This window comes from Paracoccus albus (assembly GCF_027913035.1).
Lineage (GTDB): Bacteria > Pseudomonadota > Alphaproteobacteria > Rhodobacterales > Rhodobacteraceae > Paracoccus > Paracoccus albus.
On sequence record NZ_CP115775.1, the window covers coordinates 168,464 to 278,942 of the forward strand.

At 59.2% G+C, this 110,479-nt stretch carries 114 protein-coding genes, 1 tRNA gene and 2 pseudogenes (2 of these 117 cut by a window edge); 74 read left to right on the forward strand and 43 right to left on the reverse strand.

Features of this window, described 5'->3' with window-relative positions; all coding sequences use genetic code 11:
• The 6 genes in view from pgsA to PAF20_RS00860 are tightly spaced (at most 52 nt apart) and all read left to right on the forward strand, a layout consistent with a single transcriptional unit that may run on beyond the window.
• Positions 1-44 carry the end of a CDP-diacylglycerol--glycerol-3-phosphate 3-phosphatidyltransferase gene (gene pgsA, locus PAF20_RS00835; RefSeq protein ID WP_271071872.1) on the forward strand. The gene continues 580 nt to the left of window position 1, outside the view, so the window shows 44 of its 624 coding nt (coding positions 581-624); its start codon lies beyond the left edge, outside the window; it ends in the stop codon at positions 42-44.
• Positions 41-292 (forward strand): molybdopterin converting factor subunit 1, encoded by a 252-nt coding sequence (moaD, locus tag PAF20_RS00840; protein ID WP_271071873.1) that lies wholly within the window; start codon positions 41-43, stop codon positions 290-292. The genes pgsA and moaD overlap by 4 nt, the downstream gene beginning before the upstream one ends.
• Entirely contained in the window at positions 292-729 is a 438-nt protein-coding gene (locus PAF20_RS00845) for a molybdenum cofactor biosynthesis protein MoaE (RefSeq protein WP_271071874.1), read from the forward strand. Before moaD ends, PAF20_RS00845 begins: the two co-directional genes overlap by 1 nt.
• Complete coding sequence (locus PAF20_RS00850) at positions 720-1,232, forward strand: hypothetical protein (protein ID WP_271071875.1); 513 nt, start codon at positions 720-722, stop codon at positions 1,230-1,232. Before PAF20_RS00845 ends, PAF20_RS00850 begins: the two co-directional genes overlap by 10 nt.
• A gap of 52 nt (positions 1,233-1,284) precedes the next feature.
• Positions 1,285-2,655: a glutamate--cysteine ligase gene (locus tag PAF20_RS00855; RefSeq protein ID WP_271071876.1), complete on the forward strand. Its 1,371-nt coding sequence runs from the start codon at positions 1,285-1,287 to the stop codon at positions 2,653-2,655.
• Positions 2,656-2,662: 7 nt separating this feature from the next.
• Positions 2,663-3,175: a hypothetical protein gene (locus PAF20_RS00860; RefSeq protein ID WP_271071877.1), complete on the forward strand. Its 513-nt coding sequence runs from the start codon at positions 2,663-2,665 to the stop codon at positions 3,173-3,175.
• On the opposite strand, the gene PAF20_RS00865 is transcribed toward PAF20_RS00860, so the two are convergent.
• On the reverse strand, positions 3,172-3,993 hold the full coding sequence (locus tag PAF20_RS00865; RefSeq protein ID WP_271071878.1) for a uracil-DNA glycosylase: 822 nt from the start codon (positions 3,991-3,993) through the stop codon (positions 3,172-3,174). The two genes, PAF20_RS00860 and PAF20_RS00865, sit on opposite strands and share 4 nt — an antisense overlap.
• Before the next feature lie 102 nt (positions 3,994-4,095).
• Between PAF20_RS00865 and PAF20_RS00870 the strand changes: the two genes are divergently transcribed.
• The 8 genes from PAF20_RS00870 (at position 4,096) to PAF20_RS00905 (ending at position 10,021) form a co-directional block, all read left to right on the forward strand.
• Positions 4,096-5,061 carry an aspartate carbamoyltransferase catalytic subunit gene (locus tag PAF20_RS00870; RefSeq protein ID WP_271071879.1) on the forward strand — a complete coding sequence of 322 codons (966 nt, stop codon included), beginning with the start codon at positions 4,096-4,098 and terminating at the stop codon, positions 5,059-5,061.
• On the forward strand, positions 5,054-5,617 hold the full coding sequence (locus PAF20_RS00875; protein ID WP_271071880.1) for an aspartate carbamoyltransferase catalytic subunit: 564 nt from the start codon (positions 5,054-5,056) through the stop codon (positions 5,615-5,617). The genes PAF20_RS00870 and PAF20_RS00875 overlap by 8 nt, the downstream gene beginning before the upstream one ends.
• A complete protein-coding gene (locus PAF20_RS00880) occupies positions 5,614-5,835 on the forward strand; it encodes a hypothetical protein (RefSeq protein ID WP_271071881.1) in 222 nt (73 codons plus the stop codon). The genes PAF20_RS00875 and PAF20_RS00880 overlap by 4 nt, the downstream gene beginning before the upstream one ends.
• Positions 5,832-7,094, forward strand: coding sequence for a dihydroorotase (gene pyrC / locus PAF20_RS00885; RefSeq protein WP_271071882.1), 1,263 nt, complete (start codon positions 5,832-5,834; stop codon positions 7,092-7,094). The genes PAF20_RS00880 and pyrC overlap by 4 nt, the downstream gene beginning before the upstream one ends.
• Complete coding sequence (plsY, locus tag PAF20_RS00890) at positions 7,091-7,675, forward strand: glycerol-3-phosphate 1-O-acyltransferase PlsY (RefSeq protein ID WP_271071883.1); 585 nt, start codon at positions 7,091-7,093, stop codon at positions 7,673-7,675. Before pyrC ends, plsY begins: the two co-directional genes overlap by 4 nt.
• Positions 7,676-7,737: 62 nt before the next feature.
• Positions 7,738-8,472 carry a dienelactone hydrolase family protein gene (locus PAF20_RS00895; RefSeq protein WP_271071884.1) on the forward strand — a complete coding sequence of 245 codons (735 nt, stop codon included), beginning with the start codon at positions 7,738-7,740 and terminating at the stop codon, positions 8,470-8,472.
• Positions 8,473-8,724: 252 nt separating this feature from the next.
• Positions 8,725-9,435, forward strand: coding sequence for an MlaA family lipoprotein (locus PAF20_RS00900; RefSeq protein ID WP_271071885.1), 711 nt, complete (start codon positions 8,725-8,727; stop codon positions 9,433-9,435).
• Positions 9,428-10,021: an MlaC/ttg2D family ABC transporter substrate-binding protein gene (locus PAF20_RS00905; protein ID WP_271071886.1), complete on the forward strand. Its 594-nt coding sequence runs from the start codon at positions 9,428-9,430 to the stop codon at positions 10,019-10,021. Before PAF20_RS00900 ends, PAF20_RS00905 begins: the two co-directional genes overlap by 8 nt.
• A 70-nt stretch (positions 10,022-10,091) precedes the next feature.
• On the opposite strand, the gene PAF20_RS00910 is transcribed toward PAF20_RS00905, so the two are convergent.
• Entirely contained in the window at positions 10,092-12,458 is a 2,367-nt protein-coding gene (locus PAF20_RS00910) for a transglycosylase domain-containing protein (RefSeq protein WP_271071887.1), read from the reverse strand.
• A gap of 269 nt (positions 12,459-12,727) precedes the next feature.
• Here PAF20_RS00910 and amt point away from each other — a divergent pair, with 269 nt between their 5' ends.
• On the forward strand, positions 12,728-14,056 hold the full coding sequence (gene amt / locus PAF20_RS00915) for an ammonium transporter (protein ID WP_271071888.1): 1,329 nt from the start codon (positions 12,728-12,730) through the stop codon (positions 14,054-14,056).
• Positions 14,057-14,139: 83 nt separating this feature from the next.
• Here the strand turns inward: amt and PAF20_RS00920 are convergent, their stop codons facing one another.
• Positions 14,140-15,138, reverse strand: a complete 999-nt coding sequence (locus tag PAF20_RS00920; RefSeq protein WP_271071889.1) for a polyprenyl synthetase family protein — start codon at positions 15,136-15,138, stop codon at positions 14,140-14,142.
• 70 nt (positions 15,139-15,208) lie between these two features.
• On the opposite strand from PAF20_RS00920, the gene PAF20_RS00925 reads away from it, so the two are divergent.
• The 3 genes from PAF20_RS00925 (at position 15,209) to PAF20_RS00935 (ending at position 16,392) form a co-directional block, all read left to right on the forward strand.
• On the forward strand, positions 15,209-15,418 hold the full coding sequence (locus PAF20_RS00925; RefSeq protein ID WP_271071890.1) for a putative signal transducing protein: 210 nt from the start codon (positions 15,209-15,211) through the stop codon (positions 15,416-15,418).
• Positions 15,411-16,163 (forward strand): tRNA1(Val) (adenine(37)-N6)-methyltransferase, encoded by a 753-nt coding sequence (locus PAF20_RS00930; RefSeq protein WP_271071891.1) that lies wholly within the window; start codon positions 15,411-15,413, stop codon positions 16,161-16,163. Before PAF20_RS00925 ends, PAF20_RS00930 begins: the two co-directional genes overlap by 8 nt.
• A gap of 64 nt (positions 16,164-16,227) precedes the next feature.
• Positions 16,228-16,392: a YdcH family protein gene (locus PAF20_RS00935; protein WP_271071892.1), complete on the forward strand. Its 165-nt coding sequence runs from the start codon at positions 16,228-16,230 to the stop codon at positions 16,390-16,392.
• Between the two features lie 216 nt (positions 16,393-16,608).
• Here the strand turns inward: PAF20_RS00935 and phbB are convergent, their stop codons facing one another.
• The 3 genes from phbB to PAF20_RS00950 all read right to left on the reverse strand — a co-directional run bounded on the left by phbB (position 16,609) and on the right by PAF20_RS00950 (position 19,692).
• Positions 16,609-17,334 carry an acetoacetyl-CoA reductase gene (gene phbB, locus PAF20_RS00940; protein ID WP_271071893.1) on the reverse strand — a complete coding sequence of 242 codons (726 nt, stop codon included), beginning with the start codon at positions 17,332-17,334 and terminating at the stop codon, positions 16,609-16,611.
• 88 nt (positions 17,335-17,422) lie between these two features.
• Positions 17,423-18,595, reverse strand: a complete 1,173-nt coding sequence (locus PAF20_RS00945; RefSeq protein ID WP_271071894.1) for an acetyl-CoA C-acetyltransferase — start codon at positions 18,593-18,595, stop codon at positions 17,423-17,425.
• 272 nt (positions 18,596-18,867) lie between these two features.
• The gene (locus PAF20_RS00950; protein ID WP_271071895.1) at positions 18,868-19,692 is read right to left on the reverse strand and encodes an EAL domain-containing protein; all 825 of its coding nucleotides are present in this window, start codon (positions 19,690-19,692) and stop codon (positions 18,868-18,870) included.
• 90 nt (positions 19,693-19,782) lie between these two features.
• On the opposite strand from PAF20_RS00950, the gene PAF20_RS00955 reads away from it, so the two are divergent.
• Positions 19,783-20,358, forward strand: a complete 576-nt coding sequence (locus tag PAF20_RS00955; protein WP_271071896.1) for a DNA-3-methyladenine glycosylase I — start codon at positions 19,783-19,785, stop codon at positions 20,356-20,358.
• Here the strand turns inward: PAF20_RS00955 and PAF20_RS00960 are convergent.
• The gene (locus tag PAF20_RS00960) at positions 20,336-20,878 is read right to left on the reverse strand and encodes a TlpA disulfide reductase family protein (RefSeq protein ID WP_271071897.1); all 543 of its coding nucleotides are present in this window, start codon (positions 20,876-20,878) and stop codon (positions 20,336-20,338) included. The two genes, PAF20_RS00955 and PAF20_RS00960, sit on opposite strands and share 23 nt — an antisense overlap.
• 24 nt (positions 20,879-20,902) lie before the next feature.
• On the opposite strand from PAF20_RS00960, the gene argH reads away from it, so the two are divergent.
• The 6 genes from argH to mscL all read left to right on the forward strand — a co-directional run bounded on the left by argH (position 20,903) and on the right by mscL (position 27,234).
• The gene (argH, locus tag PAF20_RS00965; protein WP_271071898.1) at positions 20,903-22,306 is read left to right on the forward strand and encodes an argininosuccinate lyase; all 1,404 of its coding nucleotides are present in this window, start codon (positions 20,903-20,905) and stop codon (positions 22,304-22,306) included.
• Positions 22,303-22,440: a hypothetical protein gene (locus PAF20_RS00970; protein WP_271071899.1), complete on the forward strand. Its 138-nt coding sequence runs from the start codon at positions 22,303-22,305 to the stop codon at positions 22,438-22,440. Before argH ends, PAF20_RS00970 begins: the two co-directional genes overlap by 4 nt.
• Positions 22,430-22,681 (forward strand): DUF2834 domain-containing protein, encoded by a 252-nt coding sequence (locus PAF20_RS00975; protein WP_271071900.1) that lies wholly within the window; start codon positions 22,430-22,432, stop codon positions 22,679-22,681. Before PAF20_RS00970 ends, PAF20_RS00975 begins: the two co-directional genes overlap by 11 nt.
• Complete coding sequence (gene lysA, locus PAF20_RS00980) at positions 22,681-23,949, forward strand: diaminopimelate decarboxylase (RefSeq protein ID WP_271071901.1); 1,269 nt, start codon at positions 22,681-22,683, stop codon at positions 23,947-23,949. Before PAF20_RS00975 ends, lysA begins: the two co-directional genes overlap by 1 nt.
• A gap of 66 nt (positions 23,950-24,015) precedes the next feature.
• Positions 24,016-26,556: a DUF4175 domain-containing protein gene (locus PAF20_RS00985; RefSeq protein ID WP_271071902.1), complete on the forward strand. Its 2,541-nt coding sequence runs from the start codon at positions 24,016-24,018 to the stop codon at positions 26,554-26,556.
• Between the two features lie 237 nt (positions 26,557-26,793).
• Positions 26,794-27,234 (forward strand): large conductance mechanosensitive channel protein MscL, encoded by a 441-nt coding sequence (gene mscL / locus PAF20_RS00990; protein ID WP_271071903.1) that lies wholly within the window; start codon positions 26,794-26,796, stop codon positions 27,232-27,234.
• 68 nt (positions 27,235-27,302) lie between these two features.
• On the opposite strand, the gene ald is transcribed toward mscL, so the two are convergent.
• Positions 27,303-28,415 carry an alanine dehydrogenase gene (ald, locus tag PAF20_RS00995; protein ID WP_271071904.1) on the reverse strand — a complete coding sequence of 371 codons (1,113 nt, stop codon included), beginning with the start codon at positions 28,413-28,415 and terminating at the stop codon, positions 27,303-27,305.
• Between the two features lie 153 nt (positions 28,416-28,568).
• Here ald and PAF20_RS01000 point away from each other — a divergent pair, with 153 nt between their 5' ends.
• On the forward strand, positions 28,569-29,027 hold the full coding sequence (locus PAF20_RS01000; protein WP_271073223.1) for an Lrp/AsnC family transcriptional regulator: 459 nt from the start codon (positions 28,569-28,571) through the stop codon (positions 29,025-29,027).
• 1 nt (position 29,028) lies between these two features.
• On the opposite strand, the gene PAF20_RS01005 is transcribed toward PAF20_RS01000, so the two are convergent.
• Positions 29,029-29,532 carry an META domain-containing protein gene (locus PAF20_RS01005; protein WP_271071905.1) on the reverse strand — a complete coding sequence of 168 codons (504 nt, stop codon included), beginning with the start codon at positions 29,530-29,532 and terminating at the stop codon, positions 29,029-29,031.
• A 329-nt stretch (positions 29,533-29,861) separates the two neighbouring features.
• On the opposite strand from PAF20_RS01005, the gene PAF20_RS01010 reads away from it, so the two are divergent.
• The 4 genes from PAF20_RS01010 to rnr are packed head-to-tail and all read left to right on the forward strand — an operon-like array spanning position 29,862 to position 34,501.
• Positions 29,862-30,608 (forward strand): sulfite exporter TauE/SafE family protein, encoded by a 747-nt coding sequence (locus PAF20_RS01010; RefSeq protein ID WP_271071906.1) that lies wholly within the window; start codon positions 29,862-29,864, stop codon positions 30,606-30,608.
• Between the two features lie 25 nt (positions 30,609-30,633).
• Positions 30,634-31,776, forward strand: a complete 1,143-nt coding sequence (gene dapE / locus PAF20_RS01015) for a succinyl-diaminopimelate desuccinylase (RefSeq protein ID WP_271071907.1) — start codon at positions 30,634-30,636, stop codon at positions 31,774-31,776.
• A complete protein-coding gene (locus tag PAF20_RS01020) occupies positions 31,773-32,186 on the forward strand; it encodes a GNAT family N-acetyltransferase (RefSeq protein ID WP_271071908.1) in 414 nt (137 codons plus the stop codon). The genes dapE and PAF20_RS01020 overlap by 4 nt, the downstream gene beginning before the upstream one ends.
• A gap of 59 nt (positions 32,187-32,245) precedes the next feature.
• Entirely contained in the window at positions 32,246-34,501 is a 2,256-nt protein-coding gene (gene rnr, locus PAF20_RS01025; RefSeq protein WP_271071909.1) for a ribonuclease R, read from the forward strand.
• Here rnr and PAF20_RS01030 read toward each other — a convergent pair.
• From PAF20_RS01030 to PAF20_RS01040, 3 genes are read right to left on the reverse strand one after another with little or no spacing between them, the layout of a single operon-like run.
• On the reverse strand, positions 34,498-34,821 hold the full coding sequence (locus PAF20_RS01030) for a VOC family protein (protein ID WP_271071910.1): 324 nt from the start codon (positions 34,819-34,821) through the stop codon (positions 34,498-34,500). The genes rnr and PAF20_RS01030 overlap by 4 nt on opposite strands.
• Before the next feature lie 47 nt (positions 34,822-34,868).
• On the reverse strand, positions 34,869-35,273 hold the full coding sequence (locus PAF20_RS01035) for a group III truncated hemoglobin (RefSeq protein ID WP_271071911.1): 405 nt from the start codon (positions 35,271-35,273) through the stop codon (positions 34,869-34,871).
• Between the two features lie 53 nt (positions 35,274-35,326).
• Positions 35,327-36,229 (reverse strand): DMT family transporter, encoded by a 903-nt coding sequence (locus PAF20_RS01040; protein ID WP_271071912.1) that lies wholly within the window; start codon positions 36,227-36,229, stop codon positions 35,327-35,329.
• A 143-nt stretch (positions 36,230-36,372) separates the two neighbouring features.
• On the opposite strand from PAF20_RS01040, the gene queF reads away from it, so the two are divergent.
• On the forward strand, positions 36,373-36,834 hold the full coding sequence (gene queF / locus PAF20_RS01045) for a preQ(1) synthase (RefSeq protein ID WP_271071913.1): 462 nt from the start codon (positions 36,373-36,375) through the stop codon (positions 36,832-36,834).
• Between the two features lie 24 nt (positions 36,835-36,858).
• On the opposite strand, the gene PAF20_RS01050 is transcribed toward queF, so the two are convergent.
• Positions 36,859-37,689: a DUF6635 family protein gene (locus tag PAF20_RS01050; RefSeq protein WP_271071914.1), complete on the reverse strand. Its 831-nt coding sequence runs from the start codon at positions 37,687-37,689 to the stop codon at positions 36,859-36,861.
• 204 nt (positions 37,690-37,893) lie between these two features.
• On the opposite strand from PAF20_RS01050, the gene ileS reads away from it, so the two are divergent.
• A complete protein-coding gene (gene ileS / locus PAF20_RS01055; RefSeq protein ID WP_271071915.1) occupies positions 37,894-40,803 on the forward strand; it encodes an isoleucine--tRNA ligase in 2,910 nt (969 codons plus the stop codon).
• A 34-nt stretch (positions 40,804-40,837) separates the two neighbouring features.
• Here the strand turns inward: ileS and PAF20_RS01060 are convergent, their stop codons facing one another.
• The 3 genes from PAF20_RS01060 to PAF20_RS01070 all read right to left on the reverse strand — a co-directional run bounded on the left by PAF20_RS01060 (position 40,838) and on the right by PAF20_RS01070 (position 42,855).
• Complete coding sequence (locus PAF20_RS01060; protein ID WP_271071916.1) at positions 40,838-41,092, reverse strand: hypothetical protein; 255 nt, start codon at positions 41,090-41,092, stop codon at positions 40,838-40,840.
• 295 nt (positions 41,093-41,387) lie between these two features.
• On the reverse strand, positions 41,388-42,437 hold the full coding sequence (locus tag PAF20_RS01065; protein WP_491899795.1) for a GT-B fold glycosyltransferase domain-containing protein: 1,050 nt from the start codon (positions 42,435-42,437) through the stop codon (positions 41,388-41,390).
• A 334-nt stretch (positions 42,438-42,771) separates the two neighbouring features.
• Positions 42,772-42,855, reverse strand: a tRNA-Tyr gene (locus tag PAF20_RS01070).
• Between the two features lie 132 nt (positions 42,856-42,987).
• Here PAF20_RS01070 and rlmB point away from each other — a divergent pair.
• The 3 genes from rlmB (at position 42,988) to PAF20_RS01085 (ending at position 44,891) form a co-directional block, all read left to right on the forward strand.
• Entirely contained in the window at positions 42,988-43,788 is an 801-nt protein-coding gene (rlmB, locus tag PAF20_RS01075) for a 23S rRNA (guanosine(2251)-2'-O)-methyltransferase RlmB (RefSeq protein WP_271071917.1), read from the forward strand.
• A gap of 112 nt (positions 43,789-43,900) precedes the next feature.
• Positions 43,901-44,287 carry a YHS domain-containing (seleno)protein gene (locus tag PAF20_RS01080; RefSeq protein ID WP_271071918.1) on the forward strand — a complete coding sequence of 129 codons (387 nt, stop codon included), beginning with the start codon at positions 43,901-43,903 and terminating at the stop codon, positions 44,285-44,287.
• A 184-nt stretch (positions 44,288-44,471) separates the two neighbouring features.
• Positions 44,472-44,891 carry a CoA-binding protein gene (locus tag PAF20_RS01085; RefSeq protein WP_271071919.1) on the forward strand — a complete coding sequence of 140 codons (420 nt, stop codon included), beginning with the start codon at positions 44,472-44,474 and terminating at the stop codon, positions 44,889-44,891.
• A 22-nt stretch (positions 44,892-44,913) separates the two neighbouring features.
• Here PAF20_RS01085 and PAF20_RS01090 read toward each other — a convergent pair whose 3' ends face one another.
• The 4 genes from PAF20_RS01090 to PAF20_RS01105 are packed head-to-tail and all read right to left on the reverse strand — an operon-like array spanning position 44,914 to position 48,904.
• A complete protein-coding gene (locus PAF20_RS01090) occupies positions 44,914-46,224 on the reverse strand; it encodes an NAD(P)/FAD-dependent oxidoreductase (RefSeq protein ID WP_271071920.1) in 1,311 nt (436 codons plus the stop codon).
• A gap of 18 nt (positions 46,225-46,242) precedes the next feature.
• Positions 46,243-47,601: a glutamine synthetase family protein gene (locus PAF20_RS01095; protein ID WP_271071921.1), complete on the reverse strand. Its 1,359-nt coding sequence runs from the start codon at positions 47,599-47,601 to the stop codon at positions 46,243-46,245.
• On the reverse strand, positions 47,598-48,206 hold the full coding sequence (locus PAF20_RS01100) for an FMN-binding negative transcriptional regulator (RefSeq protein WP_271071922.1): 609 nt from the start codon (positions 48,204-48,206) through the stop codon (positions 47,598-47,600). Before PAF20_RS01100 ends, PAF20_RS01095 begins: the two co-directional genes overlap by 4 nt.
• Complete coding sequence (locus PAF20_RS01105; RefSeq protein ID WP_271071923.1) at positions 48,206-48,904, reverse strand: type 1 glutamine amidotransferase; 699 nt, start codon at positions 48,902-48,904, stop codon at positions 48,206-48,208. The genes PAF20_RS01100 and PAF20_RS01105 overlap by 1 nt, the downstream gene beginning before the upstream one ends.
• Positions 48,905-48,993: 89 nt before the next feature.
• Here PAF20_RS01105 and PAF20_RS01110 point away from each other — a divergent pair, with 89 nt between their 5' ends.
• The 8 genes from PAF20_RS01110 (at position 48,994) to PAF20_RS01145 (ending at position 56,124) form a co-directional block, all read left to right on the forward strand.
• Entirely contained in the window at positions 48,994-49,779 is a 786-nt protein-coding gene (locus tag PAF20_RS01110) for an ABC transporter ATP-binding protein (protein WP_271071924.1), read from the forward strand.
• Positions 49,780-49,799: 20 nt separating this feature from the next.
• Positions 49,800-50,582, forward strand: coding sequence for a transporter substrate-binding domain-containing protein (locus PAF20_RS01115; protein ID WP_271071925.1), 783 nt, complete (start codon positions 49,800-49,802; stop codon positions 50,580-50,582).
• A 42-nt stretch (positions 50,583-50,624) separates the two neighbouring features.
• Positions 50,625-51,503, forward strand: a complete 879-nt coding sequence (locus tag PAF20_RS01120) for an ABC transporter permease (protein ID WP_271073225.1) — start codon at positions 50,625-50,627, stop codon at positions 51,501-51,503.
• Positions 51,500-52,333, forward strand: a complete 834-nt coding sequence (locus PAF20_RS01125; protein WP_271071926.1) for an ABC transporter permease — start codon at positions 51,500-51,502, stop codon at positions 52,331-52,333. Before PAF20_RS01120 ends, PAF20_RS01125 begins: the two co-directional genes overlap by 4 nt.
• A 3-nt stretch (positions 52,334-52,336) precedes the next feature.
• Complete coding sequence (locus PAF20_RS01130) at positions 52,337-53,668, forward strand: glutamine synthetase family protein (RefSeq protein ID WP_271071927.1); 1,332 nt, start codon at positions 52,337-52,339, stop codon at positions 53,666-53,668.
• Between the two features lie 301 nt (positions 53,669-53,969).
• Complete coding sequence (locus PAF20_RS01135) at positions 53,970-55,076, forward strand: AAA family ATPase (RefSeq protein WP_271071928.1); 1,107 nt, start codon at positions 53,970-53,972, stop codon at positions 55,074-55,076.
• Positions 55,077-55,117: 41 nt separating this feature from the next.
• Positions 55,118-55,669, forward strand: a complete 552-nt coding sequence (locus PAF20_RS01140; RefSeq protein ID WP_271071929.1) for a hypothetical protein — start codon at positions 55,118-55,120, stop codon at positions 55,667-55,669.
• 26 nt (positions 55,670-55,695) lie between these two features.
• Entirely contained in the window at positions 55,696-56,124 is a 429-nt protein-coding gene (locus PAF20_RS01145) for an MFS transporter (RefSeq protein WP_271073226.1), read from the forward strand.
• Here the strand turns inward: PAF20_RS01145 and PAF20_RS01150 are convergent.
• The 3 genes from PAF20_RS01150 to PAF20_RS01160 are packed head-to-tail and all read right to left on the reverse strand — an operon-like array spanning position 56,093 to position 59,413.
• Positions 56,093-57,487 carry an FAD-binding oxidoreductase gene (locus tag PAF20_RS01150; protein ID WP_271071930.1) on the reverse strand — a complete coding sequence of 465 codons (1,395 nt, stop codon included), beginning with the start codon at positions 57,485-57,487 and terminating at the stop codon, positions 56,093-56,095. The genes PAF20_RS01145 and PAF20_RS01150 overlap by 32 nt on opposite strands.
• Positions 57,488-57,490: 3 nt before the next feature.
• Positions 57,491-58,921 (reverse strand): sulfatase family protein, encoded by a 1,431-nt coding sequence (locus PAF20_RS01155; RefSeq protein WP_271071931.1) that lies wholly within the window; start codon positions 58,919-58,921, stop codon positions 57,491-57,493.
• 3 nt (positions 58,922-58,924) lie between these two features.
• The gene (locus PAF20_RS01160) at positions 58,925-59,413 is read right to left on the reverse strand and encodes a MarR family winged helix-turn-helix transcriptional regulator (RefSeq protein ID WP_271071932.1); all 489 of its coding nucleotides are present in this window, start codon (positions 59,411-59,413) and stop codon (positions 58,925-58,927) included.
• A 117-nt stretch (positions 59,414-59,530) separates the two neighbouring features.
• Between PAF20_RS01160 and PAF20_RS01165 the strand changes: the two genes are divergently transcribed.
• Genes PAF20_RS01165 through PAF20_RS01175 form a run of 3 tightly spaced genes read left to right on the forward strand, consistent with a single transcriptional unit; the run spans position 59,531 to position 62,668 of the window.
• Positions 59,531-60,487 (forward strand): tripartite tricarboxylate transporter substrate-binding protein, encoded by a 957-nt coding sequence (locus PAF20_RS01165; protein WP_271071933.1) that lies wholly within the window; start codon positions 59,531-59,533, stop codon positions 60,485-60,487.
• 31 nt (positions 60,488-60,518) lie between these two features.
• Positions 60,519-61,082 (forward strand): hypothetical protein, encoded by a 564-nt coding sequence (locus tag PAF20_RS01170; RefSeq protein ID WP_271071934.1) that lies wholly within the window; start codon positions 60,519-60,521, stop codon positions 61,080-61,082.
• Positions 61,079-62,668: a tripartite tricarboxylate transporter permease gene (locus PAF20_RS01175; RefSeq protein ID WP_271071935.1), complete on the forward strand. Its 1,590-nt coding sequence runs from the start codon at positions 61,079-61,081 to the stop codon at positions 62,666-62,668. The genes PAF20_RS01170 and PAF20_RS01175 overlap by 4 nt, the downstream gene beginning before the upstream one ends.
• Positions 62,669-62,742: 74 nt before the next feature.
• Here PAF20_RS01175 and PAF20_RS01180 read toward each other — a convergent pair.
• Both PAF20_RS01180 and PAF20_RS01185 read right to left on the reverse strand, forming a co-directional pair.
• Positions 62,743-62,835, reverse strand: a pseudogene (locus PAF20_RS01180) (IS5/IS1182 family transposase); the annotation flags it as partial.
• A 9-nt stretch (positions 62,836-62,844) separates the two neighbouring features.
• Positions 62,845-63,576: a dihydrofolate reductase family protein gene (locus PAF20_RS01185; RefSeq protein ID WP_271071936.1), complete on the reverse strand. Its 732-nt coding sequence runs from the start codon at positions 63,574-63,576 to the stop codon at positions 62,845-62,847.
• Positions 63,577-63,716: 140 nt separating this feature from the next.
• Here PAF20_RS01185 and PAF20_RS01190 point away from each other — a divergent pair, with 140 nt between their 5' ends.
• The 9 genes from PAF20_RS01190 to PAF20_RS01230 all read left to right on the forward strand — a co-directional run bounded on the left by PAF20_RS01190 (position 63,717) and on the right by PAF20_RS01230 (position 70,356).
• Positions 63,717-64,610 (forward strand): LysR family transcriptional regulator, encoded by an 894-nt coding sequence (locus PAF20_RS01190; RefSeq protein WP_271071937.1) that lies wholly within the window; start codon positions 63,717-63,719, stop codon positions 64,608-64,610.
• Between the two features lie 101 nt (positions 64,611-64,711).
• Entirely contained in the window at positions 64,712-65,149 is a 438-nt protein-coding gene (locus PAF20_RS01195) for a cytochrome P460 family protein (RefSeq protein WP_271071938.1), read from the forward strand.
• A gap of 45 nt (positions 65,150-65,194) precedes the next feature.
• A complete protein-coding gene (locus PAF20_RS01200) occupies positions 65,195-66,277 on the forward strand; it encodes an alpha/beta hydrolase (RefSeq protein WP_271071939.1) in 1,083 nt (360 codons plus the stop codon).
• Positions 66,278-66,357: 80 nt separating this feature from the next.
• Positions 66,358-67,110 (forward strand): carboxymuconolactone decarboxylase family protein, encoded by a 753-nt coding sequence (locus PAF20_RS01205; protein WP_271071940.1) that lies wholly within the window; start codon positions 66,358-66,360, stop codon positions 67,108-67,110.
• Between the two features lie 37 nt (positions 67,111-67,147).
• Positions 67,148-67,663, forward strand: a complete 516-nt coding sequence (locus PAF20_RS01210; protein WP_271071941.1) for a DUF6152 family protein — start codon at positions 67,148-67,150, stop codon at positions 67,661-67,663.
• Between the two features lie 10 nt (positions 67,664-67,673).
• The gene (locus PAF20_RS01215; protein ID WP_271071942.1) at positions 67,674-68,180 is read left to right on the forward strand and encodes a DUF6644 family protein; all 507 of its coding nucleotides are present in this window, start codon (positions 67,674-67,676) and stop codon (positions 68,178-68,180) included.
• A 23-nt stretch (positions 68,181-68,203) separates the two neighbouring features.
• Positions 68,204-68,671 (forward strand): (R)-mandelonitrile lyase, encoded by a 468-nt coding sequence (locus tag PAF20_RS01220; RefSeq protein WP_271071943.1) that lies wholly within the window; start codon positions 68,204-68,206, stop codon positions 68,669-68,671.
• Positions 68,672-68,737: 66 nt separating this feature from the next.
• Positions 68,738-70,117 (forward strand): MFS transporter, encoded by a 1,380-nt coding sequence (locus tag PAF20_RS01225; RefSeq protein ID WP_271071944.1) that lies wholly within the window; start codon positions 68,738-68,740, stop codon positions 70,115-70,117.
• 20 nt (positions 70,118-70,137) lie between these two features.
• Entirely contained in the window at positions 70,138-70,356 is a 219-nt protein-coding gene (locus PAF20_RS01230; RefSeq protein ID WP_271071945.1) for a tautomerase family protein, read from the forward strand.
• Between the two features lie 251 nt (positions 70,357-70,607).
• Here the strand turns inward: PAF20_RS01230 and PAF20_RS01235 are convergent, their stop codons facing one another.
• Positions 70,608-71,189 carry a Fic/DOC family protein gene (locus tag PAF20_RS01235; protein WP_271071946.1) on the reverse strand — a complete coding sequence of 194 codons (582 nt, stop codon included), beginning with the start codon at positions 71,187-71,189 and terminating at the stop codon, positions 70,608-70,610.
• Positions 71,186-71,404, reverse strand: coding sequence for a hypothetical protein (locus PAF20_RS01240; RefSeq protein ID WP_271071947.1), 219 nt, complete (start codon positions 71,402-71,404; stop codon positions 71,186-71,188). The genes PAF20_RS01235 and PAF20_RS01240 overlap by 4 nt, the downstream gene beginning before the upstream one ends.
• Positions 71,405-72,597: 1,193 nt before the next feature.
• Between PAF20_RS01240 and PAF20_RS01245 the strand changes: the two genes are divergently transcribed.
• From PAF20_RS01245 to PAF20_RS01265, 5 genes are all read left to right on the forward strand, one after another.
• Positions 72,598-73,287, forward strand: a complete 690-nt coding sequence (locus tag PAF20_RS01245; protein WP_271071948.1) for a PDDEXK family nuclease — start codon at positions 72,598-72,600, stop codon at positions 73,285-73,287.
• On the forward strand, positions 73,284-75,431 hold the full coding sequence (locus tag PAF20_RS01250; protein WP_271071949.1) for a TnsB C-terminal domain-containing protein: 2,148 nt from the start codon (positions 73,284-73,286) through the stop codon (positions 75,429-75,431). Before PAF20_RS01245 ends, PAF20_RS01250 begins: the two co-directional genes overlap by 4 nt.
• Positions 75,428-76,387, forward strand: a complete 960-nt coding sequence (locus PAF20_RS01255; RefSeq protein ID WP_271071950.1) for a TniB family NTP-binding protein — start codon at positions 75,428-75,430, stop codon at positions 76,385-76,387. The genes PAF20_RS01250 and PAF20_RS01255 overlap by 4 nt, the downstream gene beginning before the upstream one ends.
• Positions 76,384-77,901 carry a TniQ family protein gene (locus PAF20_RS01260; RefSeq protein WP_271071951.1) on the forward strand — a complete coding sequence of 506 codons (1,518 nt, stop codon included), beginning with the start codon at positions 76,384-76,386 and terminating at the stop codon, positions 77,899-77,901. Before PAF20_RS01255 ends, PAF20_RS01260 begins: the two co-directional genes overlap by 4 nt.
• 471 nt (positions 77,902-78,372) lie before the next feature.
• Positions 78,373-78,924, forward strand: coding sequence for a hypothetical protein (locus PAF20_RS01265; RefSeq protein ID WP_271071952.1), 552 nt, complete (start codon positions 78,373-78,375; stop codon positions 78,922-78,924).
• A gap of 139 nt (positions 78,925-79,063) precedes the next feature.
• On the opposite strand, the gene PAF20_RS01270 is transcribed toward PAF20_RS01265, so the two are convergent.
• Genes PAF20_RS01270 through PAF20_RS01290 form a run of 5 tightly spaced genes read right to left on the reverse strand, consistent with a single transcriptional unit; the run spans position 79,064 to position 85,693 of the window.
• Entirely contained in the window at positions 79,064-80,743 is a 1,680-nt protein-coding gene (locus PAF20_RS01270; RefSeq protein WP_271071953.1) for a CocE/NonD family hydrolase, read from the reverse strand.
• A 12-nt stretch (positions 80,744-80,755) separates the two neighbouring features.
• Positions 80,756-81,733, reverse strand: a complete 978-nt coding sequence (locus PAF20_RS01275) for an ABC transporter permease (protein WP_271071954.1) — start codon at positions 81,731-81,733, stop codon at positions 80,756-80,758.
• A complete protein-coding gene (locus PAF20_RS01280; RefSeq protein ID WP_271071955.1) occupies positions 81,726-83,231 on the reverse strand; it encodes a sugar ABC transporter ATP-binding protein in 1,506 nt (501 codons plus the stop codon). The genes PAF20_RS01275 and PAF20_RS01280 overlap by 8 nt, the downstream gene beginning before the upstream one ends.
• Complete coding sequence (locus PAF20_RS01285) at positions 83,222-84,247, reverse strand: sugar ABC transporter substrate-binding protein (protein WP_271071956.1); 1,026 nt, start codon at positions 84,245-84,247, stop codon at positions 83,222-83,224. Before PAF20_RS01285 ends, PAF20_RS01280 begins: the two co-directional genes overlap by 10 nt.
• Positions 84,248-84,280: 33 nt before the next feature.
• Positions 84,281-85,693, reverse strand: coding sequence for an arabinose isomerase (locus PAF20_RS01290; protein ID WP_271071957.1), 1,413 nt, complete (start codon positions 85,691-85,693; stop codon positions 84,281-84,283).
• A gap of 185 nt (positions 85,694-85,878) precedes the next feature.
• Here PAF20_RS01290 and PAF20_RS01295 point away from each other — a divergent pair, with 185 nt between their 5' ends.
• A complete protein-coding gene (locus PAF20_RS01295; protein WP_271071958.1) occupies positions 85,879-86,784 on the forward strand; it encodes a helix-turn-helix transcriptional regulator in 906 nt (301 codons plus the stop codon).
• Between the two features lie 47 nt (positions 86,785-86,831).
• On the opposite strand, the gene rhaI is transcribed toward PAF20_RS01295, so the two are convergent.
• Both rhaI and PAF20_RS01305 read right to left on the reverse strand, forming a co-directional pair.
• Positions 86,832-88,106 carry an L-rhamnose catabolism isomerase gene (rhaI, locus tag PAF20_RS01300; protein WP_271071959.1) on the reverse strand — a complete coding sequence of 425 codons (1,275 nt, stop codon included), beginning with the start codon at positions 88,104-88,106 and terminating at the stop codon, positions 86,832-86,834.
• Positions 88,107-88,111: 5 nt separating this feature from the next.
• The gene (locus PAF20_RS01305; RefSeq protein ID WP_271071960.1) at positions 88,112-90,214 is read right to left on the reverse strand and encodes a bifunctional rhamnulose-1-phosphate aldolase/short-chain dehydrogenase; all 2,103 of its coding nucleotides are present in this window, start codon (positions 90,212-90,214) and stop codon (positions 88,112-88,114) included.
• Between the two features lie 182 nt (positions 90,215-90,396).
• Here PAF20_RS01305 and PAF20_RS01310 point away from each other — a divergent pair, with 182 nt between their 5' ends.
• Genes PAF20_RS01310 through PAF20_RS01340 form a run of 7 tightly spaced genes read left to right on the forward strand, consistent with a single transcriptional unit; the run spans position 90,397 to position 97,433 of the window.
• Complete coding sequence (locus PAF20_RS01310; RefSeq protein ID WP_271071961.1) at positions 90,397-91,203, forward strand: DeoR/GlpR family DNA-binding transcription regulator; 807 nt, start codon at positions 90,397-90,399, stop codon at positions 91,201-91,203.
• A 30-nt stretch (positions 91,204-91,233) separates the two neighbouring features.
• Positions 91,234-92,235 carry a rhamnose ABC transporter substrate-binding protein gene (gene rhaS / locus PAF20_RS01315; RefSeq protein ID WP_271071962.1) on the forward strand — a complete coding sequence of 334 codons (1,002 nt, stop codon included), beginning with the start codon at positions 91,234-91,236 and terminating at the stop codon, positions 92,233-92,235.
• Positions 92,236-92,286: 51 nt separating this feature from the next.
• Complete coding sequence (locus tag PAF20_RS01320) at positions 92,287-93,801, forward strand: sugar ABC transporter ATP-binding protein (protein ID WP_271071963.1); 1,515 nt, start codon at positions 92,287-92,289, stop codon at positions 93,799-93,801.
• The gene (locus PAF20_RS01325; RefSeq protein WP_271071964.1) at positions 93,798-94,769 is read left to right on the forward strand and encodes an ABC transporter permease; all 972 of its coding nucleotides are present in this window, start codon (positions 93,798-93,800) and stop codon (positions 94,767-94,769) included. The genes PAF20_RS01320 and PAF20_RS01325 overlap by 4 nt, the downstream gene beginning before the upstream one ends.
• Positions 94,766-95,767 (forward strand): ABC transporter permease, encoded by a 1,002-nt coding sequence (locus PAF20_RS01330; RefSeq protein WP_271071965.1) that lies wholly within the window; start codon positions 94,766-94,768, stop codon positions 95,765-95,767. Before PAF20_RS01325 ends, PAF20_RS01330 begins: the two co-directional genes overlap by 4 nt.
• The gene (locus tag PAF20_RS01335) at positions 95,767-96,081 is read left to right on the forward strand and encodes an L-rhamnose mutarotase (RefSeq protein ID WP_271071966.1); all 315 of its coding nucleotides are present in this window, start codon (positions 95,767-95,769) and stop codon (positions 96,079-96,081) included. The genes PAF20_RS01330 and PAF20_RS01335 overlap by 1 nt, the downstream gene beginning before the upstream one ends.
• A complete protein-coding gene (locus PAF20_RS01340; protein ID WP_271071967.1) occupies positions 96,078-97,433 on the forward strand; it encodes an FGGY-family carbohydrate kinase in 1,356 nt (451 codons plus the stop codon). Before PAF20_RS01335 ends, PAF20_RS01340 begins: the two co-directional genes overlap by 4 nt.
• Positions 97,434-97,677: 244 nt before the next feature.
• Here PAF20_RS01340 and PAF20_RS01345 read toward each other — a convergent pair whose 3' ends face one another.
• Positions 97,678-97,869: a hypothetical protein gene (locus PAF20_RS01345; protein ID WP_271071968.1), complete on the reverse strand. Its 192-nt coding sequence runs from the start codon at positions 97,867-97,869 to the stop codon at positions 97,678-97,680.
• Positions 97,870-98,220: 351 nt separating this feature from the next.
• On the opposite strand from PAF20_RS01345, the gene PAF20_RS01350 reads away from it, so the two are divergent.
• Both PAF20_RS01350 and PAF20_RS01355 read left to right on the forward strand, forming a co-directional pair.
• A complete protein-coding gene (locus PAF20_RS01350) occupies positions 98,221-98,370 on the forward strand; it encodes a hypothetical protein (protein ID WP_271071969.1) in 150 nt (49 codons plus the stop codon).
• 8 nt (positions 98,371-98,378) lie between these two features.
• Positions 98,379-98,804, forward strand: a complete 426-nt coding sequence (locus PAF20_RS01355; protein WP_271071970.1) for a hypothetical protein — start codon at positions 98,379-98,381, stop codon at positions 98,802-98,804.
• Positions 98,805-99,262: 458 nt separating this feature from the next.
• On the opposite strand, the pseudogene PAF20_RS01360 reads toward PAF20_RS01355, so the two are convergent.
• Together PAF20_RS01360 and PAF20_RS01365 are read right to left on the reverse strand one after the other, a co-directional pair.
• Positions 99,263-100,020 (reverse strand): annotated as a pseudogene (locus PAF20_RS01360) (IS5 family transposase).
• Positions 100,021-100,054: 34 nt separating this feature from the next.
• A complete protein-coding gene (locus PAF20_RS01365; RefSeq protein WP_271071971.1) occupies positions 100,055-100,297 on the reverse strand; it encodes a hypothetical protein in 243 nt (80 codons plus the stop codon).
• On the opposite strand from PAF20_RS01365, the gene PAF20_RS01370 reads away from it, so the two are divergent.
• The gene (locus PAF20_RS01370) at positions 100,296-101,549 is read left to right on the forward strand and encodes an MFS transporter (protein WP_434802931.1); all 1,254 of its coding nucleotides are present in this window, start codon (positions 100,296-100,298) and stop codon (positions 101,547-101,549) included. The two genes, PAF20_RS01365 and PAF20_RS01370, sit on opposite strands and share 2 nt — an antisense overlap.
• Positions 101,550-101,624: 75 nt before the next feature.
• Here PAF20_RS01370 and PAF20_RS01375 read toward each other — a convergent pair whose 3' ends face one another.
• Complete coding sequence (locus PAF20_RS01375; RefSeq protein WP_271071972.1) at positions 101,625-102,596, reverse strand: TRAP transporter substrate-binding protein; 972 nt, start codon at positions 102,594-102,596, stop codon at positions 101,625-101,627.
• 62 nt (positions 102,597-102,658) lie between these two features.
• Complete coding sequence (locus PAF20_RS01380) at positions 102,659-103,312, reverse strand: DsbA family protein (protein ID WP_271071973.1); 654 nt, start codon at positions 103,310-103,312, stop codon at positions 102,659-102,661.
• A 141-nt stretch (positions 103,313-103,453) separates the two neighbouring features.
• Between PAF20_RS01380 and PAF20_RS01385 the strand changes: the two genes are divergently transcribed.
• From PAF20_RS01385 to PAF20_RS01395, 3 genes are all read left to right on the forward strand, one after another.
• Complete coding sequence (locus PAF20_RS01385) at positions 103,454-104,920, forward strand: inorganic phosphate transporter (protein ID WP_271071974.1); 1,467 nt, start codon at positions 103,454-103,456, stop codon at positions 104,918-104,920.
• A gap of 3 nt (positions 104,921-104,923) precedes the next feature.
• Complete coding sequence (locus PAF20_RS01390; RefSeq protein ID WP_271071975.1) at positions 104,924-105,499, forward strand: histidine phosphatase family protein; 576 nt, start codon at positions 104,924-104,926, stop codon at positions 105,497-105,499.
• A gap of 166 nt (positions 105,500-105,665) precedes the next feature.
• Positions 105,666-106,661 (forward strand): Hint domain-containing protein, encoded by a 996-nt coding sequence (locus tag PAF20_RS01395; protein ID WP_271071976.1) that lies wholly within the window; start codon positions 105,666-105,668, stop codon positions 106,659-106,661.
• 137 nt (positions 106,662-106,798) lie between these two features.
• On the opposite strand, the gene glnA is transcribed toward PAF20_RS01395, so the two are convergent.
• The 4 genes from glnA to tig form a co-directional block, all read right to left on the reverse strand.
• Positions 106,799-108,205, reverse strand: a complete 1,407-nt coding sequence (gene glnA, locus PAF20_RS01400; protein WP_271071977.1) for a type I glutamate--ammonia ligase — start codon at positions 108,203-108,205, stop codon at positions 106,799-106,801.
• Between the two features lie 88 nt (positions 108,206-108,293).
• The gene (locus PAF20_RS01405) at positions 108,294-108,632 is read right to left on the reverse strand and encodes a P-II family nitrogen regulator (RefSeq protein WP_271071978.1); all 339 of its coding nucleotides are present in this window, start codon (positions 108,630-108,632) and stop codon (positions 108,294-108,296) included.
• 149 nt (positions 108,633-108,781) lie between these two features.
• Complete coding sequence (locus PAF20_RS01410) at positions 108,782-109,183, reverse strand: nuclear transport factor 2 family protein (protein WP_271071979.1); 402 nt, start codon at positions 109,181-109,183, stop codon at positions 108,782-108,784.
• Between the two features lie 72 nt (positions 109,184-109,255).
• Positions 109,256-110,479: the 3' portion of a trigger factor gene (gene tig / locus PAF20_RS01415; RefSeq protein ID WP_271071980.1), read on the reverse strand. It continues 111 nt past the right edge of the window; 1,224 of the gene's 1,335 nt are visible here — the last part of the coding sequence; the start codon falls outside the window, past its right edge — the gene reads right to left on this strand; the stop codon is at positions 109,256-109,258.

Below are 110,479 nucleotides of genomic sequence, written 5' to 3' on the forward strand. Positions count from 1 at the left end.
ATTATTTCCGCAAGGCCATGCCTTTTCTGAAGGGTCCGAAATGAAGATAGACGTCCTTTATTTCGCATGGATTCGAGAGCGTATTGGCGAACCCAGGGAAAGCATTGATACGGGTGCCACAACGATCCGCGGCCTTGTGGAGCAGTTGATTAACAGCGACGAAAGATATGCGGCTGCGCTTTCCGATCTGAATTCCTATCGCGTGGCGGCCGATCAGGAACTGGTGAATTTCGACCACAAGCTGGAAAATGTGCGTGAACTGGCCTTTTTCCCGCCAATGACCGGCGGCTGATGCTGATCCGGATTCAGCAAGACCCCTTTGCACTGGCAGATCTGCTGGATGGTTTTGGTGACGGCGCAGGCGCTGTCGTGACATTTTCCGGCCTTGTGCGGGATGATACGGGCGAAATGACCGCTTTAGAGCTGGAGCACTATCCCGGCATGACGGAAAAGGCGGTATCGCGCATTGCGATGCAGGCGCAAGCTCGCTGGAATTTGGTCGATCTGGCAATTGTTCATCGCTTCGGCCGCTTGAATGTCGGCGAACAGATCATGGCTGTGGCAACCGCGGCGCGGCACCGGGCAGAGGCTTTCGAGGCGGCAGAATATCTGATGGACTACCTGAAATCGCGTGCGCCTTTCTGGAAGCGAGAGATCGGCGCTGACGGTCCCGGCGCATGGGTCGAAGCAAAGACGTCGGATGAGGACGCGCTGTCACGATGGGACTGATACGGCCAGAATTGCAGGCCTGGCTTGGCCCGAGAAAGGAGTTTCTCGCCGCGATTGTCTGCATGGCGGTCGCAGGATGGATCGCGACTTGGGGCGGCTGGTTCTATGCAGCGCTCGGCTTTGCAGGCTTCGCGATCTGTGCTGCATGGATGCTGGGCAGTTGGCGCAGACTGGCGTTTCACCGGGACATCGCGGCGCCCGGTCTGGTCGAGGTGGTTGAAGGCGAAATCCGCTATTATGGCGCTCGGGCAATTGGCGGCACGTTGTCGCTTCGTGATCTGAAAGAGATCCGCTTGATCCGTCTAAACGGCCACGATCACTGGCGACTGAAAACACGAGGTGGCGAGGCGTTGCTGATCCCTGTCGAGGCCAGCGGTGCCGAACATCTGGCGGATGCCTTTGCGGCGTTGCCGGGGCTGGACATGGGGCGGGTATCGGCCGCATTGTCGCAGAGCGGCGGCCCCTCCTTGCGGATCGTCTGGACGGCGCCCAACTCGGGTTGACTTGCGCCTTCGACCGCGCCACCTGTCACATAAGAACGAAAGAGGGCCAGACATGTCCATACCCCAGCAGGGCGGCGGCCCGATCGAGCGGCGCGAACAGCTTGCCGAATATATCGCTTGGGGCGAAAAGCCCCGAGAGGACTGGCGGATCGGGACAGAGCACGAGAAGTTCGGCTATTGTAAAGACAGCCTGCTACCGCTGCCCTATGACGGTGAGCGTTCCATCAAAGCCATGCTGGAGGGGTTGCAGCAACGTTTCGGGTGGTCGCCTGTGTTTGAGCAGGACAAGATCGTCGGGCTGGAGCGCAACGGCGCGAATGTCAGTCTGGAGCCGGGCGGGCAGCTTGAACTGTCAGGCGCCCCGCTGGAGTCGATCCACCAGACCTGCGACGAGGTGAACCAGCATCTGGCCGAGGTGCGAGAGGTTGCCGAGAAGATCGGGGCCGGTTTCATTGGACTTGGTGCCGCGCCGATCTGGTCGGAAGAGCAGATGCCAATGATGCCGAAGGGCCGTTATGCGCTGATGACGCCTTACATGCGCACGGTTGGTACGCTGGGCACGCAGATGATGTATCGTACCTGCACCGTGCAGGTGAACCTCGACTTCGGGTCAGAGGCAGATATGGTCCAGAAGCTGCGCGTTTCGCTGGCATTGCAGCCGGTTGCGACGGCACTGTTTGCGAACTCTCCGTTTCTGGATGGCAAGCCGAATGGTATGAAGTCGTGGCGTGCCCATATCTGGCAGAACCTTGATCCGGCGCGGACCGGGATGCTGCCCTTCGTCTTTGAAGAAGGCTTCGGTTACGATCAATGGGTGGACTATGTCCTCGATGTGCCGATGTATTTCGTCTATCGCGATGGAAAATATATCAATGCATTGGGGCAAAGCTTCCGCGACTTCATGCAGGGAAAGCTGCCCGCATTGCCGGGAGAGGTGCCGACGCTTTCGGACTGGGCTGACCACCTGACGACGGTTTTCCCGGAATCAAGGGTCAAGAAGTTCATCGAAATGCGCGGTGCCGATGGCGGGCCGTGGCGCAGGCTGTGTGCGCTTCCTGCGCTGTGGGTCGGTCTGCTTTACGATCAGTCATCGCTGGATGCCGCTTGGGATCTGGTGAAGGGCCTCGATGCGGAAACGCGCGAGGGGTTGCGCCGCGCTGCCGCCAAAGACGGGCTTAACGGCGGAGCAGGCGGTGTGAAGCTTCATGATCTGGCACGCGAAGCGGTGGGTATTGCCGAAGCCGGACTGAAGGCGCGGGCAAAGCGCGGAGCAGGCGGGTTGGTGCCTGATGAGACGCATTTTCTGAACGCATTGAAAGAAAGCGTGGAGACCGGGCAGGCCCCTGCGGATGAACTGCTTGCGAAATATCACGGCGAATGGCACGGAGATTTGACTCGCATCTATGGCGAGTATTCGTACTGATCACAGCATGACCGTGAATATTCGATACCGACTGATTCAGATCGTTGAGGTCCTGCTGTGGCTGGGTGCCATTATCGGGACCGTGCAATTTGCCTTGCGTGCCTGGGCAGTTCGAGAGCAGGGCTGGCGTACCATGCTGGACATTGCCGCACCCGGTTTGCTTGCCATCGGCGCTGCCATGGCGGGGCTGCTGGTCCTTATCGGCATTTACCACAATACCCGCCGTCACGGCGAAGCATTGGAGCGTTTGGCAAAACAGGGCGCGGGCGGCATCCGCCGTTTGCCGGGTGTCGGTCGCACCGATACCGCTGCTGCCGCGCCCATAAGCAACCGCCGCATCGCTAGTGCCACGCCCGTCAAAGAGCGGATCGCGCCTGTTGTACCGCACACTGAGACGACAGAGGCTCACGACACCGTAGTCACAAATCAGCTTCCAAAGTCAGAGAATGAGCGCGGGACGAATGACGCGGCAGAGGCCGTGCGCCGGGGCAACACCAGACGGCTTGGCCCCGCGTCTTAAAGGTCCAGTTTAGCTGCCAGTGAAAGCAGATCCGCCCAGGCGTCTTTCTTGGCGATCGGATTGCGCAGCAGATAGGCTGGGTGCGTCATTGGAAGCGCAGGTCTGCCAAAAGCCTCTGTCCAGTTGCCACGCAATCGCAGAATGCCCTCGCGGTTAAGCGCAGCGGCGCAGGGCGTGTTGCCCATCAGCAGGATGACCTCTGGCCCGGCAAGCTCAACCTGTTTGCGTAGAAATGGCAGCGATAGCGCGACTTCATTGGGCTGAGGACGCCGGTTGCCCGGCGGACGCCATTTCAGGACATTGGCGATGTAGACCGACCGCGCGGCGTCGGGGACATCCCGGCCCAACCCGATGGCTGCAAGCATTCTGTCCAGCAATTGCCCCGCACGACCGACGAAGGGCAGGCCACGGGCATCCTCTTCCTCGCCGGGGGCTTCCCCGATGATCATGACACGGGCAGCAGGATTGCCGTCGGAGAAAACGAAATTCCTTGCTCCTCGCTTCAGCGCCAGCCCGTCAAAGCCCGATTGCAGTTCGGCCAGCATATCAAGCGATGTTGCCTTCGCAGCCTGTGCTTCGGCTTCGGCCACAAAGGCGGCATGATCAGGCTCTGCCTGTTTCGGCGCAGGAACCGCAGCATGGCTCTGCGGTGCGATGGCCGACGGCGCGACAGGCTTTGGCGGAGGCGGCAGGTCCATCCGGTCAAGCGGCTCGTCCAAAATCGGCTCATCAACGCCCAGCTCTCGCTGCCATTCCAGCAATGCCAGGGCCGTCCAGCCGTCAACTTCGGCACCGCGCCATGTCAGACCTGATTCCATGCGCATGAAACTACGGCCAGCAACACCTTCGGGCAAGCCCGGCCCTTGCCGCATCGGTTCCGGTTTGCGATAGAGAAGCGCAAGTCCGCAAGAGGGGTACAGATGACGTTCCGCGCACGCCACCTGCTGGGTATCGAGCCCCTGTCACCACCGGAAATCACCTCTGTTCTCGACCTTGCCGAAAGCTATGTCGATCTGAACCGGCGCACGATCAAGCATTCGGATGCGCTTGAGGGTATGACACAGATTAACATGTTCTTCGAAAACTCGACCCGCACCCAGTCAAGCTTTGAACTGGCAGGCAAAAGGCTTGGTGCGGATGTGATGAATATGTCGGTCGCGCACTCGTCGGTGAAGAAGGGTGAGACGCTGATTGATACCGCGCTAACCCTGAACGCAATGCATCCCGATCTGCTGGTCGTGCGGCATCCTCAGTCAGGGGCGGTCAATCTGCTGGCGGAAAAGGTGAATTGCGCGGTCCTTAACGCGGGCGACGGACGGCATGAGCATCCGACGCAAGCCTTGCTGGACGCTTTGACGATAAGGCGTGCCAAGGGCCGCTTGCACCGTCTGACCGTGGCGATCTGCGGCGACATTGCGCACAGCAGGGTTGCGCGGTCGAATCTGATTTTGCTCGGCAAAATGGAGAGCAGAATTCGCCTTGTCGGGCCATCAACTCTGATGCCCTCGGGCGTGGGCGAGTTCGGCTGCGAGGTCTACGAGGATATGCGTGAGGGGCTTCAGGACGCAGACGTCGTCATGATGCTGCGCCTTCAGAGAGAACGGATGGATGGCGGTTTCATCCCGTCCGAGCGCGAATACTATCACCGCTGGGGGCTTGATGCCGACAAGCTGTCACATGCCAAGCCCGACGCAATTGTCATGCATCCAGGCCCGATGAACCGTGGCGTCGAAATCGACGGCACAATCGCCGATGACATCAACCGAAGCGTTATTCAGGATCAGGTCGAAATGGGCGTCGCCGTTCGCATGGCCGCGATGGACCTGCTGGCGCGAAACCTGCGGGCAGAGCGGGGGGCCAAAGCCTCTGGTGGCGATCATGTCTGAACCGGATCTTGTCAGCGCGTCAGAGGGCGCATCGTACCACCCCGGCTGGCAGGGCATTCTGGAGCCGGGCGAGCGTATTCTGTGGCAGGGGGAACCCGACAGCCGTTTCCGGCTTGAATTTAAAAGCCTTGGCGGCACGTTTCCGGCGCTCTTCTTCGTCTGTTTTTCGCTGTTCTGGATGTATCAGGCCGCGCAAGGCAGCATTTTCTTTGCAATGTTCGGCCTGTTCTTTCTTGTGATCGGTCTGCGTGATCTGCTGACCCCGATCTTTGGGCCTTCCTTCCTGCGCTCGCGGACATGGTATACGCTGACTGATCGCCGGGCGATTGTCGCGACGGATGTGCCGATGCGTGGTCGTAAGTTGAGCAGCTTTCCCATCGACCGCGATACGCCCGTTGAATATGTCGACGGCAATCCGCCCTCGATCTATTTCGGCCATTCAGCGGTAGATCGCAGCCAACGCGGCGGGTTTCAGTACATTGCTGATGCCGACAAGGTGATGGCAATGATCCGCGATATTCAGCGCACACCCACTGTAGATAGGGCCGACCCATGAGACAGACCAGCTTATGGGGCAAGCGGCGGTTGGCCTCATCGCCGATCACGAGCGAAGCAAGTTTTCGCATGTTCAAGGCCCACCGGTCATCACTCCGTTTTAACGAAAGGCCGCAAAAAGCTGCCTTCGTCCAAACTATCACGAACTGTTGCGAGGCAATCACCGACGCCCCGGAAGTTTTTGAGCTGCTGAAGCGCATCCAGAAGGACGCCGTATGATTCTGCATTTTACAAACGCCCGACTGATAGATCCGGCTTCTGATGACGTCGCAGAGGGCTCTCTGACCGTCGAAGATGGCTGCATCACGGCGCGAAATGAAGATGCGCCCGAGGGTGCCGAACTGGTCGATTGTGGGGGTCGTTGTCTGGCGCCCGGTATTGTGGACTGGGGCGTCAAGATCGGCGAGCCGGGCGAACGTCACAAGGAATCTTATGCCACCGCGGGTCGCGCCGCAGCGGCCGGTGGAGTGACGACAATGATCGTGCGTCCTGATACGCTGCCACCCGTCGACAGCCCGGAAAGCCTTGATTTTGTGATCAAACGCGCAAGCGATTCCGTCGTTCGGGTCAGGCATATGTCTGCGCTGACCAAGGCGCGCGACGGGCGCGAGATGGTGGAGATGGCGTTTCTGCGCGATGCGGGTGCCTTAGCTTTCACCGATGGCGTGCGGGTGGTGTCCGACAACAAGCTGCTGGGCCGCTGCATGACCTATGCAAAAGGGCTTGATGCTCTGATCGTCGGGCATCCGCAGGATCCGGGCCTTTCGAAAGGGGCAGCGGCCACAAAGGGGAAATTCGCCTCGCTCTACGGAATTCCCGATGTGTCGCATCTTGCGGAACGGATGGGGCTGGATCGGGACCTCAGTCTCGTTGCCATGACAGGCGGGCGCTACCACGCCGATCAGATCACGACAGCGGACGCGCTTCCTTCGCTGCGACGCGCGAAGGCTTCGGGGCTGGACGTGACCGCCGGCATCTCGATCCATCATCTGACACTGAACGAATTCGACGTCGGCGATTACCGAACCTTCTTCCGCTTCACACCGCCGCTGAGGTCAGAGGATGACCGGCTGGCGATGGTGCAAGCCGTGGCCGATGGCGATATAGACGTGATCGCATCCTTCCACACACCTCAGGACGAAGAATCAAAGCGGCTGCCCTTTGCCGAGGCTGCACCCGGCGCGGTCGGTTTGCAGACCTTGCTGCCTGCCGCGCTGCGGTTGTTCCATCAGGGCGGCCTCAGCCTGCCGCAGCTGTTCAGGGCACTGTCACGCAATCCTGCGCGTCGTCTCGGCCTGGACGGCGGGCGTCTGGATAGGGGCGCGCCCGCCGACCTTGTGCTGTTCGATCCGGATGCGCCGTTTATTCTTGACCGCTTTGCCTTGCTGTCGAAATCGAAAAACACGCCTTTCGACGGCGCAAGGATGCAGGGACGTGTTATTGGCACGTGGATTGGCGGCGAAAGGGTCTTCGGATGAGCGCAGTTATTTGGATCGTCCTCGGCTATCTCATCGGATCGATCCCGTTTGGCATCCTGATCACTCGGGCTCTTGGTCTTGGCGACTTACGGGCAATCGGCTCTGGAAATATCGGCGCGACGAATGTGCTGCGTACAGGAAACAAGCCAGCTGCGCTTGCGACTTTGCTGCTGGATAGCGGCAAGGGAGCGATTGCAGTGCTTCTTGGTCGTTATTTTGGCGGGGAAGCCGCCGGTATTCTGGCGGGTGCCGCTGCTTTTCTGGGGCACTGCTTTCCTGTCTGGCTGGGTTTTCGCGGCGGCAAGGGCGTTGCAACCTTTCTGGGAACGCTGATCGCAATGTCATGGCCTGTGGGGCTGATCGCCTGCGCGACATGGCTGGCGGTTGCGGTGATCAGCCGGATCAGTTCGCTTTCAGCTTTGGTCGCTGCGGCGTCTGCGCCATTGGTCGCGCTGATCGCGGGCCAAGGTGCCGTTGCCGGGGCTGCACTGTTCATGACCGCGCTGATTTTCCTGCGCCATCGCCAGAACATCGAGCGTATCCTTGGCGGAACAGAGCCGCGGATCGGCCGCAGGGACTGAGTGTTCGGAACCCCGCAGCCTGTTTTTCCGTTGGCCTTTGTGGAGACAATGGGAGAAGCGGGATGAAACATGCTTTGACGGCAATTGTCGTTCTGGCCTCAACGCCTGCATTCGCAGGCGAGGTCGTCGAATACACTTCGGATGATCGCGAGTTCGAAGGCTACGTTGCCAAGGCGGATAGCCCAAGGGGATCGGTCGTCATCATACACGACTGGGACGGGCTGACGGATTATGAAAAGCAGCGCGCCGATATGCTGGCCGAACAGGGCTATAACGCCTTTGCGATTGATCTTTACGGCAAGGGCGTCAGGCCCGATTCGCCCGAGGCGAACCGTGCCGAGACCGAGAAGCTGTATTCCGACAGGGAGATGATGCGGACATTAATGACTGCGGGTCTGGAAGCTGCCGCCAGCAACGATGTCGCAACGCCGGTCGTGGCGGGTTATTGCTTTGGCGGTGCTGCTGCATTGGAATTGGCGCGGATGCAGCCAGATGGCGTGTCAGGATATGCGACTTTCCACGGCGGTCTGGAAACACCGGAAGGACAGGATTACAGCGCGGCTAAGGCGCCGATCCGGGTCTATCATGGCGGCGCGGATGAGAACCCCGACATGGCGACTTTCGCGAACTTCCTGACCGAACTCGAGGAAGCCGGGACGCCCTATGAAGCCGAGGTTTACGCGGGTGCGCCACATGCCTTCACGGTCTTCGGCTCTGATCGGTATCGCGAAGAGGCTGATCAGAAAAGCTGGGCGGACTTTCTGACGTTTCTGGGTGAGGTCAATCCGGGTCCGTAGCGTATGACCCAGGCCGGGAATAAAGGTGCGGCCCTGGGGTTGCGGGCAATCGTGCGCTATCCGAAGATCCGTTGATCCCTTTACCATGGCAGTCATTTGATCTTTGCACACAGAAACGTTTAACCATCCGGCTTGTTTGAGCACGCCGCAAGCTCTATTGCGCGTCCAACAAGTGTCGACAACTGGAACCGACACATCGCCAACTCTGAGGTTCGCAAAGAAATGCTTGCAAGATCGTTATCGCCAGCATGTATGTTGGTTGCCCTGACGCTGGCTGCGTGTTCAACTGCGACTGACGGAGAGGTTAACGATCCGTATGAGGGCGCGAACCGCCGTGTCCATGCATTTAACAAGGGGCTGGACAACAATGTTGTGAAGCCGCTGACATCACCTCTGCGCGGCGGTGAAAACGACACGTCCGAGGGGCCGATGACGGTCGTGTCCAATGTCGGCAGCAACCTTTCACTGCCCGGGAAGGTGGTAAATGGCTTGCTGCAGGGCCGGCCCCAGCGGGCGGCGCAGAATGCCGGTCGGTTTATCGTCAACACGACACTGGGCATGGGCGGTATCCATGATCCGGCCGGGAATGAGTTCGGCCTGACAGAGGTTGATACCGACTTCGGTGAAACGCTGCATGTCTGGGGTGTTCCGGAAGGCGCCTATCTGGAGCTTCCCCTGATCGGCCCGTCGACTGAACGCGATGCCGCGGGCAGGGTTGTGGATTTTGTCATCGATCCGCTCGATCACATGATCGGAGAGCGTGAGGCAAAGGTCGCGACGGTCGTGCGACTGGGTTCAAAAGCAGGTGACCGCGCACGATTTGGGGATACTATCGACTCGATTTTGCATGAGAGTGCGGACAGCTATGCTCAAACGCGATTGCTGTATCTTCAGCACCGCAGATACGAACTCGGGATGGAAGGCGAGGCCTATGACCCCTATGAAGACCCTTACGATGAATAGCAGCCGTCGCGGCTTCCTTGGCCTGCTGGGCGCAGGCGCGGCATTCGTGGCGATGCCTGCCTGGGCGCTGACCACCGATCAGGCGAGCGCGCTTGTCCGGAAATCGCTGAACGAAGTCTACGCCGTGATCAACTCCGGCAAGCAGCCCGCGCAGATGTACAAGGACTTCGAGGCCATCTTTGCCCGCTACGCCGATGTGGATGTCATCGCCCGCTCTGCGCTTGGCCCGACCGCGCGCCAGTTGAGCGCGCAGCAATTCGCGGCCTACAAGCAAGCGTTTCAAGGCTATATCGGTCGCAAATATGGTGCCCGTTTCCGTGAGTTCATAGGCTCTCAGATCGAGGTGACCGGCGCTCGGCAGGTCAAATCATTCTATGCCGTCACTTCTGTCGCCAGGCTCAATGGCCGCGCGCCGATGACGGTGGAGTGGCATGTGTCCGACAAATCGGGGCAGAGCAAGTATTTCAACATCATCATTGAAGGCGTGAACATGCTGGCGTCTGAGCGTGCCGAGATTGCGGCGCTGCTTTCCGCCAATGGTGGCGATGTCGCGGCGCTGACGGCGGCACTTCAACAGGCTGGCTGAGCGTTAGTCATCCGCAAGAAAAAAGAAAAGGGCGCGTCCCAACGGCGCGCCCTTTTGGTTTTCAGTGAGTTCAGTTGAGGCCCTCGATCCCTCGCAACGCATCGCTCAAAGGATCGCTGTCGGGGTTCTCCGGCGCGTTGGTGACGCCCCTGGATGGGTTGGGGGAACTGACATTGATCTGTTGCTCCGGTGCAGCGTTGCCCGGCTGGCTGGTCGTTTGCTGCGCTGCCGTGCTGGCCTGACCAAGTGCTGCGCTCAGCGCGTCGGCAAGCGGTTCGCCCGAACCTTGCACGATCGGCTGACCGGCTGGCGCGCCGGGGCTGTCACCAGCCATATTGCTCAGCGCCGCGCTGAGGGCATCGGCAAGCGCATCGTCACCGCGAACGGACGGCGCAACGCCATCGCCGATACGAGAGCCCTCGTCGCCCACGAAGCGACCCAGCGGTTCGTTCGGCAGACCTTCATGGATGTCGTTCATGACCGCCTGCCAGATTTCGGCAGGCAACCCGCCGCCTGTCACACCCGTCAACGGTGTGTTGTCGTCGTAACCCATCCAGACGCCGGTGACATACTGGTCGGTAAAGCCGATGAACCAAGCGTCACGATAAGAAGAGGTCGTCCCGGTCTTGCCGGCGGCATCACGCTCACCGAGTTTCGCGCGGCCACCGGTGCCGTTCTGTATCACCTGCCGCATCATCGCGATCAGATTGCCGGCAGATTGCTGAGAAACCACCCGCTGACCCATGCCGCCGGTTTGGGCGATCATCGGGCTGTCTTCGCCACGGATACGCAGTTCAACCACGCCGTAAGGCCGGACGGCACGCCCGCCGTTGCGAATACCGGCATAGGCGCCGGTCATTTCCAGCAGGGTCGAGTCAAAGACGCCAAGGCCAAGAGAAGGCACATTGGGCAGATCGGTGCCGACGCCGAATTCCTCGGCGATGCGCAGCACGGAATCGCGTCCGGCCTTTTCCTGCAAGCGGATGGTTGCGGTGTTCAGCGACTGCGACAGCGCGCGGGTCAGCGTCACATCGCCATAATAGCGGCGGGTGTAGTTCTGCGGCGACCAGTTACGGATCGTCAGCGGCCCGTCGTGCACGAGGCTATCGGGCGTCATCCCTTGATCCAGAGCGGCTGCGTAAACGAACGGCTTGAACGAAGAGCCTGTCTGCCTTTTGGCCTGTGTGGCGCGGTTGAAAACGCCCTGAACAATCGTATCGCGGCCGCCGATCATGGCCCGCACAGCGCCATCAGCAGACAGCACGACGACAGCAGCCTCTGCCTTGGAGCCTTCCTTGACCTTCTCATCGAAGATGCGCTTCAGCGCCCGTTCCGCTGCCTGCTGCACCTTCTGATCGAACGTCGTCAGGATGGTCACATCTTCGGTGGTTTCGGTGGTCAGGAAACCCGGCCCCGATTCCATCAGCCAGTCGGCAAAATAACCGCCTGCCCGCGCCTGTGCCGCCTGGGAAAGCACAGCCGGATTGGCTTTTGCCTGCTCGAATTCGGCATCCGAAATGCGGCTTTGTTCATGCATCAGGGTCAGCACCACATTGGCGCGATCCTGCGCACGCTGGATGTCAGAGGTCGGTGCGAAATAGCTGGGTGCTTTCAGCAAGCCGGCAAGCATCGCCGATTCGGCGACCGTCACCTCATTCGCGTGTTTGCCGAAATAGCGCTCTGACGCGGCCTCGAAACCGCGCGCCCCGCCGCCGAGATAGGAACGGTTCATATAGATGTTCAGAATCTCGTCCTTGGAGTACTTAAGCTCCATGGCGAAGGAATATGGCACCTCTTTGATCTTCCGCCAAAGGCTGGAAGTTCGGCATTCGGCTTCATACTCCGCTTCATCCTTCCAGCGGGTGGGATCGAAGGATTCGCCGAGGCACAGCAGCTTCGATACCTGCTGTGTGATGGTAGAGCCCCCATTGCCTTCAAGTGGGCCACGCCCTGCGGCCATGTTGATCTTGATGGCACTGGCGATACCGCGCGGGTCAATGCCCAGATGGCTGTAGAAACGCTTGTCCTCCGTCGCGACAACGGCGTCGCGCAGCGATGGCGCGATCTGATCGGGTGTGACGGTGCCGAATGTTTCGCCGCGCCATGCAAAGACTTTGCCTTCGCGGTCCAGCATGGTCACGCCGCCACGGGCACGACCGTCGAACAGGGCAGACGCTTCGGGAAGCTGGGAATAATAGAAGAAGGTCGCCAGACCGATGATCAGGAAGACGGCAAGAACCGAAAACCAGACGGTTCTGAAAATCGTCTTCCAGATCAGCGAGAAGAAACCCGTCACGCCGCGTGTAATTGCATTGCCCCTACGTACCGGTGCGCGACGACCGCGTTTGCCCTTTGGCGATTTGCCAGAGGGTTTTGTCGGGTTTGAATAACGCCGTTCCGCCACCACTGGGCGGCGCTTCCGGGGTGTTTCTGCCATATGCCTGTGTTCCTGCGCGACCGGTTCTGCCAGCCTGATTGACGACAGCATACACGACGAGATCGGTGTTGCGAAGTCAAATGACCTGTATGTGACCTGCACGCAGAATGGGCAATCGCGCGAATTCATGCCTGTAATCCGGGCGCTTCAGGATTTCGAGGCTGAATTTCACGCCGTTTGCTTGAGGATCGGGCAGTTCAGTCGCCTCGTGGGCGGGATGCCGCCGGTGCTTTGTTGCGGGCGGAACTGGCCCGAACAGAGGTAAACGCATGCTCAAAAAGATCCCCTCGACTGCGATGGTGGCTGTGCTTTTCGCACTTCCAGCCGCTGCCCAAGAGGCATCCGCCGAGGCGGCACCTGCGGTAAACGCGGACGTCGCCTTCATTTTCAACACGCTGCTGTTTCTGATCGGTGGCTTCCTTGTCATGTGGATGGCAGCGGGCTTTGCCATGCTGGAGGCGGGCCTGGTGCGGTCCAAGAATGTGACCACGCAGCTTTTCAAGAACATCTCTCTGTTTGCGATTGCGGGGATCATGTTCTGGCTGATTGGCTATAACTTGATGTATCCCAGCGATGGATGGACCATTCCGAATGTCATCGGCCAGATATTCTCGCCCAAATCGATTGATCCGGTTGGTGCGGGCGATGCCGCCGCAGGCTACTCGGCCGGTTCGGACTTTTTCTTCCAATTGATGTTCTGTGCGACGACCGCATCAATCGTTTCTGGCACGCTGGCCGAGCGCATCAAGCTTTGGCCCTTCATGATCTTCACCGTGATTCTGACTGGCCTGATCTATCCCATCGAGGCATCATGGGAATGGGGCGAAGGCTGGCTGGATCAGCGAGGCTTCTCGGACTTCGCAGGCTCAACCCTTGTTCATGCCGCTGGCGGCTTCGCTGCACTGGCCGGGGCTGTGGTGCTTGGTCCGCGCCTTGGGAAATATCGCGCGGATGGCCGGATGCAGCCGATGCCGGGTTCTAATCTGGCGCTCGCCACGCTGGGTACGTTCATCCTGTGGCTTGGCTGGTTTGGTTTCAACGGCGGTTCGCAGCTTGCGCTTGGCAGTGTGAATGATGCCGCCGATGTCAGCCGTATCTTCGTGAACACAAATGCAGCGGCATCCGCAGGTGTCGTCGCCGCGATTGTCACGACCCAACTGATGTTCGGCAAGATCGACCTGACGATGGTGCTCAATGGGGCGCTTGCCGGTCTGGTGGCCATCACGGCAGAGCCGCTGGCGCCTTCGATCTTTGGATCGCTATTGATCGGTGCGGTCGGTGGTGTCATCGCCGTGGTCGTCGTGCCCTTGCTTGACAAGCTCAAGATTGACGATGTCGTCGGCGCCATCCCGGTTCACCTCTGTGCGGGTATCTGGGGAACGCTGATCGTTCCGGCCTCTAACGGCGATGCAAGCTATAGTGTTCAGGCGCTTGGCGTCATCGCCATCGGTGCATTCGTCTTCGTCCTCAGCTATGCTATTTGGATGATCCTGAATGCAACGATGGGTATCCGCGTCAGCGAAGAGGCAGAAATCACCGGCCTGGATGTCAGCGAAATGGGTATGGAAGCCTATCCTGACTTCGTTCAGGCGAAGTAACGCAGATCAGGCCCTGATACATTAAATCAATGGCGTCGCAGTGATATGCGGCGCCATTTCTGTTCGTTTGGCGACCAAGGGTGTCAGGTAATTCGGGCGACGACGAAATCGGCAAGATCGCTGAGGATCGGCCTCAACTCATGATCCGGCAATGAGGGCAGGGCATTGCGCGCACGGGCCGCCCATGCAAACGCATCCTCTCTCGCAGCATCAAGCGCGCCGCGTTTCAACAGGATCTCTATCGCCTGCTCGAGGTCGCCATCGGCCTGATTGCCCTGTTCAATCGTGCGGCGCCAGAACTCACGCTCTTGGCTGTCCGCCTGTGCAACCGCCTTAATGACAGGCAGGGTCAGCTTGCGTTCCCGGAAATCGTCACCCGTGTTCTTTCCGATTGATGCCGAGGTGCCGCCGTAATCCAGCAGGTCATCGGCAATCTGGAAAGCGATACCAAGCGCATCGCCATAGTCGAACAATGCGCGGACCTGGCTTTCCTGTGCCGAGGCGATCACGCCACCGACTTCTGTCGCGGCAGAAAAAAGCGCCGCTGTTTTGCCGCGAACAACCTGAAGATAGATCGCTTCATCCGTCGCCAGATCCTGTGCTGCGGTGAGTTGTAACACCTCGCCTTCGGATATGGTCGCAGACGCATTAGACAGGATTTCCAATACCCGCATGACGCCCGTTTCAGTCATCAACTGAAAGGCGCGGGCCAGCAGGTAGTCGCCAACCAGAACGCTGGATTTGTTGTCCCATAACAGGTTGGCTGTCGGTCTTCCCCTTCGCTGCTCGCTTTCGTCGACCACGTCATCATGCAAAAGCGTGGCGGTATGAATAAACTCTACCGTCGCAGCCAAGTGTACGTGATAGGGACCCTGATAGCCGCAAAGTTTGGCGGCCGCCAAGGTCAGCATCGGGCGAAGTCGCTTGCCGCCCGCCTCAACCAGATGGGCTGTGACCTCGGGTATGCGTGGCGCGTGGCGCGATGCCATGCGTTCGCGGATCAGGTCATTGACCGCCGCCATCTCGGATTCGAGTTCGCGAGACAGGCGATCCATTGGGCTATCGGCGACGGCTGCATCCATGGTTAATCCTTTCGTAACTGCAATTGCCACGCGATGGACAGCCGCGCAACCGCCCGCTAGCGTTACGGGCATGAAAGAAGTGCTGAAAACCACAGATCCGGTGCGGTTAATGCGCGCACAGGACGTTTTGCGCGCCGATGGCATTGAAACCTATGCGCTCGATCAGCACATGAGCGTGCTGGAGGGTTCCATAGGCATCCTGCCAAGACGGCTGATGGTGGCTGATCGGGATTTATTCATCGCCACGTCGATTCTGCGAGAGCATGGGTTGAATGACTGAAACTCGTGTGGATGCGTTTCTGGGTGGGCGATTGCAGATTGAGCAGCCCGTTGCCGGGTATCGGGCCGGCGCCGACGCAGTGATGCTGGGGGCGGCATGTCCGGCGAGCACCGGCGATAAGGTCCTTGAACTGGGCTGTGGGGCAGGGGTGGCGTCGCTTTGCGTTGCTGCGCGTGTTCCTGACGTCGAACTCGTCGGGATCGAACGTGACCCGGATTATGCTATGCTCGCTGCGGCCAATGCCAGGCGAAACGAGATTGAGATGCGGGTGATCAATGCGGATTTGGTCGATTTGCCACAGGACCTGCGCGAAACATCGTTTGATCAGGTAATCATGAATCCGCCCTTTTTCGCCTCTGGCACCAGATCGAAAGATGACAGCCGTTCCGGTCCTCGGCACGAACAAACCCCATTGCACGAATGGATTGACGCGGGACTTCGGCGTTTGCGCGTCGGCGGAAAGATCACCATCATTCATCTGACGGAGAGATTGGGTGGTATACTTGCCACTCTGACAGCGCGCGCGGGGGATATCACAATCCTGCCGATTGCTGCGCGCCACGGTCGTGAGGCAGGGCGCCTGATTGTTCAGGCGCGCAAAGGCTCTAAGGGAAAGCTGCGCTTGTTGGCGCCCTTCATCATGCATGGAAATGCTACGCATGAAGCAGATGGTGAAGATCTCAGCACCACCGCGCAGCAGGTTTTGCGGCATAGTGCCGCCCTTATCCTGCCGCACCCCGATTAATCGTGACAGAATCAAACTTCTGTGCTGCAATCAAGGTGTTCGATAAGCGTACAGGAGGATGAAGATGACGGTCGATGCTCACATCGAGAAGCTCCGTGAAAAGCATGACAAGGTCTCCAGGGCGGTGGAGCAGGCGCAGCGCGCGCCAGGCAGTTCCGATTTCGAGATTGCCGAGCTGAAGCGCGAAAAACTGCGCCTGAAGGAAGAAATTACGCGCCTTAACGCCTGAACAGTTTATCAGTGACAGACCGGCCCGTGCGTTTTGCGCGGGCCTTTTCTTTTGCAGATTGCCTTTGCCGCAAAATGGCGAACTGCAAAAGCAACGAATATCGGCAAGCCATCGATTGATCCGCCGCAAACATGTCTAACCAGGGCTTTGTCCGTCGAGCAATGAAAAAAACCGGCCCTGCAGAAAGGGCCGGCATTCTGTTCGGTTACCGCAATGTCAGGAGAAGTACTGCGCGCCGTTTGCGGAGATCGTCGAGCCGGTGATAAAGCCGGAATCTTCCGATGCCAGGAACACGACGCAACGAGCAATCTCTTCCGGCTCGCCCAGACGTCCAACGGGAATCTGCGGAATGATGCGCTCATTCAGGACTTTTTCGTCGATGGCGCGGACCATTTCTGTGCCGATATAGCCGGGTGCGATCGCATTGACCGTTATCCCGGCCCGCGCACCTTCCTGCGCCAGAGCACGGGTGAAGCCGATATCGCCAGCCTTCGCCGCAGAATAGTTTGCCTGCCCGGCCTGGCCTTTTTGGCCATTGATCGAGCTGATATTGACAATTCTACCGAATTTCCGGTCACGCATTCCACCCCAGACGCCGTGCGTCATGTTGAACAGGCCCGTCAGGTTTGTATCGATGACCTCTTTCCATTGCTGGGGCGTCATCTTGTGGAACATCGCATCACGCGTAATCCCGGCATTGTTGACCAGCACGCCGACCGGCCCAAGCTCTTCCTCGATCTGCTTGATGCCATTCGCGCAGGCGTCGTAGTCGGCAACGTCCCATTTGTAGGTCTTGATGCCAGTGTCATCTGAGAAGGTCTTTGCAGCTTCGTCATTGCCAGCATAGCTTGCGGCGACGTTATAGCCGGCCTCTTTCAGGGCCTTGGAGATGGCTGCGCCGATCCCGCGCGACCCCCCTGTTACAATAGCTGTTTTGGTCATGTTCCCCCCTTTTCGCAAATGAACCCGTTAAAATATTGCTACCTGTATTGCGCCCTGCGCGCAAGATCATTGCGCGCAGGGCGGGCGGTCAACGTTCCACGCAGAGCGCAACACCCATCCCGCCGCCGATACACAGCGTGGCAAGACCCTTCTTCGCATCGCGCCGGGCCATTTCGAACAGCAGCGTGTTCAGAACGCGTGCGCCCGATGCGCCGATTGGGTGGCCGATGGCAATCGCACCGCCGTTCACGTTTACGATCGACGGGTCCCAGCCCATGTCTTTATTGACGGCCAGAGCCTGGGCTGCAAAAGCCTCATTCGCTTCGACCAGATCAAGATCGGCAACTTTCCAGCCAGCCTTTTCAAGTGCCTTGCGACTGGCCGGGATCGGACCCGTACCCATGATCGCCGGATCAAGGCCCGCAGTCGCATAGGATGCAATCCGGGCCAGCGGGGTCAGTCCGCGACGCGATGCCTCTTCTTCGGTCATAACCATGACCGCCGCCGCACCATCGTTCAGCCCCGACGCATTGCCGGCTGTGACCGATCCATCCTTTGTGAATGCAGGGCGCAGCTTCTGCATCGCCTCGATATTCGCACCTTCGCGAATATATTCGTCATCTTCGACCACAACGTCGCCCTTACGGCCCTTGACCGTGAAGGGAACAATCTCGTCCTTGAATTTTCCGGCTTTTTTGGCTGCTTCGGCCTTGTTCTGGCTGGCAACAGCGAACTCATCCTGAGCGTCGCGGCTGATCTCCCATTTTTCGGCCACATTTTCTGCGGTCTGGCCCATATGGTAGTTGTTGAACGCGTCCCAGAGCCCGTCCCTGATCATCGTGTCGACCATTTTCATGTCGCCCATTTTCTGTCCGCTGCGCAGGAAAGCCGCGTGCGAAGAAAGCGACATCGACTCCTGCCCGCCCGCAAGGACGACCTGCGCATCACCCAGAATGACCTGCTGCGCAGCCAGAGCCACGGCACGCAGCCCGGAACCGCAGACCTGATTGATCAGCCAAGCCGGCGATTCTTTCGGCAGACCGGCATTGATGTGTGCCTGTCGGCCGGGGTTCTGCCCCTGACCTGCCGTCAATACCTGACCAAGGATCGTTTCGCTGACTTCTGCAGGGTCAATACCGGCGCGTTTCACAACCTCTGCCAGAACGGCGGCACCGAGATCATGCGCGGGAACGTTTGCAAATGATCCGAGGAAGCTGCCCACGGGTGTGCGTGCGGCAGATACAATAACGGCGTTGGTCATGAGATTTTCCCCTCCGGTAATCTTGCTGTGAAGCAATCTGTGTTCAACGTAACCATGCCTAACTGAGACGCAGCGTCAAGCCAGCATGAGCTTACAAGTCCCTGTGAAGTTTCCAGATATGCTCTGCTTATGATGCACATGTGTCACCAACCGCTTGTCACGGCATACCCGCGGCAAAGCGGTGTGCAGCGCCACGCGGATTCCAATTTCGGCGATCTGTTTCACATCACCGACCGGTGCAGAGGAGGAGCATAAAGCGCGCTTTCAAAAGGCTAGCGGACGGCTTTGTTTGGACTATTCCAGGGCGGTGTGATTGTTGGAGCCCCGAAATAATATCCCTGCAGACAATCAATGCCCATGTCGATCAGAAATGCAGCCTCATCAGCGGTTTCGACAGATTCTGCTACAGTGAACATGTCGAAATGATGAGCGATAGCCTGCAATGCACCAGTGAGAATCTGATTATCGGGATGATCGGCAATCTGTCGTATGAACTGGCCGTCGATCTTTATCATGTCGAAATTGAACTCACGGAGATAGCGGAAAGACGTGTGGCCTGCCCCAAAGTCATCCAAGGCAAAACTAGCGCCGCGGTTCTGAAGGTCACGCATGAACGGAACGACCGCTTCCGGCGCCTCCATCGCGGAGCTTTCGGTAACCTCCAGAATAAGGCGCTCTGCAATATGTTCATCCTGCGCCAGCCCGTAGCGAAGGGTCTCCATCCAGACAGGGTGGCCGATGGATCGCGCAGACATATTTATGGAAAGACGTAGCCCGCTATCCTGACGCAGCGACTGAAGGCCAAGGGAAAGCGACAGACAATCGATTCTTCGACCGAGTTCGGTCACCTCTGCCCAGGGCATGAAGTCGCGCAGCGGAATGAAACGGCCAGTGTCGTCGACCACGCGGAACAGCCCCTCATGGAAGGCTAGCTGACTAGGGCGATCCGCCTGCACAATTGGTTGGTAAGCAAGAACGGCGTTCCCAAGAGAAATGGCATCGTCGACCATGGCCATGGTTTGCCTGGTTTTATGCTCAATCACGAACTCCAGAGCTGACTCAACCGAGTCTTCTTGTGCGCCACCGTCGTCCATCATTTTCAAACCCTTGCTGTTCACGTACATGATGGCGATGATGTCCTAATAATTGGCTTAGCCCGAGCAGTTTCTGAATTCAGGATTAATGCAATGACAACGCGCTGTGGCTGGTGCGGCACCGAGCCAATCTATATCGAATATCATGATACCGAATGGGGCGTGCCTGAATGGGATTCACGCTCGCTGTGGGAAAAGCTCGTGCTGGATGGCTTTCAGGCGGGGTTAAGCTGGATCACGATCCTGCGAAAGCGGGATGCATTTCGCGAGGTGTTCGAAGGTTTCGACCCTGAAAGAGTCGCTCTCTGGGGTGAACGTGAGATTGCACTGGCCCTTCAGAACCCCGGCATCATCCGTCACCGTGGTAAAATCCAGAGCACCGTGCGCGGTGCCCAGCTTTTCCTGGACATCGAGTCGTCTGACGGGTTCTCGCCCTGGCTGTGGCGTTTTGTTGACGGCGCGCCGATCCAGAACGAGTGGAGCGAAATTTCACAGGTTCCTGCGGCGACCGAAAGATCAACGGCAATGTCGAAAGCCCTGAAGAAAAAAGGCTTCAATTTTTGCGGTCCGGTGATCTGCTATGCTTTCATGCAGGCGGTTGGCATGGTCAATGATCATACGACCGACTGCCATTGTCACGAACCGATCAGGGCGCTTTCATCTGGCTGACGACCTGACGCGCTGCGTCCGAGTCCCACTCGGCCGGTCCCATCAGGCGAGCAACTTCTTTGCCCTCTGAATCGATTAGAATCGTCGCTGGCATGGCGAGGACGCCGAACTCCCGCGCGAGTTTCTGTCGCGGGTCAAGCAGCACTGGCAGCGAATCGATGCGAGATTCATCAAAGAATTTCTCTATTGCAGGCAGAGGGTTACGCCCAGAAGCGATCGTCAGAACCTGAAAATCGTCCCCGCCAAGCTCCTTTTGCAGCGTGTTCAGCGCCGGCATTTCTTCGCGGCAGGGCGCGCACCATGTCGCCCAGAAGTTCACCAGCAGGGCCTGCCCGGCATAGTCGCTCAGCCGGTGCTCATTTCCATCCGGGTCGGTAAATGGCGTGTCCGAAACCTGCTCTTGATCTCCGGCGCTCAGTTCCAGCCCGCCTGACTTGGCGGCGTCCAGATCTATTTCGCCGCCCTGCGCTGCATTTGCACCGGCGGCAAGCGCCGTATAAAGGATCAGCATACGTAGCATTCTTAACCTTCCGGACCACATCAGATGACCGACGCCACGACCCCGAAAGACAAAGCCAATGCCATGTGGGGCGGGCGCTTCGCCTCGGGTCCCGACGCGATCATGACAGCGATTAACGCGTCCATCGGTTTCGACCAGAGGCTTTACGCCCAGGATATCCGGGGCAGCCGGGCCCATGCCGCAATGCTTGCAGCGCAGGGCATCATCAGTCCTAACGATGCTGATGCAATCCGGGAAGGGCTGCTCACCGTATTGTCAGAAATCGAGGCCGGGAATTTTCCGTTCAGCGACGCGCTTGAAGATATTCACATGAATGTCGAGGCGCGTCTGAAAGAGATCATCGGCGAACCGGCGGGCCGTCTGCATACGGGCCGGTCGCGGAATGATCAGGTGGCGACGGATTTCCGGCTTTGGGTGCGTGATCAGTGCGATGCGGCGATCGATGGGCTGCGGGCGCTGATCGGATCGGCACTTAGTCAGGCCGAGGCCGGGGCGGATTGGGTGATGCCGGGTTTCACCCATTTGCAGACCGCGCAGCCGGTGACATGGGGGCATCACATGATGGCCTATGTCGAGATGTTTGGCCGTGACTTGTCCCGCTTTCAGGATGCCCGCAAGCGCATGAACGAATCGCCCCTTGGTGCGGCGGCGCTTGCCGGGACCGGCTATCCGATTGACCGCGAGGCGACGGCTGAGGCGCTTGGTTTCGACCGGCCGATGGCCAACAGTCTTGATGCAGTCAGTGACCGGGATTTCGCGTTGGAGTTCCTGTCTGCTGCCTCGATCTGCGCGGTGCATATGTCGCGACTGGCAGAGGAACTTGTGATCTGGTCATCCGCGCAGTTCCGTTTCGTGTCGATGTCCGACAAATGGTCGACCGGTTCCAGCATCATGCCGCAGAAGCGCAACCCTGATGCGGCAGAGCTGATCCGCGCCAAGATCGGGCGAATCCTGGGCGCGACGATGGCGCTGTTCACTGTGATGAAGGGGCTGCCGCTGGCCTATTCCAAGGATATGCAAGAGGACAAGGAGCAGGTTTTCGATGCCGCTGATCACCTGATGCTGGCTCTTGCTGCCATGTCGGGGATGCTGACCGACCTGACCGCGAATCGTGACAAGATGGAGGCGGCCGCGTCCGCCGGTTTTTCGACAGCGACCGATCTGGCCGATTGGCTGGTTCGCGAGGCTGGCCTGCCGTTCCGCGACGCCCACCACGCCACCGGATCACTGGTCGCCTTGGCGGAGAAGAAGGGCTGTGATCTGGACGAATTGTCGCTGCCAGAGATGCAAGCCGTTAATCCCGCCATCAACCAGTCGGTGTATTCGGTGCTGGGCGTGCATAACTCTGTGGCGTCGCGTCTAAGCTATGGTGGAACGGCGCCCGATCAGGTGCGTGCGCAGATTGCCCGCTGGAAGGAAATGCTATGAGAAGGCTGGCCTTTGCCTTGCTTTTTGCACTGTCGGCCTGTGGCGTCGACGGCGCGCCGGAACGTCCCGATCCTCCGCCCGGTGTGACCTTCACTGGCGACGCACGCATTGGTGTCAGGGCGGATGGGCTTTGAACTGACGCCTCTGCGGCTTTGCTGGTTGGTCCTTACGCTGATCGGGGCCATTGTCGGCCTTCGCATTGAAGCGCCGGATGCCAATGCAGCAATGGCACTTATGACGCTTGCGATCTGGTGTCTTGCTGAAACGACTGTGCGCCGCAACTGGCTGGCCCTTCTGACATTCCCGGCCATGATCTTTGGGATCGGTTGCGCACTGCCCTTCTACTTACTTCTTCGCTCTCGCAGGATCGTCTGATGGACCACTTCAACTACAAAAACGGCGAACTTCATGCGGAAGACGTCCCCTTGTCACGTATTGCGGCAGAGGTCGGCACGCCGGTTTATGTCTATTCGTCCGCAACGCTGGCGCGCCATTTCAACGTGTTCCAGCAGGCCCTTGAATGGGCGCCTGAACATCTGATCTGCTACGCGCTGAAAGCAAATTCCAACATCGCGGTTCTCAAATTGCTGGGCGATTTGGGCGCGGGAATGGATGTGGTGTCTATCGGCGAATACGCCCGCGCCCGCGCCGCTGGCGTTCCCGGCGCGCGGATCGTCTTTTCGGGCGTCGGCAAAACAAGAGAGGAAATGAAGCTGGCGCTTGAGGGCGGAATCCGTCAGTTCAACGTCGAATCTGAACCGGAGCTGCGCGCCCTTTCCGAGGTTGCATCGGGGATGGGCGCAGTGGCGCCGATTGCGATCCGGGTGAACCCGGATGTGGATGCCAAGACCCACGAGAAGATTGCAACGGGCAAATCGGACAACAAATTCGGAATACCTATCGCCCGCGCCAGAGAGGTTTATGCCGAAGCCGCCAAGCTGCCGGGCATCGAAGTGATTGGCATTGATATGCATATCGGCAGCCAATTGACTGATCTAGATCCCTATCGTCAGGCCTATGCCAAAATGGCTGACCTGACCCGCGCTCTACGCGATGATGGTCATGATATCCGCAGGCTCGATATGGGCGGCGGTCTGGGCATCCCGTATAAGCGTGACAACAATGCGCCACCTTTGCCAATCGAATATGGGCAGGTGATTCGCGAGGCGGTTGGCGATCTGGGCTGCGAGATCGAGATCGAACCGGGACGTAACATTGCCGGAAATGCAGGTGTACTGCTCAGCAAGGTCATCTATCTGAAAGAGGGTGAGGGGCGGAACTTCCTTATCCTTGATGCCGCGATGAACGACCTGATCCGACCCGCAATGTATGGTGCGCATCATGACATCGTGCCGGCAATCGAACCCGCGCCAGGTGCGGACGTTTCTGCGTTCGACGTGGTGGGGCCTGTTTGCGAATCGGGTGATACTTTTCAAAAAGGTACGCAGCTTCCATCGCCTGATCCGGACGATCTGATCGTTTTCCGCTCTGCCGGGGCATATGGCGCTGTAATGTCGTCGGAATACAACTCCAGACCCCTTATTCCGGAGGTTCTCGTGGATCGTGACCGATTTGCAGTGATCCGTCCGCGTCCGACCCTGGCCGAGATGATTTCGCGCGAGGCGTTGCCTGATTGGCTGTGATTTGGCGCGGCCCCCTTGCCGCCCGTCGTTCAGAGTCGCAGGATGGTGCGACAGAAGGGCAGGCGAATGACCAACGAAAAGCAGAACCGGCGCCTTTCCCGCGCCCTGGCGCTGACGGGCGCCGGGTTGTGGTGGGAATCCCTTGCGCGCGCGTTCTGGCCCTTTGCGACGCTGCTGCTGCTGGCCATTGCGGCGCTTAGTTTTGGACTATTGGACGCTCTGCCTGCTGCGATCAGGTTTATCGTCGCTTCCGTCGTTGGATTGCTGCTTCTGGCTATGGCCGGTTGGGGTTTGCTGCGCTTCCGGCGACCGGCCAATGACGCGGCATTGCGCCGTGTGGACTCGGTTTTGCCGGGACGACCGCTTTCTGCGTTGGATGATCAGCCTCTGCTGGGCGGCGATGGCGCGCTTTGGCGGGCTCATCAGGCGCAAATGGCGGCGCGGGCCGCTCGGGCAAAGGCCGTTGCGCCGGATGCGGGGCTTAGCAAGCGTGACCCATACGCGCTCAGGCTGATTGCCCTGACCGCAATCGCTATGGCCGTGCTGTTCGGCAGCGCAGCACAGATGGGGCAGGGGCTGGCGGCGCTTGCTCCGCAGCGCGAAGCTGCGGCAGAACCCGATGTCGTCCCGAAAGGGTTGGGATGGGAAGGTTGGGCAGAACCGCCCGCCTATACTCGAAAACCGACGATTTATCTGAACGATCTGGCTGATGGTGCGGTTCTTGACGTGCCAGAGGGGAGCACGATCAGCCTTCGCCTGTATGGCGAAGATGGCGAGATCGCGCAGGATATCGGCTCGGCACTGCCGGTGGAGGATCCACGCAGCCCGCGTTTCCGTGTAGAGCATGACGGAGCACTGACGATTGGCGCTCGTCAGATCGACGTTACCGTGCAGCCGGACGATCCGCCGCAAATTGCTTTAGGCGCCGCAGCAGAGCGGCGCGCCGATGGTCGCCTTATACAGCCCTTCAGTGCCAGCGACGATTTCGGCGTCACCAAGGGACAGGCGGTTATCGTTCTTGATCTGGCAACCGTGGATCGTTCGCATGGCCTTGCCATGGACCCGGAAGAGCGGGAGCCGATTCAGATCAATTTGCCGCTGCGTGGCGGCCGGCCCGAGGTGGAGGGCCAGCTCACCGCCGATCTGATGAAACACGCTTGGGCCAATCTGCCGGTTCAGGTCCGTCTGCACGCTGAAGACGGGATCGGTCAGACAGCGCAGTCCGAGGTGCTTACGATGGAACTGCCGGGGCGCCGGTTTTTTGACCCATTCGCCGCAGCGCTGATCGAATTGCGCCGCGATCTGTTGTGGAACCGGCTGAATGCCGGCGGTTCGGCGGAACTTCTGCGTGCGATCGTGTGGCAGCCCGAAGGGTTCATCGAAAATCAGATGCTGTCCGATCTTCGCGCGATCATTGCTGGGCTTGAGACGGCAGAGCTGACCGATGCGCAGCGCGATGCGCTTGCCGAGGCATTATGGCGCACGGCTGTCGAATTGGAGGATGGCGGTCTCGCAGATGCACTGGAGCGTATGCGGCGCGCGCAGGAAAAGCTTGCTTCCGCCATGCGGCGCGGTGCATCGCCTGATGAGATCAGCCGCCTGATGGAAGAGCTGCGGCAGGCAACGGATGAATATCTGGACCGGCTGGCAGAGCAAGGCGAGAATGATCCATCCGACCGCTTTAATCAGGCTCCGGTGGAGATGATGAGCGGCGATGAAATTCAGCAGATGATGGATGAAATTCAGCGTCTGATGAATGAGGGCCGTATGGCCGAAGCACAGGCTTTGCTGGAACAGTTCAACCGCATGATGGAAAACATGCAGGTCCGGCAGATGGAAGGCGAAGGGCAGGGGCAGGGCCGTGGCTCATCAGGGCGCATGGCAGAGACGTTGCGAGAGCAGCAGGAACTGGCAGATCGTGCCTTCCGTGAGATGCAGGACAGTTGGCTGGGGCTGGACGGACAGCAACAGCCGGGCGACGGTCAGGGTCAGGGTCAGGGTCAGGGTCAGGGTCAGGGTCAGGGTCAGTCGCAGCAGCAAGGCGAAGGTGAACAGCAGGAAGAGCAAAGCCTCGCGGATCAGCAACGGCAACTTCGCGACGATCTCGGCATGCAGCGCGGTCTCTTGCCAGAGCGTGGATCACCCGAAGGTCAGGCCGCCGGCGAAGCTATGGATCGCGCCGGCCGCGCGATGGAGCAGGCCGAGGAGGCTCTGCGGCAGGGCGATTCCGCTGGTGCACTGGATCGGCAGGCCGAAGCGATCGAAGCTTTGCGGGACGGCATCCGCGCGCTTGATCAGGGCGAACGCGGCGCACAGGGCCAGCAGGCCGAGAATGGTGAACAGGCCGATGGTCAGGAAGGCGATGGCAGTGCCAGCGGAAACGAGGGCAACACGCAACGTGGGCTCGCTTCTCCTCGCCGTGATCCGTTGGGGCGTTCTATGGGCGGCTCCGGGGGTGGTTTGTCGACGGGTGGTCCGCTGAGTGAGGGCGAGGATGACAACAGCCGCGCCCGAGATATTCAGGACGAAATCAGGCGGCGCCTTGGTCAGCGGGATCGCTCTCAGGATGAGCGTGACTATCTGGATCGGTTGATCGACCAGTTCTGAGGGCAGGTTAATCCGTCAGCTCTTGGGCTGGGTGCGCCCCCCGCGCAGTCGTGGTCACTCATGGCGCAGATGAAGCTAAAGAGACCGCGACAGCCCACCCCTTCGTATGCCTCAGCGTTGATAGTCGGCGACGTAGCTCTGTTGCCGGATCGCAAGTGATGTAACGTATTTCTTGATTTATGTTGTATATGGTTTATGGCCCGCTGCCATATGCGCGAACGAGGAAAGGTTTATCGCATGATCAAAGAGTTTAAGGAATTCATTGCCAAGGGCAATGTGATGGACATGGCAGTCGGTATAATCATCGGCGCTGCGTTTACGGCTATCGTTACATCTCTGGTGTCAGACCTGATCAACCCGATTATCGGCCTGATCACGGGTGGCACCGACTTCACCAGCAAATATGTCGTGCTGTCCGGCACCGCCCCGGAGGGCGCCTCGTTGGAGGCCGCACGCGAAGCTGGCGCGAACGTCTTCGCCTATGGTGCGTTCTTCTCTGCCGTGATCAACTTCCTGATCATCGCATTCGTCGTGTTCTTGCTGGTCAAGGCCGTGAACCGCATCAAGGACAGCGCCGCTGGCGCGAAGGTCGAAGAAGAGGAAGCACCGGCTGGGCCGACCTCTGAAGAACTGCTCGTTCAGATCCGCGATGAGCTGCGCGCCCGCCCGAGCGTCTGATCCTTCGGGCATACATTAAGACGACCGGAAGAGCCTCGCCCTTCCGGTCTTTCTTTTTTGAAGTTGGCCTACAGCAGCGCTTCGGGCGAAATGCTTTCGATGTCCAGTGCGGCACCGACCGGGGCAGAGGTCAGCTTACCCTCATGCGTGGAAAGCCCTGCACGCAGATGCACGTCGTCGTGGATCGCTTTACGCCAGCCTTTGTCTGCAAGCGCAAGAACGAAGGGCAGCGTGGCGTTGCCAAGCGCCTGACTGGAGGTGCGCGAAACGGCACCCGGCATGTTGGCGACGCAGTAATGAACAATACTGTCAACCTCATAGATCGGGTCCTGATGCGTTGTTGGCCGCGAGGTTTCAAAGCAGCCGCCCTGATCAATGGCCACATCGACAAGAACCGCGCCCGGTTTCATCGTTGCGAGTTGCTCGCGGCTGATCAGCTTTGGTGCTGCCGCCCCGGGAATGAGCACCGCGCCGACGATCATATCGGCGGTAGGCAGCAGTTCGGCAGTGGCAGCCGCGGTCGCATACTGTGTCGTCAGCCTGCCCATGAAGATATCATCCAGATAGGACAACCGCGGGATCGAACGGTCGAGCACGGTGACATTGGCACCCATGCCAGCCGCAACCCGAGCCGCTGCTGTGCCGACAACGCCACCGCCGATGATCACGACATTGGCCGGACGGACGCCGGGGACGCCGCCCAGCAGGACGCCTTCGCCGCCATTGGCCTTCTGAAGCGCCCAGGCACCGGCCTGTGGCGCAAGGCGACCGGCCACTTCGGACATCGGCGCAAGCAGCGGCAGGCCGCCACGAGTGTCGGTAACGGTTTCATAGGCGATCGAGGTGACACCTGAATCAAGCAGGTCCCGCGTCTGTGCGGGATCCGGTGCGAGGTGCAGATAGGTGAACAGCAACTGACCGCGGCGCAGCATGGCGCGTTCCGGTGCCTGCGGTTCCTTGACCTTCACGATCATATCGGCGCGGTCGAAAACCGTCTTTGCGTCCGGTGCGATCTGCGCGCCCGCCTCGATATAGTCCTCATCCGTGTAACCGGAGCCAAGCCCGGCGCCAGATTGGATAAGCACATCGTGGCCGTGGAACTTCGCCTCTCGCGCGGCGTCAGGACGCAGCCCAACCCTGAATTCCTGCGGTTTGATTTCCGTCGGGCAGCCAATAAGCATCACTCTCTCCTGTCGTCTTTGGCCCCATGGTGGGCCTTGCTCTCAGGGTGACATGGATCAGCGCGAATTTTCTACTTTTCTGATGCTGCTGAAATACGCTGTTCGGATAATCTTGCTCATTTCGATCAATTATGGATGAATAATCCTAAGATGATTGATATCGACGCGATAGATCGCCGGATTCTTAGAGTTATCCAGAAGCAAGGCCGAATCACGAATGCTGAACTTGCCGCGCAGGTGAACCTGTCCGCATCTGCATGTCACCGCAGATTGCAGCGACTCGAGCAGGAGGGGGTTGTTCGTGGCTATGCCGCGCTGCTGGACCGGCGCAAACTTGCCGTACCGACAACCGTGTTCGTCGAAATAACCTTGTCAGGTCAGGCAACGGAATTGCTTGAGGGGTTCGAGCGCGCGGTTCGCCTTATTCCGGATGTATTGGAATGCCACCTTATGGCGGGTACGGCCGACTATCTGCTGAAGCTCGCAGTGGCCGATACGGATGATTTTGCGCGTATCCATCGTGAATATCTCGCGCGGCTTCCGGGCGTGGCCCAGATGCATTCGTCATTTGCGCTCAGGACCGTAGCCGAAACCACGGCCCTGCCGCTTTGATTTATTGGACAGCGGACTCTACTGGCGAGGCAGCGGCGGGCGTTGCCGTGACCTGAGAGTTCGGGTTCAGGTTGCGACCGATCGGGCCCTCGGCAGATGCCAGGCGACCGTATTCGAAGGTCAGCGTGTCCGATCCGCCGGCGATGCGCATGACGCCGTCTTCATAGGTGATACGGTTCGCGGCGCGCAGCGCGTTGAAGAACGAGTTCTCCTGCGCGCTCCAGCGGCAGGTCTGGCCCGAAGTCTGGATCTCGCCAACAACGATTTCGGGCGGCGTGCCGGAAATCGGGGCGGCAAAGCTATTGCAGCCGGTGCGCCCGGTGATACCGGTCGGGGCGATCTGCATCGTTGTGTGACGAACGCTCAGCACTTCGCCGCCAATGTTGAACAGAACGTAGTCGCCCGTGGGCACCGTCGAATAGGGTTCGTCGGGGGTGATCGTCGTCGGCTCGCAAGCGGCTAGTACGAGCGTTGCCAGGGCGGCAGCGGTCATTTGGCGAAACATGGCAGCGTCTCCGGGTTGTGTATCGTTAAGCATTGCAGCGGGAATTACATTGAGACTTGAAATGGTCAACTCACTGATATGTCAGCGAAGAGGCGCGGTTGCAATGCGATTCGGCGCTGATTCAGCGTCGCCGGCAGAAGAATCAAGGGCCTGCGGCAATTTGTGACGCAGGTCAGCGGGTGAGCGCGTAGCTTGAAAATCTTAACATCTCTTAACCGCTGTTGCGCCGTTGCCACGATTCTTGCGGGTGGCAGCGCCGCTTTCCCATTGCGGCGGCGGCACCCGGCGCTAGTCTCCGCTTCATGTTCGGGCTTGATCCTTCGATATTCATGTTTGTCTTTCTGGTGACGCTTTTCGCAGGTTTTGTGAAAGGCGCTGTCGGTTTTGCAATGCCGATGATCATGATGTCGGCTTTCGCATCAGTTCTCTCGCCGGAGCAGGCACTGGCTGCGCTGATTCTGCCGACGCTGGTGACCAATGTCGTGCAGGCCGGACGGCAGGGGCTGGGTGCGGCATGGGGATCGGTCAAGCGGTTCAGATGGCATATCGCGATGGTCGCGATCTTCATTCTGGTTTCTGCGCCCTTTGTGCCGGTGGTGCCGCAGGGATTGATGTACCTGTTGCTTGGCATTCCGATCACCGGATATGCGCTGTGGCAGCTATCGGGCCGGTCGATGAAGCTGGATGTCGGAAGGGAACGTCGGTTTGAGATTGTCACCGGCATTATCGGCGGGCTTTACGGCGGCATCTCTGGCATTTGGGGTCCGCCGCTGATCGTTTACCTGCTGTCTATCAACGTTTCGAAACAGGACCAGATGCGGGTTCAGGGCGTCGTGTTTCTGTTGGGCGCCATCATCCTGACCGTTGCGCATCTGTTCTCGGGTGTGCTGAATGCGACGACCCTTCCGCTATCTGCAGTGCTGGTCATACCCGGCCTTGCAGGCGTGTTCTGCGGACTGTGGGTTCATGACCGTCTGGATATCGCGCAGTTCCGTCGCTGGACGCAGATTCTGCTTGTGCTCAGCGGGTTGAACCTTGTGCGGCGCGGACTGGATATTCTGGCCTCTGACGGCTAGGTGTTTACTGCAACAGGAGTAAACGATGACCGATGCCGCCAAGCTGACCGCCGACCTGATACGCTGCCCATCGGTTACACCGCAAGAGGCTGGCGCGCTGACACTTCTCAGCAGCGTCCTGACCGCAGGCGGCTTTGAATGTCAGCGCGTCGACAGAAACGGGACACCCAACCTTTTTGCGCGATGGGGTGCCAAGGGGGCGGCGCGCACGTTCGGCTTCAACGGTCACGTTGATGTCGTGCCGCCGGGGGACACCGCAAGCTGGACCCATCCGCCATTTTCCGGGCATGTCGATGACGACGGCATGATCTGGGGGCGCGGCGCGACTGACATGAAATCAGGCGTCGCAGCCTTTGCTGCGGCAGCGATTGATTTCGTCAGCCAGACCCCGCCTGACGGCGCGATAATCCTGACCATCACCGGGGACGAAGAAGGCCCCGCCCGCGACGGCACGGTCGCATTGCTCGACTGGATGGCGCAGGAAGGAGAGGCGATGTCGGTCTGCCTGGTGGGCGAGCCCTCGAACCCCGAAAACTTCGGGGAGATGATGAAGATAGGTCGTCGCGGCTCTGTCACCTATCGCGTAAGCGCGCGCGGCGTTCAGGGTCATGTCGCCTATCCGCATCGCGTGCGCAATCCGCTGCACGCGCTGTGCTGGTTTCTGGATGGGCTGGCTTCGAACCCGCTGGACGAGGGGTCCGAACATTTCGGGGCGTCCAGCCTGCAGGTCACGACGATTGATTGCGACAACCCGGCAAGCAATGTCGTGCCCGAAGTCGCGACGGCGACGTTCAATATACGCTTCAACGATCTGCACACCCCTGACTCGATCGACGCCGATATGCAGCAGCGCGCCGCGGCAATCAGCGCAGAGACGGGTGTGGCTATTCTGCTGACACCTGATGTCGGTGCAGAAAGCTTTCTGACGGCGCCCGGACCTTTCGTGGATATGGTGCGTAATGTCGTCGAAGCCGAAACCGGCCTGACGCCAGAGCTGTCTACATCTGGCGGGACCTCGGACGCCCGTTTCGTCAAAGATCACTGCCCGGTCGTGGAATTCGGGCTTGTTGGCCGCTTCATGCATGAGGTTGATGAACGTGTCCCCGCAGATGAAGTGCGCGCATTGCAGCGGGTCTACAGCAAGATTCTGCAGGAATACTTCGCATGAGGATCGAACTGACCACGGATCTGGAAGCGTGCCGGCAATTGCGGCGACGCGTCTTCATCGAAGAGCAGGGCGTTTCCGAAGCGGAAGAATGGGACGGGCGCGACGCCAATGCTATTCACCTGTTGGGTTGGCTTGATCACCGCCCCGTTGCCACCGCCCGGATGTTTCGGGACGGCGACACGGGCAAGATCGGGCGTGTTTGTGTGCTGCGCGAGGCGCGCGGAACCGGCGCAGGTGCCGCGATCATGCGCGCAGCACTTGAGGCGTTACGCAATGACGGTGCCCGCTTCGCCAAACTGTCCTCGCAATCCTATGCGCTGCCCTTTTACGAAAAGCTTGGTTTCAGCGCCTATGGTCCCGAATATCTGGATGCTGGCATTCCGCATCGGGACATGGTTCTGGAACTGTAGCGCGGCAAGCGTATTGTTTCGGGAAAGATACCGGCCTTGCAGTCGGGGAAAGGGCCGTCATGGCATTGCCGACAAAGCAACAGATTCTGGATTGGGTGGCCGAGCACCCCGACGCGGCGTCGAAGCGCGACATTTCCAAAGCCTTTTCAGTCAAGGGGCAAGAGAAGATCGAACTGAAGCGTATGCTGAAAGAACTGGCCGAGGAAGGCAGACTTGAGCGTCGCCGCAAGACCTATCGCGATGCCGAACATCTTCCGCCGGTCACGGTCCTCAAGCTTCTTGCGCCGGATTCAAATGGCGATCTGTTCGCACGCCCGATGGAATTTCGGGGCGACGGGCCAGTGCCGCGCATCCTCTACCGTCCAAGGGACGCCGATCCCGCCCTTGGCGAAGGCGACCGCTTTCTGGGCCGGTTGATCGAAGAAAGGGATGAAGATCACGACTATATAGCGCGGCTGATCCGCAAGATCGGAGAGACGAAACACAAGATCGTCGGCATCTACCGTAAGGCGGCAGAGGGCGGGCGCATCGTGCCGATCGACAAGGGCGCCGATCGTGAATGGCGAGTCCGTGATGGCGACGCGCAGGGCGCGCAGGATGGTGAGCTGGTCGAGGCAGAGCAGGCCGGTCCCAAGGGGCGCATGGGCCTGCCGCAGGCGCGCATCATTGACAGGCTGGGTGATCCATCGGCACCCAAGGCCGTCAGCCTGATAGCCATTCATCAGCACAATATTCCCGACGACTTTCCGGATGAGGTCATTGCAGAGGCGGATTCGAAAAAGCCCGCAGGTATGAAAGGTCGTGAAGACCTTCGCGATATCCCGCTGCTGACCATAGACCCTGCTGATGCGCGTGACCGAGATGACGCGGTTGCGGCCATTCCCGACACCGATCCGAAGAACCCCGGCGGCATGATTCTATGGGTCGCGATTGCGGATGTGGCGCATTACGTCACGCCCGGCAGCGCCCTGGACCGAGAGGCGAGAAAGCGCGGGAACTCCACCTATTTCCCGGATCGGGTTGTCCCGATGTTGCCCGATATCCTGTCGGCGGATCTGTGCAGCCTGCACGAGGATGTCGACCGTGCCGTCATTGCAGTCCGGATGCGCATTGACGCGCAGGGCAATAAGATCGGCCAGAAATTCCATCGCGGTATGATGCGCTCGCTCGCGAGCCTGAGCTATGAGCAGGCGCAATCTGCATTCGATGGGCGGCCAGACGAAGCGACAGAACCTCTGCTGGAAACCGCACTGAAACCGCTTATGCAGGCATATGAACTGTTGAAGGCGGCTCGCCGCAAGCGGCAGCCGCTGGATCTCGACCTGCCAGAGCGTCAGATTGTTCTGGATGATGATGGCAGGGTTCGGTCGGTCAATTTCAAGGACCGCTTTGACGCACATAAGCTGATTGAAGAATTCATGGTCCTGGCCAATGTCGCCGCAGCCGAAGAGCTGACCCGCCTGAAGCGTCCTCTTCTGTTTCGCGTGCACGAAGAACCGTCGGCAGAAAAAATGGAGGCATTGCGAGAGGTCGCGCAAGCGTCCGGCTTTGCACTGGCAAAGGGCCAGGTGCTGCATACATCCCAACTCAACCGGCTTTTATCGCAGGCAGCAGGCACGGATTTTGACGAGCTGATAAATATCTCGACCCTGCGTTCGATGACCCAAGCATATTATAATCCCGAGAATTTCGGGCATTTTGGACTTGCCCTGAAAAACTATGCACATTTCACCAGCCCGATCCGGCGGTATTCCGACCTGATCGTTCACCGGGCGCTTATTTCAGGCCATGGCTGGGGCGATGATGGCTTGTCGCAATGGGATATCGACAACCTGTCTGAAACCGCGAATCAGATCTCAACGACAGAACGCCGCAGCATGGAGGCAGAGCGCGACACCACAGACCGCTATCTGGCGGCATATCTTGCCGAGCGGGTCGGTTCAGAAATGACCGGGCGTATCAGTGGGGTGCAGAAGTTCGGTGCTTTCGTGAAACTGGACGGGACAGGCGCAGACGGGCTGCTGCCCATTCGCGAAATCGGAAATGAGTATTTCCACTTCGACCGCGATGCGCAAACATTGGTGGGTTCGGAAACCGGCGTAGAAATCGGCATCGGCCAACGTGTCACTGTCCGCCTTGCCGAAGCGTCGCCCTTGACCGGCGGGCTGGTCCTCGAACTGCTGGAGCTTGAGGGGGCGACGGTTGTGCAGGGTCCTAAGACCAAGCGGGGGCGCTCGGCACGGCGGCGGCCAGCCCAAGTTAAGGCAAAGGCCAAGGCGGCAGCGAAGAAGGCGAAGCGGCAGCGGCGCGGTTAGGCCTCGGTCCAGACCGCCATTGCTGTCCCGCCGGGCTCACGAAATTCGAAGCGTCGGCCACCGGGGAAGGAGAAAATCGGTTTGATGATTTCTGCCCCGGCGCTTTCTACCTTGGCAAACGCGGCCTCAAGATCATCGGCCTTTAATACGACCAGTGGCGGCACCAACTCTCCGGCCGATATGCCGCCAGAGATCCCGGCATCCGCCAGTTCCTGATATTCGGGGCCGTAATCGTTGAAGGTCCACCCGAAGGCATCGGCGAAGAAGGCCTTCGTTTCCGCCATCTTTGGAGACGAGAATTCAATATAGTCGATTTTCATGACGAATCCTTTGAATGTTCGCCTTTTGTTTTGACTTGTATCCGCCCTCAGCGCAAGGTCGGCGGGCCGGGGCGACGTTCGCGAATATCCTCCACCCCCATGCGCAGGCCAGCCCCGATCCGATGCGCCAGTGCCGACCACGCCGCGGCGAGATCTTCGGGCAGGGTGCGGCGCAGGGTTTCGTCAAACAGCGCCAGCCAAACGGGGAAATGTGCAGCCTGCACGTCACCCGCCTGAATATGGGTGCGCATCGGATTGCCGTCATAGCTGCGTTCAAACAGAATCGTATTGCGCCAGAAGCGGGCGATCTTCTCTTCATGCGCGGGCCAGTCAGTGACATGATTGGCAAAGACCGGTCCAAGCACCTCATGCCTGCGGATCGCGGCGTAAAAGACCTTTACGACGCGGTCGATCTGGTCAGGGGTCAACTCGATGCGTGGCGGAATGCTCATGCAGCCTAAATGCGCCCGCCGCATCAGGTGCGCAAGGTGCGGTAGTGTCGCAGTCAGATCGTCAGCCGTGATCTGAACAGACGCTCTGGCGGGATGATGACCATCAGCCCGGCAAGCGTGATCGCGATAATGCCGATCCAGCCGGGCAGGCCGGGCAGGGTGGAAAACAGCATGAAATCGAACACGACCGCCCAGACCAGCCCGGTGAACTCAAACGGCGCAAGGACAGAAACCGGCGCCCGCGCCATGGATTCGGTCGCGGCGATATGGGCGAGCCCGCCCAGAAGCCCGGCACCGATCAGGACCGATGTCGCGTAAAGATCCAGACTGTTCCATCCGAATGGAATCGTTGCCAGCCCGACAAAGGTGGTGAACAGCGCGAAATAGAAAGAGATCGTCGCCGCACTTTCCGTGCGGGTCATCGTCTTCACATAGACCCGGTAGACCGCCACCAGACCGGCGAATCCCAGCCCGGCGGCGATCCCGATCAGCGCGCCCTCTCCGGGCATGGTCATCCCCTGCCAGAGAATCGCGATGACACCCGCAAATCCAAGCGTGACGGCGGCGATCAGCCAAAGCGTGATCCGCTCTCCCAGAAAGATCGCGGCGATGGGCAGGGTGAGGACCGGGCCAAGAAAGCCAAGCGCTTCGGCATAGGCGACTGGCAGATAGGCCAATGAGATGAAGGAAAATGCCATGGCCGCTGCGCCAAGTGCGCCGCGCAGAAAATGTGCGCCGGGGCGACTTGTGTAGAGCGCGGCCGGAAAATCGCCTCGGATCGCCATATAAATACAGATCGGAATGATCGCGATGGCCGATCGCCAGAAGATGATCTGGCCCAGCGTTGCCTCATCGGATGCTTCGCGGATCATGGCCGACATCGCGGTGATCAGGAAGGCCGCCAGCAACCGCAGCCAGACGCCGCCATTCACGCTTTCCTTCGGTGCGACATACATGATCTGATCCCTTTTCCTCAGTAAATGCTGTATTGTTAACGCTAACAAATCGGCTGAATCAACCCCGGCTTTGACCCTGGCCCGGCCTGCTGGTAAGCCCGCCACAGCCGGTCGCAGCCCACCCGGACAAAACAGGAGCCTCTATGCCTCATTACACCGATAATCTGACTCAGCTTGGTCAGGATACGAAACTGCCGACCAATCCCGATGAGGCCGTGCTGGAGCGCGTCCCCAATCCGCAGGCGGGCGAGGCCTATGTCGTTCGCTTCACCCAGCCCGAATTCACCAGCCTGTGTCCGATGACCGGCCAGCCAGATTTCGCGCACTTGGTCATTGATTATCTGCCCGGCGACTGGCTGGTCGAATCGAAATCGCTGAAACTGTATCTCGGATCGTTCCGCAATCACGGCGCGTTCCATGAGGATTGCACGGTCAGCATCGGTAAGCGGCTGGTCGAAACCCTTGCCCCGCAATGGCTGCGGATCGGTGGTTACTGGTATCCGCGCGGCGGGATGCCCATCGACGTGTTCTGGCAGACAGGCCCGGTCCCCGAAGGCGTCTGGCTGCCCGATCAGGGCGTCGACACCTATCGCGGACGGGGATAGCCACACGTCTGGCGCGGGTTTTTGCTAACGCCAAAAGCGCCACAGGCTCAGCGCGGCGTCGGACAGATCGCCCGCACGGGCCAGCAGGTGTTCACGCTCCAGCCCCGATCCGGGGGTCGCATCGCTTCGGTCCAACCGTTCCAGCATACGCATCAGCCGGCGACGATGGGTGCCGATCGCAAGCTGCACCGGATCGGCGATCAGCCCGGCAAAGGTCGTCACCAGCGAGGCTATGATGGCCAGCACGACGCCGGTCGCGATGACCTGCCAGGGCGACAGCTCGACCGGGAAAGCCCAATACCAGACGCTGCCCAACCGGTCGCCCAGCCAGAAATCCCGAACGGCAGAGCCATGGGCCCGGAACTCTGCCAGCGGCCCGGCCAGAGAGATCAGCCCCGGCGTCGCACGTTTGAACAGCGCAAAACCGAGGATAAAGACCAGTAGCGATGTGGTGATCTCTGCCACCGCGTTTCGCGTATCGGCATGGGCGGAAATGGCGTGGCGCACGACCTCGGGCGGGGCCTTGGGGCCGACACCGCGTTCGTCCAGCCGGGCGATCAGCGCGGCCAGATCGGCTTCCACCTGCCGCGCCACATCCGAGGTCAGGAAAATCTTGCGACTGCCCAGCCAAGCCCCGGCGCGCGTGGCACCCAGCCGCGTCAGCAGCCATGCCAGTAGCTTTGTGATCAGAAAAACAGGCGAAAGCATCACGTTTAGCGGTGCCCGCAACAGGTCCCAGCCAAGCGCCTCACGATGCAGGCGCAGCGTCCCCATCAGCCCATAGCGCTGCTGCACGAAGCGGCTGACCTCATGTTCGCGGGCCGTGTCAAAACGGGCGGGGGCGAGGGGCGTCATCGGGCGGTCCTCTGGGATACTTGCTTTTGCAGATAGTTAAGCCCGTCCATCAAGCCAACCCCGCTTGCAGCCCCGGCCTGCCCTTTTTATATAGCCCCCATGTTCAGAACGGGCCGGATCATACGAATTATCCGCCCGGCGGCGTAGGGGTTCCGCGCCGCCGGGATTTCGTATGCTTTTTTCAGACCCGAAGGATTCCCGCCGATGAGCGATACCCCCGACTACCGCGACACCGTTTTCCTGCCCGAAACCGACTTTCCCATGCGCGCCGGACTGCCGCAGCGCGAGCCGGAATGGCTGGAGCGTTGGGCGCGGCTGAACATCTATGACACGCTGCGCGGCAGGGCAGAGGGCCGCAAGCCCTTTATCCTGCATGACGGCCCCCCCTATGCGAATGGCAACCTGCATATCGGCCACGCGCTGAACAAGGTGCTGAAGGATTTCATCACCCGCTCTCAGCAGATGATGGGCCGCGATGCGCGTTATGTCCCCGGCTGGGACTGCCACGGCCTGCCCATCGAATGGAAGATCGAGGAACAGTATCGCCAGAAGGGTCTCGACAAGGATGCCGTCGATACGGTCGAATTCCGTCAGGAATGCCGCCGCTTTGCCGACAAATGGGTCGATATCCAGCGGGATGAGTTCAAACGCCTTGGCGTCACCGGCAAATGGGACGACCCTTATCTGACGATGAACTACCACGCCGAGGCCGTCATCGCCGAGGAGTTCATGAAACTTCTGATGAACGGCTCGCTTTATCAGGGCTCGAAGCCCGTGATGTGGTCGCCGGTAGAAAAGACGGCATTGGCCGAGGCAGAGGTCGAATATCACGACCATACAAGCCATACGATCTGGGTGCGATTCCCGGTTTTGACGTCGCAGGGTATTTTTGTGAAAGAGAAGGGCGCCAGTGTTGTAATCTGGACCACGACGCCCTGGACCATCCCGCAGAACCGGGCCGTCGCGTTCAATCCTGAGATCAGCTATGGCCTGTATAGGGTTGATGCGGTGGCTGAGAATGCGACTGCAAAGCCGGGGGAAGTGCTGGTTCTGGCCGACGCATTGGCCGAAAGCGTGATGCAGGCGGCCAAAGTCGAGAGCCATAAGCGGGTTGGTGACGTCACCCCGGATGACCTTGACGGCTTGACCCTTGCCCACCCTCTTCGCGGCGTCGAAGCGGCAAATGGCGAATGGGACTACGATGTCCCCATGCTCCCAGGCGATCATGTCACTGACGACGCAGGCACCGGCTTTGTCCATACTGCGCCGAGCCACGGTGATGATGACTATCAGCTTGGCCTGAAATATGGCCTGCCAATGACCTATAATGTCGAACCCGACGGCTCTTATCGCCCGGACCTTCCGATCTTCGGAGGTGAGGCGATCGTCCAGCCCGATGGCAAGGATGGCCCGGCCAATGTCAGCGTCATCAAGAACCTCGCATGGGCGGGCAAGCTGCTGGCCAAGGGCAAGATCAAGCACAGCTATCCGCATAGCTGGCGCTCAAAAGCGCCGCTGATCTATCGCAACACGCCGCAATGGTTTGCTGCCATCGACAAGGACCTGGACGATGGCATGGACGAATATGGCAAGACCATCCGTCAGCGGGCGCTGACCAGCATCGACGATCTGGTGAAATGGACGCCGAAGACCGGGCGCAACCGTATCTTTTCCATGGTGGAAAACCGGCCCGACTGGGTGCTGTCGCGGCAACGCGCCTGGGGTGTGCCGCTGACGACCTTTGTCCGGAAAGGCGCCAAGCCCACCGATGACGATTTCCTGCTGCGCGATCCACAGGTCAATAAACGCATCGTCGAAGCGTTTGAGGCTGAAGGCGCGGATGTCTGGTATCGCGATGGGTTCAAGGAAAAGATGCTGGACGGGGTCGTCAACCCGGACGATTACGAACAGGTCATGGACGTGCTGGATGTGTGGTTCGACTCTGGTTCGACCCATGCTTTCGTGATCCGCGACCGCGAAGATGGCTCTTCCGACGGGATAGCGGATCTGTATCTGGAAGGCACCGATCAGCATCGCGGCTGGTTCCATTCCTCGCTGTTGCAGGCATCGGCGACCAAGGGCCGCGCGCCCTATCGCGGCGTGCTGACCCATGGCTTCACGCTGGACGAGAAGGGCATGAAAATGTCCAAATCGCTGGGCAATACGATCGTGCCCGCCGAGGTCATCAAGCAATATGGTGCGGATATCCTGAGGCTCTGGGTGGCGCAGGTGGACTATACCGCCGATCAGCGCATCGGGCCGGAGATCCTGAAAGGCACCGCCGACAGCTATCGCCGGCTGCGCAATACGCTGCGCTTTATGCTGGGGAACTTGTCCGGGTTCAGCGATGCCGAAAAGGTCGCGCCTGAGGAGATGCCGGAACTGGAGCAATGGGTGCTGCACCGCCTTGCACAACTGGATCACAAGGTCCGGCAGGGCTATGACGCCTATGACTTCCAAGGCGTGTTCCAGGCGCTGTTCCAGTTCGCGACGGTGGATCTGTCCAGCTTCTATTTCGACATCCGCAAGGACGCGCTTTACTGCGACGGGGCGGACAGCCTGCGCCGCCGGTCCGCGCGGACGGTTCTGGATCTGTTGTTCCATCGGCTTGTCACGTGGCTTGCCCCGATCCTGCCCTTCACGATGGAGGATGTCTGGCTGTCGCGCTTCCCGTCCGAGGATGACAGCGTCCATCTGCACGATTTCCCTGAAACCCCGGCGGATTGGCTGAACGAACCGCTGGCCGCGAAATGGGACGGCGTGCGCCGCGCGCGCCGCGCAGTGACGGCGGCGCTTGAGGTCAAGCGGACCGACAAGACCATTGGTGCCAGCCTTGAGGCCGCGCCGATTGTCCATGTCCGCGATGAAGAAATGCTGAAGGCGCTGAAATCGGTGAATTTCGCCGATATCTGTATTACGTCGGATCTGTCGCTGACAGCTGATCCGATCCCGGCAGAGGCATTCCGGATGCCTGATATCGAAGGCGTCGGTGTGGTATTCGAACTCGCCGAGGGCAAGAAATGCGAACGCTGCTGGAAGATCCTACCCGATGTCGGCACGCATTCGCATCCCGGCACCTGCGCCCGATGTGATGCGGCATTGTCGGGCAGTTAAGCGCTGCAAGGGTCCCGCAATTTGCGGGGCCTTTTTACTTTTGGGACGTGCCGTCCAGCAGCCCGGTCACAGTTCGACGCCGGGCCGCAGACCCAAGCAAATCACGGTCCAGCTTTGCCGCAAGCTCTTTCAGGCGGCGGATTGCAACCTTCGGAAAAAGATGATGCCAGCGATTGAAGAACGTGTGATATCGACGAAGGGTATCGGCCCTTATTGACTGCGCCCGGCCAGGCCCGTCCCTTCGCTGCCCTGATGTCTGATCCAGACCGCGAAGAAGGCGCGCAGTCATGGTCTGTCAAGCATGGCCGGGACGTGAAGTTGAAGGTCGCGCGCTCCACCCAGTAGGCAAGCCGCTGCGAATGGCTTTGTGGTTCAGGTGCAAACAGCAGAGAGGGAAAAAGTCGGCGACCGGCCACGGGAACTAAAATGGACCGGATACAAAAAGATGAATAAGATAAGCTACGGTAGGGTCAGGGCCAATTCGATGAGGCGCTGATATCGCTGTATGGTCGCAAATTTGCGCCGGGGAAAGTTGGTTGGCGAGTATCATCGAGCGCGACCATTTCGATCTGGAAGCTATCCGCTCAGACAAGCCACCAGCCGGAACGCTTGATCTTTTGACGCAGAGGTTGTTCGCTTGGCGGCAGCCGGTTGCGGTCGATTGACGGTCGCAATGCCGAACGACCGTTCCCCTGCAGGATCAGGTGAAATGCAGGTTCCCACCGGTGCAGCAATGCCGCGACGTCGGGCGCGGATGCCGCGCGTTCCAGTGCATCGACGGCAGCATCGCTTTCCCGTGCATACAGCAGAGGCAGTTTGCGCCAATGACATGTCATGTCGCCATCCAGCCCGTCCAGTTCCGGGCCGGGCCGTCCACCGCCAAGGCTGTGAATCACCAGGGGCAATACGATCTGATCTAGCCAAGGATAAAGCTCTTGCGATGCGAGCGCGTCGCCGGGTTCGTCACGGATTGCGAGCGCCCATTCCAGAAACCGCTTACCGAATAGGGCGGGGTCGCTGCCGAAGAACCAACCGGCGTTGAAATACAGAAAGCGCTCCCAGTGCTCTTCCGGCTGGTCCTGGTCCAGCGTAATGGCAAAATCCAAATCAAATCGATCATAGAGAGATTGCCAGATTTCGTTGAAGCCCGGCCCATAAAGAGGCGGAACCGGCCAGGTGCCTTCCCGGCGCATTGATGCCGAGGGACGAGAGAAATCTATGCTGATCGCCTCGATCGGGCCCGTCACCAGCGTGTCGCTGTCGAAGAAAACGAAGTCTTCGTTCTCGGGCAGGAGCGACAGAGCCTCGATTTTATTTCCGTTCGGGTAAGCGGCGCCGAAATTACGGGCTGTGAACGGAACAACCTCGGCGCCACGCGACTGTAGAATGGTACGCGTTTCATCCGCGATTCGGACGTGGTGACCGCCCCAGGCATGTTCTGGAAGAGGTTCTGCAATGATAAGCCGTCCGTGCCAATCAGGCGCATTCTGGCGCAAAGATTCGACAAATAGGACCGTTTCGTATTCCAACCGCCCGGCTTGAGCGACCAGCAGAATGTTATAGTGCTCGGGTGGGCCGGGTCTTATGTCATATATGTCCGCTGGTGCCGGAATCGGCGGTGGCTTGATGACCACCTGGCGCTTTTCGTGCTTAGCAGCAGCATTTTTCGGCTTCGATTGCGACGCAGGATCCGATTTCTTTGTCTTGGGCGACGTTTTGGACTGCTTATTCCGCGCTTGCCGTTCTTGCCTTGCTACGGCGTTTGCTTCCCTTCGGGCACGATTTGCTGCATTTTTGGCGCGGCGGGCCGCTTTTTGCTCTTCGGTTAGTTGTTCCTTGCCCAAAGACTTACCTGATCTCAATCACATTGCTACCGTTGACTGCCTATGCTTTTAACGGTTTCTGAGGAGCTTCAAAACCATGAATGCTCAAATCGGCCACCCGATCTAATTGATTATCAGTGATAAATGGTGGGCGACCCTGGAATCGAACCAGGCATGGGTCTCCCCGGCGGAGTTACAGTCCGCTGCCGCACCTTGCAGCACGTCGCCCGCCGAGCCTTCGGCGTGGGGCGTGGAATAAGCGGGCCGGGCGGGGTCGTCAAGCAGGAATTGGGCCAATTCTGCAACGGGCTTGCACTGTCAGGGTCTGTTGGCGCAGAAGAACCGCGCAAAGGGGAAAATGATGGCTGAACGCAGAAACCGTAAACCGGATTGGGTTATCGCTAAGGAACGCGCCAAGAAGGCGTCGGCGGCAGAGACGATCTGGCTGTTTGGCCTGCACGCTGTTCGCGACGCCCTGCAGAACACCTCGCGCGAGAAATTGCGCCTCGTGGTGACCCAGAACGCCCTTGATCGTCTGGGCGACACGGCCGGCATGGAGGCGGAGATCACCGATGCGCGTGTGTTCGACAAGGTTGTCGGCTTGCCGCCCGACAGCGTGCATCAGGGATGCGCGTTGGAGGTCAAACCGCTGGCATGGGGCAGCGTTGTCGATATTGCCGTTTCTGCTGAGGGCCTTCCGCTGGTCGTGGCGCTCGACCGGGTGACGGATCCGCACAATGTCGGCGCAATTTTGCGTTCGGCCGAGGTTTTCGGGGCGCGGGCGGTGATCGCACCGGCCCGTCATGCAGCGCCAGAGACGGGGGCGCTTGCCAAGACGGCATCCGGCGCGTTGGAGCGTCAGCCCTATCTGCGCATTGGTAACCTTGCCGACGCCTTGATTCAGTTGAAACAAGCCGGTTTTGTTATCATCGGACTTGCAGGGGAATCGGCAGATCCGATTGATGCGGTGTTAGAGTGTGTAGAGGGACGGCCGGTTTGTCTTGTGCTGGGCGCGGAAGGTCCGGGGCTGCGCGAGAAAACGCGGGAAACCTGCGACTATATCGCCAGAATTCCGTTCGCCGGTCAGTTCGGGTCGCTGAATGTGTCGAATGCGGCGGCAATTTCGCTTTATGCCGCCGCACAACGTTTCACAACGCCTTGAGGCTTATTGTCGAATCATGGACACATTGCCGCTGCGATGCCATTTCTATGCTTCATAATTGTGCTGTGCCATGAAGCTTATCCGACTTAGATCCCTTGCCGCTGCCACCTTGATGTCATTGCCACTGCCTGCATTTGCAGATGGCTGGGCGCTTGGCGGATATGACCCGGTCGCCTATGTCACCAGGGATGCCGCGATAGAGGGGCGGGGGGATATCTCGACAAGCTGGCGCGGCAAGCAATATCATTTCGTTTCCGAAGAGAATCGCGCCCTGTTTGAGGCAAACCCGCGTGCCTATACGCCCGGTTTTGATGGGCTATGTGTCGTGGCGCTATCCGAGGGTCGGCCGGAGCCTGGCGATCCGCGTCTTTTTGTGATCATCGGCCAAAGAGTGTATCTGGTCGGCTCGGAATCGCGGCGACAGCAGTTGATCGAAAATCCGCGCCAGTTGCTGATGAAAGCCAAAAATATGTGGGTGCGCGTCAGTTCGGACGGTTGACTCGGACGAATTCACGAAAGCGCGATGGTACTTGGAATATCCGAATCGGTTCCCATATTGAAGCGATGGACGCGCTGCCACGGAACGGCCGCGTCCAGATCACTGTCCCTCGTTCCGCGACTTGCGCCCGGCCATATGGACCGGGCGCTTTTTCTATGAAAGGTTACGCGCGAAGGAGAGCAGAATGACCGAAGCCGACACCATGCGTCAGATCAAGGACAATGCCCGCACCATAGCAGTGGTCGGATTGTCGCCCAATCAGGACCGTCCAAGCTGGGGCGTTGCCCGATTTCTGCAGGCGCGTGGGTACAGGATCATTCCGGTAAATCCGGGCCACGAAGGCAAGGAAATTCTGGGAGAGCCGGTCTATCGCGATCTGTCCTCTATTCCGGCGGACGCCGGGGTGGATATGGTTGATATCTTCAGGCGCTCGGAAGCCGTTCCGGAAATCGTGGATGAAGCGTTAAGTGCGTTGCCCGATCTGCGGACCATATGGATGCAGCTTGGCGTCAACCATCCCGAAGCCGCAGCCAAGGCAGAGGCGAAGGGTATAACAGTCGTGCAGGATCGCTGTCCGAAGATAGAGTTTCCGCGTCTCGACTAAGATACGATTGCTTGCGGTTTGCTTATATCCCCAGCCTGTCACGCATTGCGTACCAGCTCATGCCCGCGACCAACAGCGGCCAGCGAAGATACTGACCGCCCGGAAAGCGTGGCGAGGGCAGGGCTGCCATCGTATTGAAACCGTCGGCCTGTCCTGCGATGGCATCTGCCATCTGCTTGCCCGCCAGTGTCGACAGCGCGAGGCCGTGCCCGGAAAAACCGCTGGCTGACAGTGCGTTCGGTGCGGGCCGCATGAAGCAGGGCATCCGGTTCATGGTAATTGCCAATGTCCCGCCCCAGCAATGCGTGAAGGGAATATCTGCCAGTGCGGGGTAAATCCTCGACAACGGTTTGCGGACTTTCGCGCCGATATCCTTGGGGAAGCGATAGCTGACATTTTCCCCGCCACCGAAAACAAGGCGTCCTTCATCGTCGATGCGCCAATAGTTCACGACGAATTTTGTATCATGCACCGCGATATTTCGTGTCAGCACCTCTGCCGCTCGTGGGCCGAGCGGCTCCGTGGCGGCAATGAAGTTGTTGATCGGCATGACGCGGGCTGCCACGTCGCGCGACAGATCGCCGAGATAGCCATTCGCGCCCAGCACGACTAAGTCGCAAACCACGCGACCCTCAGCGGTATGAACGGTGGATTTGCCGCTGGCAATTTCGGCAAATTCGACCGACTCGACATGACTGAGTTCGAAGATCCGCGCACCAGCCTGGTGCGCCAGATTCGCGATGCCGAGGGCAAGCGAAAGCGGATTCAGGTGGCCGGCACCATTATCAAGAACGCCGCCGCAATAGGCGTCGGATGGCAGAATTGCGTGGAAATCGGTGCGATCAAACGCTTCGATGCTGCTATAGCCGTAATGTTGCGCAAGGTGATCAATCTCTTCGCGGGCGTGTTCCAGTTCGTCCGCTTTCCGGAACGCGTGCGCCACGCCGTCATGTACGACCACCCCTGAGCGAGCGGCCAGCTCGCGCGTCAAGCGCTTGGCCTCTTCAGCCATGTCCCAGAGCTTGCGGGCGGTGTCCCGACCGGCCATGCGCTCTAGCTCGTCGACCTCCAGCCGTTGGCCAGAGCCCAGCTGACCGCCGTTTCGCCCCGAAGCACCGAATCCGACCCTGTGGGCTTCCAGCAGTGCGACATCATAGCCCGCTTCGGCCAAATGCAGCGCAGCCGACAGACCTGTATAACCCCCGCCGACGACACAGACATCAGCCCTGATGTCGCCCTTCAACGCCGGAAAAGGTGCCAGCGGTGTGACCTGTTCGGCATAAAGCGAAGGAGGATAGGTGCCGCGCCTGTCATTGGAAAACAGCAGATTCATGCGAGCCATCCCGGCGGTTCAGACATTCAGCAGCAGGTGTTCGCGTTCCCACGGGCTGATGACCTGCAGGAATTCCTTGTATTCGTTGCGCTTCACGGATTCGTAAACATTGACGAATTCATTGCCCAGAACGTCGCGCATAGGCTCGCTGTCGCTCATGATGTCCAGTGCATCGCCAAGGGTCAGCGGCAGCTCGTCTTCCGAAATATAGGCATCGCCAAGGCATTCCGGGCGGGGATCGTTCTTTTCGATCAGCCCCAGATATCCGCATGCAAGGCTGGCCGCGATACCCAGATACGGGTTGCAGTCCATCCCGGCCAGCCGGTTTTCGACGCGCCGCGCATCCGGTCCCGAGATCGGAACGCGCAGGCCCGTCGTGCGGTTGTCGCGCCCCCATTCCAGATTTATCGGTGCCGCGAAATCCGGGACATAGCGCCGATAGGAATTCACGTAGGGTGCCAGCAGCGCTACCGCGGCAGGAAGATGATTCTGCATTCCGGCGATGAAGTGCAGGAACTCCGGCGCCTCACGGCCCTTGTCATCCGAGAATATGTTCTGTCCCGTTTTCAGATCCACCACAGAGTGGTGAATGTGCATTGCGCTGCCCGGCTCTCCTTCAATCGGTTTGGCCATGAAGGTTGCAAAGCAGTCATGGCGCAAGGCGGCCTCTCGGATCAGGCGCTTGAAGAAGAAGATTTCATCGGCAAGCCGCACCGGATCGCCGTGCGCAAGGTTGATTTCGACCTGACCCGCGCCGCCTTCCTGAAGGATGCCGTCAATCTCGAAGCCCTGTGCCTCGGCAAAATCATAGATGTCGTCAATGACCTTGCCATATTCGTCAACGGCAGACAGCGAGTAGGCCTGCTTTGCGGCCGCTCGCCGTCCGGATCGACCCATGGGCGGTATGATCGGCTGGTTCGGGTCGGTATTGCGCGCCACAAGGAAGAATTCCATTTCGGGCGCGACAATCGGGCGCCAGCCTTTTTCCTCGAACAGGCTGACCACTCGTCGCAGCACGTTTCGTGGGGCCACCGGCACAAGTTTGCCCTGCTGGTCGAATACGTCGTGGATCACCTGCAAGGTGTAATCTGCGGTCCAGGGTGCCGCCGTTGTTGTCGAGTAATCCGGGGTCAGAATCATATCCGGCTCGGTAAACGCGCCAGAGGGATTGTCAGCCCATTCGCCGGTGATCGTCTGCAGGAAGATCGAGTTGGGCAGATAAAACTTCTCTTGCCGCGCGAATTTTGAGGCAGGCATTGCCTTGCCCCGCGCAACCCCCGCGATGTCGGCAACGATGCATTCGACCTCATCAAGGCGGCGACCCGACACATATTCCTGTGCGGCCTGCGGTGCTTGTTCCAGCCAATCCGGTTTCATTTCTTCCCCATTGTCGCCGCCGACAGCACGGGATGCGTGGCCGACAGCGCTGAAGCCACGCCCTCTCGATCCGCTTCCACCCGGTTCTGCCCAGCTTTCCATTTTCCGGTCATGCTCGAAACCGAGATCTCTATGCCGACAATCCCGCGAAGTTGCGCCGCGATGAATTTATCCGGTGCGTCGGAAACGGCCCAGGGCTCGGCGCGGTCATGCTCCATTTGATGTGTCAGTGCGCGTATCTGCCTGCGCAGCCATTCCGGGTCCCGAACGGTCTGCGCCGTGCCGCGAACCTGAACCATCAGGTAGTTCCAAGTTGGCACGACTTTTCCGGTCTGCTGCTTGGTCGCGTACCAGCTGGGCGTGATATAGCTTTGCTCGCCCTGAAAAATGATCAGAATCGGGTTGCCGCGGTCAACTTCTGCAAGCTGAGGGTTGGCGCGGGCAAGGTGGGCACGCAGCTTGCCATCTTCGCCAAGCTCAAACGGCACCGAGTTGGCGGTTGGCCCGTCTTCACCGACGGTGACGAGCAGGCCAAGCGGATTGGCCCGTATAAAGGCCGAGAGCACATCGGGCCGGTTCTCTGCAAATGCTTCGGGGCAATACATCAGGCCGCCCCTTTTCTATCCGCAACATTGGAACGGAAGAAATCAGCGATCTGCGTCGCGATGATGTCGCTGTCGCGCTTGCCGCCCATTTTTTCGCGTGCCGTATCAAGCAATTCGTCCGGGACCACGCCCTTGGCGCGTGTGTTGATCAGCCCCTCTACGAATTCATCGCGAAATTCAGGATGTGGCTGAACGGTAAAGGCGCGTCCGGGGTAAATCAGCGCGGCATTTTCGCAGAAACTGCTTTTGCCGACCACACGCGCCGATTCGGGTAGGCGCGTGACCTGATCCTGATGCCAAGCGTTCAACGTCAGCGTTTGGCCCGCAAAATTATAATCCTGCGCCCCGACGGACCAGCCACCCTTGAACTTTTCGACTTTCCCGCCAAGCGCTTGCGCAATGATCTGATGGCCGAAACAGATTCCGACCATTGGGACCGCTGCCGCGTAGATATCGCGAATGAACGTCTCCAGCGGTGGGATGAACTCATGCGCTTCGTAGGCGCCGTGTCGCGATCCGGTCAGAAGCCAGCCGTCGGCCTCGTGGACAGAGGCCGGAAACTCCATCGCTTCAACGTGATAGTTGCGAAAATCGAAGCCGCTTTCGCTAAGCAGACGTATAAACATGTCCGGATAATCACCCGACTGTTCTTTCAGAGCCTCGGGCGCTTGCCCGCATTGCAGGATGCCGATCTGCATAATTCACCATCGCTTTCTTTCGATGACAGAGTATTGCCCGCACGAAGGCGTTGCAATCCGCCATGAAATCGCGCCAGATATGCGTCGTCATGACTGATACCGCGAACGCCACACCCGTTATCGAAATTCGCGACCTTCACAAGTCTTATGGACAGTTGGAGGTGCTGAAAGGTGTCTCGCTGGCGGCGCCGCGCGGTCATGTCGTCAGCCTTATCGGGTCTTCAGGTTCCGGCAAGTCGACATTGCTTCGCTGCTGCAACCTTTTGGAAAACAGTCAGGAAGGCGAGATATATTTTCAGGAAGAGCCCGTTCGCTGGAAGGGGGCGGGGCTTTCCCGCAGGCCCGCGGACCCGGTGCAGGTGACACGCATCAGGACGCAGCTGGCCATGGTGTTTCAGCAGTTCAACCTGTGGGCGCATATGACTGTGCTGCGCAATGTCATGGAATCACCCATCACAGTGCTGGGTCAGCCCGAGGCCCAGGTCGAGGAACGTGCCCGCAAGCTGCTGGCCAAGGTGGGCATCGCTGATAAGGCTGATGCCTGGCCCGCGCAACTATCTGGCGGACAGCAGCAGCGTGCAGCCATCGCCCGCGCCCTGTGTATGGAGCCGAAGGCGCTGCTTTTCGATGAACCGACAAGCGCACTTGACCCTGAACTACAGCAAGAGGTGGTGAAGGTCATAAAAGACCTCGCTGCCGAACATCGCACCATGATCATCGTGACACATGACATGAAGCTTGCCGCCGATGTCAGTGATCATGTCGTATTCCTGCATCAGGGAAGGATCGAAGAAGAAGGTCCGCCCGATCAGGTCTTTGGCGCGCCGAAATCGGACAGGCTGCGCCAATTCCTCAGCGCCACTATGGCGGTGTGATTCACCAACAGGAGAAAAGAATGAGAAAGCTATTGCTTGCCACAGCCACTCTGGCGCTGACCGCCGGTTTTGCCAGTGCAGATCCGATCCGGATTGCGACCGAAGGCGCTTACCCTCCCTACAACCTCGTGAACGAGGCCGGTGAACTGGATGGTTTCGACGTCGAGGTCGGCAATGAAATCTGCAAGCGGGCAGAGCTGGAATGTGTCTGGGTCAATAACGACTGGGATTCGATCCTGCCGAACCTGAAATCGTCCAACTATGACGCCATCATGGCCGGCATGTCGATCACGGATGAGCGTAAGCAGGAAATCGACTTCACGCAGAACTATTTCCCGCCTGCCGCTTCGGCCTATGCCTCAACTTCGGCTGATGCGAATATCGGCGAAGGTGCTGTTGTTGCCGCACAAACGACAACTATTCAGGCCGCGCATGTTGCAGAGTCGGGGGCAACCCTGCTGGAATTCGCGACCCCGGATGAAACTCTGGCAGCGGTGCGCAATGGTGAGGCCGATGCGGTTTTTGCTGACAAGGACTTCCTCGCGCCTGCGGTGAACGAATCCAACGGCGAGCTGGCATGGGTTGGCGAGGATATTCCGCTGGGTGGCGGCATCGGCGTCGGCGTGCGCCAGTCCGATACAGAGCTGCGCGACAAGATGGATGCGGCCATCACCTCGATGAAAGACGACGGCACGCTTAACGGGCTAATCGAGAAATGGTTTGCCGAGGGCGCGACTTATTTCGGCGCGGACGGTGAAGCCGTCGGCAAGGAAGACGCCCAGATTACCCCGGTCGAAGGTTAATGATTGGCGCCCCGCCGCCTGGCGCGGCGGGGTGATCTCGCGATGTTCGAATACTGCGCTGATCCCAAATCGCTGGAAGGGCTGCGATGGCTGTCGTGTTATCTGACGACGGGCACGCATCTCAGCTTTTATTCCAGCTTTGGCACCGTTCTTCTTTTGCTGGCCATTACCGCACCGGTCGCGTTGCTGTTCGGCTTCGGCGGCGCATTGGCATCTCGTTCAGGCTTTGCCCCCCTGCGATGGTTCGGTAAGACCTATACGTCGATGGTTCGCGGTATACCCGACATCATCTTCTTCATGTTCGTGCCCATCGCGCTTGACCAGTTGTTCGAATATCTGCGCAGCCGCGTCTATTGCGATACCTCTGTCCCGGTCAGGCAGGGTAATGATTTCCTTGTCTGTTCCGAAGCGAAGCTTCCGCGTTCTGGCAGCGCGGAATGGGTCCATGACAGCTATGGCTTCTTTCTTGCCGTTCTGGCCTTTGCGATCGTCTTCGGCGCCTTCGCGGCAAATGTGCTGTATGGCGCTATGAATTCCGTTCCCCGCGCACAGCTTGAAACGGCTGAGGCCTACGGCATGTCCCAGCGTCAGGTGACGCGGCGCGTGCTGATACCGCAAATGTGGTCCTATGCGGTGCCGGGGCTGTCGAATTTATGGATGGTGCTGATCAAGGCAACGCCACTGCTTTTTCTTCTGGGGATCGAGGATATTGTTTATTGGGCAAGGGAACTAGGGTCCTCCAAGACGCAGCAATACGCCTATCCGCATCCCGACTGGCGGCTATATTACTTCCTTGGAATTCTGGTGTTCTACCTGTTCATGACCTGGACATCAGAACGCGTTCTCGCCCGGGTCAACCGGCGTCTTTCGCTTGGTCAGGCGACGATGGCGGGTGAGGCGATGCGAAAGGCCGCGACATGAGCCAGATGCTCTGCGCCGAGGCGATTACGAAATATGCCTTTCGCTCTATCGGCTTTGGTGAGCGTCTGCTGCCGCGTACCGATTTCGACCTGTGTTCGCAGGTGGTACTGATCGGTTCCGGGATGTTGTGGAACATCTATTTCGGGGCGTGTGCGCTGCTCATCGGGTTCTTCATTGCGAATGCCGTCGCGATGGCGAAGGCGTCAGACAGCGCGTTCCTCCGCAAGCCGGCGGAGGGCTTTATCTTTCTGTTCCGCGGCAGTCCGTTATTCATACAATTTTTCCTTGGCTACCAACTGTTCGTGCTGCTGCCACGCGCGGGGATAGAGGTGTTTGGTATCACCATCGCCACGGGTTGGCTGACCAAGGCATGGGCTGGTGCGCTGATCGTGCTGGTGCTGAATACCGCGGCCTATTCGGCACAGATTTTCTATGGGGCGCTTCAATCCGTGCCGAAAGGCGACATCGAGGCTGCTGACGCTTTCGGTATGACGGGCTGGCGCAAGTTCAGGCGCGTCGTCTGGCCCACCATGATGCGTCTGGCCTGGCCGGCCTATACGAATGAGGCGATATTTCTGTTTCACGCGACCACGCTGGTTTTCTTCGCCAGCTTCCCTGCCTTCGCCCAACAGGGTGACGGGCTTTACTATGCGAACTATTTCGCCGACAAGACCTTCAATCCCTTCGTCGCCTATCCGATCGTTGCGGTTTACTTCGTCCTGTTGACACTCGTGCTGATCGGTTTGTTTGGCATCGTTAACAAGCGGCTCAACCGTCACCTGCCGGGTGCAACGCAAAAGACAAGATACCGCCCGAAACTGATCAGGTAACCGATGAACTGGCTTTCCGAACATCCCGAAGTGCGCACCATCCGTGTCGCGGCGGCTGACCTCAACGGCGTTCCGCGTGGCAAAAGGGTTCCGGCCCGCTTTGCCGAAAAGCTGCTGAGCGAGGGGACAAAATTTCCCTATTCCGTGCTCAACATGGATATATGGGGCGAGGATATCGAAGACAGTCCGCTCGTCTTTGAAACCGGCGATCCCGACGGGCTTCTGATGCCGACAGAGCGCGGCTTCATGCCCATGCCCTGGCTGGAGGCGCCATCCGCGCTGCTGCCGATCTGGATGTTCCATTCCGACGGTCGCCCATACGAGGGTGATCCAAGGCAGGCACTCGCCCGCGTGGTAGATCGCTACAAGGCGGCCGGGCTGACACCTGTTGTCGCGACCGAGATGGAATTCTTCGTCATCGACGATTCCGGCAAAACGCTGCGTGTTCCGCCAAGCCCTCGCTCTGGCAAACGCCGCACCGGGGCCGAAACGCTCAGCCTGCGCGCACTGGACGCGTTTGATCAATTCTTCACCCGCCTCTATGATGCCTGCGAAGCGATGGATATTCCCGCCGACACGGCGATTTCAGAAGCAGCACTTGGCCAGTTCGAAATCAACATGATGCACCAAGCCGATCCCCTGAAGGCGGCAGATGATGCATGGCTGTTCAAAATCCTGACCAAAGGGATAGCGCGCGAATTCGGCTTCGCCGCCAGCTTCATGGCAAAACCCTATGACGTCTGGTCGGGATCCGGATTGCATATGCATTTCTCGCTGCTGGACGCCGATGGCCGGAACGTCTTCGATGATGGCGGGCCGAAGGGGTCCGATACCTTGCGCCATGCCGTGGCCGGTTTGCTGCGCGCCATGCCCGGATCCACGCTGATATTCGCCCCGCATGAGAACAGCTATGACCGGTTGGTGCCGAACGCGCATGCGCCAACGGGAATCGGCTGGGCCTATGAAAATCGCACCGCGGCAATCCGCATCCCGGCCTCTGGCCCGAAGGCACGCCGGATTGAGCATCGCGTGGCTGGCGGCGATGTGAACCCCTACCTGATGATCGCCGCAATTCTCGGCGCCGCACTGAATGGAATCGAGGACAGGGCAGAACCCATCCCGCCGTTTGAAGGCAATGCCTATGATAAGGGCCTTTCCCAGCTACCCGGCACATGGTCCGAGGCGATAGAGGCGTTCAGCACCTGTCCCGATATAAAGCGCATCTTCCCCCAGCATCTGATAGACAATTTCGTGATGACCAAAAGGCAGGAACTGCACTATATGGCCGAGTTGACAGATGAAGAGACGATTGAGCTGTATCTGGATACGGTTTGATTTGTATCGGCAGTCGATTAATTGCCATTCGGCCGGGTTTTCTTCCTTTTTGGCACGCATAATGTTGCCATCGGTCATAGAGGATTATTCTTAATTGAATAATTTCAATTAGTTGTCAGACTTCGGCGATTTCACATTGCCTGGCCGGTTTCGCATCGCCGCGAACTGCCGTCAGCCTTGACGCTGATCGGTCTTGCGGGCCATCTGCCCTCACCGACCCGGGTCCCAATCTTTCACTTCTCGCAAGTCTCATCGCGATTGCGCGGCGGCATGGCATTGCGGGGCTCAGATCAGGACCGCCATGACACGCATTCCCTTCATCAAAGCCAGTTTCGCCGCGAGCGACGAAACCATCGCCGATGTGCAGGACAGATTTGTCGAGCACCTGCGAAAGCTGCGCTCGCCCCCGGACGATCCGCCCCCGGAGGGCGCCGATGCAGAATCCCAGCAGCTTCGTATGGCGATCACCCGGCACAATTTCCGCGGACGCCTGCCGAAGGCCGATGTCGCCAAGATCAAGGCCCGTGCCGGGCGCATCGTCGCGGCGCGGGCAGCGGCAAGTGGCCTGAGCCATCTCAAACCCGACGAGGTCGAGCGGCTTTCCGTCCTCCGTCAGGGCGTGCGCCTGACTGCGATCCAGTCCGAGGATCAGGCGGACGAAATCGCGGCCCAGCTCCATCAGGAAATGCCCTGGATGGCGCCCGCCACCGAACTGGTCTGGCATGCCATGCGGCGTTCGGCATTCGATGGTGAGATCGGCTTTCGACTTCCGCCCATGCTCCTCAACGGCCCGCCCGGGATCGGCAAGACACGATGGGCCACCCGTCTTGGCGAATTGCTTGACGTGCCATCCCTGCGGATTGATGCCAGCGGCGAAGGTGCCAGCTTTGGTATCGCAGGCCTTCAGCGCGGTTGGGGCAGCGCCGGTCCGGGTCGGATTCTCGAGACGGTGCTGAACTCACTGACCGGCAATCCGCTGATCATCATCGACGAGGTTGAAAAGGCGGGTATCCAATCCTCGACGAAGGGTTCAACACATGGCTTGACCGACGCCCTGTTGCCTCTGCTGGAACGCTCGACTGCCATGGCCTGGAGCTGCCCCTATTTCCGGGTGACGCTGGACATGTCCTGGCTGTCCTTCATCCTGCTGGCGAACAACATCGACCGATTGCCGGACCCTCTGCTGAGCCGTTGCAGCGTGGTGAATCTGCCCGCGCTTTCCGTCAACGAGCTGCGCAGCTTCGCAAAGCAAGAGGGAAGCCGGAGGGGCCTGTCGGAAGCGTCACTCGCCGCGGTGGATAGCGCCCTCAGTGCGACCGAGAAGATGCTAGGCCAGGCAAGCCTGCGCACGGTGATCCGACTGCTTGAACGCGCAGAAGTGCTCGAACGCCGGCCGATGCTCAGCTGAGCACCCGACAGCAACATTACCTCCGGTGAAAGGAAGGAAGAATGACCAACGAACATGAAGAAGACGAGTTCTTTCAACGCTTCCGAGCCGCGCATCCGGAAGCGGCAGCCTTGCTCGACGCCCATAAGGAGAAGCAGAGCATCGCCCTGGCGCTGCGCGAAGTTCGGATGGCGCAAGGCCTCAGCAAGGCGGAGCTCAGCGAAATATCCGGCCTGTCGATGCGCAGGATTGATCGGATGGAAGCCCCGATCGGACATCTCCCCAGGCTCATGTTGATCAAGACCTACGCATCGGCATGCCATGCGACGGTGGGGCTGGAATTTACCTTCGATGTGAAGCCGACAGACGCCAGTGGTGAGGTCGTGCAGCGGCACTCGACCACTGGGATCTGGATCACGCAAGACCTCGCTGGAGAGGATCTGAGCGCCGCGCATCAGGTCGAACCGCTGTTGAACGGCACCCTGATCCTGCCCGTCGACCACGTCTTCACCTATGACGACAAGGAAAGCCAGGAACGTGTCCGGGAGATCGACGGCCATCTCGCTGAGCGGGGACTTCTGCCGCACGTTCACGATTTTCCGTTCGGTGCCTGACACTATCACTTCGACCGGCGGTCGAGATCGGCGCTTTCGGTATCGGCCTGAATGAATTTGTTGTCGCCGGGATCCTGCCGCAGATCGCCGCTGATTTCGGTGTCGACATCCCGACCGCCGGGCTGATGGCCACAACCTATGCACTTGGCGTGTTTGTCTGGGCGTCGATCCTGACGGTGCTTGGTTCAGGCGCCCCGCGCAAAACCATGCTCATCGGCCTCGTCCTTCTGTTCACCCCGAGCAACGTTCTGACCGCAATTGCCTCTAGCCTTCCGGTCGCGCTTGCCGGACGTGTCCTGACCGCCTTCAACCACGGCACGTTTTTCGGCATCGGCTCGATCATCGCGGCATCTCTGGTCGCCAAGGACAAGCAGGCGCGTGCAATTGCCTTCATGTTCTCGGGCTTGAAGCTGGCGAGTGCTGTTATTCTTCAACGACTTTCGAAGGGTTCATGATACTGAGTGGGTCGATTGCGCGCTTGAGTTGGGCCATCAAATCCCAGGCCTCCCCGTGCTGGTCGCGCATATACGCCTTCTTGCCTGTGCCTACGCCATGCTCACCTGTCACCGTTCCGCCAAATTCCAGCGCAGTTCGGTTTACGGTCGCTGCTAGGTTCTTCGCCTTCTCGATTTCGGCCGGATCGTCGCGGTCTACCAAGATCGAAAGATGAAAATTGCCGTCTCCGACATGGCCTACAATCGGCGCGATCAAACCGGATGCGGCGATTTCCTGCTTTGTCCGTTTGATTGTCTCGGCGAGCGCGGAAATCGGCACGCAGCAATCAGTCAGCACGCCCGTGGCGCCGGGGCGCAGCGCCTTGGCCGCGAAATAGGCGTTGTGCCGCGCCTGCCAGAGCTTGTTGCGGTCCTCTGTATTGCGGGCCCATCGGAAATCAGACACGCCGAACTCACCTGCGATTGCCTCGAAGCTTTCGACTTGCTCGCCGACACCGGCTTCAGTGCCATGGAACTCTATGAACAGATGCGGCTTTTCCGGGAGGTTCAAATCCGGCGTGAACAGGTTCATGCCTTTCATCTGGATCTCGTCCAGCAACTCTATCCTGGCCATGGGCAGGCCGGTCTGAATGGCGAGAATGACAGTATCGACCGCTGCATCAACGCTGTCGAAGGCGCAGGTCGCTGCTAGGATTGCTTCGGGCTGGCCAAACAGACGCACCGTCAGCCGCGTTATGATGCCAAGCGTCCCCTCCGAGCCGATGAACAGATGGGTCAGATCGTATCCTGCAGATGACTTGCGCGCCCGGCAGCCGGTTTCGATGATACGTCCATCTGGCAGCACCACCTCCATCGCCAAGACGTTTTCGCGCATGGTGCCGTAGCGCACGGCGTTTGTGCCAGAGGCTCTGGTTGCCGCCATCCCGCCAAGCGTCGCATCGGCTCCGGGATCCACGGTGAACATTAAACCCGTCGCACGCAGATCCTCGTTAAGCTGGCCGCGCGTCACGCCGGGCTGAACCACTGCATCCAGATCGCGTTCGTTGATCGCCAGAATGCGGTTCATCCTACTGGTGTCGACGCTTATCCCGCCTTTGACCGGTATGACGTGTCCTTCCAGCGAAGACCCGATCCCGAAAGGAACGATCGGGCAGCGATGATCGGCGCATATGCGGACGATACGGGCGACTTCTTCGGTCGTTTCGGGGAAGGCGACGGCGTCAGGCAAAGCAGGCGGCGAGTAAGCCTCGTCTCGACCGTGCATTTCGCGGATCGTAGAGCCGATGCTTAGCCGGTCGCCCAAGAATTCGCGAAGGGCCTCGATGGTCTTGGTGCGGTCCGTGGTTTTCTGGTTATCGGTCATCGCTCAGTTTACCTCTGGCGGCGGGGTCGCGGCTGGCGCCCCGACATTCATTGCCTTTTCCAGCCCGCCATGACTTTCGATCAGTGCGTCCTGATCGGTGAAGGCCAGGTCGTTCATCTCGGCTGGATCACAGATCGCTTCCAGCTCTGCATAGAGATCATCCAGCACCGGCTTGGAGGTTGGGTCCGCAGCGCGATTTACTGTTTCTTCGGGATCGTCATGAAGGTCGAACAGCTCCGGCGCGAAGCCGTGATAATGGATCAGCTTCCAGCGCCCCTTACGCAGCATGTAGCAGGCCGAGACCGCACCCACCGCATGATATTCACTGAAGACAATGCGGTCGGAGTCATCAGCTTCGGCGGCAATATCATAAAGAGACTGGCCCGGTCTGTCGCCTTCCAGCGTCGCATCGAAATGGTCGATGATTGTTTCCGAGACGTCCAAAAGGCTGACCGGCGTGTTGCAGATTCCGCCTTCCGCGTCTGGTTGACTGACGATCAGCGGAACCGCGACGGATTCCTGATACATGTTGGACTTTCCCCAGAGCCCGCGCGCGCCCACGTTGTCACCATGGTCCGAACTGTAGATGATGGTCGTGTCCCCGGACAGGCCAACCTGTTCGAGTGCATCCACGATCCGGCCGACATTGTGATCCATCCAGCTGCACAGTGCATAGTAACAACGTCGGGCAAGCTGCCGCTCATCCTCGTCCTTCATGGCACTGTCGCCTGCCAGTGATGCCGCCTGCTTCGCGACCCAAGGGTGAAGCTGATAGCCGCCGCGGGGATGCAGCTTTATCGGTGGAATGCTTTCCGGTGCATAGAGATCAAGGAATTCCTGCGGAACGATCAGCGGAAAATGCGGTGCCACCAGCCCGACATATAGACACCAAGGGCGGCCGTCCTGTGCGGCATCTGACAGCCAATTGATCGCGCGTTCGGTGACAGCGGTGTCATATCGCGTATAGTTACTGTCGCCCGGCCCGATATAGGTGCCCAACATGCGGCCATCCTTAACGACGCGCTCATCCTCTCGGCGGATTGAGCCCCAAACCATCCCGTGGCCGCCCGCGACCTGCATCGGAATATGCTCGACATCAAAGCCGGCTGGGTCTTCGGCATCGCGGTAATGCAGCTTACCGATAGATTCAACGCGCGTGCCCTGATCCTGCAGGGCATGCCCCCAACCACGTGGCTTACCGGTGTAGGGCATCGCATTGTCCCACAGGCGTATGTCATGGACGTATCGGCCGGTTGCAAAGGCCGCCCTTGCGGGAACGCAGATCGGGGAGGGCGTGTAGGCATTGGTGAACCGGGTCCCTCGCGCAGCAAGCGCGTCAAGGTTCGGTGTTTTCACAAATGAGCCCGCGCAGCCCATCGCGGTCGCCTGATGTTCATCTGATAGAATGACAAGAAGATTTTTCGATTTGGTCATGCATCATTCCTCGTCGGATTGGGTCTCTGTAAAATCGGTTGTCTCTGCCGCCTGGGCCAAGGCACGGATAATCGGAAAAACCAGTTCGCGTTGTTCCGGCGTTAACGAACTCAGCAGATGTCGCTGGCGCGCGTCCAACTCAGGGGCCAGCCGATCATGGGCGGCGTGGCCCCTGTCTGTCAGCGTGATGACGAATTGGCGCTGATCAGTTTTGCACGGCGCTGTCGCGATATAGCCTTCTTCGACCAGAGCGTTAACGGTCTTGCTGAACTGCCCCTTGTCGATGCCAGAGCTTTTTCTGACGGCGGTCGAGCGGTCAGCAACCTGCATGCCGACGATTCGAATGATACGCCATTGGGGAAGAGATAGCTTTCCGTGACGAGCCAGGATGACACGCGCCTGTGCGGCAAGCTTTGCACTGAGCTGCGTCAGCTGAAACGGCAGAAGCAAGTCGATATCAATCGAGCTTTGCTGTGAGTCATCGTCGCGCATTCACCTTCCTCCCAACTGGATCATTTCCCCACAAGGTGGACATGTCAACCTTTTTCGTTGACATGTCCACCTGTGCCTGCGAGGTTGGATCAGGGAAATTTTGTAGGGGAGGACAAGATGACCAAGCTTTTCAAACACCTCTTGCTGGCGACATCGATTCTGTCGGCGCCGGTATTTGCAAATGCGCAGGACTGGGAGCCTCCGGGTCCGATCAAGCTGTTGATAGGTTTCGCAGCAGGTGGTGGCGCGGATACGCAAGCGCGCCTTGTCGCGCAGGGCATCGAAGAGAGATACGGCTGGACAATCCTGCCCGAGCAGGTTGAGGGCAATTCGGGTCTGTCGCTGGCCGCGCAACTGACCAGTGAGCCGGCGGACGGAACAGCTATCGGGATGGTCGTTTCAGAGACGCTGACCTACAGTGCGCTTGCGGCAGGCGATCCCGAACTGCAGCTCGATCAGTTCACTTCCCTTGCAACGACCGCCAGCTTTGAACTCGGCCTCGTGGCTATGACAGGCAGCGCATATGACAGTTGGGACAAGGTTGTTGCAGCCGCGGAAGGCGGTGAAGCGGTCAGGTTTGGGGTTGCCTCAGATCGGCAAGCGGATGTCGCGTGGCTGTTTGGTCAGTCCGTCGGATTGGATTTCAATATCGTTCCGGTTCAAGGCGGCGCGGGCGTGATGAATGGACTGCGCGGCGGTGATTTGGATGTCGGCTGGGTCGCAGGCGCACAGTCCAAGGCCGTTCAGCAGGGCGAGATGGTCAATATTGTCAGCGGCATCAGTCAGAAACTGGGCGATTCACCCGATGCTCCGACGATTACCGATCTGGGCGGGGAATATCTGCTGGACGGATATTTCATGTTTATCGCGCCGGGCGGCCTTGATCCATCCGCGCGGGCAGCACTCGGCTCAGCAATTGCGGATGTCCTGAACGACCCCGAAAGCGAAGCAAATCAGCTTGTGGAGTCCGGGTTCGGTGGCGCAGACGTGCTGACGGGCGAGGACGTCGACGCTCGTATGCTGGAGCTGAACGAAGAAGCCGAAGCCCTTCTGAGCGCAGCAAACGAAAGCTGAAGGGCACGGCTCTGTCGGGGAGGGCAGAGACATGCGACGCTTCAATTCAGAGATATACCTCGGATGCGCGGTCATCCTTATCGCTCTGGTCGCGATCTTTGTGTGGTTGCCCAGTGACAGCGCATCTGGTCTAATCGCCCGACAAAGGGGGCGCGTGTCCATCGGTGAGGCGCTTGCACCAGCGGCTTCGTTCGCGCTGATGGCGCTGGCAGGCGGGCTGATCCTGCTGGAAGGCCGCGGCAAAAACTGGGTCGCGCATATATCGCTGGAAAACCTGCGCTTCCTTGGCTTGCTGGTCGCCATCTTCGCGATCTCAACGCTCCTGATGCGATCAGGTGGGCCAGCATTGGTCGCAATCGCCAACGGATTCGGCGCGGACGAACTCAGCTACCGCGAGCTGCGCGATACCGCGCCGTGGAAATATATCGGCTTCGTTCTCGGGGGAACCTTCCTTGTCGCTTCCTTGATGTCTTTCATCGAAGGGCGGGTAAGCTGGCGAGCCATCGGCGTTGGCTTGGCTGCGGTCACTTTTCTGATTGCTGTCTTCGACCTGCCGTTTCCGGATCTTCTCCTTCCACCGAATGGTGACGTATGAGCGACATTCTCAACTACATCTGGCTTGGTGTCGTTTCGGTCTTTCAAAGCCAACCGTTGTTCTCTTTGTTCGGCTTCGGCATCCCGGCGGCGCCGGCAATGCTGCTGGGCGGGCTGCTGACAGGTATCGCGGTTGGTGCCACGCCGGGCCTTGCCGGTCCGATGGCAATGGCGATCTCGCTGCCTATTCTGATTTCCGCCTTCGGTTTCACTCCCGATGCGCTTCTGCCGGTTTTCGGGTTTTTGATTGGCATCATGAAGGGGGCAACGGTCGGCGGTGCCGTTCCCGCAATCTTGTTCAACATGCCAGGCACTCCGGACGCGTTGATGACCACACTGGATGGGCATCCAATGGCAAAATCGGGCCAACCCAAACGAGCTCTGCGCATAGCGCAGATATCTTCGGTGAGCGGGGATACGTTCTCGGACATCGTGCTTTTTGTTGGTGCACCCTTCCTTGCAGTTGCGGTCGAAGCCTATCTCGACCTGCCGGAGAAGACCGCCCTTTTGATCCTGTCGATTTCATTCATCGCGGCGGTCATGGGCAAATCCGTCGGCAAGGGCTTGCTGGCCGTCGCGATGGGGCTCGCCGTGGCCTATGTCGGAACAGGTCAGGCATTGAGCCCTCGGATGACCTTCGGGATTGACGCGCTGTCGAACGGCTTCCCGCTGGTCTCGACGATACTGGGCGTGCTGATCCTGGGCGAGATCTTCCGCTCGATAGAAGAACTGTGGCAGTCCGGTCGCAATGGCAGTGCCGACGACGACATCATTCATGATCCGCAGGCGGACGATCTGCAACCGGGCGATATTAAGCGGATAAGCCCGTCTATTGCTCGCTCAGCGGTTATCGGAACCATCATCGGAGCCCTACCGGGAGTAGGTTCCACTCTGGCGGCGACGCTGGGATATAGCCTTGCAAAACGTCGGTATGATGGCAGACGTGGACCGGACGATGTGGAATTCGGAAAGGGTGCGCCGGAAGGCATCGCGGCGACAGAATCCGCGAACTCTGCCGTCTCAGGCGCGAACCTCATTCCGGTTCTCTCCCTTGGCATCCCGGGCAATGCGGCAGCCGTCTTCCTGATACTCGCCGCAAACAGCATTGGCGGCTTCAATCCGGGCCCTGCGGTGTTTCGCTTCACCACGCCCGAAATCAACCCGGAACTGGTGATCGCATTCGGTATCTTCACCCTAATGGCGCTTGGGAATTTGCTGAACTGGACGATCGGCGGCTACTTTATGCGCTCGATGGGTGTTCTGGCGCGTATCCCGGGGCAGATATTGCTGCCGACCGTGCTGCTCATCACTCTCACGGCAATTTACGTGCAGGAAACCAGTTTGTTCGCGCTGTGGGTCACGTTCAGCTTCGGCGTTCTGGGCTATACGATGCGGCGTGTGGAGGTCCCCGTGCTGCCCTTCGTCATTGCCTTCATACTTGCTCGTCCTTTGGAACAAACCGCGCGCGAAGCATTTGCTGCGACCGGCGGCGATCCATGGTTCCTGTTCAACAGCCTGACATCGGTATTGTTCATAATAGCGGCGATCGGTTCGGTGATATTCCTGAATAGGCGTTCAGGAAGTTGAGGCATCCGCGAATGTTCGAACTGCGCCTGGCCGAAACACAGTATGCCGGCCATAGGGTCAGGACTCTTTCTTGATCATAGCCAGAAGATGACGGTCGCAGCGAGCAGGATGGCGGAAAAGAAGATCTCGGGACTTCGGTCGTATAGGGTGGCAACGCGGCGCCGGTCAGAGTCGGATTATGCCTTTGATGGCGGGTTTGCTGCCTGAGACAGCAACCTGTGTCGCAACCAAACAACGCCACCTTCCAGCGTCTCCGCTGAAATAAGTTCCATTGCCTGACCTTGTGCCGGAGGATCATTCTCTGATGCAGAGTGCTCGTAGATCGACGGCATCCCAGCCAGGCCATCAATGGCTGGCATGACAAGTGTGCTGGTTTCATCGATAAGGCGTTGCGCCAGGAATGCACCGTTCAATCGAGCTCCACCCTCAAGCAACAGCGTCCTCGCTCCAAAATGGTCGCCAAGCCTGTCCAGCACGGACGCAATATCTCTTCCATCCGGTCCGGCAAACAGACCGCTGGCACCGATCGACTGGACATGATCGACATGAGCCTGCGGGACTTGGGTGGAAAAGACGAAGACCAGATGATCCTCCATAGTGTTCTTCTCGAAAAACAGGCGCCCTGACGGGTCAAAAAGCACGCCCAGTTTTTGCCCGTGGCGGTCGCCGATGACATCCTGACGCTCTGTCGGTGCTTCCAGAGCGTGATCCGTCAGGGACACCGCATACCGTTCCAGTGTCTTGCGTCCCGCGATCCAGCCATCATGCGGCAACCGCGCCTCGGCTTCCTCGTATCTCGCCCATAGGAACGCGTTGTAGTCGGTGACCCCGGCCGGTGGTTCGAACCGATCCGTCAGCAAACGTCCGTCGATTGAAGTTATCATGTGGCAGATGATTTTCGGCCGCATCCTGTTCTCCGTCGTCAGTTTCGATGCAGCATATCCACCACGCTATTGACGCGGTAGCCGTTGGCCCTTGCTAGGATAAATGACCCCATGTCATAGATTAGCGACATCATCTCAACGCCTGGCAGAAATCCGATGGCGACATGCTTAAAGAAAACATCACCGACATCATGGCCTTTGTCGCTGTCGCGCGTGAGGGAAGCTTCACGCGTGCTGCTGCGCAACTGGGCCTGTCGCAATCGGCACTCAGCCACAATGTGCGGCGGCTGGAGGAGCGCCTGAACATTCGGCTGCTGTCGCGGACGACGCGCAAAGTCTCGCCCACATCGGCCGGACGGCGCTTGCTGGAAGAGATGGGGCCGAACCTGGCCGAGATGGAGCTGTCGCTGAACCGGCTGCTCGAACAACGTGACCGGCCCGCAGGGAACTTCAGGATCACCGCGACGGATTATGCGATTGACGCAGTGATCTGGCCCCGCCTGAAGCACCTGTTGCATGACTATCCCGATATCAAGGTTGAGCTTCAGAACGATTACGCGCTGGCCGATCTGGTGTCGGGCGAGTTCGATGCCGGCGTGCGCATGGGCGAAAGCGTCTCAGAGGGAATGATCGCAGTGCGCATCGGACCTGATTTCGCGATGAGGGCGGTGGCCACACCAGATTATTTTGAGAAACATGGCCGCCCGATAACGCCGGACGATTTAACGGGGCATAATTGCATCAACCTGCGACTTCCGACCCATGGTGGGCTTTACCCATGGGAATTCGAGAAGGACGGGCGTGAGGTCAATGTGCGCGTTTCGGGCCAATGGACGTTCAACCAGATCAAAGCGGTCTACGATGCCGCACTTGAGGGCTACGGGGTCGCCTATGTGCCTGATGGCCTCGCGGCTGAAGCTATGGACACTGGACGACTGGAAGCGGTTCTTGTGGATTGGTCGCCACCCTTTCCCGGATATCATCTTTACTATCCCAGTCGCAGACAGGCCTCACCCGCGTTCTCGCTGATCATCGATGCCCTCAGGTATCGGCAATGATCCGTGATGACATGATGTCATATAAGAACTGAATCTTTTCACTCTAATTTCTGAACCGGCCGCGCCTTAGCTTGTCTTCCAACGAACACGGGAGATAGCAGATGCGCTTTCAAATTTTTGCAACGCTTGGCCTTTGCCTGACCGCACAAATCGCTTCGGCCCAGGACAACAGCTCCATCCAACTACCCCCTGAGGGCGCGCGGGGTGAGCAATATACCACCGTAACGCGCGGCGGGATCACCGAGCATATCTTCACCTCGGATGAAGCCATTGCTGCGGCGCGCGATGGTGAACCGTTCCCCAATGGCACGGTGATCACGATGGATGATTACCGCGATGGCGCACTTCACCGCATCCTAGTCATGGAAAAACGCGGCGAATGGGAAGGCGGCACAGCGGGAGCATGGCGTTTCCGGGAGTTCGCGCCGGATGGAAGCCCGAACCTGTCCGAAAACGGCGGGCGCTGCGCGTCCTGCCACGCCGGGCGGGCGGCTGACGATTACGTCTTCACCCGTGACCGGATGTCCGGCGCGAACTGATCGCGATGGCTGAAACAAGACCAATTTACAGAAATGAGGAAACCAATGTCCGAAGTTATCAACAAAATCGGCATAGCTGACCGTCAATCGCCATCCCGCCGGGCTGTTCTGGCCGGCGGCACGGCACTGGCAGCCACTGCCTGGGCAAGTGGGGTCGGCATCGCGCGTGCGACCGGGCCTGATCTGTCGCGTGGCGCTGACAATTTCTATCAAAGCGACGAGGTGATCGCCGAGAATGTTCGGTTTACCAACACCTACGGCATGGAGGTCGTCGGAACCCTGTTCACGCCCCGTCAGATGGACAGTGGCAGGCGCTACCCTGCGCTTGTCGTTGGCCACCCCTATGGCGCGGTCCGGCAGCAGGCGGCGAATCTTTACGCCACCAAGATGGCGGAACAGGGCTTTGTCGCCTTGTCTTTCGACCAGTCCTTCTGGGGTGAAAGCGCAGGCACGCCCCGTGGCGCGGTGCTGCCAGATGTCTATGTCGAGAACTTCAGCGCCGCCGTGGATTACCTTGGCACCCGTGACTTCGTCTCGCGAGAGAATATCGGTGTTATCGGGATTTGCGCCAGCGGCGGTTTCTCAATCGCCGCAACCAAGATCGACCCGCGCATCAAGGCCCTGGCCACCGTCAGCATGTATGACATGGGCGAATATTATCGCACCGGCATTCAGGGCGAACGCGCCATAGAGACGCGGAACAGCGACTTGCAGATCGCGGCCGAAAACCGCTTTACTGCCTTCGAAACAGGTGAGCCGATCTACGGCCCCGGCCAGAACGACCCCGTGTTTCTGGAAGCCGCGGAATCCAACGATTTCTACCAGACCGAGCGCGGCCGGGTCCCTTCCAATGATCGCCGCACGACGCCCGCGACCTATGCGAAGTTCATGAACTTCCATCCGTTCATCGACATCGAATCCATCTCGCCGCGACCGATCCTGTTCGTTGTCGGCGAAATCGCCCCGTCGCGCACCTACACCGACCGGGCCTTTGAGATGGCATCGCAGCCGAAGGAACTGGTCGTCGTCGAAGGCGCGAACCGCATCGACCTTTATGACCGCACAGAGGTGATCCCGTGGGATCGCCTGACCACATTCTTTGGCGAGCATCTGAACGGCGCTGCCTGACAACGCATCGATCGACGCCCGCGAACGCTGCCGAGCGCAACCGGGCGTTGGAGACAAAACCAGCTTGAAAGGATGATCAAATGAAAAAGACCATCGCAATCACTGCATTGAGTCTGTCCGTTGCAGGTGGAGCCCATGCGCAGCAGGTGCCGGACACCGTGGCGCAGGTCGCGCCCGCGCTTCAAAGCTATATGGCAAACGATCTCTATGGCCTTGTCTGGTCCGACGAGGCGCTGTCGCGTCGGGACCGGTCGCTTGTCACCATCGCCGCCTTGGTGACGCGGCACGAGCCCGAAGACCTGCCCGCGCAGGTCGAAGCCGCACTGGATGCCGGGCTGACCGGCGCGGAAATCTCGGAAGCGCTCTCGCATCTGGCATTCTATACCGGAATGGGCAATGCGACCGCAGCCGCGGCTGCTATCGCGCCAGTTTTCACCGCACGCGGCATCACCGCCGAGGATCTGCCCGTCGCTGATCCAGAACTGCTGCCACTCGATGAAGAGGCCGACGACGCCCGCGCTGAACGCCTTCAGGGACTCTATGGCAATGTCAGCCAAGGCACGCTGGACAATACGACGAACCTCCTGTTTCGCGATCTCTGGCTACGTCCGGCGCTGGCGCCGCGCGACCGCAGCCTTGTGACTGTCGCTGCGCTGATCGCCGCCGGACAGCCCGAGCAGATGACTTTCCATCTGAACCGCGCGATGGACAATGGCCTGACGCAGGAAGAAGCGGGCGCCGTCCTGTCCCATCTCGCTTTCTATACCGGCTGGCCCAAGGTCTTTTCGGCCCTGCCCGTCGCCAAAGATGTGTTCGAAGATCGCGCCGAGTGATCTGCGCCTCTTTTCCCAGTCAACGAAAGGAAAAACCATGTTCAGAACGTTCCTGAAATCCGCCACCATTGCCTTCACGCTTGCCGGAACCGGCGTTGCTGTCGCGCCATTGGCTGCTCTGGCGCATCACGGCTGGAGTTCGTTCGATACCAGCCGCGCCTATTACATTCAGGGGACCGTCACCGATGTCCGCTGGGGCAACCCGCATTCCGAGGTCACCATCACGGTAGACCGGACCGAACTGCCCGACGGCTTCCGCGACCGGCCGCTTCCGCAAGGGGCAAACGCACAAGAAGGCGCAGAGACAATGGCCTCGGCCCGTGCCTACGAGGGCGAGCATGAAGAAATTCACCTCACGCTGGCCGGTCCCAGCTGGATGTCCCGCTGGGGGCTGGATCGTCCACTTGAAGCTGGCGAAACGATCGAAGTGTTGGGTTATCTCGGCTCTGCCGATTCCGATGACTTGCGACCGGTGATGTTCTGGCTGGAAGATGGACAAGGGGTCTGGCAACAGCTGACCGCCTTCCCGACCAGCCCCGAACCGGCGAACTGAGGGCTGGCTGGTGACCATTCAGTCATCTCAGTGGTTCATGGACCTGCTGGCTGGGCTGGAACAGTCATCGCTCGGCGTCTGGGTTCGGTCCGCCCCACAGGCCTATCCCGTGCTGGAATGCATCCACATACTTGGGATTGCCCTGCTGGTCGGCTCCGCACTTGTGGTCGACCTGCGGCTTATGGGCCTTCGCGGGCGCGGCGTGCCAGTCACAACGGTGACCCGCAATCTGCTGCCTCTCAGCCATGTCGGCTTCGCCGCAGTGCTGATGAGTGGGGTGCTGATGTTCTTCGGCATCGCCCGCGCGGTCGGCTTCAGTGCGGCAGCTCCTTGGAAGCTGGGTCTGATCGCCCTCGCCGGGGTGAACATTCTGGTGTTCCACTTCGGCATCTATCGCTCGGTCTCGATCTGGGATCAGCAACCGACGCCGCCGATAGCTGCGCGTATTGCGGGCGGTGTGTCCGCGCTGAGCTGGATCGGCGTTCTCGTGGCCGGGCGCTACCTCGCCTACGTCTGAAAACACTCAATATGGAGAAGAAGATGAAAAACCTTATCCTGATCGCAAGTCTTGCAACTGCGGTTGCCAGTGCTGCCAGTGCCGTCGAGGTGAATTCGCCCGGCACGAACGAGGCACGGGTGATGTCGCAGGAGAACTTCACCGGCAATGCCGTCGCGGAATCCATGCTGCCCGCGAATGAGCAGAATACGCATAATACCGGGATCGTGACCTTTCCGCCCGGCTCGCGCACGGCATGGCATTCCCATCCGCGCGGCCAGACACTGATCGTCACCTCCGGCACCGGTTGGGTGCAGGAACGCGATGGTGAGCGTGTCGAGATCAGCGCCGGCGATACAGTCTGGTGCCCGCCGAATGTCGAACACTGGCATGGCGCGACCGACACATCGCTGATGCAGCACATCGCGCTGACATATTTCGAGGGCGACACCAATGTCACCTGGGGTGACCTCGTCTCTGACGAGGAATACGCAGCACCCACAACCGAATGATCGAGAGTCCACGCGGCCCGGAGCTTGCCCATTCCGGGCCGCAAAGCTCTCATTAAAGGCATTACCATGAAAATGATTACAAACCCGGAAGGCAGCTCGTCTGCCAATGTCATCCTGATCTGCGTTGCTGCAGCGACCTCTCTGGCTTTGATTATCTTCTGCGCTCCTTTGACAACGGCATCGGCGACCGTCGCTTCCCTCGGTGGCAGCGTGGGATTGCAGGCCTGGGTGCTCAGTGCCATGCCGCTGGGTGCTGCAGCCGGGCTTTTGTGCGCAGGCGCCATGGGCGATGCGCTGGGACGGCGGAATGTCTTTGTCGCTGGCCTATGGCTGACCGCGCTTGCATCGCTTGTAACAACCCTCGCGAACTCCGGCGTTGTGTTCGTCGCCGGTCGCATCGGTCAGGGGCTGGGATGCGCGGCCATTCTGGCATGTGGTCTGGGGTTGATTGGACAAGCATTCAAGGGTGAAGATCGTATCCGGGCATCGCGCATCTGGGCTGCATCGTTGGGGCTGGGCGTCGCGGTTGGTCCGATCATCTGCTCGCTTCTGCTCAGCTTCAGCGGATGGCGGCTGTCCTATGCCCTTATCAGTTTTGCTGCCGTGTTCCTTGCGCTGGGCGCACAATACGCTCTGCCGCGAGCATCGGGAAATCAAGGGCGGATCGATTATCTGGGTGCCGCTTTCATTATGATCGGCCTCGTGCTGTTTCTCGCAGCTCTGATCCAGATGCGCAGCGGCTTGACGGTTTCGGTCGGTGGGCTCGCCATCGTCGGCACGGCTTTTCTGGTGGCCTTCCTGTGGCAGCAGCGGCGTGCAAAAAACCCCATTCTGACACTCGATTTGTTCAGGAACCGGGATTTCGTTGTCGCAACCACCGGCGCCTTCGCATCCGGCGCTGGCGTATTGGCGATCATGGCATCTGTGCCTGTGATCCTCCAGCAGGGCTATCACCTCAACCCAATCGCCGCGAGCCTGGTGATCCTGGCATGGTCGGGCCTGACCGCCGTCACTGCACTCTCCGCGGGTGCCTTGACCCGAGGTTTGTCGCCGAGAGCCGTGCTGATCGGGTCGCTCGCCGGCTGCGCAGTCGGTCAGGCGATGCTGCTGTTTCTGCAAGAAGGCAGCGTTTGGGAACTCGCGCTGCCCGGTCTGATTGTCGCTGGCATCTCAAATGGCGTGCTGAACGCGGCTCTGGGGCATCAGGCGGTAGAAAGTGTGCCGGATGAGCGCGCGGCCATGGGATCGGGCGCCAACAATACCGCCCGCTATCTGGGATCCGCTATCGGCTTTGCGGTCATAGCGCTGCTTGTCGCGCATGGCTTTTCCCAGCAAGATCTGTTCCTGGGATGGTCTGAGGCAGTGCTGGCGAGCGTCGCATTTTCGATGGTGGGGTTGCTGGTCGTGATATTCGCGAAGACGCCAGGCCCAGGCGCGGCCAGCTAACGCCAGAATAGGAGAGCGTAATGCCCCATGTTGTTGTTCATATGATGCCCGGTCGGTCCGAGGAACAGAAGGACGGACTGGCACAGGCGATAACACGCGCGTTGCAGGACAGCATCGATGCGTCGGAAGAGTCAGTGTCCGTTGATATTGTCGATCGGGACAACTGGCCAGACTTTTACCGTGCGGAAATTGAGCCTCATTTGGCGCGGCTCAGAAAGACGCCCGGCTATTCGTATTGATGGAGAAGCTTGCCTCCAACCGTATAGACAAGTTGCACTTCGTCCTTGGGCGACGGTGCCGGAGATTAATTGTGAAGGTCCGGTTTATCGAAAGTCTTCTATTTTTTTCCGCGCCGCCGCTTGCCCGTTCTCCGCTCAATCTGCGGGTCGCACAGGCTCGACTGTTATTCGAACGCCGCTGTCTAGCGCAGGATTTATTTCACGCATATGCTTAGGGCAGGCCGAACAGGATCTGCTGCGCCTCGCCCGTTTCAGCCGGCCATCTTGATAATCGCGTTCACGAGAGGGGTTTCGTTTCCAGCGAAGCTCGCGATCATGGCCTCCATAAACTCTTGCTCATTGATGTTGTCCTCGATCATTTCAATCCCCGCGACCTGCATGAGGATGTCCAGCAAAGTGAGCTGACACCGCCCGTTTCCCTCACGAAAAGGATGCACCGCGTTGATTTCGGCGATGTAGTGAGCCGCTCGCGCGGCGAAATCGTGCACATTGCTCGTGTTGGCCAAATGGCCTTCATCGGCGAGATCGCGAAAGATGCGGCTCATCGCACGGTCGATGTATTCTGGAAAGCAGAACCAATTCCCACCCTTGGCGGTTCGAATTTGTCTAGCTTGCCCTGCCCATGTGTAGACGTCTTGAAAGAAATGATGATGAATGGCCCGATAGTGCCCATAATCAAGCGTGCCCTCAGGCAGGGGTTCCTCCGACCTGGTCAGGAACATAAGCTGCTCGAACTGATCAAGTTCGTCCTGACTGGTCAGGCCAGCTTTGTTTATAAGGACAGACGTGCCGGGATAGCAGAGAGGATCCTCCGCGACGTCATACCGGCTCATTTTCCTTTCTGAGTGGCAAAGGAGGCGGCTATCGCCGAGCGAAGCGCGTCCCCCTTGAGCCCCCGATCGGCATGGGTCTTGAGCATCTTGGCGGATTTGGCACTGGTCGTTATGCCCTCAACCATGGCGAACTTTGCGGCCTTGCCCTTACCCAAAGGCCCGGTCGCGAAGCGTCTGCTGGAAGAAGACTTTTTGAGTGCGCTGCTCTTGCTCATGCGACCACCTTATCACCATCCATGTTGAATGTGTATGAAGATCCCGTCTCGCATCAAGAGAACAGTTCAGTGCACAATCGTAGGGTAACCAAGGTTTCGCTGCGGCGTGTCCGAAATGCAGGTTTGGCCAAGTCGCCGTGAGGGCGACGCTGTCCCCTGCCGAGGCTGCTTACTCATCGCACGCCACCGCCTGCGCTGTGCTGCAGTCCGACCGTGCCTGTCGAGGCGATCTGAATGAGATGAGCAAGACAAGCATTGCTAGTGAGATAATTGGTTCTGGATGATCAGCGAACTCAACTGTTCTTGAGATCATACAGTTCATCGCTGCCAGAATGACTCGAAAGCGATGTTTTTCGCTTCATAGTTGCAGAGCTTTTGGGTGCTTCATTTTCCCGCTTGCGATATTTTTCCAACTTCCTATATACTTACGCCATGACCCTGATGAAGCAGCCCTTTGTTAGCCTTGGACCGCGGCAAGCATTCAGCACCCTTCTGGGTGGTGTCGCCTCGTTTGCCCGTGGCGACATGACGAATCGGGGCGTTTTGCGGGTTCGCATGCCGGTTGACGATAGGTCTTCTCTCGACATGCCGGCAAAAAAATCTTCTCAGATACGCCGCTGAGCTGAATATTCGCATCTGTTTTCCAACAGGTGCGGTGAGTTCGGCTGCGCAGCAATTGGTAACTGGCACCATCGTGTGGGCCAGATATGCCACTGCTGCGTTCCAGTGTGCGTCGAGGATCGAAAAGAAATTTCGGTTTTCGCATAAGCGAATGAAATAGCTTGGAATTATTTCCAAGTGTGGCGCGATGCGATACTAATTGCATCCGTCTATAGCGAAAAAGGACGCGACCATGTCGAAGGCTTAGAAACAAAGACGCCCGATCTGCGCCAACAGATCGAGCGTCTCTATGAGGCAGACCGAAATCTACCCTGAATATGGTTTCCGCTTAGCATTTCCGTCCCGGAAATTCAAGCGATCTGTCTGACCTCCCGAACAATTCTGTTCGCAGATGATGTGCTGCGTGTGCCGGCCCTCCGGGTCGGTCGCACAGCCGTCTCCTGACGAACCTCGCGGCACCGACAGGTGAACTCACCGGCTTGGCCGGGTGATGGCGCATGTCTTTTGGCCGCGCGATGCGGACTTCCCATCCAGTTCCGGGCGGGGACAAACACCGACGTCGAGAGACAGACATGTTGGAAGATCACTACGTCGACGAAGACGGCTTCACGATGTTGCATGTGCCGAGCACCTGCGATCGTCGGCCGGCGAGGATGTCCAAAGGGCATTTCACCGGCCAGATGATGGTGGGACCATGGCCCGGCAGGGTTCTTCATATCGAAAGCCTGCTGGAGCGCAAATGGGCATGCTGCCTTGATGCGCATGAAACCACCGAGGAGCTGCGTGAGCAGGTTGCGTTCGAATGGCGTGGACCGGACGGTCGCCTGAAGACCCATTATTTCGACCTGTGTGTCGATCAGACCGATGGTGCTCGGGTCGCTTATACCGTCAAGCCCGAAGCGCGACTGACTGAAAAATTCCTGGCCGAGATCAGCGAGATTGCCCGTCAGGCCAAGGCGGCTGGCTTTGTCGATGACGTGCGTCTTTTGACAGACGCCGATATCGATCGCGTTGAGCTTACGAATGCGCAACTCATCCGGGCAATGCGCAAGCCTGACGCCGAGGCAGACGCGGCCGCGGCGGCAGTTCTTCAGAAAATGGCGGGACTGACGACCCTTGGGGAGCTTCGGGATCGCATCGACATGGGGGCTCGCGGCTATCGGGCCCTGATCCGCTGCCTTGCTGACCGGCAGCTTTCCATGACCCGCCATGAACCCATCACCCATGACACCGAAGTTTTCAAAGCCGGAGTATACAAATGAACCTTTCGTTTGACACAACCCGCCACACCTATGCCTTCCACCCGCATGATCGTGTGACGATCAACGGCTCGGAATACCTTCCCGTTAGCCACAACGAGGTGGGGTGGCTCTTTGCATTCGCCGATGGCACCGGTGCGTGCCAGCAGTTCACACATAAAGAGCTGAGCAATCTCGGTGCGAGGAAGCAGTTGCGTGTGGAGCGCCGCTATTTCGGAGCTGAGGCGGCACAACGCCGCCTCAGCCGGCCGGACACTGCAATCTCGCTGCTCTCGGAAAGACAGCAATTCTTGCTCTGCCAGCGCAAGGCCTGGGTCGAGGCCTTCCTCGAGAAGGAGCGCCTCGGCGAAGTCAATCGAACCGATGACGCGATCAGGGCGAACATGGGAGACATGACACTCTACGTTTTCAATCTCGTGACTCAGCAACTCGGTCGGCGGGCTACGCACGCGTCAGGAGATGTCGTCCTGAAGAAGCCACCAAGCACGCGCACACTTCGCCGTTGGCTCAAAGATTATGAGCAAAACGGCTTGGTTGGGCTTGTTCAGCGCACTGAGGCTCGTGGCAATCGCCAATCGAGGTGGCATCCAGATGAGGTGGAGATTCTGATGCGCGAGGTGCGGGGTTACATGCATCCGGATCGCCCGACCATCGACGTGATCGTAAAGAAAGTGAACGCTGCGTTCGTGCATCGCAACGCTGAGCGAGAGGCACATGGATTGCCGCCGCTCAATTGCCCGGGCCGTGGGGCCGTGCGCCATGCCATCCGAAACCTTGAGCCTTTCCTTGTAGAGCTCCGCCGCAAGGGCGCGGCTGCGGCACGCATCAAATTCGCGCCCGTCGGGAAAGGACTGGATGTCACGCGACCTCTGGAGCGCGTGGAAATGGATGAATGGGACATCGATCTCATCACGCTTCTGGCGCAGGCAGGGATTTTGGAGCAGCTGTCAGAAGAGGAGCGAATCGCGGTTGGCTTGTCAGGCAAGAATACGATCCGTTGGAAGCTGACGGTCGCGATGTGTGCCAGGACACGCTGCATTCTCGGCATGGTTCTGACGCCAACTGCGACGTCCAACGCAGCCATTCAGGCGCTCAAGATGGTGCTTTCCGACAAGGGGCAGCTCTCGACCGTGGTGAAGACGCACGGCGCCTGGCACATGCACGGCGTTCCAGAGACGATGGTCACGGACTGTGGTCCTGCGTTCACTTCCAATGCTTTTCAGATTGCCGGTGCAGATGTGGGCATCGACATGCTTCGGCCTCGAGCAGGAATTGCGGAACTTCGTGGCCGGATCGAACGGTTTTTCGGAACCATGGGGTCGAGTCTGATGTCGGAACTTTCGGGTCGGACCTTCTCTGACATCGTCGAGAAAGGTGACGCCAATCCAGAGGACCGGGCCTGCCTGACCGAGAATGACCTGGCTGATATTCTCGTTCGCTGGGTTGTCGATGTCTATCACAACACCGAACATGAAGGCTTGGACGGAGAGACTCCCGCCGAATGCTGGGAGCGTCTGACTGCCAAGTATGGTGTCACGCCGCCGCCGGACGTGCAGCGTTCGCGCCAGATCTTCGGGCAGAGGCTTCTGCGCAAAGTCGGGAAGAAAGGTGTGCGTGTGTTGGGTGTGCACTACCATTCGACGGTTCTGGCAAACTATTTCCTTCATTGTCCCGAAAGGGACGTAGAAATTCGCTGGTTGCCAAGCGATATCGGCGCCATCGAGATCAATCTGGACAAGACGTGGCACACGCTGCCGGCGGTCATGGATGGTTTGGATGGCACCAGCGCGCAGCTCTGGATGGCGGCTGTCCGCGAAGTTCGCGCCGCGGACCCGGACCGTAAGAAGCACAACGAAAAAGTCATGCTCGATGCGATGAACGAAATTCGGGCGAGGTCACATGACGCGCAGGCTGCCATGGGGCTTCTGTCTGAAGACTGGTCCGAAGACCGTGTGAAGCGCGAAGAGGCGAAGCTGATGATCGGGTTTGAGGTTGGTCCTGTCCCCGCATCCAAGCCGCGTAAAGATGGTATCGGCCAGTCGCTCCTGTCCGATCAAGACGACAGCAGCGCCAAAGCGGCGCCAGTCAGCGCGCCAAAAGGCAGGCGCAAGGGTGATAGCAAGTTCAAAATGGGGGACCGGGAATGATCGATCACGCAAAGAACGCCGAGATCATGATGGATCTGCGCTCGCGCCATATCGGCGCACCGCGGGACATCGAGTTTGCGTCCCATCTCGAACGGCTCTTGCGCCGCGATGATGCAGGCAACCTGACAGCGGAGGCGGTCAGGTTTGCGGCCACGGGTGAGACGCGTGGTATCCTTGTCGTCGACGGACCCGGTGGCGGCAAGTCGACCATGGTTGCCCGTGCGCTCGGGAAACACCCCGCGCTGCAAGCCCATGTCGACGGACAGCCGGCCTTCCTGGGGGTGAGCGTGCCAAGCCCGGCGACGCTGAAAAGTATGGGTCACGAGATCCTGCGCCGCAGCGGCTATCCGATTGTTGGCGAGCGCCGTGAAGCGTGGAGCATCTGGGATCTTATCAAGACGCGTCTGCGTATGTTGGGGATCTCGGTGCTGTGGATCGACGAAGCGCATGACCTTTTCTGCAAGGACAGCGCGCAGATCCTGCGGGCGCTAAAGTCCCTGATGCAGGGCGACGACGCGGTGATCGTAATTCTGTCTGGCACAGCGCGGCTGAGCGAGGTCATCCGGTCCGACCCGCAGGTTCAGCGCAGGTTCTCGGTCATGAACCTGCGCCCGGTCTGCGCGGCGACCGATGGTGAGGATTTCCACGACATCATCGACGCCTACTGCGGCGTCGCCGGGCTCGACACCGATCTGTCGTCCGACATTGTCCGCAGGATCTTCCATAGCGCCCGCTATCGCTTTGGTCGCAGCATTGAGGCCGTTCTGAACACGATCGAGATCGCCTTGGGCCAAGGCGCGGCTTCACTGGAAAACGACCATTTCGCGCGAGTCTACGCGATGCAGGAAGGCTGCGAGCCCGGGCGAAACATCTTTCTGACCGACGATTGGGCCGCGATCGATCCCGACCGGGTCTACGACCAACCCGTTACCCGCAAATACAGCCGGAAAAAATGACCATGACCATTCTCACGCCTAAGTTGCCCTTCCGTCCCGAGGAAACCCACCTGTCCTGGGCCACGCGCCTGTCTGCCCTGCATGGGACCGACAGCCTGCGGCCCTTCTTGACGGATATGGGGATCAAGCCAGTGGATCTTATTACGGGGCGGCCAGCCGCCGTGAATCGCCTCTGCGAGGTTGCCGGACAGGCACCCGGGCCGGTGTGGTTGAACACCGCCATGTCCGACGGCAAGCACAGCTATTCGCTGCGGGGCGAGACCCTGCCGGTGTCGATGATCCTGCGCGACGAGACGCGTTTCTGCCCGCTCTGCCTGCTTGAAGATGACGAGGCGGCGGGTGGGACCAAATACAACCGCTCTGCGCGGCTCGACTGGAGTCTTCGGGTGGTGACGACATGCGCCCGCCACAACCTTCGTCTGGCCCCGCGCCTTCGTCCGCGGGGGGCTGGTGAATTGCATGGCATCCGGGAGCTCGTGCCTGAGCGCGGACAGCAATTGGTCGCGCTGGCGGACGAATTGCCGCGACGCGAACCTTCGCCAATTCAAACCTATGTCATCAATCGGCTGAACGGCGAAACCGGCCCCGCATGGCTCGACCGTCAGTCCCTCGAACAGGCCGTCAAGGCGACCCAGATGCTGGGGATCGTAATGACATTCGGCGCAAAAGTCATGATGGGGAGGGTCGACAGCGAGGACTTGGATTTTGCCGGGCGTAATGGATGGAAATTCACCTCCTTCGGCGAAGCGGGCGTCAATGAGGCGCTTACGATGCTCCAGGGAAATGCGTATCGGCAGGATATCGGCGGGCAGAACTATGCGACCGTCTTTGGGGCCCTATACAACTGGCTGCGGGAGCCGGGCGAACGCAGTGATCACGGCCCGATCAAGAAGCTGCTGCGCAACTATATCATCAACAATATGGACGTCACTGTGGGCAGAGAGCTTCTGGGCAAGCGCATTGAGCGGCGCTTGAAATACTCGGCCCAGTCGCTTGCACTTGAGACCGGACTCCACCGGCAGACCCTGCGCAAGGTTCTGGTCAACAGGGGTCTTGTTGCGAGCGAGGATGCGGACAAGTCCAATTCCGTGGTTCTGGTCGATACTGTTCCGGGACTTGATGCAGCAGAGGCACTCTGCCGGGCAGTTCCGTTTCTTGGGCTTCAGGCATACCTGAACGCAAGTCTGCCCGTTGTCAGAACGCTCATCGATCTAGGCCTGCTCACCCCACTTCATCGCAGCAAGACTCCGAAGGGCAGGGACAAATGCGGATTTGATGGCCGCGAAGTCGGAGCACTATTGGATCGGGTTCATTCCCTCGCGCCCGAAATCCAACATCATGATGCCGAATGGATCACGCTGACCCAATGCACGAAGCGGGCGCGGGTGACGATGCAATCGGTTTTGAAGCTGGTGTTTGACGGGCAGATCAAGGGTATCGGACGTTGTGTTGGTGAGACGGGCTTCAAGGCGATTCGAATCGATCTGGATGAGATCCGACGACTGAACAGCTGAAATCAGCCTTTCCCGAACCCAGTTTATCCGGGGCCGCCGTTTGGCGGCCTTTTTCATGGGTTTTTCGATGGCAGAATTATCCGTGTATAATGGAAGAAGAGCCGGCCGATCGTGCATATGATACCCAGCAATCGTTGAACTCGATGGCAACTAAATGGCGGTATTCACAATTGTTGTATCGGCAGTCAATTAACTGCCATTCGGCCGGGTTTGCTTCCTTTTTGGCAAGCATAATTCTGCCATTGGCGAGTGAAGAAATATTATAATTTAATAATATCAATTATTTAATCGGATTTGGCGATTTCTCGTCGCCTGGCCGATTTCGCATCTCCGCAAACTGCCAGCAGCCTTGACGCTGATCGGTCTTGCTGCCCATCTGCCCTCACCGACCCGGGTCCCAATCTTTCACTTCACGCAAGCTTCACCGCGACTGCGCGGGGAAATGCCTTGCGGGTCTCAGATCAGGGCACCATGACACGCATACCCTTTATCAAAGCCATCTTCGCCGCGAGCGATGAAACCATCGCCGACGTGCAGGACAGATTTGTCGAGCATCTGCGCAAATTGCGCTCGCCCCCGGACGAGCCGCCCCGGGAGGGTGCCGATGCAGAATCCGAACAGCTTCGTATGGCAATCACCCGGCACAATTTCCGCGGACGCCTGTCGAAGGCCGATGTCGCCAAGATCAAGGCCCGTGCCGGGCGCATCGTCGCGGCGCGGGCAGCAGCAAATGGCCTGAGCCATCTCAAACCTGATGAAATTGAGCGTCTCTCCGCCCTCCGTCACGGCGTGCGCCTGTCTGCGATCCAGTCAGAGGATCAGCCAGACGAAATCGCGGCCCAGCTCCATCAGGAAACGCCCTGGATGGCGCCCGCCACCGAGTTGGTCTGGTATGCCAGGCGGCGTTCGGGATTCGATGGTGAGATCGGCTTTCGACTTCCACCCATGCTCCTCAACGGCCTGCCGGGGGTCGGCAAGACAAGATGGGCCGCCCGCCTTGGCCAGTTGCTCGATATGCCATAGCTGCAGATTGATGCCAGCGGGGAAGGTGCCTCCTTCGGGATCGCCGGTCTTCAGCGCGGTTGGGGCAGCGCCGGCCCAGGAAGAATTCTCGAAACCGTTCTGAACACATTGACCGGCAATCCGCTGGTCATCATCGACATCAAAGTTTGAGAAGGCCGGCGCACCGACTTGGAAGAACGAGGCGCCCAGTCATAACAGTCTGGAGGTAACTCTGAGACGCTCTTGCCGAGCTTGTTGTTCCGCTTTTCGCGCAAACATCAAAGCGTGGGAAATTGGATGAAGCAATTTGCAGCCGGATACGGTTTTTCAATGCAAACTGGTGGCCGATATGTCCGAGTTTTATCACTAACTGGGTCGTCGAGATGAGATCGTCCTGAAAAAATTGGCTCGAGCGCAGGATGCCATCAACAAGTCCAAAGCTCTCGCCATTCGGCGTGACCTCACACAACCGGCCGGTCCAGTCACAGATTTTGACGCTGCTAGCAACGGTCAGTTCGACAGCAACCAGTCCGATGACATCTAGCGGGATCGTCAAAGGATCGCTGGTGAAGGTTATCACGTCTTCGCGGCATTCGATTTCAGATTGCCTCATCGGTCCGGAGTTTCGTCCCAGCAACAGCCCTGGCAAGAAGGTTGCGCCGCCAGTTGTCGGGACCGGAGAGTTGGGATCGAATGTCCAGCTTCGCGAATTTGGTGATGACGGTTTGGTTTGACGCAGCCGATCACCGTCCAGATGCAGTTCCAGGCGCGATTCCTCGGGAAGCGGCCAGTCATCCGCCTCGTGCCAGATATTGGTCCCAGTCTGGAACCACGACACCATGGGACGGCGGGGCATGCGTCCCGAAAATATATCGGAGAAGAAATCGAGCTGTGCATCCGAAAGCATCGCAGTCGAGGCAGTATAGCCGTGCCACATCTCGCCTTGCCGGTCTTTGGGATTGCCATGCGACCAAGGGCCGATGATCAGGCGATCCGGGCAGTCGCAGGCGTGCTGATAGCGGGCGCGGGCAGTCTCGAACAACTCGATCGACCCCTCTGCAAACAGGTCGTTCCAGCCTGCGGTGACCAGCATCGCCACGCGGCATTGCGCCAGATCGTCAAGGTGCTCTCGGTCGCTGGAAGAGGCGAGGGCGCGATCAACGTCCAGCCATTCCCTCGCATACGGGGCCAGTTCATACAGGTCATCGGCGATGTCAGGAAGATCGCCATAGGCGGCATCAGGGTCAGTCAGCAGCCGTGCCATAAAGGCCTGCAATCGCTCTGCCGCCTCTGCTTCCATACTCGGCAGGCGACGAGCAAGATCGGCGGGACCGAGCGCCTCGATGATCCACAGCAGGACAAAGCCCAGTTCGATCGCGCCGCCGCGATATGTCCATGTCTCACCGTGCCGTGCCGTGGTCAGTTGAGGAGAGATGGCGAGGAGTCCGGGCGGGTTTTCGGCCGCTGCGAGGACCTGCGTGGCGCCAACGTAAGAGGCACCGAACATTCCGACCTGGCCGTTGCAGAATGGTTGCTTCAGAAGCCAGGCGATGGTGTCGGCGCCGTCTTTGCCCTCATGCAGGAAGGGATCGAATTCGCCATCAGAGCCATAGCGGCCGCGCGTATCTTGCACCATGACCGCCATGCCGCGCCTGAGTGCAGACTGGAATTCCAGCGCCGAGATATACTGCGCGCCATGTACGTCCGCGCGCCGGTATGGTGTGCGCTGCAACAGCACCGGCCAGGGGCCATCGCCATCAGGCAGCCAGACGTCGCCGCGCAGAATTGTTCCGTCGCGCATCGCGGTCTCGACACTGTCGAGAATGGTAAAACGTTTCATCGAACTGTCTTCTCAGCGCGCAATGAAGCGCTGACGGAGCTGGTCGAAAGAGACCGCGAGGATCAGTAGTATGCCGGCTGCGACCTGTTGCCAGGTCGAGTTGATGTTCATCAGCGTCATGCCATTATTGAGGACGCCGACGATGAGCAAACCCAGAATTGTGCCGAACATTGACCCGATGCCGCCTTTCAGGCTGGTGCCGCCGAGAATAATGGCTGTGACCACCGCAAGCTCCAGACCGACACCTGTTGTGCCGGAGGTAGAGCCCAGTTGCGATGCACTAACCAGTCCCGTCAAGGCCATACAGATGCCCGAGGCGATGAATGCGAGAAACAGGGTACGTTTGGTGCGAATTCCGACCAGACGGGCCGCGCTTTCATTCGCGCCAATTGCATAGATCGTCCGGCCAAAGACGGTTTTTGCCAGAAGCACGCCGACGGCGATGGCTACTATGACGAATAACAGCGCTGACAATGGGATATCGAAAAGCGGACGATAGATGGCCCAATCAAAACCATTGACACGGACGCTGGACGCGCCGCCGATGGACAGTGTCAGCCCACGGAAAATGGCCAGCGTACCTAGTGTTGTAATCAGTGCATTGACACCGACGACCGTGACCAGAAACCCGTTCAGCGCACCGATTCCTATACCGGTCGCCAACGCTACCAGGATTGCCGGGAAAATTCCCATCGCATTCGCAGCGAGCGCGAATATCAGTGCGACGAATGCCATGCCGCTGCCGACCGAAAGATCGAATTGTCCGCCAATCAGAAGGATAGTGCCACCCGCGGCGAGGATGCCGGTGATCGACATGGCGGTGAAGATATTGACCCAGTTCGGCCATGTGAGAAAGAACGGAGAGCTGAACGAGAAGAAGGCCACTTCCAGCAACAGAAACACCATAAGTGCAGCGGATTCAGGCAGTGCTAATCCACTCCGCGATGTGTTTCTCTGGTTGTCGGTGCCGCTTTGGGACTGGTCAATCATGTTGTCCTCCTCCGGCCAGCCGGGTCAGATTGGCGACCGAGATGTCTTCGCGGGACAGCCCTGCCGTCATGCGTCCGCGCACCATGATGACGGCGCGGGTGGCAGCGTGGACGATGTCCTCATAATCTGAACTGGCGATCAGGATGGCATGGCCATCGCGCGCAAGCTCGCGCAGCAGCTGATAAATTTCCTCTCGCGCGCCGACGTCGACGCCGCGTGTGGGTTCGACCAGTAGAAGCAGGCGCGATCCGTTTTCCAGCCAGCGGCCAAGCAAGACCTTTTGCTGGTTTCCGCCGGAAAGGTTCACAATCGGCTCTGACCCATCCGGACTGGAACGGACGCGAAGCCTCCTGTGCCATTTGGCAAAGGCACGTGTTTCCGATTCGCGGCCAAGAAACCGGCCGTTTGCCAACCGGCGCCAACTCGGCGCGGCAAGGTTTTCCGCAGAGCGGCACGGCCCGAAAATGCCGTCGCCCTTTCGGTCAGAGGGCAGAAAGCCGATGCCTTGGGCAATCGCTTCTGCCGGGTGGTCAAATGCGACCTCCTTGCCGTCAAGCCGGATAGAGCCGCCTTCGCGCAGATCCGCGCCAAAAAGCGTCGCAGCGATTTCGGGTACACCAGATCCGATCTTGCCGTACAGCCCGACGATTTCACCCGGCGCCACGTACAGGTCAACTTCCTCGAAGCCGTCGCCGGAAAGTCCCTTGACCTCGAGCATCGGTTTGGCCGGGCCGTCAAAGCGGTAATCCTCGTCCGAGCTCTGAAGTTCGCGACCGACCATCGCTGTCACCACAGATGCCTGATCGACCGAACCGACATCCTTGTCCAGCGATACGCGCCCGTCGCGCAACACACACACGCGGTCGGCAAGGGCGAACACCTCATCAAGCCGATGGGTGATATAAAGGATCGCCGTGCCATTCTGTTTCATGCGCCGGACCAGGTCGAAAAGCCTCTGCGTTTCGGCATCAGAAAGCGCGGCTGTCGGTTCGTCAAAAATCACGCAGCGTGAAGCACCGATCGAAGCGCGCGCGATCTCTATGATCTGACGCTCACCAAGCCGCAGGGTTGAAGCCTTTGCATCCAGAGGAATGTCGGCCCCGAGCGATTGAAGCGCGTTCGTCGCTCGACGGCGCATTTCACCACGGTCAATAAAGCCACGACGTGTTGGCAGAGCGCCCAGAGTGATGTTCTCAGCGACGCTAAGCGTCGGCGCATCGGCAATCTCTTGTGCGATTAGCCGGATACCGGCATCACGAGCCTGCCCAACCGACCGTATTGCGATGGGTTCGCCATCTATGGCAATTTCGCCGTCATCGGGAGCATGATCGCCTGCCAGAATCCGTACGAAGGTCGACTTTCCGGCACCGTTTTCTCCCAAAAGCGCTGTCACGGTGCCGGGCGAGAGGTCCAGATCAACCCCGTGCAGAACCCTGACCGGTCCGAAGGACTTGCGGATACCCCGGACCGAAAGGAAGGGTCGATCACTCAGCTGCATGACATTCCCGGATAGAATTCGGCCATGTTCTCTTGGGTTATGACCTCATGCGGTACAAGGATCTGTTCGGCGATCTCTTCACCCTTGATTGCTTTGATCAGGTTCGGCACGATCAGCAGCGCGCATTTTTCGGGAAAATAGGCTGCCGATGCGATGAAGTTCGGCGCGGTCCAGATCTGGCAGTTATCCGGATCGAAATTCTGCACGCCAAGATAAAGGTTCTCTGTCCGGCCCTGACTGCGCGCGGCAGCAAGCGCACCGGTGATAACGTCTTCATTGATTCCGACTGTGATTACACGCTCTGCGCCGGGCAGAGCGGTGAGAGTATCCATCATCTGTCGCTGCGCCGTATCGGCCTGACCGCCCGCGCCGGTGTCGATGATGCGTTCGTTATTGACCGGACCGCAGACGGACTCAAAGCCTTCGCGAATACCATCCATGCGCATGTCGTTGACGACGCCGACGGCCAGTGATTCCAGCGAGACCCAGGCATCATGCTCACACTCGAAATTTTCCTGAAAATAGCGTCCGAGTTCATATCCGACGATCTGTCCGGCATATTCATTTGCCGCGCCCACAAATGCTTTCTGGCAGGGCTGCTGTTCGATATCGATGGCGATCACTGGCACCTGCGGTCCTTCGGCGCAGATATTTGCAGCCGCGGCCGCGTCGGCCTGAAAGGTAATCAGGCCGTCGACCTCTTGGGTGCGAAACTGGCGCGCACAGTTGAGGGCCTCGGCGGCGTTCAGTTTGCTATCACAGGTGACCAGTTCAAACCCCGCAGTGGCGGCGGCTTCTTCCATACCGGTCTGAAGAGCTTCCGGGAAAGGAACACCCAGCGCTAGCTGGGTAAAGCCGATGGTCAGCCCCTCGCCCATGCCCGCCTCAATTGGTGCGAATTCTGCGACGGCATCGGGTGGCGTTGGTGCGTCTTGCGCGAACACAGTTCCCGCGAAAAGTGTCGCGAAGGTTGCAAGGCCGACGATCCGGCCGTTCGGTTTCCATTCAAGAATCATTTCTTCCTCCCATTATCGATTCTTTAACGCGCCCTAACAGATGCGCGTAAATTCCAGCCCCAACAGCAGGGCCAGCTTTTCCACCCGGCCTGCGATATGTCCGACACCTACCGCGCAATGATGCGCCGGGCCCGAGGCGTTCCAACTTTCACAAAAGTTGCGTGCGCCAACAGGGAAACGATAGCGACTGTTGGTGTTGCCAATCTGAAGAATCGGCCCCTCGACGGATTCGCCCTCTGCGACAAGTAGCTCCACACGCCCCTCCCGTTCAATCACCGACAACAGAGTTACAGGGCCGTGGCGGACCGACATTTCGACAGAAAGACCTTTGCCGACCTTGCCGTGATAGACCTCCAGCGGGCGGACTTTCGTCGGGCCCTCGGCAATTGCGGTATGCCCCGGTCCGTCATGACCCATCAGGACGACATCATCCTCGTAATCCACTGCGTAATATTCTGTGAAAGAGCCGCCCGCGCCGAACGCATCCATGATCTTCATGGCCTGCGCGTTCTTGATCTCGTGTTCACCCGCCACGGGCACCCCGGACGCGGTCAGCATCGAACAGCCGAGAATCACCGATGAGATAATGTCTTCATGCTCGTGACCCGGTACGGATTTGTAGAAATATGCCATCGACCCGATTTGGTGGCGTTCCGCCAACTTAAAGAGCGCCGCCGCAGTCTTGGCCGCACGGTCGAGTTCGGCTGGGTCGCAGTCTGGTTGGACGTCAAATTCGGACAGGATCCGGTCAGAAACAGAGCTGATTTCGTTATGGGTCAATTCGTTGCGGATCGTGGCAAGGTCGTCCATCTCTAGGAACTCGACAATGGTCCCGAAGGCGGCGCATTGCGCCGTCAGGTCGGAGTAGATGTCGAGCATGCCATTATAGTAGTGGCCCATGACCCCCAATCTGTTATGCGCCATGATATGCGCCACGCGGGCAGCCTCGACCCAGTCGTCAATCTGGGTGTCGACATGGGCGTCCCCTTCCAGAACGCCGGTAATCTGATGGACGGCGAAGCCCGCACGCATCAAGACATTTGCGATTTCGGGAACTGGGCAGGCGGCGCAATGCGCCAGCCATTCGCCTGTCATCGCCCGGCGATTGCCCAACGCATTGAACTTAACATAGTCGATCGCAGCTTCTGGCTGGAGGTTCAGTATCACCACCGGCACGCCCGCACGCCGCACTACCGGCAGAACTGTAGATGATAGGGCATAGGTGGTCACATGCAGGAAGAGCAAGTCAATATCTGCGGCGCGAAATGCATGCCCGGCTTTCACTGCGGCATCTGTCGTGTCGATCAGGCCGAGATTGACGATTTCAATTCCTGGTCGTTGCAGCTTCGCATCGACAAGGCCGACATAGCTGGCCAGCCTTTCATGCAGTCCGTCGAATTGTGGCCAATAGGCATCGAGGCCGATGCCAAAAAGCCCAATCTTCAAAATGTGTCGATCGGCCCGCGAGCCGTCCGTCCTCGACATATTCGCTCCGCTCGATCCGGTCACTTCGTCCGTCGGATGGCTGTCCAAGTCGTATCCGAAAAATGATCCTATCATCGATATTAACATTCGGAATTCGTCTGTTAACGTTGTATGTTTTTCGAAAAGTGACCTTTTACATATGAAAAATGATCATAGCCCCATCCGAAGACTATTTCGCCTATATGCCGCGGAACCGGCTTTGTGAGATCTGGGGATGCACGGCATTGTCTACCGGCTTCACCCGAATAGCGCCGGGTTCCGCGTATCCGCCCGTTCGGCATCCGGATGATCATCACTTCGTGTGGCAGCGCGGGCGTACATTGCAGGCCTATCAGTTCGCGCTTATCAGCGAGGGTCAGGGTCGGCTGGAGGCCGCGCCCGACGAGGCAAAGCTGCACCAGATCCAGGCTGGCGATGTTATCCTGCTTTTTCCCGGTATCTGGCACCGTTTTGCGCCCGATCCTGAAACTGGCTGGACCGAAAGCTGGATCGAATGCACAGGATCAGCCTTCGATCGGATGTTAGAGATGGGGCTTCTCTCGCCGGAACGCCCGGTGTGGCACGCTGGCGATGCTGCGCGGGAAATCTTCAAATATATCCACAATCTCTCGCGTGAGGATGCACTGGGCAACCAGTCTCAGATATCAACACTCGGACTGACGCTGCTGGCCGCTTGCTGTGGGACCGGGCTACGCCCCGAAATGGATCAGTTGAAAATGGTCGAGCGTGCGCGCCGTATTCTGATGGAGGAAAGTGGCGAGCCGCCGCCGCTTAATCAACTGGCCCGACGTCTTGGCACAAGCTATTCCACGCTTCGGCGGCTATTTCGTGAGCATGCCGGCATGTCGCTTAAGCAGTACCAGACCGAGGTCAGAATCCGCCGCGCATGTGAGTTGCTCCGAAGCTCTGACCAGTCGGTAAAGGAAATCGCGGGCCATCTGGGTTACAGTTCGGCCTTCCATTTCTCGGCGCAGTTTCGGAAATCTACCGGCCTCCCGCCCTCGCTATGGCGGGACCGCAACGCAGTCCGCTGGTTATCGGCGCGACGTTGAACGGCAGCGGATTAGGCCGCTGCCGCTGCTGGCATGTGCGGTTTGGTTCAGACGATGCCGCCGCCCCCGCCCGCTGACCTTGGGCGATTGGCTGCGACCTGTGCCCGATAGCCCGAGGCGCGATAGACCGACACCGGATCAATAGCTGCCCCCGCGCGTCGGCGCGCCGTGGCCAGAATGGGTTCGACATCGGTGCGGAAGGCCGCGCGCAGCGTCGCCGCCGCCATCAGCGCGTCATTTGCCTGACGGTATTCCTCCAATGCGGAGCGGTCGACAAGGCTTGCCTGAACATATGCGCGCTGGATCTCGCAGGCGCTGACGATCAGGCTTTCGATAGGGTCGGTGACGTTATGGCTCTGGTCAATCATATGGGCGAGATTAAGGCCTGGTGTATCCTCCAACTCGACCAACTCGTTGAAGACGAGGAACAGCCGGAATGGGTCAATCGTGCCGCTGTCCAGATCGTCATCGCCATATTTGCTGTCATTGAAATGGAAGCCGCCCAACTTTCCTGCGCGGATCAGTCGGGCGACGATCATCTCGATATTCACATTGGGGGCGTGGTGGCCAAGGTCCACAAGGCATTTCGCTTGATCGCCCAGTTCCTGCGCGATCATCAGGCTGGTGCCCCAATCCTGCACGACGGTCGAGTAGAAGGCGGGCTCGTAGATCTTGTGCTCGCTGAAAATCCGCCAGTCCTCGGGCAGCGCCGCATAGACCTGTTTCATCGCGTCCAGATAGCGGTCGAACTGCTGCGACAGCGAGGTCTGGCCGGGAAAGTTCGACCCGTCGCCGATCCAGACCGTCAGCGCCTTCGATCCGATCTTTTCGCCGATCTCGATGCACTCGATATTGTGGTCAATCGCCTGCTGGCGCGTCGCCGCGTCGACATGCGAGAGTGAGCCGTATTTGTAGCTGAGCGGATGGTCGTCGTGATCCTGAAACGTATTCGAATTCATCGCGTCGAAGCCGAGACCCAGTTCTTCGGCCTTGGCAAGCAGATCCGCGGGATCGGCCTTGTCCCATGGGATATGCAGGCTGACTTTGGGCGTGGCGCGGGTCAATTGCTGGATCACCCCGCAATCGTCCAGCTTGTCCATGATGCCATTGGGCTCTCCGGTCCCGGGGAAACGGGCGAAGCGGGTGCCGCCGGTGCCGGTCCCCCAGCTGGGGATGGCGACGCCGAAACCCTCGGCGCGGGTGGTCAGGGCTTCGATATCCACGCCGCGCCGGGCCAGCCTTGCACCGAGCGCGTTGTAATCCTGGGCCAGATCGGCGGTAGCCTTGGCGTTTTCGGCCTCGATGAGGGATGCGTCGATCATGGTGCTCACCGCGTGAAAGCCTGGACGTTGCCGGCGTCCACATTGATGATGTTTCCGGTCGATTTGGCCGACAGGTCGGATGCGAAGAAATAGATACCCTCTGCGATGTCTGCCGGCAGCACAGATCGCTTCAACATCGAGCGCTGGCGATACATTTCTTCCAGCCCCTCCTTGTCGGTCTTGTAGGTCGAGGCGCGCTGATCCAGCCAGTCGCCATCCCAGATCTTGGACCCGCGCAGCACCGCGTCGGGGTTTACCACGTTCACACGGATCCCGGCCTCGGCCCCTTCCAGCGCCAGACAGCGAGCGAGGTGGATCTCTGATGCTTTGGCCGTGCAATAGGCAGAAGCGTTGGGGCTGGCGGCAAGGCCGTTCTTCGAGGCCACGAAGATTACCGAGCCGCCGATATCCTGGGTCCGCAAGATGCGGAACGTCTCGCGGCTGACCAGGAAATAGCCGGTGGACAGGATGTCCATATTCTTGTTCCACAGCTCCAGCGAGGTCTCCTCGACCGGCGCTGAAGACGCGATGCCCGCGTTTGAGACCAGAATGTCGATGCCGCCGAATTCCAACGCGGTTTCGGCAAAGGCACGCGCGACTTGATCTTCATCGGTGACGTTCATCTGCACGCCGCGCACCACATCGGCACCGTGTCGGGCAGCGAAGCCTTTCGTCACTTCATCCAGCGCGCCGGCGTCGATATCGGCCAGCATGACGCAAGCGCCTTCGCGCAGCATCCGTTCGGCCGTGGCCGCCCCGATCCCGCCCGCGCCGCCGGTGACAAGCGCGATCCGGCCGGCCAGCGATTTCGGCTTGGGCATCCGTTGTAGCTTGGCTTCTTCCAGCAGCCAGTATTCGATGTCGAAGGCCTCCTGCTCGGGCAGGCCCTGATAGGTCGAAACGCCCGAGGCGCCGCGCATCACATTGATGGCATTGACATAGAACTCGCCCGAGATCCGCGCCGTCGCCTTGTCCAGTGCGAAGGTGATCATGCCGACGCCTGGGATCAGATAGACGACCGCATTCGGGTCGCGCAAAGCCGGGCTGTCGGGGTGCTTGCAGCGGTCGTAATAGGCCGCGTAATCTTCGCGATAGCTGGCCACGGCATCGGGCAGGCTGGCGATCGTCGCGTCCAGATCGGGATTGGCCGGGTCGAAATCGATCACCAGCGGCCGGATCTTGGTGCGCAGGAAATGGTCCGGGCAGGACGTGCCAAGCGGCGCCAGATCGTCCAGCATGTTCGATCCGACGAATTCCAGAACCGCCTGCTGGTCGTCGAAATGCCCGACCTTGTGGCGGTCCTTCGAAATCAGCCCGCGAATGACCGGCATCAGCTTCGCTGCAATTTCCCGGCGCTCATCGGCGGGAAGGGCCGGCAGTTTTTCACCGCCGAAAACCGGCTTGCCCTCGGTCTTCGCTTCAAGCCAAGCGGCGGCCTTGTTGATGACATCCAGCGTGCTCTGATAGCATTCCTCAGCCGTGTCGCCCCAGGTGAACAGCCCGTGGCTTTCCAGCACGGCGCCCTTGGCCTCGGGGTTTTCCTTCGCGAAATTTTCCAGCCACAGACCAAGCTCAAATCCGGGTCGCTTCCAGGGCAGCCAGCCGATTTCGTCGCCGAAGATTTCCGCGGTCAGCTCGCGCGAATTTTCCGAGGCAGCAATGGCGATAATGGCATCGGAATGGACGTGATCGACATGTTTGCGTGGCACATAAGCGTGCAGAGGCGTGTCGATGCTGGCCGCGCGCGGGTTCAGGTTGAAAGTACAGTGCGGCAGATAACCAACCATCTCGTCTTCATGTTCAAGCCCGCGATACTTGCCCTTCAGGGCTTCAAGCTTGGCCATGTAAAGGGTTGCGAAAGCGTCCATCTTCATCGACCCGATATCGCCACCCGAACCCTTGACCCACAGCACCTCGACCGCCTCGCCGGTCAGAGGGTCAGTTTCCATAACCTTGGCTGAGGTATTGCCGCCGCCGTAATTCGTCACCCGCTTGTCGGACCCCAGAAGGTTCGAGCGATAGAGCAGCTTTTCCGATTCGCTGAATGATGCGGCCTTCGCCTCATCCCACAGATTTTCCAGACGATTTCCGGTGCCGGACTGGGTCATGATGCCTCCCTCGCGGCGGACGGACTGCCCGCCTTCCGCCTTTTGGGTACACATTATGTCAGTCAATTGTCAATCAATTTCAATCATAATTGATCATTATGCAGACGTAGAATGCATTTCTCGCTCAAAAATGATTGACAATAATCGAAATGGCTGGAAATCTGTATGGAAGAGGAGGCATCATGCTTGAAACCGAACGCCATCGGATCATTCTCTCCGCCGTGCAGGAAAAGCCGGTGGTGACGGTCGCTGATCTTTGTACGCTGACCGGCGTGTCCGAGGCCACGGTGCGCCGAGATATCGCCACGCTGCATATGACCAAGAAGCTGCGCCGTGTGCGTGGCGGGGCCGAGGCCATTGCCCCGACCCAGTTCGCCGGCATCAACGCAAGGCCCTTCGCGGTCAATCAGACCGTCAATGTCGCCGAGAAACGCGCGATTGCGCAAGCCGCCGTCGGTCTTTGCGAAGACGGCGATGCGATCATCATTAATGGCGGTACGACGACGTTCCAGATGGTTCACCCGCTGACGACGAAACGGCTGCAGGTCTTCACCAACAGTTTTCCGATTGCCGAACACCTGCTGAAGCAATCGAAGAATACCGTGCTGTTGCCGGCCGGCGCAATCTATCGCGAACAGAACATCATACTTTCGCCTTTCGATGCCGATGGCAGCAGTCATTTTTATGCGAGGCGCATGTTCATGGGCTGCCGCGCCCTTGGTCCCTTGGGCCTGATGGAGGGTGACCCGCTGCTGGTGCAGGCTGAGCAGAAGCTGATCGGCCAGGCCGATGAACTGGTCGTGCTGGCCGACAGTTCCAAATTCCGCCAGCGCTCCAGCCTGCTGCTGTGCCCGCTGAGCCGCATTCACACCGTTATTACCGACGATGGCATCGAAGACCGTGCGGCGCAGATGCTGCAAGCCGCAGAAATACGACTGATCGTGGCCCCCGCCGCCGCATCGGACCGCAAGAAGCGCGCGGAGACGTGATGCGCTGATACCGCTCATAGGGAGGAAAGCATGGGCATTTTTCGAAAGGCACTGACTACGGCAGCACTTGCCACCGCGCTGATTGCGGGCACGGGGCAGGCGCAGGATGGCGAGAAGATGCGTATCGCACTTGTCGCCAAGGCGCTTGGCATCGGCTTCTTCGAGGCCGCAAATGAAGGGGCGCAGGAAGCCGCGGCCGAACTTGGCGATGTCGAGATCATCTATACCGGCCCGACCGACACCACGGCCGAAGGCCAGATCGAGGTGATCAACAGCCTGATCGCGCAGCGCGTCGATGCCATTGCGGTCAGCGCCAATGATACCGATGCGCTCGTCCCGGCCCTGAAACGGGCCATGGATCGCGGGATCACCGTGATTTCCTGGGATTCCGGTGTCGCGCCGGAAGGCCGTGCGATGCAGTTGAATCCCTCCTCGGCCCCACTGATCGGCAATACGATTATCAAGCTGGCCGCCGATCATCTGCCCGATGGCGGCGATGTGGCGGTGCTGTCGGCCACCACCACCTCGACCAATCAGAACACCTGGATCGAAGAGATGAATAAGGTCGCCGGCGACTATCCGAACATCAATGTCGTGGCGACGGTCTATGGCGACGATCTGGCCGACAAGTCCTATCGCGAGGCGCAGGGCCTGATGCAAACCTATCCGGACCTGAAGGCCATCATCGCGCCGACCTCGGTGGGTATCGTGGCGGCAGCGCAGGCAGTGACCGATGCCGGCAAGATCGGCGAGGTGAATGTGACCGGACTTGGGCTGCCGTCCGAAATGGCAGGGCATGTGAAGTCAGGCGCGTCGCAAAGCTTCGCGATCTGGAACCCGATCGACCTTGGCTATACCGCGACAATGATCGCCTATCACCTGGCCAAGGACGACGCGACTGCTGAACCCGGCGCGGTAATTCCTGTCGGCCGCATGGGCGAGGTGACGCTGGACGACAATACCGAGGCAGCGATGGCAGACCCCTTCACCTATGACGCATCGAATATCGACGAATTCAGTTCGATCTTCTGATCCTGACGGGGTCCGGTGCGTCCGGGCCCCTTTCCTTTCTGGGGGACTTTCATGCAGGCCGATGCACAAAAGCCCGTGCTGTCCTTGCGCGGCATCGTCAAGACATTTCCGGGCGTGCGCGCACTGGATGGGGTGCAGATCGACCTTTATCCGGGTCAGGTCACCGCACTGATCGGCGAAAATGGCGCCGGGAAATCGACCATCGTGAAGATACTGACCGGAATCTATCAGCCGGATGAGGGCCAGATCATCGTCGACGGGGTTGAGACGCATTTCGCGACCGCACAAGCGGCGGGACAGGCCGGCGTAACCGCGATCCATCAGGAAACTGTGCTGTTCGACGAATTGACCGTGGCCGAAAACATCTTCATCGGTCATGCCCCGCGCGGGCGTTTCGGGCTGATCGACCGCGCCGAAATGACGCGGCGCGCGCGCGAGATCCTTGATTCCATCGACGCAGATCTTGATCCCAGCGTGAAGCTCTCTGATCTGGGCATCGCGTCCAAACATCTGGTCGCCATCGCGCGCGCGCTGTCCATCGACGCCCGCGTCGTCATCATGGATGAACCCACTGCCGCGCTGTCGCATAAGGAAATCGCCGAGCTTTACGAGCTGGTCGAGAAGCTGAAGGCACAGGGCAAGGCGATCCTGTTCATCAGCCATAAATTCGACGAGATCTTCCGCATCGCCGACCGCTGGGTGGTCTTCCGCGACGGCCAGTTTGTCGGCGAGGGCGTGCTGGAAGCGACCAGCGAGGCCGATCTTGTCCGCCTGATGGTCGGCCGCGCCGTCGATCAAATCTATCCCAAGCGCCCGGCCGTGATCGGCGCGCCGGTGCTGACCGTTTCCGGCTATTCCCACCCGACCGAGTTCGAGGATATCGGATTTACCCTGCATCAGGGCGAGATCCTGGGCTTTTACGGCCTTGTCGGTGCCGGTCGCAGCGAGGCCATGCAGGCGCTCTTCGGCATCACCCAGCCATCGAAAGGGGCGACGAAGATCGGCGAGGATGTGCGCGTGATCCGGTCCACCGCGCAAGCGGTCGAAGCGGGGATCGTCTATGTCCCAGAGGATCGGGGCCGGCAGGGCGTCGTCAAGGGGCTGCCGATCTTCGAAAACGTGACTCTGCCATCCCTGCAACGGACCAGCCGAAACGGGTTTCTGCAACTTGCGAATGAATTTGCGCTTGCCCGCGACTATACGCAGCGGTTGGATCTGCGCGCGGCAAGTCTGGATCAGGATGTCGGGCTTCTGTCGGGCGGCAACCAGCAGAAGGTCGTCATCGCGAAATGGCTCGCAACCAAGCCGCGCGTGATCATTCTGGACGAACCCACCAAAGGTATCGACATCGGGTCCAAGGCCGCCGTGCATGATTTCATGTCGGAACTGGCCGCCGAGGGGCTAGCTGTCATTATGGTCTCCAGCGAGATCCCTGAGGTTTTGGGAATGTCCGACCGGGTGATCGTCATGCGCGAGGGCCGCATCGTCGCCGAATTCGCGGGCGATGAGATGACGCCGGAAAACCTCGTCCGCGCCGCTGCGGGAATCCGGGGGGCTGCCGCGTGAATATCCTGAAATCGCGCGAAACCATTCTCGGCCTCGCCATCTTTCTGCTGCTGGCGCTGATCGCCAGCCGCTTTCCGGCCTTCGTCCGGCCGCGCAACCTGGCCAATGTCTTCACCGACACCTCGCCGCTGATCCTGTTGGCGCTTGGGCAGATGGTGGTGATCCTGACCAAATGCATCGACCTGTCGGTGGCCGCGAACCTCGCGCTTTGTGGGATGATCGCGGCGCTGATGGACGGGGCCGGGATACCGCTGGTGTTGATCCTGCCGGCGGTGATCGCGCTTGGCGCGGCGCTTGGCGGGGTGAACGGGCTGCTGGTCTGGAAGCTGGGCATCCCCTCGATCGTGGTCACGCTGGGGACGATGACCATCTTTCGCGGCACGATCTTCCTTTTGACCGATGGCGCCTGGATCAATGCCCATCAGATGAGCGATGCCTTCAAGGCCTTCCCTCGCGCCGTGATCCTTGGCCTGCCGGTGATGGGCTGGATTGCTGCCCTTGTGATCGCGGGCTTCGCGGTCCTGCTGACGCGGACGCCGCTTGGCAGGGCTTTCTACGCGGTCGGCGGCAATCCCCATGCGGCGGTCTATACCGGGATCTCGGTCGGCCGCACCCAATGCGCCGCCTTCGTGATCGCCGGCGCGCTTGCCGGGCTGACGGGCTATCTGTGGGTCGCGCGCTATGCCGTCGCCTATGTCGATATCGCCGGCGGGTTCGAACTGGACGTGGTCGCCGCCTGCGTGATCGGCGGCATCGCCATTGCCGGCGGATCGGGCACCGTCGCCGGCTGCGTAATGGGGGCGCTGTTTCTGGGCATCATCAAGAATGCCCTGCCGGTCGTCGGCGTATCCCCCTTCTGGCAGATGGCGATTTCCGGCAGCGCCATCCTGATCGCCATCGCCTTCAACGCTCGCGGCAGCCGCGCGCCGGGACGCATCATCCTTAAACAGGCAGAGCACAAGTCATGAGCGATACGGCACCGACCCATACCGGCCGCCAGATCCCCGACCGGCTGCAAAGCCCGCTTAGCCGCGCCCTGAAAAGCTGGGAGGCCCTGCTGCTGGTCGTGGCCGTGGCGATCTTCATCGTCAACAGTTTCGCCTCGCCCTATTTCCTTGATCCGTGGAGCCTGTCCGACGCCACCTTCAACTTCACCGAAAAGGCGATGATCGCCTTCGCCATGGCGCTGCTAATCATCTCGGGCGAGATCGACCTGTCAGTCGGCGCGATCATCGCGTTGGCATCGACGACGATCGGGCTGGCGATGCATGCGGGCGCGGGGATGCCGGTTCTGGTGATAACAGGTCTGGCGACGGGTCTGGCCTGCGGAGCCTTCAACGGGCTGCTGGTTGCGCGCTTCGCCCTGCCCTCGATCGTCGTGACCATCGGCACGATGAGCCTGTTTCGCGGTATTTCCTATATCGTGCTGGGCGACGGCGCCTTCACCGGCTATCCGTCCGGTCTTGCCTGGTTCGGGCAGGGTTATGTCTTCTGGGTGATCACCGTCGAACTGGTGATTTTCGCGCTTCTGGCCATTATCTTCGGGGTGCTGCTGCACAGGACGAATTTCGGCCGCACGGTCTATGCCATCGGCAACAATGTCACCGCCGCGCGGTTCAGCGGCATAAAGGTCGAGCGGGTGAAATTCATCCTGTTCCTGCTGACCGGCCTGACCAGCGGGATTGCCGCGATTTGCCTGACCTCGCGGCTCGGGTCCACACGGCCCAGCATCGCGGCCGGATTCGAGCTGGAGGTGGTGACCATTGTCGTCCTTGGAGGGATCAGCATCCTTGGCGGGTCGGGCTCCATCCCCGGCGTGGTGATCGCGGCCTTTGTCATGGGGCTGGTGACATTTGGTCTGGGCCTGCTGAACGTGCCCGGCATCGTGATGTCGATCATAATGGGCGTGCTGCTGATCGGTGTGATCGCGCTGCCCCGGCTATGGGCCATGACACGGAGGAGATGATGCAAAAATACGCCTTTCGGATGACCCTTCTTCCGGGGAAGGAGGCCGAGTATCGCGCGCGTCACGACGCGATCTGGCCCGATCTGGTCGAGTTGCTGCAGGGGGCCGGGATCAGCGATTACTCGATACATCTGGATCCAGAAACCAATGCGCTGTTCGGCGTGTTGTGGCGGGCGGAGGATCACGGCATGGACGAATTGCCGAACCATCCGGTGATGCGGAAATGGTGGGCGCATATGGCAGACCTCATGGCTACCCATCCAGATGACGAACCCGTGGCCGTGCAGCTGGTCCCCATGTTCCACATGCCATGACCCACATCGCCGTCATCGATATCGGGAAGACAAATGCCAAGCTGGCGCTTGTCGACGGCGCGACACTGACTGAAATCGCCGTCGTCACGCGCCCGAACAAAGTGCTGCCCGGTCTGCCTTGGCCGCATTTCGATCTTGAAGGCCACTGGGATTTCTTCCTTGAGCATCTGACGCGCGTTCACTCGGAACACGGCGTAGACGCAATTTCCGTTACCACTCACGGCGCATCGTGCGTGCTGCTGGATCATGACGGAGATCTGGCAGCTCCTATGCTGGATTACGAACATCCCGGCCCCGATTTGACGAGGGCGGAATATGAAGCAATCCGGCCGGATTTCGCGCAAACCGGATCGCCACGCCTACCCATGGGGTTGAATGTCGGCGCACAGCTGCATTGGATGCTGAAAATCGACCCAAGGTTAGATCAGCGGCTGGCACATGTATTGACCTATCCGCAATATTGGGGTTGGCGGTTGACTGGCGAACTGGCCAGCGACGTCACCTCTCTTGGTTGCCATACCGACCTCTGGAATCCTTGGAAGGGGCAGTTTTCGGACCTTGTGGAACGGCTTGGGCTTGCGGGTCGTATCGCCCCCGCTCGGCGCGCGAACGAGATACTGGGTAAGCTAAGGGGCAATATCACAGCGCGTACAGGGCTTAAACAGGACACTCCGGTCTCGGTTGGGATTCATGACAGCAATGCATCGCTTTACCCCTACTTGCTGGGGCGGGAAGCACCCTTCGCTGTTGTTTCGACCGGGACCTGGGTCGTGGCGATGGCAGTTGGTGGGGACCAAGTGGCGCTGGACCCAGCACGTGACCTGCTGGTCAATGTCGATGCGCTCGGCCAACCGGTGCCCTCGGCACGGTTCATGGGCGGGCGCGAATATGACTTGATCCGCGCCGGCAGTGATGCGAAGCCCGACGACACCGAACGCAACAAAGCCCTTGCCGATGGGCTCATGATCCTGCCCGCGGTCGAGCCAAGCTCGGGCCCTTTCGCGGGGCGGGCGATGGAATGGCGTGGGGCGCCCGCAAATGAGGGACAGCGCATCGTGGCGCTGTCCTGGTATTTGGCACTGATGACGGATCTGTGCCTGCGTCTAATCGGCGCGCGCGGCCCGACCATCGTCGAAGGACCGTTCGGGCGCAATCCGGATTATCTGGCGATGCTATCGGCGCTGCGCCCTCAGGGCGTCGAGATCGCGCAATCGGCCACCGGCACCTCAACCGGGGCGGCACTGCTATGCATGGCTCACGCCAAGCCGCCGCAGACGCGTGAGGTCGGGAGCCCGCAGAATGCCCACGCATTGGCGCGCTATGCGGCGGCGTGGCGTGATGCGTTGGGATAATATGTCCGTCCTCGCCCATAATCGCCGACTCGCAGACGACACGACGCACCCCGTCAGAACTGCATCACTTCGGATGGCCAGTTGCCAACATTCGAGACGCAAAAAAGATCCTTTCATTGGCAAAGCGCGACGGTCGGTTTCGGACGCATGCCGGATTGATTTTCGCTCATGCTGGATATCTCATCTGATCTTCTATGACACGGTTTGGCAAACGATCTCAGATCCTATCATATGACTATTTCGCTTACGCGTGTGAGCTTGCGGTCGGCGCGTCAGCACCATATAGCATGATCGCGCGCAGCGCTGCGACGCCAAGCGCCGGACCGCCCCCCTTCAGTGCCAAAGCGACGTGCTCGCCCAGCCATCCGGAAAACGCCGGAGTCGCCTGAACGCTGATGATGATCAGCCCAAGAGCAAGGACCGTAAGATTGGACATCAGCCTGCCGGCTATTTTAAAGCGGGCGGGCCGCGTCGGCGATCATGGTCGACAGCTGGGCGCTTTCCGGGATGAAGATTGCGCCCGAGATAAGGATTAACTTCGGGCTCAGCCAGACGGGCCACCGAAACTCAGCGCCGAGACAAATACCATGCTGCCCGATACCCAGCATCGCCCCAGCACAGACCCGTGCCTTCCATCGGGGCAAGGATGGTCAAATATGTCTGGACGCCATCCGGCCAACTGGTCCCGCAGCAAGAGGAACCCTGTTCGGGACCGAATTATCGAGGCAATTCCTTCGATAATGAACGCGAGCCTGTTGCGCTGCCGGAATGTTCGGAAGTGTTCACGATGAGCTATGTAACCGAGGCCGGGCAATCGACCGTGCGTTTCAGCCTGATCGACTTCGATCTTGCGTGGCAGAATTTGGCTGAAACAGACCGGCAGATTCCGGAACAGATTTCCGACGAAGGCGTGCAGTCATCTGACATGAAGCTTTGAGCAAGGGCGTGGAGGAACCGCTCAGCCCGGAAGAAACCCAAGACCGGATCGCGCTTTTGGTCACCATGGCCGTGGATTCCGGATTTCTGCCGTTGCACAGCGCGGAAAAGCTGCTGATCTATGGGATTATCGATGTTCGGGAGGCAGTGATCGACATGCCTGCCGGACAAAGGCCGATTCAGGTTTTTGAACCAACGCTCATTGCGATCAGTGTGGCCGCGATCCTGCGAACGACCTCGGTCCCTGAACCGTTGGCGGGGCGGGAAAAGGGTGTCGGTGAAGGAACGGCAAAGTGCGGCTTCGAAGCCCTGATTCCTCGTGGCAAGCGGAAATGGGTTTTGTCACGGAAATACTTGGAGAGCGGTGATGCCGACAATCATCGATTGATGGATGGAATCGTGGTCCGCTATTGGTGGAACAGCGTCTCGCATTGACGCAATGTTCATCTACAAGCCCAACGAGCAGCACCGGCCCAGAGCCTTCGGTCAGTTCTTCGATATGCTGTACCACAGCAATCCCCGCAGTGGTCATTCGCTCTACGCAGATAAACCTCGCGCGAAGCAGCACCTTCAGTTGAAAGCAAGAATTTCGGCCCGTCTCTGCATGTCTCTCTCTTGACTTCAAATGTGGGGCTGTCGCCTAGATTGGGGGGGATGCTTTCGGCGGAAACGCCGGAAGGACGTTGCCTAAAATCTGTTATTGTCATCGTTATTTTTGTGGCTGCTATCCTCTTCGCTTTCAGTACATTCTGCATTGGGCTGTTTGCTTTAGTAGGAGGGATTGCTATGGAAACAGAAGTACGCGCAGTTATCGGAAATTTTGCAATTGGATCATCCGCGACCTTGACCATTATGGCCTGAAGGATCGTGACGGCTGGTGCTAGGGTTGAGACTCAATCGGCCGACCGAATGATGGTTGCTGCGATTGCGATGGCGGCGGCGAAGTTTCTCGCGAGTTTGTCGTATCTTGTTGCGATGTGTCGCCAGTCCTTGAGGCAACAGAAGGCGCGCTCGATTCTGTTGCGCCGTCGATATGCTTTCTGTTCATAAGGGATCGGCCTATTGCGTGACCGGGTTGAAGGGATGAGGGCTTCAGCCCCGCATTCGGCAAGGCGCTTGCGAAGGCTGCCCGCGTCATAGCCCCGGTCGGCCAGCAACCTTGCCGGCGGCGGCGACAAGGCGAGCAATTGCGGGGCGGCGGAAATATCGGCGCCGTTGCCCGGGCCGAGGATGAAGGCCACGGCGCGCCTGCAGGCATCTGTTAGAGCATGGATTTTCGTCGTGGGCCCGCCACGCGAGCGCCCGATGGCCTGAGCTTCGCCCCCCACCTTCCGCCATGCGCCGAGCGATGGGCCCGAATGGCGGAACTGTCGATGCTGAGCTTTTCGGGCCAGTCCGGCTGCGCTCAGAGCTGCGTGAAGATCCGTGTCCACAGCCCTTTGCGGCTCCAGCGGTTGAAGCGGTTATAGATCGTGGTCGCCGGACCACAGACCGCCGGACTATCCTGCCAGCGGCAACCGACGCGCAGCACATGGACGATGCCGCTGATCACCCGCCGATCATCCACGCGCCGCGCCGCGGGTTGGTTCTTTGGCAAAAGCGGCTCGATCGCCGCCCATGCCCGGTCCGAAAGCCGGTATGCCGCCGCCATCACCCGACTTCTCTCTGCTCCATTCCGAAAAAAATCAGGGTGGAAACACATAATCAATGCTTTGATTGGGTATGGAGTGTAGTACCGGGATGATGATCGCGCCTATCGGATCGACAGTGATACCCAAAAAGTTCTGGCTGTGCTGAATCTGGTCGAGGCTTTCTCGAACTGAACGGGCATCATCCTCAGCCTTGGAACGGCGCGCCAGCCTTTTCGTTGGGCGGCCTTGACGTGCCTTCGGCACAGGCAGATCAATGGCGCGAAGGGATGATGTCATGTCCGATGTGACAGAGGATGCCGCCGCGGCACAGATCGCGGCCACCGATGCTTCAGCGCCGCCGCCGGAAAAGACGGCATGGCTGATACTGGCGGGCGTCAGCCTTTGCCATATGCTCAACGATGTGATGCAGTCGCTTCTGGCGGCGATCTATCCCTTACTGAAGGCGGAATTCGCGCTGCAGTTCTGGCAGATCGGGCTTCTGACGCTGGCCTTTCAGGGAACGGCATCACTGTTGCAGCCTGTCATTGGTGCGGTGACGGATAAGCGGCCCATGCCGATGTCGCTGCCCGTCGGTATGACCTCCAGCCTGATCGGGCTGGTGGCGCTGTCGCAGGCTGGCAGCTATCCGGTGCTGGTCGCAGGCGCGATGATGATCGGCTTTGGTTCCGCCGTTTTTCATCCTGAATCCAGCCGCGTGGCACGGCTGGCCTCTGGCGGTCGGTATGGCACCGCGCAGTCATTCTTTCAGGTGGGCGGCAACGCGGGCACCGCACTTGGGCCGCTGCTGGCAGCGTTCATTGTCGTGCCGAATGGCCGGGGATCGATCCTGTGGTTCACACTGATGGCGATACTTGGGATCTTTATCCTGACGCGGGTCGGGCTGTGGTATGGTGCGTATATGCGCGCCTCGGCATCGCGACGGCGGGCGGTTCCCAGCCACAGCCTTTCATTGGGCAGGGTGCGATTGGCGATCGTGATCCTTGCGCTGCTGACATTTTCCAAAAACATCTACACCGCGTCGATCACAAGCTATTACACCTTTTTCCTGATCGAGAAGTTTGGCCTGTCGCAGCAGCAGTCGCAGTTGATGCTTTTCGTTTTTCTTGCGGCAATGGCATTGGGCGTCATCCTTGGTGGCCCGCTTGGCGACAAGTTCAGGCCGCTGACGGTGATCTGGATATCCATCCTTGGCGTTTTGCCCTTTACGCTGCTGCTGCCCTATGCCGGGTTGATCGGAACGGGTGTGCTGACCTTCGTGATCGGGGTTGTCCTTGCCTCTGCCTTCCCGGCCATCGTCGTTTTTGCGCAAGAGCTTGTGCCGGGCCGTGTCGGTCTGATCGCAGGTATCTTCTTCGGTTTTGCTTTTGGCATGGGTGGTATCGCGGCGGCTGTTCTGGGCGTTATCGCAGACCATCGCGGGGTAGAGTTCGTCTATCGGCTTTGCGCGTGGATGCCTGCGATGGGGCTGCTGACGGTGTTTCTGCCGCGCGGCGCGGAAATGGCGGGGACCGTCAAGAACCTGGATTGAAGAGAGGCCCGCCGGTCAAAAAACCTGCCCGCGATGGCGGGCAGGTCTGTGCATCTTGTTTGGTAAAAGCGAAGATCACTCTACCGCGATTATGCTGTCCATCAGCTCTTTGCCATACTGGCTTTCATAATCGGCATAGGCATCGGCAAGCTGGTCCTGAAACGCCTGCTTTTCTTCAGCCGAAACCTCGTTCACCTCCATGCCGCGCTCACGCAGGGTGGCAACGCCTTCCGCCTCGACCGTGTCGACATAACCGCGCATCGCAGCGACCGCAGCTTCGCCGGCCTTGTCAAAAGCCGCTTTCTGTTCGTCATCCAGCCCGTCCCACAGTGGTTTGGACAAAAGGATGATCGCAGGTGAATAGACGTGACCATCCAGCGACAGATATTGCTGCACCTCGTTCAGATTGGCTGACACGATCACCGAAAGCGGGTTTTCCTGTCCGTCGATTGCGCCCTGTTGCAGTGCCGGAATGACCTCTGGCCATGCCATCGGCGTGGGGGCTGCACCAAGCGCCTCGAACGCTTTCAGATGGACCGGGTTTTCCATCGTGCGAATTTTCAGCCCGTCCAGATCGGCCGGCGTCGCAATTGGCCCGCGACTATTGGTGATATGGCGGAAGCCCTGTTCGCCCCAGGCCAACGCGTGAAGCCCCGCATCGTCAAATTTGGCCAGCATCTCTTGCCCGATCTCTCCGTCCAGCGTGTTGCGCGCGTGGCTGAGATCGCGGAACAGGAAGGGCACGTCAAAGACGCCGACTTCAGGTACGAAATTCGACAGCGTCCCCGAAGATGCAATTGTTGCGTCGATGGTGCCGATCTGAATGCCCTCAATCACCTCGCGTTCGCCGCCGAGGCCGGAGTTCGGAAACTGCTGGACCGCGAAGGCATCGCCCAGCTCTGCGGTCAGCGTTTCTTCAAATGCTTTGGCACCTGCGCCATAATGGCTGTCTTCGGCCAAAGCATAGCCCAGCTTCAGGTCGGCAGCCGCTGCCAACGTGGTCGAGCCTGCCAGCAGGGTCACGGCCAATGCAAAATGTCGTGTCATGTAAACTTCCTCCGGTTTTCGGAGGACAGATTGATGTGCCGCGCGTCATGCGTCAATGGCCGCTACAACTCGTATTTACGCGCATCCGCCACAAGCTCTTTCAGGTCGGCCAGGTTGAGCCTGCCAAAAGCTGCCTCATGCCCGGCAATGAAGGTGGGCGTGCCGCTCAGCATCATGGTGTCCGCGAGGTCCATCGATTCATAAATCTGATCAAGGATCGCACGCTTTTCCATATCTTCGCGCAGCTTCGCCTCATCCAGACCGACATCGCGTGCGACACGCAACACCGTCGCTTGCTCTGCCCGCGCCTTCATGCTCATCAGGGCTTCGTGGAACTGCCAGTATTTCCCCTGCTGCAACGAGGCAAGCGAGGCTTTGGCAGCAAAGAATGAGCCCTCACCGAAAACCGGCCATTCGCGGAACACCACACGCAGGGATTTGTCCTCGCCGATCAGGCGCTGCACATCGCGCATGTTCTGGCGGCAAAACGGACAATTGTAATCAAAAAATTCCGTCAGGGTGACGTCGCCTTGCGGATTGCCCAGAACGGGCAGGGCAGGGTTACGTTCCAGCACGCGGCGCAGTTCCGCAGGCATCGGGTTGGGATGCGCCTGCTTATCCTGCGCCAGCACGCGCAAAGGTGCGCCTGCCAAGGCAGCCCCGGCAGCAGTGGCGGTGATCATCATGCGTCGGTTCATCGCTGGCTTATAGGGCATTCAACACTCCTGACTGGCTGCCTCAACGTGACCGACCCTGACCCGCGCAGCAAGGCTCGCCTCCAAACATTGCCGTGAGCATGGTAATTGTCCGTAAATCATATTGCTGTTACGCAACCGTCACAAAAAAGCGGGTGCGAAATGGCCGATACCGATCCCAAGTCATGGAAGACACTTAACAAGGACCTCGACCGTATTTCGATGCTCGAACAGGCGACGGCGCTTGTGTCGCGCCCGCTGGTTGCGCCGGGTATCGCATTGGCTTTCATGGTGCTTGTCGGGCTGTCAGTTGGGTCCTTCAGCGGGGTCAGCGCCGTCACGGCGATTGTCATCGCTGCATCGGTCGTGGGCGCATACATGGCACTGAATATCGGCGCCAACGACGTGGCCAACAATATGGGCCCGGCGGTGGGCGCCCGCGCGATGACCATCGGTTCGGCACTGATCGTCGCCGCAATCTGTGAAACGGCAGGCGCGCTGCTGGCGGGCGGGGATGTGGTTTCCACCGTGTCACGCGGCATCATCTCACCCGAAAGCGTCGCGCAGCCGCAGATCTTCATTTGGGCGATGTTTTCTGCCCTGCTGGCGGGTGCGTTGTGGATCAACCTCGCCACATGGATCGGTGCACCCGTATCGACCACCCATTCCATCGTTGGCGGGGTCATGGGCGCAGGGATCGCGGCGGCAGGCTTTGCGGCGGTGAATTGGCCGACAATGGGTGCCATTGTCGCAAGCTGGGTGATTTCACCGGTCATGGGCGGGGTGATTGCGGCCGCATTCCTTGCCTTCATCAAGACGAAGATCATCTATACTGAAGATATGTTGGCCTCTGCCCGCCGTTGGGTGCCCGTGCTGATTGGCATCATGGCGGGGACATTCGCGACCTATCTGGCGCTGAAAGGGCTGAAAAAGCTGATCTCCGTCGGTTTCGGCCCTGCGGTTCTGCTCGGCCTCGCAATCGCCATCGTGACAACCTTCGTCATGCGCCCCGTCATCGCCCGCCAGTCCCGCGGGTTAGAGCCGCGCAAGAAATCCCTGAAAGAATTGTTTTCTATCCCACTGGTGCTTTCGGCTGCGCTTCTGTCCTTCGCGCATGGCGCAAATGACGTTGCGAACGCCGTTGGTCCGCTTGCTGCCATTGTTCACGCGGTGCAGGATGGAGGCAGTTCGGACAGCGTATCCATTCCGATTTGGGTGATGCTGATCGGCGGTGCGGGACTGTCCGTCGGCCTGTTGCTGTTTGGTCCGAAGCTCATCAATATCGTCGGGAATGAGATCACACGCCTGAACGCCATGCGGGCCTATTGCGTGGCGCTGTCGGCTGCATTCACCGTTATCATTGCCTCTTGGCTGGGCCTGCCAGTCAGTTCCACCCACATCGCAATCGGCGGCATCTTCGGCGTCGGCTTCTTTCGCGAATGGTACCATGAACGTGTCATGGGAGAGTTGCGCACCGATACCACATCGACGGCAGAGCAACGGCGCAGGAAAAAGGTCGTTCGCCGTTCGCATTTCACGACCATCCTTGCCGCATGGTTGATTACCGTGCCTGCCGCTGCCAGTCTGTCTGCGTTGCTCTATTGGGTGTTCACCTCTCTTTGGATGTAGATGATGCGCGAATGGCCCGATCTCTGGCTGATGCGTCATGGTCAGACCGAATGGAACGCGGCTGGCCGAATGCAGGGTCACCTGGACAGTCCGCTGACTGCACTTGGTCGCGAACAAGCCCGACGTCAGGCAGCGATAATGGCACCGATCCTTGATGCCCGAGCTGATGATATCGCGCTGATTTCCAGCCCGCTTGGCCGCGCCGTCGAAACTGCGAACATCGTTTTCGGCAACCGACCTTTCCAGCTGCAACCCGATTTTCGCGAAATTTCTGTCGGCGCGTTTGAGGGCCGGACGCATCCCGATCTGGAGGCTGAATTTCCGGATCTATTCTCCAGAAGCTGGCTCGGCTGGTACGATCTTGCGCCCGATGGTGAGGGATTGTCGCGTCTTCGCGAAAGGGTGAATGCCGGTCTGTCGGCACTGACCGGCCCCGCAGCCATCGTCTGTCACGGCATTACGCTGCGTATGATTCGGCTGATTGTGCTGGGTTGGGCGAACGACCGGCTTGAGGAAATGGAGGTCCGGCAAGGTGCCGTCCACCTTCTGCGCGCCGGGCAAGAGAAGATGATAGTTTAATTTCAATTATATAACTGAATGCTATTGTCGAATCCAGCGTTACTTGAGGGCTTTGGTTCAGTCCCAATGCGCGAATTGGACGCGACAGATTGAAATGTATATATATGCTCATGGATTTTATATCCGATCCCATTTTTAAGAACGATTGTGATCAAGGATTCAGGCGATGGCCCAAGAGTATCAGGACCAGTTTTATTTCATTGATCCCAACAACCCGCCCGACATCGGAACGCCGCTATCGCCGGTCAATCTGACCATCACCGACAACAATGATGATGCTAACATCAGCGAGCGGGTCGGTGACGCTATCGACGGTGTCGCGATCAGAAATGTCTATGATGGCGACTCAATCGAAGTGCGGCAATCTGATGGAACTATTGTCGAGATAACTGGCGTCACTTTCGTTCTTGAAGACGACCGCGTTGTACTCACGCCCACAGATCAGTCAGTTCTGGGTGAGGTGACCTATCAGGATACCACTGGAACCGCGCCAAGCGGTGGCGGAACTGTCGCGACGGATCGCCTCGCGCCGGTTTGTTTCACATCAGGAACTCTGCTGCTTGGGGAGCAGGGGAATCCCGTCTTGATTGACGAGCTGCGCCCCGGTGACAAGGTGCGGGTTGTCACCTCGAACGAAGCAGAGGACAAGCCCGTTCGCTGGATCAGCCGTCGCACGATTTTTGCCAGAGATATGGAATCCAATCCGAAACTGCGACCCGTTCGTATATCTGCCGGATCGCTGGGAAACGGCATCCCGACGCGCGACCTTGTCGTTTCGCGCGAGCACCGGATGATGACCGGTTCCCGCATCGCCAAACGCATGTTCGACACAACCGAGATCCTGATTCCCGCAATTCGTCTGACGGAACTTCCGGGCATCTACGTAGATGACGATGCGACAGAGGTTACCTATTTCCATCTTCTCTTCGAAGAACATGAAATCGTCGTGGCCGAGGGTGCCGCCAGCGAAAGTCTGTTTGTAGGGGCCGAAGCGTTGAAGTCGATCTCTGACGAAGCGCGTGAAGAGCTTCTTACGATTTTCCCTGAATTCGGCAGCGGCGAGACCGCTGCAAAGCCCGCCCGTAAGATTCCATCCGCAAAAGAACAGCGAAAGCTTGTTGAGCGACATATCAAGAATGGGCTGCCACTTTTCGGCGACTGAACCACGATCAGTCGTTCGGAACCGGCCAACTGCTACTGCCGCGCTGCCCGGATTGCGCCCCGCTACACGTCTTTATCGGACAAAAAAACAGGCGGCCCAAAGGCCACCTGTGGATCGTTTGCGGATAATCGCTCGGATCAGACCGAGTAATACATCTGGTACTCAACCGGGTGCGGCGTATGCTCGTAGGCATAAACCTCTTCCCATTTCAGCGCCATGTAGCCTTCCAGCTGACCCCTGGTGAACACGTCGCCGGCCAGCAGGAAGTCCATGTCCTTTTCAAGCTCTTCCAGGGCTTCACGCAGCGAGCCGCAGACGGTCGGGATCTCTGCCAGCTCTTCGGGCGGCAGGTCGTACAGGTCCTTGTCCGATGCCGGGCCGGGGTCGATCTTGTTCTTGATGCCGTCCAGACCCGCCATCAGCAGGGCAGCAAAGCACAGATACGGGTTCGCAGCCGGGTCGGGGAACCGCGCCTCGACCCGCTTGGCTTTCGGGCTTTCGGTCCACGGAATCCGCACGCAGCCGGACCGGTTGCGCGCAGAATAAGCCCGCAGAACCGGGGCTTCGAAGCCGGGGATCAGGCGCTTGTAGCTGTTGGTTGATGGGTTGGTCAGCGCGTTCAGCGCCTTCGCGTGTTTCAGCACACCGCCAATGAAATACAGCGCTTCTTGTGACAGATCGGCATATTTGTCGCCCGCGAAAAGCGGCTTGCCGTCCTTCCAGATGGACATGTTCACATGCATGCCGGAGCCATTGTCGCCCTTCATCGGCTTCGGCATGAAAGTCGCCGTCTTGCCGTAGGCATCAGCCACGTTGTGAATGATGTATTTGTATTTTTGAAGGTTGTCGGCCTGCTCGGTCAGGGTACCAAAGATCAGCCCCAGCTCGTGCTGCGCAGTGGCAACCTCGTGATGGTGTTTGTCGACCTTCATGCCGACGCGCTTCATCGTCGACAGCATTTCGCCGCGGATGTCCTGGGCCGCATCAATCGGGTTGACCGGGAAGTAGCCACCTTTGTGGCCTGCGCGATGGCCAAGGTTGCCATCCTCATAGCCCGTATCGGTGTTCCATGCGGCATCGACCGAATCGATCTGATAACCGACTTTCTGCGGCGTGACCGAATAGCGCACGTCGTCGAACAGGAAGAACTCAGCCTCGGGTCCCCAATAGGAAACATCGCCGATACCAGTCGATTTCAGATAGGCCTCTGCCTTGACTGCCGTGCCGCGCGGGTCACGGGCGTAGGGCTCGCCGGTGTCGGGTTCGACCACGTTGCAGTGAATGCAAAGTGTTTTTTCTGCATAAAACGGGTCGATATAGGCCGATGTCGTGTCGGGCATCAGTTTCATGTCCGACTGGTCGATCGACTTCCAGCCAGCAATGGATGAGCCATCGAACATGAAGCCCTCTTCGAAGAAATCTTCGTCGATGAGGTCCACGACAAGCGTGACGTGCTGCAATTTGCCCTTTGGGTCGGTGAAGCGGATGTCGACATATTCGACGTCCTCATTCTTCATCAGTTCGAGGACTTCTTTGACTTTCATGGAGCCTTTCCTTCTTCAGGGCGGAACCGGCCACAGCCGGTCCCAGAGAAATTTTGTAATGAATGCGTCGCCGTATCAGACAGCGGCCTTACACGGCATCGTCGCCGGTTTCCCCGGTGCGGATGCGGATCGCCTGATCGATGGGTGATACGAAGATCTTGCCATCGCCGATCTTTTCTGTCCGTGCGGCAGAGGTTATCGCCTCGACAGCGGCGTCGATCTGATCGTCTGGCAGGACCATCTCGATCTTGATCTTGGGCAGGAAGTCGACGACATATTCTGCCCCGCGATACAGTTCTGTATGTCCTTTCTGACGACCGAACCCTTTGACTTCGGTGACGGTAAGACCCTGCACGCCAACTTCCTGAAGGGCTTCTTTCACATCATCCAGTTTAAAAGGCTTGATGATCGCTTCGACCTTTTTCATCGCGGTGATCCTTCCTGCGCTTGTCTGTGCCCTGCTTGCCGGGTTTGCCGCCAATCGTCCACGAGTTCAGCGTAATATGCAGGCGTTTGGCACCCGAATAGCGACCGAATAGATTAAATAATGCGCATATTGCCTAAAAAATAGACATATCACCATTGCGCGATCTGTCGGTCAATCTTCAGAAACCCCTCTCTCCAAGCGGGCACAGGATATTCATCCGGCCAGTATTCGGTTTGCCGCAGGATCAGATTCCCACTGATTTCGTGAAAGGTGATGGCATGGGTCGCGATTTCAAGCGGTTCATGGGTGATGCGCGTGTCGGTCACGACCCGGTTGCCGTCTGCGACGAGCGATATTTCCTCGAATCGCCAATCGCCGCGACCGGGAAAGGCGTTGTTGACCGCAGCGTATTCCGCGGGTCCACGGATAACTTCGCCGGTTTGCGGCCATGAGCCTATATAGTCGGGTGAAAGCCATTCCCGCGCGGCCATATCAAAGTCATTGCTTTGCATGGAGGCCCAGAAGGCGCGAACGATATCAGTGCTATTCATGGCTTTCCTTCCTGGACAAAAAAAAGCCGCGACCTTTCGGGCGCGGCTTTCATCATTGGCTTCTCGTCGTGCTCAAAGCTCGTCGAGAGCTTCGACAGCCTTTTCGAGATCCTCTTTCGAGACCTCCTTGTCTTTCACCTTTGCCTGCTCAGCAATGTGATCGACAACCTTGTCTTCGAAGATCGGCGCACGCAGCTGTTGCTGTGCCTGCGCGTTTTGTTGAATGAACTCGAAGAACTGACGCTCCTGACCCGGGAACTGGCGGGCCTGATTCATGACGGCCTGCGTGAATTCCTGATCCGAAACCTGCACTTCAGCCTTCTGACCGATCTCGGCCAGCAGCAGGCCAAGGCGCACGCGGCGTTCGGCCAGCTTCTTGTGCTCTTCGGTCGGTTCGATCTCGCCATGGTCATGGCCGTGATCATCCGGATTCTCTTCATGGTAAAGCTGGTGGGCGATCTGACCGGCTTCGGCTTCGACCAGAACTTCCGGAAGATCAAACTTGACCTGCTTGTCCAGCTGATCCAGCAGCGCACGCTTCATGACAGCGCGGCTTGCGCCTTTATATTCGCCTTCCAGACGCTCTGCGATCTGTTCTTTCAGCTTGTCGAGCGATTCTGCGCCGAAACGCTTCGCGAGCTCGTCGTCGATCTTGGCGTCGACAGGCTTTTTGACAGCCTTGACCGTCGTCGCAAAGACAGCATCTTTGCCCGCAAGTGCTTCATGTCCGTAGTCGTCGGGGAACTTCACGTTCACTTCGACTTCGTCGCCAGCTTTTGCGCCGGTCAGCTGATCCTCGAATCCGGGGATGAAGCTGCCTGAACCCAGAACCAGCGGATAGTCTTCGGCGGTGCCACCTTCGAAGAGTTCGCCGTCGACCGAGCCTTTGAAGTCGATCACGACCTGATCGTCCTTGGCGGCCTTGGAGCCCTTTTTCTTATCCTCATAGGAGGTCGCGTTCTTGGCCAGACCTTCCAGAGCTTCGGTGACTGCCGCATCTTCCGCCTTCACGACAAGCCGCTCTAGATCCAGCTTGGACAGATCGACTTCGGGGATTTCCGGCAGAATTTCGTAGGAAACGTTGACGACGACATCATCGCCTTCCTTCCAGTTCTCACCATCGGCCATTTCGACCTTCGGCTGAACGGCGGGGCGGTCGCCGGATTTTTCCATATGCTCACGCAGCGCGCCGTCGATGGAATCCTGCATGGCATCGCCCATCACGCGGGGGCCGAACTGCTTTTTCAGCATCGCCATCGGCACCTTGCCCTTGCGGAAGCCCTTCATTTCCACTTC

Coding starts and splice junctions, on each gene's coding strand:
- moaD (WP_271071873.1), top strand. CDS start 41: ATGAAGATAGACGTCCTTTATTTCGCATGGATTCGAGAGCGTATTGGC.
- PAF20_RS00845 (WP_271071874.1), top strand. CDS start 292: ATGCTGATCCGGATTCAGCAAGACCCCTTTGCACTGGCAGATCTGCTG.
- PAF20_RS00850 (WP_271071875.1), top strand. CDS start 720: ATGGGACTGATACGGCCAGAATTGCAGGCCTGGCTTGGCCCGAGAAAG.
- PAF20_RS00855 (WP_271071876.1), top strand. CDS start 1,285: ATGTCCATACCCCAGCAGGGCGGCGGCCCGATCGAGCGGCGCGAACAG.
- PAF20_RS00860 (WP_271071877.1), top strand. CDS start 2,663: ATGACCGTGAATATTCGATACCGACTGATTCAGATCGTTGAGGTCCTG.
- PAF20_RS00865 (WP_271071878.1), bottom strand. CDS start 3,993: ATGGAATCAGGTCTGACATGGCGCGGTGCCGAAGTTGACGGCTGGACG.
- PAF20_RS00870 (WP_271071879.1), top strand. CDS start 4,096: ATGACGTTCCGCGCACGCCACCTGCTGGGTATCGAGCCCCTGTCACCA.
- PAF20_RS00875 (WP_271071880.1), top strand. CDS start 5,054: ATGTCTGAACCGGATCTTGTCAGCGCGTCAGAGGGCGCATCGTACCAC.
- PAF20_RS00880 (WP_271071881.1), top strand. CDS start 5,614: ATGAGACAGACCAGCTTATGGGGCAAGCGGCGGTTGGCCTCATCGCCG.
- pyrC (WP_271071882.1), top strand. CDS start 5,832: ATGATTCTGCATTTTACAAACGCCCGACTGATAGATCCGGCTTCTGAT.
- plsY (WP_271071883.1), top strand. CDS start 7,091: ATGAGCGCAGTTATTTGGATCGTCCTCGGCTATCTCATCGGATCGATC.
- PAF20_RS00895 (WP_271071884.1), top strand. CDS start 7,738: ATGAAACATGCTTTGACGGCAATTGTCGTTCTGGCCTCAACGCCTGCA.
- PAF20_RS00900 (WP_271071885.1), top strand. CDS start 8,725: ATGTTGGTTGCCCTGACGCTGGCTGCGTGTTCAACTGCGACTGACGGA.
- PAF20_RS00905 (WP_271071886.1), top strand. CDS start 9,428: ATGAATAGCAGCCGTCGCGGCTTCCTTGGCCTGCTGGGCGCAGGCGCG.
- PAF20_RS00910 (WP_271071887.1), bottom strand. CDS start 12,458: ATGGCAGAAACACCCCGGAAGCGCCGCCCAGTGGTGGCGGAACGGCGT.
- amt (WP_271071888.1), top strand. CDS start 12,728: ATGCTCAAAAAGATCCCCTCGACTGCGATGGTGGCTGTGCTTTTCGCA.
- PAF20_RS00920 (WP_271071889.1), bottom strand. CDS start 15,138: ATGGATGCAGCCGTCGCCGATAGCCCAATGGATCGCCTGTCTCGCGAA.
- PAF20_RS00925 (WP_271071890.1), top strand. CDS start 15,209: ATGAAAGAAGTGCTGAAAACCACAGATCCGGTGCGGTTAATGCGCGCA.
- PAF20_RS00930 (WP_271071891.1), top strand. CDS start 15,411: ATGACTGAAACTCGTGTGGATGCGTTTCTGGGTGGGCGATTGCAGATT.
- PAF20_RS00935 (WP_271071892.1), top strand. CDS start 16,228: ATGACGGTCGATGCTCACATCGAGAAGCTCCGTGAAAAGCATGACAAG.
- phbB (WP_271071893.1), bottom strand. CDS start 17,334: ATGACCAAAACAGCTATTGTAACAGGGGGGTCGCGCGGGATCGGCGCA.
- PAF20_RS00945 (WP_271071894.1), bottom strand. CDS start 18,595: ATGACCAACGCCGTTATTGTATCTGCCGCACGCACACCCGTGGGCAGC.
- PAF20_RS00950 (WP_271071895.1), bottom strand. CDS start 19,692: ATGATGGACGACGGTGGCGCACAAGAAGACTCGGTTGAGTCAGCTCTG.
- PAF20_RS00955 (WP_271071896.1), top strand. CDS start 19,783: ATGACAACGCGCTGTGGCTGGTGCGGCACCGAGCCAATCTATATCGAA.
- PAF20_RS00960 (WP_271071897.1), bottom strand. CDS start 20,878: ATGCTACGTATGCTGATCCTTTATACGGCGCTTGCCGCCGGTGCAAAT.
- argH (WP_271071898.1), top strand. CDS start 20,903: ATGACCGACGCCACGACCCCGAAAGACAAAGCCAATGCCATGTGGGGC.
- PAF20_RS00970 (WP_271071899.1), top strand. CDS start 22,303: ATGAGAAGGCTGGCCTTTGCCTTGCTTTTTGCACTGTCGGCCTGTGGC.
- PAF20_RS00975 (WP_271071900.1), top strand. CDS start 22,430: ATGGGCTTTGAACTGACGCCTCTGCGGCTTTGCTGGTTGGTCCTTACG.
- lysA (WP_271071901.1), top strand. CDS start 22,681: ATGGACCACTTCAACTACAAAAACGGCGAACTTCATGCGGAAGACGTC.
- PAF20_RS00985 (WP_271071902.1), top strand. CDS start 24,016: ATGACCAACGAAAAGCAGAACCGGCGCCTTTCCCGCGCCCTGGCGCTG.
- mscL (WP_271071903.1), top strand. CDS start 26,794: ATGATCAAAGAGTTTAAGGAATTCATTGCCAAGGGCAATGTGATGGAC.
- ald (WP_271071904.1), bottom strand. CDS start 28,415: ATGCTTATTGGCTGCCCGACGGAAATCAAACCGCAGGAATTCAGGGTT.
- PAF20_RS01005 (WP_271071905.1), bottom strand. CDS start 29,532: ATGTTTCGCCAAATGACCGCTGCCGCCCTGGCAACGCTCGTACTAGCC.
- PAF20_RS01010 (WP_271071906.1), top strand. CDS start 29,862: ATGTTTGTCTTTCTGGTGACGCTTTTCGCAGGTTTTGTGAAAGGCGCT.
- dapE (WP_271071907.1), top strand. CDS start 30,634: ATGACCGATGCCGCCAAGCTGACCGCCGACCTGATACGCTGCCCATCG.
- PAF20_RS01020 (WP_271071908.1), top strand. CDS start 31,773: ATGAGGATCGAACTGACCACGGATCTGGAAGCGTGCCGGCAATTGCGG.
- rnr (WP_271071909.1), top strand. CDS start 32,246: ATGGCATTGCCGACAAAGCAACAGATTCTGGATTGGGTGGCCGAGCAC.
- PAF20_RS01030 (WP_271071910.1), bottom strand. CDS start 34,821: ATGAAAATCGACTATATTGAATTCTCGTCTCCAAAGATGGCGGAAACG.
- PAF20_RS01035 (WP_271071911.1), bottom strand. CDS start 35,273: ATGAGCATTCCGCCACGCATCGAGTTGACCCCTGACCAGATCGACCGC.
- PAF20_RS01040 (WP_271071912.1), bottom strand. CDS start 36,229: ATGTATGTCGCACCGAAGGAAAGCGTGAATGGCGGCGTCTGGCTGCGG.
- queF (WP_271071913.1), top strand. CDS start 36,373: ATGCCTCATTACACCGATAATCTGACTCAGCTTGGTCAGGATACGAAA.
- PAF20_RS01050 (WP_271071914.1), bottom strand. CDS start 37,689: ATGACGCCCCTCGCCCCCGCCCGTTTTGACACGGCCCGCGAACATGAG.
- ileS (WP_271071915.1), top strand. CDS start 37,894: ATGAGCGATACCCCCGACTACCGCGACACCGTTTTCCTGCCCGAAACC.
- PAF20_RS01060 (WP_271071916.1), bottom strand. CDS start 41,092: ATGACTGCGCGCCTTCTTCGCGGTCTGGATCAGACATCAGGGCAGCGA.
- rlmB (WP_271071917.1), top strand. CDS start 42,988: ATGGCTGAACGCAGAAACCGTAAACCGGATTGGGTTATCGCTAAGGAA.
- PAF20_RS01080 (WP_271071918.1), top strand. CDS start 43,901: ATGTCATTGCCACTGCCTGCATTTGCAGATGGCTGGGCGCTTGGCGGA.
- PAF20_RS01085 (WP_271071919.1), top strand. CDS start 44,472: ATGACCGAAGCCGACACCATGCGTCAGATCAAGGACAATGCCCGCACC.
- PAF20_RS01090 (WP_271071920.1), bottom strand. CDS start 46,224: ATGAATCTGCTGTTTTCCAATGACAGGCGCGGCACCTATCCTCCTTCG.
- PAF20_RS01095 (WP_271071921.1), bottom strand. CDS start 47,601: ATGAAACCGGATTGGCTGGAACAAGCACCGCAGGCCGCACAGGAATAT.
- PAF20_RS01100 (WP_271071922.1), bottom strand. CDS start 48,206: ATGTATTGCCCCGAAGCATTTGCAGAGAACCGGCCCGATGTGCTCTCG.
- PAF20_RS01105 (WP_271071923.1), bottom strand. CDS start 48,904: ATGCAGATCGGCATCCTGCAATGCGGGCAAGCGCCCGAGGCTCTGAAA.
- PAF20_RS01110 (WP_271071924.1), top strand. CDS start 48,994: ATGACTGATACCGCGAACGCCACACCCGTTATCGAAATTCGCGACCTT.
- PAF20_RS01115 (WP_271071925.1), top strand. CDS start 49,800: ATGAGAAAGCTATTGCTTGCCACAGCCACTCTGGCGCTGACCGCCGGT.
- PAF20_RS01120 (WP_271073225.1), top strand. CDS start 50,625: ATGTTCGAATACTGCGCTGATCCCAAATCGCTGGAAGGGCTGCGATGG.
- PAF20_RS01125 (WP_271071926.1), top strand. CDS start 51,500: ATGAGCCAGATGCTCTGCGCCGAGGCGATTACGAAATATGCCTTTCGC.
- PAF20_RS01130 (WP_271071927.1), top strand. CDS start 52,337: ATGAACTGGCTTTCCGAACATCCCGAAGTGCGCACCATCCGTGTCGCG.
- PAF20_RS01135 (WP_271071928.1), top strand. CDS start 53,970: ATGACACGCATTCCCTTCATCAAAGCCAGTTTCGCCGCGAGCGACGAA.
- PAF20_RS01140 (WP_271071929.1), top strand. CDS start 55,118: ATGACCAACGAACATGAAGAAGACGAGTTCTTTCAACGCTTCCGAGCC.
- PAF20_RS01150 (WP_271071930.1), bottom strand. CDS start 57,487: ATGACCGATAACCAGAAAACCACGGACCGCACCAAGACCATCGAGGCC.
- PAF20_RS01155 (WP_271071931.1), bottom strand. CDS start 58,921: ATGACCAAATCGAAAAATCTTCTTGTCATTCTATCAGATGAACATCAG.
- PAF20_RS01160 (WP_271071932.1), bottom strand. CDS start 59,413: ATGCGCGACGATGACTCACAGCAAAGCTCGATTGATATCGACTTGCTT.
- PAF20_RS01165 (WP_271071933.1), top strand. CDS start 59,531: ATGACCAAGCTTTTCAAACACCTCTTGCTGGCGACATCGATTCTGTCG.
- PAF20_RS01170 (WP_271071934.1), top strand. CDS start 60,519: ATGCGACGCTTCAATTCAGAGATATACCTCGGATGCGCGGTCATCCTT.
- PAF20_RS01175 (WP_271071935.1), top strand. CDS start 61,079: ATGAGCGACATTCTCAACTACATCTGGCTTGGTGTCGTTTCGGTCTTT.
- PAF20_RS01185 (WP_271071936.1), bottom strand. CDS start 63,576: ATGCGGCCGAAAATCATCTGCCACATGATAACTTCAATCGACGGACGT.
- PAF20_RS01190 (WP_271071937.1), top strand. CDS start 63,717: ATGCTTAAAGAAAACATCACCGACATCATGGCCTTTGTCGCTGTCGCG.
- PAF20_RS01195 (WP_271071938.1), top strand. CDS start 64,712: ATGCGCTTTCAAATTTTTGCAACGCTTGGCCTTTGCCTGACCGCACAA.
- PAF20_RS01200 (WP_271071939.1), top strand. CDS start 65,195: ATGTCCGAAGTTATCAACAAAATCGGCATAGCTGACCGTCAATCGCCA.
- PAF20_RS01205 (WP_271071940.1), top strand. CDS start 66,358: ATGAAAAAGACCATCGCAATCACTGCATTGAGTCTGTCCGTTGCAGGT.
- PAF20_RS01210 (WP_271071941.1), top strand. CDS start 67,148: ATGTTCAGAACGTTCCTGAAATCCGCCACCATTGCCTTCACGCTTGCC.
- PAF20_RS01220 (WP_271071943.1), top strand. CDS start 68,204: ATGAAAAACCTTATCCTGATCGCAAGTCTTGCAACTGCGGTTGCCAGT.
- PAF20_RS01225 (WP_271071944.1), top strand. CDS start 68,738: ATGAAAATGATTACAAACCCGGAAGGCAGCTCGTCTGCCAATGTCATC.
- PAF20_RS01230 (WP_271071945.1), top strand. CDS start 70,138: ATGCCCCATGTTGTTGTTCATATGATGCCCGGTCGGTCCGAGGAACAG.
- PAF20_RS01235 (WP_271071946.1), bottom strand. CDS start 71,189: ATGAGCCGGTATGACGTCGCGGAGGATCCTCTCTGCTATCCCGGCACG.
- PAF20_RS01240 (WP_271071947.1), bottom strand. CDS start 71,404: ATGAGCAAGAGCAGCGCACTCAAAAAGTCTTCTTCCAGCAGACGCTTC.
- PAF20_RS01245 (WP_271071948.1), top strand. CDS start 72,598: ATGTTGGAAGATCACTACGTCGACGAAGACGGCTTCACGATGTTGCAT.
- PAF20_RS01250 (WP_271071949.1), top strand. CDS start 73,284: ATGAACCTTTCGTTTGACACAACCCGCCACACCTATGCCTTCCACCCG.
- PAF20_RS01255 (WP_271071950.1), top strand. CDS start 75,428: ATGATCGATCACGCAAAGAACGCCGAGATCATGATGGATCTGCGCTCG.
- PAF20_RS01260 (WP_271071951.1), top strand. CDS start 76,384: ATGACCATGACCATTCTCACGCCTAAGTTGCCCTTCCGTCCCGAGGAA.
- PAF20_RS01265 (WP_271071952.1), top strand. CDS start 78,373: ATGACACGCATACCCTTTATCAAAGCCATCTTCGCCGCGAGCGATGAA.
- PAF20_RS01270 (WP_271071953.1), bottom strand. CDS start 80,743: ATGAAACGTTTTACCATTCTCGACAGTGTCGAGACCGCGATGCGCGAC.
- PAF20_RS01275 (WP_271071954.1), bottom strand. CDS start 81,733: ATGATTGACCAGTCCCAAAGCGGCACCGACAACCAGAGAAACACATCG.
- PAF20_RS01280 (WP_271071955.1), bottom strand. CDS start 83,231: ATGCAGCTGAGTGATCGACCCTTCCTTTCGGTCCGGGGTATCCGCAAG.
- PAF20_RS01285 (WP_271071956.1), bottom strand. CDS start 84,247: ATGATTCTTGAATGGAAACCGAACGGCCGGATCGTCGGCCTTGCAACC.
- PAF20_RS01295 (WP_271071958.1), top strand. CDS start 85,879: ATGATCATAGCCCCATCCGAAGACTATTTCGCCTATATGCCGCGGAAC.
- rhaI (WP_271071959.1), bottom strand. CDS start 88,106: ATGATCGACGCATCCCTCATCGAGGCCGAAAACGCCAAGGCTACCGCC.
- PAF20_RS01305 (WP_271071960.1), bottom strand. CDS start 90,214: ATGACCCAGTCCGGCACCGGAAATCGTCTGGAAAATCTGTGGGATGAG.
- PAF20_RS01310 (WP_271071961.1), top strand. CDS start 90,397: ATGCTTGAAACCGAACGCCATCGGATCATTCTCTCCGCCGTGCAGGAA.
- rhaS (WP_271071962.1), top strand. CDS start 91,234: ATGGGCATTTTTCGAAAGGCACTGACTACGGCAGCACTTGCCACCGCG.
- PAF20_RS01320 (WP_271071963.1), top strand. CDS start 92,287: ATGCAGGCCGATGCACAAAAGCCCGTGCTGTCCTTGCGCGGCATCGTC.
- PAF20_RS01330 (WP_271071965.1), top strand. CDS start 94,766: ATGAGCGATACGGCACCGACCCATACCGGCCGCCAGATCCCCGACCGG.
- PAF20_RS01335 (WP_271071966.1), top strand. CDS start 95,767: ATGCAAAAATACGCCTTTCGGATGACCCTTCTTCCGGGGAAGGAGGCC.
- PAF20_RS01340 (WP_271071967.1), top strand. CDS start 96,078: ATGACCCACATCGCCGTCATCGATATCGGGAAGACAAATGCCAAGCTG.
- PAF20_RS01345 (WP_271071968.1), bottom strand. CDS start 97,869: ATGTCCAATCTTACGGTCCTTGCTCTTGGGCTGATCATCATCAGCGTT.
- PAF20_RS01350 (WP_271071969.1), top strand. CDS start 98,221: ATGAGCTATGTAACCGAGGCCGGGCAATCGACCGTGCGTTTCAGCCTG.
- PAF20_RS01370 (WP_434802931.1), top strand. CDS start 100,296: ATGTCCGATGTGACAGAGGATGCCGCCGCGGCACAGATCGCGGCCACC.
- PAF20_RS01365 (WP_271071971.1), bottom strand. CDS start 100,297: ATGACATCATCCCTTCGCGCCATTGATCTGCCTGTGCCGAAGGCACGT.
- PAF20_RS01375 (WP_271071972.1), bottom strand. CDS start 102,596: ATGACACGACATTTTGCATTGGCCGTGACCCTGCTGGCAGGCTCGACC.
- PAF20_RS01380 (WP_271071973.1), bottom strand. CDS start 103,312: ATGCCCTATAAGCCAGCGATGAACCGACGCATGATGATCACCGCCACT.
- PAF20_RS01385 (WP_271071974.1), top strand. CDS start 103,454: ATGGCCGATACCGATCCCAAGTCATGGAAGACACTTAACAAGGACCTC.
- PAF20_RS01390 (WP_271071975.1), top strand. CDS start 104,924: ATGCGCGAATGGCCCGATCTCTGGCTGATGCGTCATGGTCAGACCGAA.
- PAF20_RS01395 (WP_271071976.1), top strand. CDS start 105,666: ATGGCCCAAGAGTATCAGGACCAGTTTTATTTCATTGATCCCAACAAC.
- glnA (WP_271071977.1), bottom strand. CDS start 108,205: ATGAAAGTCAAAGAAGTCCTCGAACTGATGAAGAATGAGGACGTCGAA.
- PAF20_RS01405 (WP_271071978.1), bottom strand. CDS start 108,632: ATGAAAAAGGTCGAAGCGATCATCAAGCCTTTTAAACTGGATGATGTG.
- PAF20_RS01410 (WP_271071979.1), bottom strand. CDS start 109,183: ATGAATAGCACTGATATCGTTCGCGCCTTCTGGGCCTCCATGCAAAGC.